The sequence below is a fragment of the Streptomyces sp. NPDC052109 genome (assembly GCF_040680195.1).
In the GTDB taxonomy this organism is placed as follows: Bacteria; Actinomycetota; Actinomycetes; order Streptomycetales; family Streptomycetaceae; genus Streptomyces.
In genome coordinates this window covers 56,783-157,099 of sequence record NZ_JBFAWF010000022.1, presented here as the reverse complement: position 1 = coordinate 157,099, position 100,317 = coordinate 56,783, and the positions used below count along the sequence as shown (strand labels likewise).

Here is a 100,317-nt window from a genome sequence, read left to right as displayed (position 1 = left end):
CACGGCGTTGATGGCGAGTCCGGAGAAGAGGAAGACGACAGCCGCGCCCGCGATGAGGCCGACGAGGTTGTTGGGCTGCGAGGACGGCTCACAAAAGACGCCCCCTGAGGACGGCTCGCGGGTGCGATCCCCTCGGGACGGCTCCCGAGGGACGTCCCCTCAGGGAACCGACGTCACTTGTTGACGCAGGTGTTGCCGAAGGCGGGGTTCAGGAGCCCGATCACGTTGACCGTGTTGCCGCAGACGTTCACCGGCACGTGCACGGGCACCTGGATGACATTGCCGGAGACGACACCCGGGGAGTGCACGGCGGCACCCTGGGCACCGGAGTCGGCGACGGCGAGGCCCGCGCCCGCGAGAACCAGCCCACCGGTGGCAGCCGCAGCAGCGACGACCTTCTTGATCATTATTCCTCCTTGTTGGCAATGCGATCCCAAGGTGCGGGGATCGCATCACCTGTAACGAGGAGGGAGTAATGGAGCTACGAGCTTATGGTCCGATTCACCCTTCTCAGTCGATCTCGTACGGCTGCCCGAATTCCCAGGGCCAGGGCCTCACGAGGTGTTCCCTCCTCGGCCCAGGACCTCACGACGCGTCGATGAACCGGTCGAGCACCCGGACGCCGAACCGCAGTCCCTCTACCGGCACCCGCTCGTCCACACCGTGGAACATGCCGGCGAAGTCCAGCTCCGGCGGCAGCTTCAGCGGGGCGAAGCCGAAGCCGCGGATGCCGAGGTCGTCGAAGGACTTGGCGTCGGTGCCACCGGAGAGCATGTACGGGATCGCCTTGGCGGTGGGGTCCTCGGCGACCAGCGCGGACTGCATGGCCTCCACCAGCGGCCCGTCGAAGCCGGTCTCGACGGCCTTGTCGGTGTGCACGTCCTCGCGTCGCACGAGCGGCCCCAGGAGCCGGTCGAGGTCGCTCAGGAACTCCTCCTCGTATCCCGGCAGGAAGCGTCCGTCGATGTGCGCGGTGGCCTCGCCCGGGATGACGTTGACCTTGTAGCCGGCGTTCAGCTGGGTCGGGTTGGCCGTGTTGCTCAGGGTCGCCCCGATGAACTTGGCGATGCCGCCGAGCCGGACCAGGGTGGACTCCATGTCCTCCGGGTCCAGCTCGGTCCCGAGCGCGTCGCCCAGCTCGTCGAGGAAGGCCCGGGTGGTCTTGGTGACCCGCACCGGGAACCTGTGCCGGCCGACCCGGGCCACGGCCTCGGACAGCTCGGTGATGGCGTTGTCCCGGTGGATCATGGAGCCGTGCCCGGCGGTACCGGCCACGGTCAGCTTCATCCAGTGCATGCCCTTCTCGGCCGTCTGGATCAGATAGAGCCGGCGCTGCTCGTTCACCGTGAACGAGAAGCCGCCGACCTCGCTGATCGCCTCGGTGACGCCCTCGAACAGCTCGGGGTGGTTGTCGACCAGGTGGCGGGCCCCGTAGGTGCCGCCGGCCTCCTCGTCGGCGAGGAAGGCGACCACGATGTCCCGCGGCGGCCGCCGCCCGCTCCTGAGCCGGTCGCGCACGACCGCGAGGGTCATGGCGTCCATGTCCTTCATGTCGACCGCGCCGCGCCCCCACACGCACCCGTCGGCGATCTCACCGGAGAACGGGTGATGGGTCCAGTCGTCGGCGTTGGCCGGCACGACGTCAAGGTGGCCGTGGATCAGCAGCGCGGGCCGGGAGGGGTCCTCCCCCTCGATGCGGGCCACCGTGGAGGCTCGGCCCGGGTGGGACTCGAAGATCTTCGGTTCCAGCCCGACCTCGGCGAGCTTCTCGGCGGTCCACTCGGCCGCCCGGCGTTCGCCGGGGCCGGAGTGGTCGCCGTAGTTGCTGGTGTCGAACCGGATCAGCTCGCGGCAGAGGTCCACGACCTCGTCCTCGCCGGTGACGCCCCTGGCCGTGTCCGTCTCGCTCACGTGCTTCCTCCCACACTGTCGCTGCTGGTGGTCCTCCTCATCCTCTCTCCGCCCCCACCCGCGGCCCAAGACCGGTCCCGGCCCGACACACGCCGTTCACGCGTGACCCCCCGCCGGGGCGGGGGGTGATCAGCCACCCCCGAAAGCCTGGTAATGTTTCCTTCGTCGCCGCGAGGGAAACCCCAACGAAAGGGACTCCCCCGCACGACAGACACCTTGTCCGGGTGGCGGAATGGCAGACGCGCTAGCTTGAGGTGCTAGTGCCCTTTATCGGGCGTGGGGGTTCAAGTCCCCCCTCGGACACCAGTGAGGACCCCTGCGCAGCAGGGGTCCTCTGCTTTTGCCCCGAGCCTGCCAGAAGGCCGAACTGCCCCCGAACGCCCGCTCCTTGACGGTGTGTGGGCCATCTCTCACCCCATGTGAAGGTCGGCAGGTCAGCGGCCCTGGACGGGGCGCCGCACTCATCCGAACGGCCCGCGCGGGCAGCCGGACGAAGGGGCGGAGCCTAGCGTCGTACTAATATTTCCGGCTTGTTACTCGGCCGGACCCGACGTGAGGACCCGATGGCAGCCATAGACGAGAGCAGCGCTCTCGCCCTGCTCGACGACGAGATCCGCACGCAGTTCGGCGACAGCGCACGCTTCTCGGCGGCGCCGGCGGCCTCGCCGCGCACGCTGGTCGACGTCTTCGACGCGACCGTGCGGTCCCATCCGGACGAGCCCGCCCTGGACGACGGTACGACGTGTCTCACCTACCGTGCGCTGGCCGGTGAGGTGGAACGGCTGCGGCAGCGGCTCGCCGCGGCGGGGGTCGGGCTCGGGGACCGGGTCGGTGTGCGGGTTCCCTCGGGGACGAACGAGCTCTATGTCGCCGTCCTCGCCGTCCTCGCCGCCGGTGCCGCCTACGTCCCCGTCGACGCCGAGGACCCGGACGAGCGGGCCGACCTGGTGTTCGGGGAGGCGGGGGTACGGGCCGTCATCGGAGCCGGGCACACCCTCACCGTCCAGGGCACCGCCGGCTCTCCCGCCGCGCGGCCCGGCCCCGGGTACGACGCCTGGATCATCTTCACCTCCGGGTCCACCGGGAAGCCCAAGGGCGTCGCCGTCACGCACCGCAGCGCCGCCGCGTTCGTGGACGCCGAGGCGGCCCTGTTCCTCACCGAGGAGCCGATCGGGCCCGGCGACCGGGTCATGGCGGGACTCTCCGTCGCCTTCGACGCGTCCTGCGAGGAGATGTGGCTCGCCTGGCGGTACGGCGCCTGTCTGGTGCCCGTGCCGCGTGCGCAGGTCAGAAGCGGTGCCGACCTCGGGCCCTGGCTGGTCGAGCAGGAGATCACCGTCGTCTCCACCGTGCCCACGCTCGCCGCGCTGTGGGAGCCGGAGACGCTCAACGACGTACGGCTGCTGATCTTCGGCGGCGAGGCCTGCCCGCCCGAGCTGGCGCAGCGGCTGGTCACCGAGGGGCGCGAGGTGTGGAACACCTACGGGCCGACCGAGGCGACCGTCGTGGCCTGTGCGGCACTGCTCACCGGTGCGGAGCCCATCAGGATCGGGCTGCCTCTGAACGGCTGGGAGCTCGCCGTCGTCGACGACGCGGGCGAGCCGGTGGCCATGGGTGACAGTGGGCAGCTCGTGATCGGCGGGGTCGGGCTAGCACGGTATCTCGATCCCGAGAAGGACGCCGAGAAGTACGCGCCGCTTCCGTCGCTGGGCTGGGAGCGGGCCTATCGCAGTGGCGACCTGGTCAGGGCCGAACCGGAAGGGCTGATCTTCCTGGGCCGGGCCGACGAGCAGATCAAGCTCGGCGGGCGGCGGATCGAACTCGGGGAGGTGGACGCCGCGCTGCAGGCGCTGCCCGGCGTCGCCGGGGCCGCGGCTGCCGTGCGCACAGCCCGCAGCGGCAACCAGCTCCTCGTCGGCTATGTCGTCACCCAGGACGGCTGGGACCACACGGCCGCCGTGGAGAAGCTTCGCGCCGAGCTGCCGGCCGCGCTGGTGCCGCTGCTGGCGCCCGTCGCCGAGCTGCCGACCCGGACGTCCGGCAAGGTGGACCGGAATGCCCTGCCCTGGCCGCTGGAGGGCGTGCAGGCCCCGAAGGCAGAGCTGTACGGCACCGAGGCCTGGCTCGCCGAGCAGTGGGCGGAGGTTCTGGGCATCCCGGTGACCGGCGCGCACGACGACTTCTTCGCCATCGGCGGCGGCTCTCTGGCCGCCGCCCAGCTCACCACCCGGCTGCGCACCCGCTACCCCAGCGCGGCCGTCCTCGACATCTACCAGCAGCCCACCCTGCGCAAGCTGGCCCGGCGGCTGGAGGCCTCGGCGCAGGACGACGGCAGCGCCCGCACGGTCGCGCCGGTGCCGGTCCGCGCCCAGGCCGCCCAGCTGCTCTTGCTTCTGCCGCTGGTGACCCTGCTGGGGCTGCGCTGGACGGTGGTCCTGGCCGCCGTGGGGAATTTGCTGCCCGGCTACGGCTGGCTGCCGACCGCCCCCTGGTGGCTGCTCGCGGCCGGCGCGCTGCTGTTCTTCAGCCCGCCCGGCCGGATCGCGCTCGCGGCGGGCGGGGCGCGGCTGCTGCTGCGGGGCCTCGCACCCGGGCGGTATCCGCGCGGCGGGAGCGTGCACCTGCGGCTGTGGACCGCCGAGCGGCTGGCCGAGTTCAGCGGCGCCACCTCGCTCACCGGGTCCTGGCTGGAGCGGTACGCCCGGGCGCTGGGCGCCAAGGTCGGCGCGGACGTGGACCTGCACTCGCTGCCGCCGGTCACCGGCATGCTCAGGCTGGGCCGGGGCGCGGCCGTGGAGTCCGAGGTCGACCTGTCCGGGTACTGGCTGGACGGCGACCGTCTGGAGATCGGCCCGGTCAAGGTCGGCGCACACGCCACCGTCGGGACCCGCAGCATGCTCTTTCCCGGGGCCCGCGTCGGCAAGCGGGCCGAGGTGGCGCCGGGCTCCGCGGTCTCCGGGCAGGTGCCCACCGGTCAGCGGTGGGCGGGGGCGCCCGCGGTCAAGCTCGGCAAGGCCAAGCGCAACTGGCCGAAGGAGCGGCCGCAGCGGGGCACGTACTGGCGGGTGATGTACGGCGTGGCGGGTGTCGCGCTCGGCGCGCTGCCGCTGCTCGCGGGGGTGGCCGCGCTGCTGGTCGCCCGGGTCTTCGTGACGCCCGGCGGCTCGCTCGTCCAGGCCCTGCGCGGGGCCGCGCTCGGGCTGGTCCCGGCCACGCTCGCCTATGGGCTGGCGTACGCCCTGCTGATCCTGGTCGCCGTCCGCGCGCTCAGCCTGGGGCTGCGCGAGGGGACGCACCCCACGCACAGCCGGGTCGGCTGGCAGGCGTGGACCGTGACGCAGCTGATGGACCGGTCCCGCGAGGCGCTGTTCCCGCTGTACGCGGGGCTGGTCACGCCGGTGTGGCTGCGGCTGCTGGGGATGCGGATCGGGCGGGGCGCCGAGGTGTCGACCGTGCTCGCGCTGCCGAGCCTGACCACGGTCGGCGACGGGGCCTTCCTGGCGGACGACACACTGACCGCGCCGTACGAGCTGGGCGGCGGCTGGGTGCGGATCGGGCGCGCGGAGATCGGGCGGCGGGCCTTCCTCGGGAACTCCGGGATGACCGCGCCGGGCCGGAGCGTGCCGGACGGCGGCCTGGTCGGTGTGCTGTCGGCGACGCCGAAGAAGGCGAAGAAGGGCACCTCGTACCTGGGGCTGCCACCGGTGAAGCTGCCGCGCAGCGCGTCCGGCGGGGACCAGAGCCGTACCTACGAGCCGTCCGCCCGGCTGCTGTGGGCCCGTGGTCTGGTGGAGCTGTGCCGGCTCGTGCCGGTGCTGTGTTCGGCTGCGCTGGCCGCGGCGACGGTGGCGGCGCTGTGTGCGCTGGGGCCGTGGGCCTGGGCCCTGTCAGGACTGGTGCTGCTGACGGCCGGTGCCGCGGCGGCCGTGGTGTCGATCGTCGCGAAGTGGCTGCTCGTGGGGCGGCACCGGGCCGGGGAGCATCCGCTGTGGAGTTCCTTCGTCTGGCGCAACGAGCTGGCGGACACCTTCGTCGAGGTACTGGCGGTGCCGTGGCTGGCCGGGGCCGTGCCCGGAACGCCGGTGATGACGGCGTGGCTGCGCGGGCTCGGCGCGCGCATCGGCAGGGGCGTGTGGGTGGAGAGCTACTGGCTGCCGGAGACCGATCTGGTGACCTTGGAGGACGCGGCCACCGTCAACCGCGGCTGTGTACTGCAGACCCACCTCTTCCACGACCGGATCTTGCGGACGGATACTGTGATCCTCCGTGAGGGCGCCACGCTGGGCCCTGGCGGGATCGTGCTGCCCGGCAGCACGGTCGGGGCCCGTACGACCCTGGGTCCCGCGTCACTCGTCATGGCCGCGGAGTCCGTCCCGGACGACAGCCGCTGGCTCGGCAATCCGATCGAGGCATGGCGTCCCTGAGCGCGGGCCGCTCGGGGCCGGTGGGCGCACCGGCACCTCGTGGTGGCACAGCGCAGGGAGCAGACACAGCAGTGGCAGTTCAGCAGTCGGCCGGCCCCGACCCGTACTTCCCGGACAACGGCGATTCCCGGTACCGGGTGCACCGGTACGAACTCGCGCTGGACTACCGGCCCGGCCCGAACCGGCTGTCCGGCACGGCGCGGATCAACGCCATAGCGGGCCGGGCGCCGCTCGCCGAGTTCCAGCTCAACATGGCCGACTTCAGGATCGGCCGGGTGCGGGTGGACGGCCGGCAGCCGCACTACACGCACCGCGGCGGACGGCTGCGCGTCCGCCCGGCCAAGCCGATCCGGGCCGGGGCCGCCTTCACGGTGGAGGTCCACTGGTCCGGCAATCCCAGGCCGGTGGCGAGCCCCTGGGGCGGGATCGGCTGGGAGGAACTGGCGGACGGGGCGCTGGTGGCGAGCCAGCCGGTCGGGGCGCCGTCCTGGTTCCCGTGCAACGACCGGCCCGCCGACAAGGCGTCGTACCTGATCTCGGTCACCACGCCGTCCGCGTACGCGGTGGTCACGGGCGGGCGTCTGCTGACGCGTACGACGAAGGCCTCGACCACGACCTGGGTGTACGAGCAGTCGGCGCCCACGCCCAGCTATCTCGTCGGCCTGGTGATCGGCACGTTCCAGACGGTGCTGCTGGGCGACCCGGGGCCGGGCGGCGTGCCGCAGCCCGGGCACATACCGGCGCAGCTGCTGCCCGAGTTCTCCCGGGACTTCGCGCGGCAGCCCGCGATGATGGAGCTGTTCCAGGAGCTGTTCGGGCCGTACCCGTTCGACAGTTACGCGGTCGCGGTGACCGAGGAGGAGCTGGACGTGCCTGTCGAGGCACAGGGGTTGTCGCTGTTCGGCTCCAACCACGTGGACGGCGCCCGCGGTTCGGAGCGGCTGGTGGCGCACGAGCTGGCGCACCAGTGGTTCGGCAACTGCCTGACCGTCGCCGACTGGCGGCACATCTGGCTGAACGAGGGCTTCGCCAAGTACGCGGAGTGGCTGTGGTCGGAGCGCTCGGGCGGCCGTGGCGCCCAGCAACTGGCCGCCGCCGCGCACCGGTCGCTGTCCACACTGCCGCAGGACCTCAGGCTGGCCGACCCGGGCCGCAAGGCGATGTTCGACGACCGGCTCTACGAACGGGGCGGCCTGACCCTGCACGCGGTGCGCTGTGCCCTGGGCGACGACGCGTTCTTCCGCATGCTGCGCGGCTGGGTGCGGCTGCACCGGCACGGGGTGGTGACGACGGCGGCGTTCGCCGAGCACGTGGCCCGGTTCGCGAACGAGCCGCTGGACGGGCTGTTCCAGGAATGGGTGCACGGGGCGAAGCTGCCGCCGCTGCCGGTGCTCCGTGACCTTCCCTAGACTTGAGGGGTGGCCCGGCCCAATGACGAGGTCGAGGCGCTCCTGCGGGAGTACGCGGACCTCATCGCCATCACGGGAGGCGACGCCTTCAAGGCGCGCGCCTACGAGAAGGCGGCGCGTGCCATAGGCGGGTATCCGGCCGACATCTCCAAGCTGGACGAGGACGGCCTGAAGGAGATCCCGAACGTGGGCAGGTCGATCGCCGACAAGGTCGGCGAGTACCTGCGCACGGGGAGGATGGCGGTGGTCGAGGAGCGCCGGGCGAAGATTCCCGCCGGGGTCCGGGAGCTGATCACGATCCCCACGCTGGGTCCGAAGAAGGCGCTGCGGCTCTACGAGGACCTGCACATCTCGTCGGTGAGCGAGCTGGCCGCGGCGATCGAGGCGGACGCGCTGGCCGATCTGAAGGGCTTCGGGGAGAAGACGCAGGAGAACATCCGGCACGGGATCGAGCTGCTCCAGCGGGCGGGCGACCGGGTGCCGCTGTCGCTGGCGCTGGACACCGCCGAGGAGATCGTCGCCGAGCTGTCCGCGGTGACCGGGTGCAAGCGCTGCGCGTACGCCGGCTCGCTGCGCCGGATGCGGGAGACCGTCGGGGATCTGGACGTCCTGGTCGCGGCGAAGCGGTCGGACGCGTTCATGGCGGCGCTGTGCGAGCTGCCGACCACCGCGGAGGTCATCGCGCGGGGCTCGAAGAAGACGTCGATCCGCACGGGCAAGGGGCTCCAGGTCGATCTGCGGGTGCTGCCGCCGGAGTCCTGGGGTGCCGGGATGCAGTACTTCACCGGTTCCAAGGCGCACAACATCCGTACCCGCACGATCGCCGTGCACCAGGGGCTGAAGCTGTCCGAGTACGGCCTGTTCGACGCCGAGAGCGGGGACTCGCTCGCCTCGCGCAACGAGGAGGAGGTGTACGCCCGGCTCGGGCTGCCGTGGATCGCGCCGACGCTGCGGGAGGACCGCGGGGAGATCGAGGCGGCCCTGCACGGCGAGCTGCCCGAGGTGGTGCGAGAGCAGGACATCCGTGGTGACCTGCACACCCACACCGATCTCACGGACGGGCTGGCCCCCCTGGACGCGATGGTGGCGGCGGCCGCCGACCGTGGTTACGCGTACTACGCGGTCACCGACCACGCGCCCGACCTGTACATGCAGCGCATGACCGAGGAGAAGATCCTCGCCCAGCGGGAGCGGCTGCGGGAGCTGGACGGCACCCACCACCGGATGCGGCTGCTGCACGGCACCGAGCTCAACATCGCCCCGGAGGGCGGGGTGGACTGGCCGGAGGAGTTCCTGGCCGGCTTCGACCTGTGCGTGGCCTCCCTGCACTCGCACTTCGACCTGGACCGCGTGGCGATGACGCGACGGCTGGTGCGGGCCTGCGAGAACCCGTACGTCAGCATCCTCGGCCATCCGACGACCCGGCTGATCGGCAGGCGGCCGGGCGTGGACGCCGACTGGGACGAGGTGTTCGCGGTCTGCGCGCGCACCGGGACCGCGCTGGAGGTCAACTCCCAGCCGGACCGTCTCGACCTGCGCGACGAGGACATCCTGCGTGCACGGGGGCACGGGGTGAGGTTCGCCGTGAACACCGACGCGCACTCCATTCCGCACCTGGCCCAGCTGCGCTACGGCGTCGGCACGGCGCAGCGCGGCTGGCTCACCCGGGACGAGGTGATCAACACCTGGCCGCTGACACGGCTGCGCCGGTTCCTGCGCAAGGGGCGGTGAGAGGGGCCCTGCCCCGGCCGGGGGTCATTCCCGGTCCAGCCACAGAGGTGAGAGGTCCTCTTCCGCGTCGAACGCTCCCACCGCCTTGATGTCCCCGTCGGCGGCGCGCAGCAGTACGCGGCCCATGGCGATCAGGGCACGTCCGGCGGCGAGTTCGTCGCCTATCTCCGGTACATCGGGGTCGTAGGGGCTGCGCCGGGCCTCCGCACGGCTTTCGAGGACGTTGTCGCCGGTGTCCAGGACGATCCGGGCGGTGGTGTCCGGGTCGTGCTCGGAGAGGTACAGGTTCAGCCGCCACTCCTTGACGGCCGGAGAACGGCCGCGCATGGGCTCGGTCATGGTCCGCCTCCTGCTCCGGGGGGCGCGGCGCCAGTCCTTCGGTCGTGTGCGGCGCCGTCGTGGCTGGTCGCGCGGTTCCCCGCGCCCCTCGCGGGGCGCATTGGTTCAGCCCTTCCACTGTGCATCCGGTCCGATGCGGGCGCCTCCTACGGGCAGAATGTGCCCCATGACCTCGCGCACCTGTCCCTGCGGACTCCCCCGGCCCTACGACGCCTGCTGCGGCCGCTTCCACACGGGATCCGCGAGCGCACCGACCGCGGAACGGCTCATGCGCTCGCGGTACAGCGCGTTCGTGACGGGGAACGCGGGGTATCTGCTGCGCACCTGGCATCCGCGGACCCGGCCCGAGCGGCTGGACCTCGACGCCCGCATGAAGTGGACGGGCCTGGAGATCCTGGACACGACCGACGGGTCCGCCTTCCACAGCACGGGCACGGTGACGTTCCGCGCCTCCTACCGGGGTGGTTCGCTGCACGAGCGGAGCCGGTTCGAGCGGTTCGACGGGGCGTGGGTGTACGTGGACGGGGACTTCCTGGACTAGCTCCGGCTAGGGCGCCAGGATGTCCAGTTCCTGCAGGGCGCCCACGGTGATCTCCCTGGTCAGCTGCTCGGCGCGGGTGGCGTCGCCCGCACGGACCGCCTCCGCCACCTGTACGTGCAGGGTGACCGCCGCCGGGTCGGGGTCCTCGAACATGACCTCGTGATGGGTGCGGCCGGCCAGCACCTCCGCGACGACGTCACCGAGCCTGGCGAACATCTCGTTGCCCGAGGCGTTCAGGACGACCCGATGGAAGGCGACGTCGTGGACGAGGTACTTCTCCAGTTTGTGGCCGCGTGAGTTGGCCACCATGCCGAGCGCGCACTCGGTGAGCTCGGCGCACTGCCGTGCCGTCGCGTGCTTGGCGGCGAGCCCGGCCGCGACCGGTTCGACGGCGGAGCGCAGCACGGTCAGCGAGCGCAGCTGGTGCGGGCGGTCGGCGCCCGCGAGGCGCCAGCGGATGACCTGCGGGTCGTAGACGTTCCACTCGGCCTTCGGACGGACGGTCACGCCCACCCTGCGGCGGGACTCGACCAGGTGCATGGACTCCAGCACGCGGACCGCCTCGCGCATCACGGAGCGTGAAACCTCGAAGTGCTGTGCGAGTTCGTCCGTGCGCAGCACGCTGCCCGGCGGGTACTCGCCCGCAGTGATGGCGGGGCCGAGGGAGTCCAGTACACGGCCGTGCAGCCCCCGGCCCGGTGTGGTCATGCACTCAGCGTACGGCGTGGATCACCGAGGGAAAAAGTCAGACTTATATGTCACAGACTCTTGAATTCGTCGTACCTAATGGGTTTCAGTGTGGCGACGCCGACGCGGCGTCGGATGTCGAGGAAGACAGCGAGGCACTCATGCGAACCCCCCAGGTCGTCGTCGTGATGGGCGTCGCGGGGACGGGCAAGACCACCATCGGTCCGCTGCTCGCCGCGCGGCTGGGCGTCCCGTACGCCGAGGGCGACGACTTCCACCCGCAGGCCAACATCGACAAGATGTCGGCCGGGATCCCGCTCGACGACGCCGACAGGTGGCCCTGGCTGGACGCCATCGGTCACTGGGCGCACAGCCGGGCCGGACTGGGCGGCGTGGTCAGCAGCTCGGCGCTGAAGCGGTCGTACCGCGACCGGCTCAGGGCCGCCGCTCCTGGTGTCGTGTTCGTGCACCTCACCGGGGACCGCGAGCTGATCGAGGACCGGATGGGGCAGCGGCAGGGGCACTTCATGCCGACCGCGCTGCTGGACTCCCAGTTCGCCGCGCTGCAGCCCCTGGAGCCGGACGAGCCGGGAGTCGCCGTGGACGTCGGCGGCAGCCCCCAGGAGATCGCCGAACGCGCCGTGCGGGCGCTGGATTCGCTTCCCGTGGCATCCGAGTAGCACTCACCCCCGTCCCCCCGTTACCGCAAGGGAACCCCCGTGACCAGACTCAGCGTCGAGATGCTGGCAGCGGACGCACCTCCGCCGATCACCTCCGCCGGACACGCCCAGCTGGGCATAGCCGTCCTGGTGGGCATCGCCGTGATCGTCCTGCTCATCACCAAGTTCAAGCTCCATGCCTTCCTGGCGCTGACCATCGGGTCACTGGCGCTCGGGGCGGCCGCCGGGGCACCGCTCGACAAGGCCATCACCAGCTTCACCACCGGGCTCGGCTCCACGGTGGCCGGCGTGGGCGTCCTGATCGCGCTCGGGGCGATCCTGGGCAAGCTCCTCGCCGACTCCGGCGGCGCCGACCAGATCGTCGACACGATCCTCGCCAAGGCGGGAGGCCGGGCCATGCCGTGGGCGATGGTGCTCATCGCCTCCGTGATCGGCCTGCCGCTGTTCTTCGAGGTCGGCATCGTGCTGCTGATCCCGGTCGTGCTCATGGTCGCCAAGCGCGGAAACTACTCCCTGATGCGCATCGGCGTCCCGGCGCTGGCGGGCCTGTCCGTGATGCACGGCCTGATCCCGCCGCACCCCGGCCCGCTGGTCGCGATCGACGCGCTGCACGCCAACCTGGGCGTGACGCTGGCGTTCGGCATCCTCGTCGCCGTCCCGACCGTGATCATCGGCGGCCCGCTGTTCTCGAAGGTCGCGGCCCGCTGGGTGGACGTCCCGGCGCCCGAGCGGATGCTGCCGCAGCGCCCCTCGGAGGAGCTGGAGCGCCGTCCGGGCTTCGGCGCGACGCTCGCCACCGTGCTGCTGCCGGTGGTGCTGATGCTGGCCAAGGCGCTGGTGGACATCGTCGTCGACGACGCCGCCAACACCACCCAGCGCGTCTTCGACGTCGTCGGCTCCCCGCTGATCGCGCTGCTGGCCGCCGTGATCGTCGGCTTCTTCACACTGGGCCGGCCCGCCGGGTTCAGCAAGGAGCGGCTGCAGCAGACCGTCGAGAAGGGCCTGATGCCCATCGCCGGCATCCTGCTCATCGTCGGCGCCGGCGGTGGCTTCAAGCAGACGCTGATCGACTCCGGCGTGGGCCAGATGATCCTGGACATCTCCAAGAACTGGTCGATCCCCGCGCTGCTGCTGGCCTGGCTGATCGCGGTCGTGATCCGGCTCGCCACGGGTTCGGCGACGGTGGCGACGGTCTCGGCGGCGGGCCTGGTGGCCCCCCTCGCGGCCGACATGTCGACCACCCACACCGCCCTGCTCGTGCTGGCGATCGGCGCCGGCTCGCTCTTCTTCAGCTTCGTCAACGACGCCGGCTTCTGGCTGGTGAAGGAGTACTTCGGGCTGAGCGTCGGGCAGACCGTCAAGACCTGGTCGCTCATGGAGACGATTCTCTCGGTGGTCGGCGGCGGCCTGGTCCTGCTTCTCTCACTGGTCGTCTAGGGGCGCGAGGATGAGTCACCCGCTCTTCGACATCGGCGGCCGTACGGCCCTGGTCACCGGATCCAGCCGGGGCATAGGCCTCGCGCTGGCCCGGGGCCTGGCCGAGGCGGGCTGCACGGTGGTCCTCAACGGGCGTGACGCCGGCCGGCTGGCCGAGGCGGCGGCCTCGCTGCCCGGTGACGTCCGTACGGTGGTGTTCGACGTGACCGACGGTCCGGCCGTGGCCGCCGGGATCGCCGAGGTCGAGGAGCGGGTGGGCCCGCTCGACATCCTGGTGAACAACGCGGGCATGCAACTGCGCGCCCCGCTGCTCGAGTTCACGGACGCCGACTGGCACCGGATCCTGGACACCAACCTCACCAGCGCGTTCCTCGTCGGCCGCGAGGCCGCCCGGCGGATGACGGAACGCGGCCACGGCAAGATCGTCAACATCTGCTCGCTGCAGAGCGAGGTCGTCCGGCCCGGCATCGCGCCGTACGCGGCGACCAAGGGCGCGCTGAAGATGCTCACCAAAGGCATGTGCGCCGACTGGGGGCCGCACGGCGTGCAGGTCAACGGTCTCGGCCCCGGCTACGTCGAGACCGAGCTGACCCGGCCGCTGGTGGCGGACGAGGAGTTCAGCTCCTGGGTCCGCCGGCGCACCCCGGCCGGGCGCTGGGGCCGTACCGAGGACCTGGTGGGCGCCCTGCTCTTCCTCGCCTCGCCGGCCTCGGACTTCGTGGGCGGCCAGATGCTGTACGTCGACGGCGGTATGACGAGCGTCCTGTGAAAGGGGCTGCGGCGATGCTGGGTTGTGTGATCCACGGGGCCGGCGACCTGCGGGTGGCGGAGCTGCCCGTGCCCGAACCCGGGCCCGGCGAGGCGCTGGTGGCCGTCCGCTACGGCGGGGTGTGCGGCTCCGATCTGCACTACTGGCGGCACGGCGGGGTCGGGGACTTCCGGCTCCGCGAGCCGATGGTGCTCGGGCACGAGGTGGTGGGCACGGTGGTGGCCTACGGCGCCGGGGCCACGGGTCCCGAGCCCGGTACGGCGGTCGCCGTGCACCCCGCCGGCCCGTGCGGGCGCTGCCCGGAGTGCGCCGACGGGCGGGCGAACGTGTGCCGGGACACCCGGTATCTGGGCAGCGCGGCCCGTTTTCCGCACGTCCAGGGCGCCTTCGCCGAGCGGATCGCCGTACCGGCCGGGCGACTGCGGGCGCTGCCGGACGGGCTCGGGCTGCGCAGGGCCGCGCTCGCGGAGCCGCTGTCGGTGGCGCTGCACGCGGTGCGGCGGGCCGGGGACGTGTCCGGCGAACATGTGCTGGTGACCGGGGCCGGACCGATCGGGTGCCTGGTCGTGGCGGCGGCGAAGGCGGCCGGCGCGGCCCGGGTGACGGCGACCGACCTGGTGCCGGAGGCCCTCGGGTACGCGGCCGTGGCCGGGGCCGACACGCTCGTACGGGCCGACGATCCGGACGACGCCGGGTGGCCCGAGGAGGTGGACGTGGCCGTCGAGGCGTCGGGGGCCGCGGCCGGGCTGGACACGTGTCTGCGGCTGGCGCGGCGCGGCGGTGTGGTCGTCCAGCTCGGGACGCTGCCGCCGGGACAGAGTCCGTTCGCCGGAAATCTGTTGGTGAGCCGGGAGATCGAGCTGCGGGGCGCGTTCCGGTTCGACGCCGAGTTCGACGACGCGCTTCAATTGCTCGCCGGTCGCGGAGAGTTCGAGGGGCTGATCAGCGCGGTGGTTCCCGTCGGGGAAGCCGGCAGCGCGTTTGCGCTGGCCGCTGATCGAGGGCGGTCCTGCAAGGTGTTGCTGGAGTTCTGAGCCGGTTGCGGTGAGTTCGGCACCGCCGCAGTGCGCCGTCGCGGCGGACACGGGTCACCGGCGCGGCAGGGCGCTGCTCACTGGCGCCACAGCGGGTGCTCCCGTTTCGCCCACTCCCTGCTCACCGTCCCCGTGCGCAGCCCCCTTCTCGCCTCCGGATCCCCCAGGGCCATGCCGATGTGGCCGGCCAGGACCACACCGATCGTCAGGGCCAGCCAGTCGTGGACGAAGGTCGCCGAGGTGCGCCACATCAGGGGGGCGAGGTGGGTGAACCACATCAGCAGGCCGGTGCCGAGCATCACGAGCGTGGCGCCGGCGATCCAGGCGGCGTAGACCTTCTGGCCGGCGTTGAACTTGCCCGCGGGGCGCGAGGAGCGGCGCTTGTCACGGCGCAGGGCGGCGCGCAGCCAGAGCCGGTCGTGCGGGCCGAAGCGGTTGAGGAAGCGCAGGTCGGCGCGGAAGGCGCGGGAGGCCAGGCCCAGCAGGACCGGTACGGGCAGGGCGAGCCCGGCGCACTCGTGGACGCGGACGACCAGTTCCCGGCGGCCGACCACGACCGCGAGCTGGGGGATGTAGAGGACGGCCGCGGTGACGACACAGACGCCCATCAGCGCGGCCGTCGCGCGGTGCACCCAGCGTTCGGCGCGGCTGAAGCGGTGGATGCGGGCGCTGGTCGGGGCCGGGGTGTCAGCTCGTAGGCTCATCGGTCCGTCCGTTCGACCGGCCGACCCAGGCGTCGACGTCGTAGCCGAGGTGCTCCCAGTAGCCGGGCTCGACCCGGTCGGTGACCGTGATCCCGGAGAGCCACTTGGCCGACTTGTAGAAGTACATGGGGGCGACGTAGAGGCGGACCGGACCGCCGTGGTCGTGGGAGATGTCCTTGTCCTGCATGCGCAGCGCGACCAGGACGTCCGGGCGGCGGGCCTGGTCGAGGGTGAGGCTCTCGGTGTAGGTGCCGTCGAAGCAGGTGAAGTGGATCGCCTTCGCGGTGGAGCGGACTCCCGCCGCGTCCAGCAGGTGGGAGAGGCGTACGCCCTCGAAGGGGGTGCCGGGGACCCGCCAGCCGGTGACGCACTGGACGTCCTTGACCAGCCGGGTCTGCGGCAGGGCGCGCAGGTCGGCCATGGTGTAGGTGCGCGGGCGGTCGACCAGGCCGCCGATCTTCAGGTGGTAGTCCGTGGCGTTCAGGCTCGGCACCGACGCGGCGACCGAGTAGTAGCGGAAGCCGCCGCCGTTGGGCAGCAGGCCGGTCAGGCCCGTGGGGTCCTTGCCGGCGACGGCGCCGAGGAAGCCGTCCAGGCCGCGTTGCAGCGCGGGCGCGGCGACCAAGCCGAGCGCGCCCAGGCCGAGGGTGCCGAGGAAGACGCGTCGGCCGACGGGTGTGCCGTCCTGCTCCCCGGATCGTTCAGAGTTCACGTATTCATTCGAGCACTCGGGGCCCCGTGGGGCCAGGGGATCGGGTCCGCGGTCAGACTTCCGTAATCAGTTCTTACGCGGGTGTAGGAAACCCATACGCACGCACGGGCCCGGTTGCTCAATGCCCGAGCGCGCGGGCGCGGGCCGTCTGGAAGGCCGTCCAGGGGTCGCGGTGCGCGTAGGACCAGGGGGCCGGGGTGGCGTGCCGGCCGATGCGCTGGAAGAGGGCCGCCGCCTCGGCCGGGCGCCCGGCGCAGGACAGGGCGAAGGCGAGGTGGTTGAGGTCGACGTGGCGCCGGGGGTGTTCGTCGTGCTCCCACTCCAGCCACCAGTCGAAGCAGGCGCGCAGGATCCGGCGGGCCCTGGGGCCGGACCAGTGCCCGGAGGCGGCGGGGTCGGCCGGGGCCAGGCCGCTGGCGGCGAGGACCCGGTAGCGCTCGGCGTAGGCGACGACCGGCAGGACGGCGAGCGGGGAATCGGCCGGGGCCTCGGCGGCGGCCAGCTCGGCGAGGTCGTACACCTCGTGGTCCTCGGCCACCCGGCCGCCGGAGGGCCGTTCGGCGAGACGGGCGAGGAGCAGATGGTGGGCGTGGTGGTGCTCGGGGTGGCGGCGGCGCAGTTCGGCGAAGGTGCCGAGCACCTCGCGCTCCGGGCCGAAGGCGCGGGCCAGGAGGAGCAGGCCGAGCCAGGGGCTGGGGTCGGCCGGGGTGTGCGCTGCGGCGGTGGCGCAGGCCTCGCGGGCCCGGTCCGGGTCCTCCTTGCCGCGCAGGGCGCGCTGGACCCGGGCGAGGGCGTGGAGCACGGCGGCGTCGGCGGAGCCTGGTTCGGCGTGCAGCCAGTCGCGGGACCAGGCCACGGCGTACGGCTCCTGGGCGAGCACGGTGAGCCGGTGACCGCGGCGGTCCCAGTCGTCGCCCGTGTGGAGCAGCAGGGAGCGGGCGGCCTGGCGCCGGCCCTGGACCAACGCGGCGCGCGCGGTGCGCAGTTCGGCGTCGTCGAGGGCGTCGTCGAAGGCCCCGGAGTCGTCCGGGGCGGTGTCGCCGGACCGGTGCGTCAAGGCCCGGCCGGCGCCGAGCAGGGGTGGGAGTGGGGGCACCGCGGGACTTCCTGTTTCTCGGGCTGCCATCGACCGATCACTCACAGCAAACCCGCAGCCAAGGTTTGCGTCAAGCGGAACAGGGCTGTTAATGGGTTCAACTACCGTTACTCGCAGGGAAATTGGGAAACCCAGCGCAGGTGAGCCGCTGCCCGGACGGGGGTACCCGATGGTGGTCTGTGGCGTACGCCATGGCGCGGGGCCGCCCCGCCCCGGACCATGGCGAGTCAACTGCCCTGTTCCACGCGCTTGCGGGTCAATGCCGCCCCGGGGGCGCTACAGTCGGCCACTACGCACCCGTGGTCCGGCCGGATGATCGAGGTACGCAGCGTGTCCGTTCTGGTTCTCCTTCTCGCCGTGAGTGCCGCCTGCTGTCTGGGCTTCGGATTCGTCCTCCAGCAGAACGCCGCGCAGAAGGCGCCGCTGAGCGACTTCCTGTCGTTCCGGCTGCTGCTGGACCTGATGCGGGTGCCGCGCTGGCTGGGCGGGCTCGGGCTGATGATCGCCGGCATGGTGCTCGGCGCGATCGCCCTCGGCAAGGGCGAGATCTCCCTGGTCGAACCGCTGCTCGCGACCAACCTGCTGTTCGCGCTCGCCCTCTCCCGGTACCAGACCAAGCAGCCCCTGGGCCGCCAGGGCTGGGCGGGGCTGCTGCTGCTCGCCGGCGGGGTGAGCGCGTTCATCATGGCGGGCGAGCCACGGGCCGGCAGCGCCATCTCCGATCCGCTGCGGCACTGGCTGATCATCGGCGCGACGGTCGGGGCGGCCCTGGTGCTCACGACGTACGGCAAGCGTTCCCGGCTGAGCTGGGGACCGGTGCTGCTGGCCACCGCCGCCGGGCTGCTGTACGGCGTACAGGACGCGCTGACCCGGGTGAGCGGCACCCGGTTCTCCGAGGGCGGCTTCACCGAGCTGTTCACGGGCTGGCAGCCGTACGGCGTACTGGTGTGCGGGGCCACCGGGCTGCTGCTCGTGCAGAGTGCCTTCGAGACGGCCCCGCTGCGCATGTCGCTGCCCGCCCTGACCGCCGCCGAGCCGCTCGCCGGGATCCTGTGCGGCGTCGGCTTCCTCGGGGACCGGCTGCGCACCGACACGGGGGCACTGGCCTGGGAGGCGGCGGGGCTCGCGGCGGTGGTCGCGGGCATCGTGCTGCTCGGACTCCACCCCGCGATGCCGTGCGGCCCGGGGGAGACGGAGCCCTCGGCACGGGACCTCCAGCGCCGCTGAGCGGACCCCTGCTTTGATGGGGCCATGAACCCCGCGGACGAGATCCTCGACATCGTCGACGAGAACGACCAGGTCGTCGGCCAGTACCCGCGCGGCGAGGCGTATGCAAAGGGCCTGCGCCACCGCTGCGTGTTCGTCCAGGCCCGGGACGCGGCCGGCCGGCTGTTCGTGCACCGGCGCACGGCCACCAAGCTGGTCTTCCCGGCGCTGTACGACATGTTCGTCGGCGGGGTCGTCGGGGCGGGCGAGTCCTACGACGAGGCGGCCCTGCGGGAGGCCGAGGAGGAGCTGGGGGTGACGGGACTCCCCCGGCCGACCCACCTGTTCACGTTCCTGTACGACGACGGGGCCGGGCACAGCTGGTGGTCGGCGGTGTACGAGGTGCGCTGCGAGCTGCCGGTGCGGCCCCAGGCGGAGGAGGTCCAGTGGCACGACTTCCTGCCCGAGGAGGAGGTCGAGCGGCGGCTCGGCGCGTGGGAGTGGGTACCGGACGGGCTGGCGGCGTACGAGAGGCTGAAGGCGTTCCGGGCGGGCCGGTGACCGCCCGGTAGGGTCGGCCGCGTGAGCGAATTCGTACGGAACATCCGGCTGTGGTTCGCGCCGGAGCAGATGCGGGCCGAGGGCGGCACGCCCGACTACCGGTTCTCGTTGGCCAACGAACGCACGTTTCTCGCCTGGCTGCGCACGGCGCTCGCGCTGATCGGCGGCGGATTCGCGGTGGACCAGTTCCTGCCCGAGCTGCGCAGGGCGTGGCGGGTCGGTCTCGCGCTCGCGCTGCTCGGCGCCGGCGTGCTCTGCTCCCTGCGCGCGGTGAACCACTGGGTGCGCTGCGAGCGGGCGATCCGGCGCGGCGAGGACCTTCCCGCGTCCCGGTTCCCGGCGGTGCTGAGCCTGGTGGTCGCCGTGGTGGCCGTGGCGATGGTCGTGGTGGTGCTGGCCGGATGGGCGGGATGAGCACGGCCGGGCGCGACCCGGGGCTGCAACCGGAGCGCACCCGGCTGGCCTGGCGTCGTACGACCCTCTCGGCCGCCGTCGCCGCCGTACTCGCGATCAAGACCGCCCTGCACGGCGGCGCCTCCGCCACCGCGGTGACCGTCTGCGCCCTGTGCTGTGTGCTCTTCCTGGGCTTTCTGGGGGTGGCCCACCGCCGCATCCGGGCCCTCGCGACCGGTCCGCGTCCGCCGGCGCTCGCCGCCCGGCACGCGGCGGCGGCGGCGCTGTGCGCGCTGGCGCTGGCGCTGTGCGCGGCCGCGCTGGTCGTCTAGCCCGGGGGGTGTTCCTCGCTCTCCCGGTCGATCCTGACCACGATCTTGCCGCGGGTGCGGCCCTCCTGGTTCAGCCGCTGCGCGTCCGCCGCCCGTTCCAGCGGGAACGTCTCCTGGACGTGTACGCGGACCGCGCCCTGTTCGGCCAGGCGGGAGAGCTCGCCGAGATCCCCGGCGTCCGGGCGGGCGAAGCAGTAGCGGCCGCCGTGGCTCAGCACCTCCGGGTCGGCGATCGACGCCAGGCGGCCCTCCGGGGCGAGGAGATGGGCCGAAATCCTCAGCGTGTCGCCCCCGACGGTGTCGAAGACGGCGTCCACGCCCTGCGGGGCGAGCGCGCGCACCCGCTCGGCCAGGCCCTCGCCGTAGGCCACCGGCTCGCCGCCGAGACCGCGCACATGGTCGTGGTTGCGCTCGCTCGCCGTGCCGATCACCCGGGCGCCGCGGTGGACGACGATCTGGACGGCGAGGGAGCCGACCCCGCCGGCCGCCGCGTGCACCAGCACGGTCTCGCCCCGTTCGACCTCAAGCGCCTTGACGAGTACCTGGTAGGCGGTGAGCCCGGCGAGCGGGAGCCCGGCGGCCTCCTCGAAGGAGAGGTTCCGCGGCTTCCGGGCCAGGGTGCGCACGGGCGCGGCGACGTACTCGGCGAAGGTGCCTCGGGAGAGGAAGTCCTCGCGGCAGTAGCCGATGACCTCGTCGCCGGCCGCGAACTCCGTGACCGCGATCCCGGGCCGGACGACGACCCCGCTGACGTCCCAGCCGGGGATCACCGGGAAGACGGTGTCGAGGAGCGTGTCCAGATGGCCCTCGCGGCACTTCCAGTCGACCGGGTTGACGGCGGCCGCCCGGACCTTGACCAGCACCTGGTCGGGACCGACCTTCGGGTCGCGCACCTCGCCGTACTCCAGCACCTCGGGTCCGCCGTACTGGCGGTAGCTGATGCCCTTCATGCCCTCGACCCTCCGGGGTACTCGTGCGCCACGCAAGCGGTATGCACCGATATCCGCCACTTCGCGCATAGCCTGTCCGCCGTCAGATCCCCGTATCCCGAAGGTGAGCACCATGACCGCCCTTCACCAGGAACACACCGCACACGGCACGCACCGCCACGGTCCGGGCTGCGGGCACAACGCCGTGCCGCACGGCGACCACCTGGACTACGCGCACGACGGGCATCTGCACCGAGAGCACGAGGGCCACTGGGACGAGTGCGAACCGTCCGCGCACACCGTCCACCAGGACCATGAGCACGTGCACTACGACGAGTGCGGGCACGCCCAGGTGCGCCACGGCGACCACGTCGACTATCTGCACGACGGACACCGGCACGCCGAGCACGAGGGCCACTGGGACGATCACTGACGGCAGCCAGAACAGGGGCCCACGGCTCTCCGGGCGGCGTGCCCGGGGGGCCGTCGGCCTATCGTGGCCCCGGTCACGTTTGACCTCGTGTCGAGCACATGCACTGGACGACATACCGACCGGTCGGCATCATAGTCGAGTCCTGTTCACCCGTTCGTAGGAGTGACGTATGAGCGCCGACCACCCGCCCGGACTCGACCTGCATCGGCTGCGCGCCCTGCTCGACCGCGAGCGCCCGGGTCTGGTGACCGGCCCCCTGACCGGCCGGCTCATCGAGGGCGGACGGTCGAACCTCACCTACGCGCTCTCCGACGGCACCTCGCGGTGGGTCGTACGCCGCCCCCCGCTCGGCCATGTGCTGGCCACCGCGCACGACATGAAGCGCGAGCACCGCGTGATCAGCGCCCTGCACCCGACCCGGGTGCCGGTCCCGCGCCCGGTGCTGCTGTGCGAGGACGAGGAGGTGCTCGGGGCGCCGTTCTACGTCATGGAGTTCGTCGAGGGCACCCCGTACCGCACAGCGGAGCAGCTCGCCCCGCTCGGCGCCGAGCGCACGCGGAACGCCGTGCTGTCCCTGGTGGACACGCTCGTCGAGCTGCACGCGGCGGATCCAGGCGAGGTGGGCCTTGCGGACTTCGGCCGGCCGGAGGGCTTCCTGGACCGGCAGCTGCGCCGCTGGGGCAAGCAGCTGGACGCCTCCCGCAACCGCGAACTCGCGGGCATCGACGAGCTGCACGCGGCGCTGGGCCGGGAACTGCCCGTCTCCCCCGCGCCGACCGTCGTCCACGGCGACTACCGGCTCGACAACGTCCTGATCGGTGACGACGACCGGATCAAGGCGATCCTCGACTGGGAGATGTCGACCCTCGGCGACCCGCTGACCGACCTGGGTCTGCTGGTGATGTACAGCCGGCCGCTGGAGCTGCCCGACTCCCCCATCTCCACGACCGCCACGGCCGTCGGACACCCCTCTCCGCAGGAGCTGATCGAACGGTACGCCACGCGCTCGGGGCGCGACGTCTCCGCCGTCTCCTGGTACACGGCGTTCGCCTGGTTCAAGCTCGCCGTGATCCTCGAGGGCATCCACTACCGGTACACGCTCGGCCAGACGGTCGGACGCGGCTTCGACCGGATCGGCGACCTCGTCCCCGTCTTCATCGACCACGGACTGACCACTCTTCAGGAAGGCTGAACGTTCATGGACTTCGCGTTCGACGCGCACACCGAGGAACTGCGCGCCAAGCTGCTCGCCTTCATGGACGAGTACGTCTACCCGGCCGAGGCGGTCGCCGAGGAACAGCGGGCGCGGCTGGCGTCCCCGTGGGACATCCCGGCGGTGGTCGGGGAGCTGAAGGCCGAGGCGCGCAGGCAGGGGCTGTGGAACCTGTTCCTGCCGGACGCCGAACACGGCGCGGGACTCACCAACCTCCAGTACGCCCCGCTCGCCGAGATCACCGGCCGCTCCCCGCACCTGGCACCCACCGCGACGAACTGTGCCGCGCCCGACACCGGGAACATGGAGGTGCTCGCGCAGTTCGGCAACGAGCAGCAGAAGAAGCAGTGGCTGGAGCCGCTGCTGGCCGGTGAGATCCGCTCCGCGTTCGCGATGACCGAGCCGGAGGTGGCCTCCTCGGACGCCACCAACATCACCACGCACATCCGGCGGGACGGCGACGACTACGTCATCACCGGCCGCAAGTGGTACATCTCCGGCGCGATGAACCCGGACTGCAAGATCTTCATCGTCATGGGCAAGACCGACCCGGACGGTGCCGACATCCGCCGCCAGCAGTCGATGGTCCTGGTGCCGCGCGACACGCCCGGTGTCACCGTCAAGCGCGCGATGCGGGTCTTCGGCTACGAGGACCACTTGCACGGCGGCCACGCCGAGGTGATCTTCGACCACGCGCGCGTGCCGGCGGCCAATCTGATCGGCGAGGAGGGCGGCGGCTTCGCCATCGCCCAGGCCCGGCTCGGCCCCGGCCGGATCCACCACTGCATGCGGCTGATCGGCATGGCCGAGCGGGCGATCGAGCTGATGTGCCGGCGGGCCGTCTCGCGCACCGCGTTCGGCAAGGCACTGGCCCAGCAGGGCGTGGTCCAGAACTGGATCGCCGACGCCCGGGTCACCGTCGAGCAGCTGCGGCTGCTGGTGCTGAAGACGGCCTGGCTGATGGACACCGTCGGCAACAAGGGCGCCCACACGGAGATCCAGGCCATCAAGATCGCCACTCCGCGCGCGGTGGTGGGCATCCTGGACCGGGCCATCCAGCTGCACGGCGCGGGCGGGGTGAGCCAGGACTTCCCGCTGGCCGAGCTGTACGCGGGCGCCCGCACCCTGATGCTGGCCGACGGCCCGGACGAGGTGCACCAGCGGTCGCTGGCGCGGCGGGAGTTGAAGAAGTACCTCTAGTAGCCGCCCGAGTAGGGGTGGTCCTCACGGGCGAGGGCTCGGAGAAACGCCAGGAACCGGTGCAGGAGAGTCGGTCTGCGTGTCATGCGTCCAGCGTGGCCCGCAGGCCGGCCACCGGTCCAACAGATGGATTCGCTGGACACCATCTCCACGATGGATGGATGGAGATCCGTCAGCTCCGCCACTTCATGGCCGTCGTGACCGAGGGCAGCTGCACCGCCGCCGCCCGCGCCGAACTCATCGTCCAGTCGGCGCTCAGCACATCCGTCCGGAACCTGGAGCGGGAGCTGGGCGCCGCCCTGTTCGACCGTACGGGCCGCCGCGTGGTGCTCACGGGGGCCGGCCGGGCCCTGCTCCCGCAGGCCCGCGCGCTGCTGGCCGGGGCCGAGGCGGCCCGGGACGCGGTCGCGGCCGTCGCGGGCCTGGCGAGCGGCCGGGTGTCCGTGGGCACCATCCAGACGCTGACGTGTGTCGACCTGCCGGCCGAACTGGCCGCCTTCCACCGGGAGTTCCCCGGCATCCAGGTGTCCGTCCGGGACGCGGCCGTCACCGAGCTGACCGAGGCGCTCCGGGCGGGCGAGCTGGACCTCGCTTTCGTCGCCCGGACACCCGGCAACCGCCCGAGGGCCTCACCGCGCACGCCACCTGGCACGAGGAGCTGGTGCTGATCACCGCGCCGGGGCATCCGCTGGCCCGGGCGGGACGCACGCTCATCAAGGACCTCGCCGAGGAGCCCTTCGTCGACTTCCGCGGGCACCGGACTGGAGACGGCCGTGCGGCGTCTGGCCGCACACTGCGGACTCGACCGCCGTATCACCTGTGACGTCACCCAGGTCGGCCTGCTGGTCGACCTCGTCCGCGCCGGGATCGGCGTGGCTTTCGCGCCCCGGGCCATCGGCGAGCGGGCCGGGCTGCCGTGCGTGCTGATACGGCAGCCGGAGCCCGGCCGTACGGTCGTCCTCGCAGGACGCGGCCCGCGGCCCGGGAACCCGGCGGCCGCAGCGCTCGTCCGTCACCTCACGGACGGTCGCCTCACGGACGCAGTGCCCGCAGCAGCAGGTCGGCGAGGTGGTCGGCGACCTGCTGCGGGGTGAGGGGGCCGTCCGGGCGGTACCAGGTCGACAGGTGGTGCACGGAGCCGAAGTGGTAGTCCACGACCAGGTCGGCCGGGGTCGCCGTGGAGAAGACGCCCTCCTTCTGGCCCTCCTCGATGAGCGCGCGGAACCGTTCGTGGTAGCGCCGTCGCTCGGCGCGGACCTGCTTGTTCTTCTCCGGGCTGAGGTGGTGCATGGACCGGAAGAAGATCATCGCGTCGTCGAGGTTGTCGATCGTGGTGACGACGACGTCCGCCGCGGCGGCTCTGAGTCTCTCCTCCACCGGCGCGTCCATGCCCGCGAAGTGGTCGAGCCGTTCCTGCTGGACGCGCAGCATGCGCGCGTACACCTCGTGCAGGAGGTCGTCCTTGGAGCCGAAGTAGTGGTACAGCGCCCCCTTGGTGACGCCGGCCGCCTCCACGATCTCCTGCACCGAGGTCCGGTCGTAACCCTGCTCGGCGAAGAGCCGGGTGGCCGCGGCCAGCAGCCGCTGCGGAACGGGCGTCCCGTCTCCGTCCGTCGTCCTGGGCACTGCCGCCACCTGCCTTTCCGAGATGCTTACCGATTGTCCTGCGCACGGGAACGCAGTTCCCGACGGAGGATCTTCCCACTAGCCGTCTTGGGCAAGTCGGGCAGGATCTCCACCTGACGCGGATATTTGTAGGCGGCCAGTCTCTCCTTGCAGTACACCGCGAGTTCGTCCGGGGCCGCCTCGGCACCCGGACGCAGGCTGATGTAGGCCCTGACGGTCTCTCCGCGGTAGCCGTCGGGGACGCCGACGACGGCCGCCTCGCGCACCGCCGGGTGGGTGTACAGCACGTCCTCGACCTCCCGGGGCCACACCTTGAAGCCGGACGCGTTGATCATGTCCTTCTTGCGGTCGACGACATAGAGCCAGCCCTGCGCGTCCATGAAGCCGATGTCGCCGGTGCGCAGCTCACCGTCCGGGAAGGACTCGGCGGTGGCGTCCGGGCGCCGCCAGTAGCCGGGGACCACCTGGGGCCCGCGTACGGCTATCTCGCCCTGCTCCCCGAAGGGCACCTCCTCGCCCTGCTCGTCGACGATCCTGACGACCGTGTCGGCGCCGGGCAGGCCCACCGACAGCGTCCCGGAGACGGGGTCCACGGGCGCCTCCAGACCGGGCGGGACGGCGGCGCAGGGGGCGGTGCACTCGGTGAGGCCGTAACCGACGCGGATGTACGGCCCGAGGCGCTCGCGGAACTTCTCCACCAGGGCCGGGGGCACGGGGGCGCCGCCCGAGGAGATGTTCACGAAGGAGGCGAAGTGCTCGCGGGTGACGTCGGGGTGGGCGGCCAGCGCCATGAAGGCGGTGGCGGGACCGACGGTGTAGTGCGGGCGGTGCTCGGCGAAGGCCTCCAGGACGAGTCCGGGCTCGAAGCGGTAGGCGAGCACCAGGGTGCCCGCGCTGTTCAGGCAGGCACCGAACTGGCAGACCATGCCGGTGATGTGGAACAGGGGCGCGAGCGCGTAGTAGACGGGCGCCTCGGGCAGCGCGAGCCCGGTCCGCTGCCGCTCGGCGTTGTACATCATGTTGCCGTGCAGGTTGGTGGCGCCCTTGGGGGTGCCGCTGGTGCCGGAGGTGTAGCTGATCAGCGCGATGTCGTCCGGGCGCGGGGCGCGGCCCTCGGGTGCCCTGCCGCCCTGCCGGGCGACGGCCACGAGGTCGTCGGCGTCCGGGGACTGGGGCAGCCGCTCGAAACCGAGCACGCGCGCGTCGTCGCGGGTCTGGAAGTCCCGCTCGGATGCGGTGAGCACGATCCGCACCGGCGTGCCGGCGGCCGTCTCCCTGAGGTACGACTCCCAGGCCCGGTCGGAGCAGACCAGCGCGGCCACCTCGCCGTCCCGCAGGACGTGCCCCACCTCCCCCGCCTTGTACATGGGGTTGACCGGGACGACGGTCGCGCCGGCCTTCCAGGCACCGAGGACGGCGAGGACGAAGTGCGGGGAGTTCTGCAGCAGCACGGCCACCCGGTCGCCGCGCTCCAGCCCGCGCGCGGCGAGGTGGGCGGCCACGGAGTCGCTCAGCTCGTCCACCTCGCGGTAGCTCAGCCGGGCGTCGAAGTAGGCGAGGAAGGTGCGCTCCGGGGCCTCGGCGACCACGGTCCGCAGGGCGTGCACGAGCGAGTCGGCGGGGTCGACCGGGCCGCGCTGGGCTTCGTCGAGCAGGGCCAGCCAGGGTCGTGCCGCGTACCGGGAGGCGGTCACCGGGCCTCCTCCCACTTGCGCTGGATGTGGTTCATGCCGCTCAGCCAGCGCTCCGGATCGGTGGCCCGCGCCTCGTAGTACTCGGCCACCTCGGGGTGCGGCAGGATCAGGAAGCGGTCCTCCTCGATGCCCCGGAACAGGGCGTCGGCGACGGCCTCCGGTTCGATCGCGGTCGGCTGCAGCACCAGGTCACCGGCGCTGCCGGTCGCGGCCAGCATGTCGGTGCGCACGCCCTGCGGACAGATCGCGTGCACCTTCAGGCCCCGGTGGCGGTACGTCAGCGACAGCCACTCCGCGAAGGCGTGGGCACCGTGCTTGGTGACGCTGTAGGAAGGGGCGCCGATCATGGTGAGCAGCCCGGCGGCGGACACCGTGGACACGAACCTGCCGGCGCCCCGCTCCAGCCAGGACGGCAGCAGCTCGTTCGCCGCGCGGACGTGGGCCATCACATTGACGTCCCACGACACCGCCCAGGACCTCTCGTCCAGCGGTCCGCCCGCGCCGCCGTCCTCGAAGGCGACACCGGCATTGGCGCAGTAGACGTCGACGGTGCCGCCGAGCGCGTCCCGCGCGTCGCCGACGATCGCGGAGGCGTCGCCCGGCACGGCGATCCCGCCGATCTCCTCGGCGACCGCCTTGGCCCTCTCACCGTCCAGGTCGTTCACGACGACCCGGGCGCCCTCGGCGGCGAACCGCCGGGCCAGCGCGGCCCCGATCCCACCGCCGGCCCCGGTGACGACCACTCCCGCATCCTGCACGGCTTCCACCATCGGTCTCCTTCGACACGACTTCGCGCGGCGCGCATCGGCTCTGATCGGGCCAGACTAACCGGTCGGTATGTGTGAAGGAAGGGCCACCGCACCAACCTCTAGCCATGCATCTGTCTCGACGGAACCTGCTCGCGTCAGCCTCGATGGCAGCCCTTCCCGCGACGCCCCGGCACCGAGAACGACTGCGCACGGGGTTCGAAAGACTCGCAGCCGACGGCTACTCCCTGCTGAAGGGCCGGCGCGTCGGCATCGTGACCAATCCCACCGGCGTCACCCGAGACGTCCAGCACATCGTCGACGTCATGCACGCCGACCCCCGGGTGAACCTGACGGCCGTCTTCGGCCCGGAGCACGGCTTCCGCGGCACGGCGCAGGCCGGCGGCTCCGAGGGCCGCTACGACGACCCGGCGACCGGCCTGCCCGTCTACGACACCTACCTGAAGAGCGGACAGCCACTCGCCGACGTCTTCACCACCGCCGGCGTCGACACGGTCGTCTTCGACATCCAGGACGTGGGCGCCCGCTTCTACACGTACATCTGGACGCTGTACGACTGCATGGAGGCCGCGCGGCTCGCCGGCAAACGGTTCGTCGTCCTCGACCGGCCCAATCCGGTGACCGGCCGCGCGGCCCAAGGGCCGGTCCTGCACAAGGAGTTCGCCACCTTCGTCGGCCGGCAGCCCATCGCGCAGGCGCACGGCATGACCGTCGCGGAGTTGGCGCGGCTGTTCAACGGGGAGTTCCTGAGCAGGCCGGTCGCGCTGGACACCGTCCTGATGAGCGGGTGGCAGCGGTCGGACTGGTACGACACCGCCGCGCTGCCCTGGGTGCCGCCGAGCCCGAACATGCCGACCCCGGACACCGCCCTCGTCTACTCCGGTACCTGCATGTTCGAGGGCACCAACGTCTCGGAGGGCCGGGGCACGACCAGACCCTTCGAACTGCTCGGCGCCGACGGCATCGACGGCCGCTGGGCCGCCGCGGTGAACGAGCTGGCCCTGCCCGGCGTCCGCTTCCGCGAGGCGTACTTCGCGCCCACCTTCTCCAAGTTCCAGGGCAAGACGGTCGGCGGGGTGCAGATCCATGTGCACGACCGGGCCGCCTACGACCCCGTACGCACCGGGATCGCACTCCTGGTGACCGCGAGGAAGGTCTGGGACGGCTTCGCCTGGCGGCCGGACGACTGGATCGACAAGCTCACCGGCTCCACCCGGGTGCGCACGATGATCGACGCGGGGGCGACCACCGACGAGGTCACCGGCGCCTGGCAGGACGAGCTGGCCGCGTTCCGGCGGGTTCGAAAGGAATATCTCCTCTACAGGTGAGACGCGGTGTATGGCCAACCCTGCCCCACGGCGGGACGATGCGTCCGCGACGCATGGTTTCCGGGGGGACGAGGGAGCCTGACATGGCGGATCCTGGAATGAGCGTGACTCCCTACTGGGAGCTGACCTTCGACGCCGACGGGGACGTGGACGGCCCCGAGCGCGACCGGCTGCTGGCACAGGTCACGGAGCACGGCGTCCGTGACCTGGTCGTCTTCTCGCACGGCTGGAACAACGACCGCTCGGGTGCGACCGCGCTGTACCGCCGCTTCTTCGCGCCGATCCCGGCGCTCGCCCCACGCGCCCGGCTCGGGTACGTGGGCGTGATCTGGCCGTCGATGCGGTTCAGCGACGAGCCGATCCCGAACTTCCCGAGGTCGGTGGCGGCCGAGGCGGCGGTGGCGGCCCCGGTCCCGGCCCTGGACAGGGACACCCGGCGGGCTCTGCTGCAGACCTTCCCGGGCCGGGCCACCGTCGTCGACCAGCTGGCCCGGATGCTGGACGAACGGGCCGGCGGGGCCCGGGCGCTGACGGAGTTCGGACGGCTGGTGCGGCTGCTGGTGGACGGGGAGCGGCCCGGTGTCGCCGACACCGGGGAGGAGGGCGAGCCGGCCGTGTTCACCGAGGACCCGGCGACCGCCTGCGACGAGTTCGCCGAGGCACTGGCCGCGGTACGGTCACCCGGTGAGCCGGCCGGTTTCGGCATTCCGAACCCGTGGGACGGCGCCAAGGAGCTGTTGCGGCAGGCGACGTACTACACGATGAAGCGGCGCGCCGGGACGGTCGGCGAGCAGGGGCTCGGGCCGGTGGTCGGGAAGTTGGCGCAGGCGGCGCCCGGGCTGCGGGTGCACCTCGTCGGGCACAGCTTCGGGGGGCGGCTGGTGGCGTTCGCGCTGCGCGGGCTGCCCGACGGAGTGCGTGCGGTGAAGTCGGTGACGCTGCTGCAGGGCGCCTTCTCGCACTACGCGTTCGCCGACCGGGTGCCGCAGGACCCGGACAAGGCCGGGGCGCTCAAGGACCGACAGCTGTGGATCGACGGGCCGCTGGTGTGCTGCCACTCGCGCTTCGACACGGCCCTCGGCACGTTCTATCCACTGGCCTCGCGGCTGTCCGGGGACGACCGCTCGTGCCTCGGCAGCGAGATCGCGGCCGTGTTGGGGCCGGAGTGGGGCGCGATGGGGCACGACGGGGTGCAGGCGGTGCCGGGGACCGTCCGGCTGGACCTCGCGGCGGCCCTGGGCGGCCCGCTGCCCGCGTCGGGGTGCGTGAACGTCGACGCGGCCTCGGTCGTCTGCCGGGGCGGCCCGCCGACCGGGGCACACAGCGACATCGTGCACCCCGAACTGGCGCGGCTGGTACTGGCGGCGGGCCGCATCACCTGACCCACCGCCAAGGACCGTCGGCCTACCGGTGATGACGAACTGGCCTTGACCCACCGGTCGGCCGATGGCGTTCACCCACCGGCGTCGGCCCACGGGCGCCGGCCCACGAGCGCCGGCCCAACGGCGTCGGCCAACAAGCGTGGGCCCACCGGCGTCGGCCAACACACGTTGGCCGACCAGTGTTGGCCCACCATCGTTGGCCCACAGGCGTGGACCTACCGCCGGTAGCCCACCGGTGTTGACCTACGGGTGCCGCCCCACCGGCGTTGGCCGACGAGCATGGGCCAACGCCGGTGGGCCAACCGCTGTTCAACGGTGCGAGGTGTACTCCACCACCTGCTGGAAGGTCGGCCGGTTCTGCCAGCTGATCTTGCCGTGCTTGATGCCGCCCAGCGTGCGCTGGACGATCGAGTCGGCGCACCACTGGTCGCCGGCCGAGCACTGGTCGTCGCCCGGGTAGACCTGGGCGGCGGTCATCCCGGCCGCCTGGTCGAGCGTGCTGATCAGGGTGTCCCGGCAGGCGCTGAGGCTGCCGCCGCCGCAGTACTTCTCGGCGAGGCCGCCCTGCACGTTCTCCCCCAGCACCGCCCGGATGTCCTTGTCGACATAGCTCCACCAGCCGAACTGGAAGGAGCTGCCGGCGTGCGAGCCGGTCGGGCCGTGTCCGGCGGACGGGGCCTCGTCGATGGACAGGTTGGAGGTGAAGTCGGTGTACAGGTCACTGCCGAGGCCCGGTTGGAACTCGGCCTTGACCAGCAGCGGCCACCAGGCGTCCAGGATGCGGACCGCGTCGGCGTTGGCGTAGGTGTGCGAGCCGGCGGACGTCTCGGTGCGCTTGGCGCCCGCGCTCACCCATGCCTGCAGCTTGCTCACCGCCGCGGCGGCCGTGGAGTCGGTCACCGTGGAGGAGTTGATCACCTTGAGCAGCCTCGGCAGCACGTCCTCGGCGCGCAGGTCGGCGAGGGCCGCGTCCGCCATGGCCTGCACCAGCTTCGTGCGGGTCACCCCACCGGCCGCGACCAGCTTCTTCACCCGGTCGTCGAGCAGGTTGCCGCGGTGCACGGAACCGTCGCCCCAGGCGGCGGCGGCGTAGTCCTCGGCCTGCTTGTTGTTCCAGGAGATGTAGTAGTCCTGGTCGATGGAGTTGGGGTGGGCGGAGGGCGGGGTGTAGTCGGCGGTGTTGGTGGCCGGATCCCAGTTCTGCCACTCGTACGCCGGCTGTGCCCAGACCGGGAACTCGGAGTCGACGCCGGACGCCCGCACCGGGTTGTCACCGCTGTTGTAGTACGCCGTGTGCTGGGAGTCGGCGTAGAACCAGTTGAAGGTGTAGTTGATGTGCTGGGCCGCGCTCTGGAAGTCCTTCGGGCCCTTGATGAAACCGGGGTCGTTCAGCATCTGGAAGCCGATGATCGAGTCGGCCTCGTGCAGATAGGAGGAGCGCAGCGTGGTGTAGGCGACCTTCTTGCCGCCGACGGTCGCGCGGTACTCCACCGGTCCGTACTTCGTGCGCCAGACCCGCATGGTGTACGACCCCGCAGGCGTGCTGTCGGCCGTGGTCGGCGACCAGGCGTCCTTCTGCTGGATCTCGTCCATGGCCGTGCAGGTCCCGTGGTACAGGTAGTGGTAGTCGTCCTGGCACAGCTCGACGGCGTAGCTGTCGATGATGTCCTGGCCCGAGGTGGTCGCCGACCACGAGTAGTCCTGGCCGCGGCCGAGTTCGACGTACATGCTCAGACCCGCGAAGGAGGCGCCGCGGGCGCTGATGCCCGGGCCCTGGATCTCCTGCAGCATGAGCAGTTGCGGCGCGAAGTAGCCGGTCTGCGGACCGAAGACGGCGATCGGGTGGCCGCTCGCGGTGTACTTGCCGCTGACCACGAGCGCGTTGGACATCCCGCGCTTGGCGGAGCCGAGCGTGGTCTTGGCGGCGGACGCGGAGGTGCTCTCGGCCGCCGCGGTGGCCGCGCTGCCGGTGCGGTCGTAGACGAGCGGTTCCTGGGTGACCGAGCCGGGGTCGGGCAGGGCCTCGCCCTTGGCGTCGGCGGGCTTGGTGCCGTACGGGAAGCTCTCGCCGTTGTGGACGGTCAGGACGGCCTCGGGGTCGTTGCGCTCGCGGAAGGACTCCCAGACCTTGGTGCCCTCCTCGACACCGTACTTGTTCTGGGCGGCGAGCAGGGAGATCGCGTTGTTGACCTCACCGCCTCCGCCGGAGCCGAACAGCGAGCCGATGACGGAGGCGAGCGCCACCAGGTCGGTGATCTTGAAGTGGTCGATGGTGCCGGCGTTGGTGATCGCGTCCTTGTGGCCGGTCAGGACGTACTCGCCGGGGAAGTAACGGCCGCTGTCCGAGGCGTCGATGTAGGCGTTGATGCCGTCGAGATAGGCGTCTGCGTCGGCGAGGGCCTGCTGGCCGCGGGCGCCGTTCCTGGCCACGGCGTTGTCGATCTGCGCCTGCAGGTCGGCCTCGGTGTACGGGGCGTTGCGGTAGAACTCCTGCTCCAGGCCCTGGTTGGCGGCGGCGCCACCGGCGAACGAGGTCAGCTGGCCGCGGCCGACGTGCCGGAAGAGGTCCATCATCCACAGCCGGTCCTCGGCCGCGGCGTAGCCGGCGCCGTACTCGGTGCCGTACCGGGTGGTGCCGGTGATGTGCGGCACGCCCGTCTTCTTGTCCCGGACGATCGTCACGTCGCTGCGCCCGCCGGGCTTCTCGGTGGAGGCGACCTGGTCGGACGGGACGCCGAAGGAGGCGTCGTTGAAGAAGTTGTTGATGGTCGAGTCGGTCAGGCCCGAGTAGCCGGTCGCGAGACCGGCGTACGGGCCGAGCTGGTCCTCGGCGTGCGAGGGCTGGGTGCCGAAGGCCTGGTTGAGCAGGATCTGCGCGAGCGTCGCGTTGCCGTTCTCGCCGGGCGGCAGGATGTCCGAGCACTGGCCGCCGCAGTAGTCGTTCGAGGTGGTGGCCGCGGCTGCGGCCGCCTGTTGGGTGAGCGGGGAGAGAAGTCCGCCGACTAGTACGCATATCGAAGCGGTCTTCAGGAACCCGGTGAAGCGGCGGGACGTTCTCAGTCTGTCAAGGGCGGTACGTGGGGTTCGCCGTGGCATGGCAGCTCCTAGCGACAGGGGTGGCCGAACGTTACCGCCGGTATCCCCGAGTGTGAAGCTGAACATGCGTCACTTTCTGGAGTCCGCAGGAGAAGAGATGGAGCCGAATCGCCTGTCGATACGTCTATTCGGCGACGTCCGTACGAAGACGCCGAAGTGACCGAAGTACAGGTGCAGGTGTGACGGAGGTGCAGGGCGATGGCCGGTTTCCGGAGTCTGGCGAGACAGGTACGCGATCCGGACTGCGATCTGGCACTGCGGCGCTACTCACTGCGCAAGTGCCTTGAGAAGTTCGCCCCTTACGGGCATCGGGCGACCTGGGACCATCTGTGCTCCCGGGCGGGCTTCGGCCCCGAGGACCGCTCTCCCGACCCGGCGCGGCTCGTGGCCGCACTGGAGGAGCTGGAGGAGGCGCGGTCCGTCTGGCTCGCCTACGAGACCGACTTCACCGAGCGGCGCAGGAAGGAGAAGCACGACGGGCTGCGCCGGCCGGGCAGCGTGGACGACTGGCACCGGCTGACCTGGGGCGGTTTCGGGGTCGCGTGGTGCGACGACCCGCGGGTCCACCCCGACGAGCCGCTCGCCGAGGTGCTGCGCCGGCTCATCGCCGCGCTGGAGCGCGAACCGGGCGCGGGCTGCCCGGTGTGCGGCGGGGACCGCCTGGTCTGGCGGTACGGCCTGGCCCACGAGCCGTCCTCCGGCCCGGTCTGCACGGACTGCGGCATCCTCGTGCCGCGTCCGGTCCTCACGCCACAGGCGCTGGCGTTCGTCAGGCGGGGGCGGCTGCTGATGTCGGCCTGAGCTGCAGGGGGGTTCCCGGGGGGTGCGTTGGGGGATGCCGCACCCCTGCCGGGGCCGGAGGAGTCGTCAGCGCGCGGCACCAGCGCTCCGAAGGAGCACGGCGAACTGCGCGCCCAGCCACGAAGAAGCCGCAGCCGACCGGCGGCCGGTCGTGGCACCACGGAATCACGGCCACCTCACCTGGAGCGCCATGCAGGCTTGCCTGAACGGCCGCCGAACCCCGGCGGACAGCGCCACCGTGCCGATGTCACCCGAGGACTTGGCCCGTTGCGCGGCGGGTGCGGTCGCGGCCGGGGCCACCTCGGTCCACGTCCACCCCAAGACGCCCTGCGGGCACGACAGCCTCTCCCCGCGAGTGGTCGCACCGGCCCTGGAGGCGATCCGGGCGCGGGTGCGCGTGCCGGTCGGGGTGACGACCGGTGCCTGGGCGGAGCCCGGTCCGGCGGCGCGGCTCGGCCGGCTGCGCGCTTGGTCGGTGCTGCCCGACTTCGCCTCGGTCAACTGGCATGAACCGGGAGCCGAAGCGGTCGCCGAACAGCTCCTGGCCCTGGGCGTGGACGTCGAAGCGGGCATCTGGTCCGGCACCGACGGCGCGGCGCGGTTCGCGGCCTCGCCGCTCGGGCCGAGGGTGCTGCGGGTGCTGGCGGAGGTGACCGACCCGGATCAGGCGACGGCAGAGGCCTCGGCGCGGGCGCTGCTCGCCGAGCTCGGCCCCGCCCAGGGCCGCCCCGTGCTTCTGCACGGCGAGGAAGGCGGCACATGGCCGGTACTGCGCCTGGCCGGCCGACTGGGCCTGGAGACGCGCATCGGCCTGGAGGACACGCTGATGCTGCCGGACGGGCAACGCGCGGCCGGCAACAGCCAGTTGATCGCGGCAGGGCTGGCCCAGTACGCGTCGTTCCGGTGCTCGTCGTAGGGCATGCCGAACCCGGTGTCGATGTCCGCGAGCGCGGCGTCAACGCGGGCGCGGGCGCGGGAGGCGGGCCCTTTTCGGTCCATGGTGCGCGGCGGTGAGGCCGGTCGAAGAGGCCGACGCTAGCAGCCGCAAATCGACTCGCTCCACCCGTTTCCCGTAGGGACAGTGGTGCCGATGAAACCGAACCGATGACCACGGGGAGTCCCATGTCCACGCTGCGCGTCACCGCCGAAGTGCTGACCGTCCACGAGCATCCGAACGCCGATGCGCTCGAGCTGGCCCAGGTGGGCCTGTACCGGGCCGTCGTCGCCAAGGGCGCGTACCGCACCGGTGAGGCCGCCGTCTACATCCCCGAGCAGTCGGTGCTCCCGCCCGGACTGATCGAGGAGCTGGGGCTGACCGGACGGCTCGCGGGTGGCGAGGCCAACCGGGTCAAGGCGGTGCGGCTGCGCGGCGAGCTGTCGCAGGGGATCGTGTGCCGGCCGGAGGCGCTGGCGGACGTCGATCTGCCGCGGGCGGCGGCCGAGGGGACGGACTTCGCCGCACGGCTGGGCATCACCAAGTGGGTCCCGCCGGTCCCCCCGACCATGGACGGCGACGTGGAGTCCGCTCCCGACCTGCTGCCGTGGGTCGACATCGAGAACATCCAGCGTTACCCGGGCATCTTCACGCCGGGCGAGCCGGTGGTCCTGACGGAGAAGCTGCACGGCTCGGCCTGCCTGCTGACGTACGTCGCCGACGAGGGACGGGTGTACGTGTCCTCCAAGGGCTTCGGCGCCAAGTCCCTGGCGCTGAAGGAGGACCCGCGCAACCTCTACTGGCGGGCCGTGCGCGGGCACGGGGTCGCCGAGGCGGCGGCGAGGCTCTGCGAGCGGCTGGGCGCCTCGCGGATCGGCGTCTTCGGTGAGGTGTACGGCGCGGGGGTGCAGGACCTGTCCTACGGCGCCGACGGGCGGCGGGAGACGCTGGGGTACGCAGCGTTCGACGTCTCGGCGGAGGTCGACGGCAGGGTGCGCTGGCTGGACGCGGCGGAGCTGCTGCAGGAGGAGCTGCCGGTGGTGCCCCGGCTGTACGCGGGGCCGTACGACATCGAGCGGGTGCTGGAGTTCGCGAGCGGGCGGGAGACGGTGTCCGGGCGGGGGCTGCATCTGCGGGAGGGCGTGGTGATACGTCCCGCGGTGGAGCGGTACAGCACGGTGACCGGGGGCCGGGCGATCGCCAAGGCGGTGAGTCCGGCGTATCTGACGCGGAAGGGTGGCACCGAGTACGAGTGAGGCGCGCCTGGCCGGGGCCGGGCGGGCCGGCGACGCGCTCCCGGCGCTGACAGGTGCCGCCCGAGGGGACGCGGGGAGCCGCGCCCCCTCCCGCACCCGGCCGACGGCGGAAACGCCCTCCCGCGTAACCGACTCTCAGCGCCTCTCCGCCAACAGCCGCGACCCCGTCAACCGTTCGCCGAACACGTCGTCCGGGTTGGACAGCACACAGTTCTCCAGCGAGAGGCACCCGCACCCGATGCAGTCGGTCAAGTGATCGCGCAACCGGTTCAGCTGCTTGATGCGTTCGTCGAGTTCCGACCGCCACGCCTCCGACAGCCGCGCCCAGTCCTGCCGCGTCGGCGTCCGTTCCTCGGGCAGTTGCGCCAGGGCCTCCCTGATCGTGGCCAGGGGAATCCCGACCCGCTGGGCGGCACGGACGAAGGCGACCCGGCGCAGGGTGTCGCGGCTGTAACGGCGCTGGTTGCCTGAGGTGCGCCGGCTGGTGATCAGGCCCTTGGACTCGTAGAAGTGCAGGGCGGAGACGGCGGCGCCGCTGCGCGCGGACAACTGGCCGACGGTCAGCTCGTGGATCTTCTCGGGAATCTGGGGCACTCCGCAGAGCCTAGTCGCCCCGCGTCGGCCGCGGTCCGTTGACAGGCGCCCCGCACCCGACCATGCTAAGCAGTTGCTTAGAGATGAGCGAGCGAGAGGCCGGGAACATGGCAGAACCGAGGACCTTCACCTCCCCCGACGAGCTGAAGGCGGCCGTCGGCGAGCAGCTGGGGTACACCGACTGGCTGGAGGTCGACCAGAAGCGCATCGACCTGTTCGCCGAGGCCACCGGTGACCACCAGTGGATCCACGTCGACCCGGAGAAGGCGGCCGCGGGGCCGTTCAGGACCACCATCGCGCACGGCTATCTCACGCTGTCCCTGCTCCCGCTCTTCGGCCCGCAGCTGATCCGGGTCGAGGGCGTGACGATGGGCGTGAACTACGGCACCAACAAGGTCCGCTTCCCCTCCCCCGTGCCCGTGGGCTCGCGGCTGCGCGCCACCGCGAAGATCACCGGCGTCGACGACGTCACCGGCGGTGTCCAGGTGACCGTCGCCTTCACCGTCGAGCGCGAGGGCGGCGACAAGCCGGTGTGTGTCGCGGAGTCGGTGTCCCGGTACTACCTCTGAGCCGAGGGACCGGCTACTTCGCCCCGACCATCCGGAGCACGAGGTCGGCGTAGAGCGCGCCGACCTCCTCGGGGGTGAACGGGCCGTCCACGTTGAACCAGCGGGCCACGTCGATGCACAGCGACAGCACCGCGAGCGTGGTGCCCTGGACGTCCAGCACGTCGAACTCGCCCGAGGCCACGCCGTCCTCGATGATCCCGCGCACCTCGGCGTCGACCTGGCGGCGCAGCGCGACGATCTCGGCACGGGCCTCGGGGCCGAGCGCGTCGAGTTCGTACTGCACGACCCGCGCGGTGGTGCGCCGGCCCGCGTGCCAGCGGACGAAGGAGCCGACCGCGTCGGCGAGCCGCTCGGCCGCGGTGCCCTCCCGCCGCGCGGCCGTGCGCAGGATGTCGAGGGCCTTGTCGTGGCCGATCCGGCTGATCCGGTGGAGCAGCTCTTCCTTGGTCTTGTAGTGGATGTAGAGCGCGGCCGGGCTCATGCCGGCGCGGCCCGCGATGTCGCGGGTGGTCGTCGCGTGGTAGCCGCGCTCGGCGAAGGCCTCCACGGCGGCGACGAGCAGCCGTCGGGCCGCTTCAGGGGTGACCTCTTCCCACGGCTCCACTTCGCCGCCGGTCGTCTCCGCCGTACTCATCGCTCGCTCGCCCCTCTCGGTGACAGGAGGACCACCATACCGCCGAAGGTGAGCGGGCGCTTAGCGTGCCTGCTCAGATCTTCTCGAAGGGGTCGTGCTCGGCGAGCAGCTTCTCCAGGCGCGCCTGGTCGACGCGACTGACGATCTGCCCCGCCTCCTGCCGGTCCCGGATCACCTTCGCGAGGGTGAAGGCGGAGGTGACGAGGTAGAGGACCGCGATGGCGAGGAAGGCCCGGACCCAGGCGTTGGTGTCCAGCTGGTAGATGCCGACGGCGGTGGCCGACATGGCGACCGCGAAGGAGGCGACGGCCTGGCCGTAGAAGGCGGCCGTGCTCTGCTGCTTGACCGGTGTGTCACTCATGGCAAAGAGCATCGGCGGACGTGGCCCGCGCCACATCCGCCGAAGTACTCAGACGCGTACTCAGTCGCGCACCGCTCAGAACGCCGAAACCCCGGTCAGGGAACGGCCGATGAGGAGTTTCTGGATCTGGCTCGTGCCCTCGTAGAGGGTCATCACGCGGGCGTCGCGCAGGAGTTTGCCGGCCGGGTACTCGTCGATGTAGCCGTAGCCGCCGAAGACCTGGAGGGCGTTGTTGGCGGCGCGGACGGCGGCCTCGGAGGCGAACAGCTTGGCCTTGGAGGACTCGACGGCGAACGGCCGCCCGCGGTCGATGAGATCGGCGACCCGCCAGGTGAGCAGCCGGGCCGCGTCCACGTCCACGGCGATGTCGCTGATCAGCTCCTGCACCAGCTGGTGGTGGGCGATGGACTTGCCGAACTGCTCGCGCTCACCGGCGTGGCGCACGGCGGCGTCCAGCGCGGCCTGGGCGATGCCGACGCAGCCCGCCGCCACCGACATCCGCCCCTTGGCGAGGGCCGACATGGCGACGGAGAAACCCTTGCCCTCCTCCCCCAGCATCGCGGCGGCGGGTATCCGCACGTCCTCGAGGACGAGTTCGGCGGTGGCCTGGCCGCGCAGGCCCAGCTTGCCGTGGATGGTGCGGCGGGTCAGGCCGGGGGTGTCGGCGGGCACCAGGAAGGCGCTGACCCCCTTGTGGCCGGGGGCGTCGGTGGAGCGGGCGAAGAGCAACACGACGTCGGCCCACGTGCCGTTGGTGATGAACATCTTGGTGCCGTTGACGACGTAGTCGTCGCCGTCGCGTACGGCACGCGTGGTGAGGTTGCCCGCGTCGGAGCCGGTGCCGGGCTCGGTGAGGCCGAAGCAGCCGACGTACTCGCCCGAGGTCAGCCCCGGCAGCCAGCGCCGCTTCTGCTCCTCGTCGCCCCAGGCCGCGACCGACTTGGCGACGAGCCCGAGGGACACGGACACGATGCCGCGCACGGAGGAGTCGCCGCGCCCCAGCTCCTCGGTGACCAGACAGTACGCGAGATGGTCGCCGCCGGAGCCGCCGTACTCCTCGTCGACGGTCAGCCCGAGGAAGCCGACCTCGCCCAGCTTCTTCACGATGCCCCGGTCGACCTCCTCGGCCCGGTCCCAGGCGACGACGTGCGGGGCGATCTCGCGCTCCACGAAGTCCCGGGCGAGCTGCCGTACGGCGGCCTGCTCCTCGCTCAGCTCCAGGTTCACCACGCGATCACCCCACAACAGAAAGAATCCGACGACGGACCTCGGAAGCCGTACCCTTAAATTAGCACTGCTAGTTTCCAGTCGCAGCCCTACTATGTGCGCCATGGCCCGACCGCGCAAGCCCCTCCTCAGCACCGACCGGATCGTCGAGACGGCTCGGGACCTCGTGGACCGGGAGGGCCTGGCGGCCGTCTCCACCCGTCGGCTCGCCGCCGAGCTGGGGGTGAGCGGGCCCTCGCTCTACAACCACTTCCGCACCAAGGACGAGATCCTGGAGGCGGTCGCCGACTCGGTGAGCGCGCTGGTCGACCTGTCGATGTTCGAGGACGGCCGGGACTGGCGCACCGCCCTGCACGACTGGGCCGTCTCCTACCGGGCCGCCCTGCGCGCCCACCCCAACATCGTGCCGGTGCTCGCGCGGGGCCCCGGGCGGCGCCCCGCCGCCCTGCGGGTGGCCGACGCGGCCTACGGCGCGATGGCCGACGCCGGCTGGCCGCCGGCCCAGGCCACCTCCATCGGCGCGCTGATGCGGTACTTCATCATGGGCTCCGCGCTCGGTTCGTTCGCCGGCGGTTTCGTGGACGACGCGAGCGCCTACGACCCCGCCGACTATCCCCACCTCGGGCAGGCCCATCTGCTCGCCGAGCAGCAGGAGAAGATCGACGAGCGGGCCTTCGAGACGGGGCTGACGGCGCTGCTGGACGGGCTGACGCAGCAGTACGCGCAGGTGCGGCAGCAGGTACAGCAGAGCGGGCAACGATAATTCGGCCGGGGCCGAAGTGTCCGTGCCGCATGCTGGGTCGCATGACCGCCAAGGATCCCCAGGCCGCCGGTCTCGCCGCGCTCGCCTCACTGATCGCCGACGAGACCCGGGCGGCGTGTCTGCTGGCCCTGCTCGACGGGCGGGCCTGGACCGCCGGTGAGCTGGCCCGGCGCGCCGGGGTCGCCGCTTCGACGCTCAGCGAGCACCTGGACAGGCTGGCGGCCGGCGGCCTGCTCGCACAGGAGCGGCAGGGGCGGCACCGGTACGTACGGCTGGCCGACGCGCGCGTCGCGGGGCTCGTCGAGGACCTGGCCGCACACGTGCCCCCGGCGGCTGTACGGCAGCCTCCTCGTACCCTGCGTGAGTCGGGTGCCGGATCGGCCATGGCTCGGGGGCGTACCTGCTACGACCATCTCGCGGGCCGGATCGGGATCGCGGTCACGGATGCGCTGACCCTGCGGGGGCTGCTCCGCCAGGACACCGGGTTCGCCCTCACGGATGCGGGGCTGGAGTGGTTCAGGGCTGCGGGTATCGCCCTGGACGTGTCGAGCCGGCGTCCGCTGGCCCGGGCGTGCCTTGACTGGACCGAGCGGCGGCCCCATCTCGCGGGGACGGCGGGGGCGGCCCTGTGCCGGCATGCGCTGGACGTGGGATGGTGCGTGCGGATCGGGTCCGAGCGGGCGGTGAAGGTGACTCCGTCGGGGAAGCGCGCGCTGTCGGAGCTGTTGGGCATCTCGCCGGAAGAGCTGTGTTGAGTGCGGCTGACGAGGTGGGGCGTGTTCTCGTCTGCCGGGTGCGGGGCCGTGGTGGGCCGCTCGCGCCGTTCCCCGCGCCCCTCGGGTACTCGTCGCGCCGCCCGCCGCGACGGCACCGTCCGATTTCCGCCGGCCCAGACCGTCGCCGGTACCTAGCCTCGGGAGCATGATGAACGCCGCCCCACGTCACCGCCTGCTGCCGGCCGTCGCAGCCGTCGTCACCGTCGTCCTGTGGGCGTCGGCCTTCGTGGCGATCCGAAGTGCGGGGCAGGAGTACTCCCCCGGTGCGCTGGCTCTCGGCCGGCTGGCGTCGGGGGCCGTGGCCCTGGGGGTCATCTGGGCCGTACGGGGGGAAGGGCTGCCGCCCAGGGCCGCGTGGCGGGGCATCCTGCTGTCCGGGCTGCTGTGGTTCGGGTTCTACATGGTCGCCCTGAACTGGGGCGAGCAGCAGGTGGACGCCGGTACCGCCGCCCTCGTCGTGAACGTCGGCCCGCTGCTGATCGCCCTGCTCGGCGCCCGCCTGCTCGGTGACCCCATGCCGCCGCGGCTGCTGGCCGGGATGGCCGTGTCCTTCGCGGGCGCGGTGACCGTGGGACTGTCGATGTCGGGCGGGGGCGGATCCTCCGTCCTCGGTGTGGTGCTCTGTCTGCTCGCCGCGGTGGCGTACGCCGGCGGGGTCGTGGCGCAGAAGCCGGCCCTGGGGCATGGGAGTGCGCTGCAGGTGACGACCTTCGGGTGTCTCGTCGGGGCGGTGGCGTGTCTGCCGTTCGCCGGGCAGTTGGCGCACGAGGTGGCCCACGCGCCCGCGCAGGCCACCCTGGACATGGTCTACCTGGGCGTCTTCCCGACCGCGCTCGCCTTCACGACCTGGGCCTATGCCCTCGCCCGCACGACCGCCAGCCGGATGGGCGCGACGACGTACGCGGTCCCGGCGCTGGTGGTGCTGATGTCGTGGCTGGTGCTCGGCGAGGTGCCGGGCGTGCTCACGCTGGCCGGCGGAGTGCTGTGTCTGGCGGGCGTGGCGGTGTCGCGGTCCCGGGCGCGCGGTGGCCGGACCGTCCGGGTCGCGGCCGGCGAGGAGCCGCGACCCGAGAAGGTCACCTGAGGCCGCCGCGGATCCGGCGGGCGACCGGCGTCAGAACACCACCAGCGCCCGGCCTCCCTTGCCCCTGAGCATGTTCTCGAAGGCGGCCGGGATGCCTTCGAGGCCGATCCGCTCGGTGACCAGCGCGGAGAGGTCCAGGCGGCCCTCGCGCACGTGCTCGGCGAGCACCGGCAGATCGCGGGCCGGGTCGGTGTTGCCGTACACACAGCCGGACAGGGTGCGGCCCCAGTGGAAGATCTCCAGGGCGTTGAAGGTGACTTCCTGGTCCTTGCCGCCGATGCCGACCACGGTCGTACGGCCGCCCCGGCGAGTGGACTCCCAGGCGGCGCGGATGCTGACCGCGCGGCCCACGCACTCGACCGAGACGTCGACGCCCTGCTTGTCGGTGAGGGAGCGGATCTCGCGGGGGGTGTTGTCGGAGGCGAGGACGTAGTCCGTGGCGCCGGCCGCCCGGGCCAGCTCCTCCTTCTCGGGTGAGACGTCGACGGCGATGATCCGGGACGCGCCCGCGATTCGGGCGGACTGGAGGGTGGCGAGGCCGACTCCGCCGACGCCGAAGACGGCCACCGTCTCGCCCCGGCGGACCTTCGACGCGTGGTGGACGGCGCCGTAGCCGGTGAGGACGGCGCAGCCGAGGAGGGCGGCATCGGTGAGGGGGATGCCCTCCGGCAGCGGCAGCACGCAGGACGCGGAGACGACCGTCTCCTCGGCGAACGCGGCGACGTTCAGGCCGGGATGGAGGTCGGTGCCGTCGGCGGTGCGGGCGTAGACGTCGGCGGCGCCGTTCAGGGCGTTGGCGCACAGCCACACCTCACCGAGTGCGCAGGCGTGGCAACGCCCGCAGGACGGGGCCCAGTTGAGGACGACGGGGTCGCCCTCGGTGACGTGCGTGACACCCTCGCCCACGGCCACGACCGTGCCGGCGCCCTCGTGTCCGAGGACGGCCGGGACCGGAACGCGCATGGTGCCGTTGGACAGGGACAGGTCGGAGTGGCAGACACCGGCGGCGGCGAGGCGCACGCGGACCTGTCCGGGGCCCGGGTCGGGCAGGTCGATGCCGGTGATCTCCAGAGGGGCGCCGATGGCGGGCAGGACGGCGGCTCGTACGGCCATGGGTCGCGTACTTCCTTAGAACTGGAGGGACTTGGTCTGGAGGTACTCGGTGAGCCCGTGCGCGCCGAGTTCCCGGCCGACTCCGGACTGCTTGTAGCCGCCGAAGGGGGCGAGGGGGTTGAACCGGCCGCCGTTGATGTCGACCTGGCCGGTGTCCATGCGGCGGGCGAAGGCCACGGCCTCGGCCTCGTCGCCGGCCCAGACGGCGCCCGCGAGACCGTAGACCGTGCCGTTGGCGATGCGCAGGGCGTCCTCCTCGTCGTCGTACCGCAGAATCGTGAGGACGGGTCCGAAGATCTCCTCCTGGGCGACGGTCATCTGCGGCGTCACGTCGGCGAAGACGGTCGGGGTGATGAAGTAGCCCTTGTCGTGCGGGGATTCGGGGCCGCCGGCGACCAGGCGGGCGCCCTCGGCGATGCCCTTCTCGATGTAACCGCGCACCCTCGCCTGCTGTTTGGCGTTGACGACGGGCCCGATGCGGTCGCCGTACTTGGCGGCGGCCACGGCGGCCAGCTCGACGGCCTCGTCGTAGCGGTCGCGGTGGACCAGCATGCGGGTCCAGGCGCTGCACGTCTGGCCGGAGTTGGACATCACGTTGGCGACGCCGACGTTCACCGCCTTGGCGAGGTCGGCGCTCGGCAGGATGACGTTGGCGGACTTGCCGCCGAGTTCGAGGGCGACCTTCTTGACGGCGGCGCCGGCCACGGCGCCGATCTGCCGGCCGACCGCCGTGGAGCCCGTGAAGGAGACGAGGTCCACGTCGGGGTGCTCGGCCAGGGCCTGGCCGGCGACCGGGCCCGCACCCGTGACCAGGTTGAACACACCGGCCGGCACGCCCGCCTCGTGGACGGCCTCGGCGAACAGCTGGGCGGTGAGCGGCGTGTCCTCGGCGGGCTTGAGGACGACCGTGCAGCCCGCGGCGAGTGCCGGGGCGACCTTGGCGACGATCTGGTGGAGGGGGTAGTTCCACGGGGTGATCGCGGCGACCACGCCGATCGGCTCGTGCAGGACGGTGGAGTTGCCGACCTTCTCCTCGAAGGGGTGGGTCGCGGCCAGCTCGGCGTAGGAACCGGCGACCGCGATCGGCACGGCCGCGTGCACGGCCTGCGAGAACTGCAGCGGGGAGCCCAGTTCGGCGGTGACCGTCTCGGCGATCTCGTCCTTGCGGGCCACGAGGACGTCCCGGAGGGCGGTGAGGCGCGCGGCGCGCTCGGCGGGGGGCGTGGCCGCCCAGCCGGAAAGGGCCGCCCGCGCGGCGCGTACGGCGGTGTCGACGTCCAGGGCGCCGCCCGCCGGCACCCGGGCGATGACCTGCTCGTCGGCCGGGTTCACGACCTCGATGACGTCCGTGCTCGAGGCGGGGCGCCAGGCGCCGTCGATGTACAGGCCGTCGTGTGCCTTCATGCTGCTGCCTCCCGGCGGGTCTACGTCGTCCGACACACAAACTAGCGGCGTTAGTTTTTCGACGCCAGACGTACTCGGACATCATCGCCGGGCGGCCGCGCCGGCCCGTCACTTGGTCGCGGTCAGGTGTGCGAAGACCACCACGTTGCTGGTGTAGCCCGTGCGCCGGCTGAAGTAGCCGCCGCAGGTGAGCACCCGGAGTTCGGGGCGCCGGGTCTGGCCGTAGACCTCCTTGTCGGGAAAGCCCGCCTTGTCGAAGACCGTCACCCGGTCCACGGTGTAGACGGCGGTACGGCCGTCGGCCCGCTCGACCTCGATGAGCTTGCAGGGTTTGACCTGGGCGAGCGCGGCGAAGACGGCCGGACCGGTCAGGGTGTCCCGGTGGCCGACGGCGATCGCGGTGCCGGACTCGCCCGGCGTGGGGCCGCCCTCGTACCAGCCGACCAGCTTGGGCCTGTCCACGGGCGGCGTCTCCAACTGCCGGTCCTTGTCGAGCCGGAGGGCCGCGATCCGGGCGTCGACGCCCAGATACGGGATGCGGAAGGACGTCGGCCGGGACCGGGGCAGCGGTCGGGGCGGGGCTCCGGAGGCCGGCGCGCAGGATCCCTTGCCACTCGCGCCCCCGCCGCCGGCGGCCGCCACCGCGTCCGGGCCGTCCGACCCGGCATGCCCGACATACCCCTCGCAGCGGTGGCCCACCGTCACCAGGACGGTCACCAGCAGGGCCGTCCTGGTGAGGCGGTAGGCGCGGGTCCGGTACCAGGGCCTGCGTCGGCGCCTACGCGGCGCCATGAGGCCGCCGGCGGTTGCGCCGGAGATACATCACACCGCCGACCGCGCTCAGGCCCACGGCACCCGCGGCGGCCACCGGCGAGTACGCGGCGGCCGTGTCGACGAGACCGCCGCCGCCCGCGTGCACACCGCCCCTCGGCGGGTCGTCGCGGTCCCGGCCGCCCCAGGCCGGACCGTCCTGCTGGTGGTGGTCCTGGTGGTCCTCGATCTGCCCGTTCGGACCGTGCCCCTCGTCGTGCTCGTGCCGGTCGTGGCAGTTGACCCGGAAGAGCTTCTCCTTGACGGCACCCGCCGCGACCCAGGTGAGCTTGTACTGCCCGTCGGCCAGGCCGATCACGTCGGTGTGTCCGGCTCCTTCGGCGAGCTGGATGACACCGGTGAGGGTGGCGGCGCTCGGCAAGGGGGGCTGCGCCTGGATGATGTAGGGGATGTTGGGCAGGATGTCGAAATTGACGGCATCGAGGGTGAACTTGCAGACCACCGGATCGTCCTGCGACATCCCGGGGCGCTCGCCCACGCTGTGCACTCTGATGTCGCCGTTCGCCCCTTGGGCAGCCGCGTTCGGTGCCGCCACCCACGACGCACCCACCGTGGCGAGGGCGGCGAGGACGACAGTGGCGCCCGCACGGGAGCCGAAGGCACGTGGTGAGGTGTGGGTGGGCATGCACATTCCTCCGAGTCGGACGATTTTCATACAAATCGCTCTTTCGCCTGGACTCTGCGCGATGGACGCCCCGACGCGCGGCACCGACGCCCGACGCGCCGTCAGAGATCGCTCGTGCGGCGCAATCCCGTGCGCCGCGCCCGTTCTCCCGTCACCCGTCCGGGCCCCTTCGGCCGCCCGGGCGAGCGCATCCCCACCACCGACGACAGCAGCAGCAGCGCCCCCAGCATCACGAACGGCGCCGCCACCCCGGCCAGGCCCGCGACCAGGCCCGCCGCGGCCGGCGCGGCGACCTGGCCCAGCCGGTTGCCGGTCAGGCGCAGCGCGAGCGCCGTGGAGCGGGCCTCGTCGGGCGCCGCCTGCACCACCGTCGTCATCGACAGCGGCTGCCCCACGCCCAGGCAGAAGCCCAGGGCCGTGAGCATCGCGCCCAGCGCCCACACCGGCGCCGGAAGGGCGACCCCGGCGCACAGGACCGCCGCCAGGAAGCAGGTCAGGGCGAGCAGCGCGGGGCGGCCGAGCAGCCGGAGCAGCGGGGTGAGAACCAGCCGGCAGGCGATGGTGGCACCGGCGCGGAGGCTGAGCAGGACGCCGACGACCGAGGGGGCGATGCCCCGGTGTTCGCCGACCACCGGGAGATAGGCGGTGAGGATGTCGGTGGCGGACAGGACGGACAGGCTGATCAGCATGCCCGCCGGCACGCCCCGGGCGCGCAGGATCCCGGCGACCGGCACCCGATCGCCCTGCGGTGAGCGGGAGTTGACGGTCGTACGGTCCTCGATGCGCCACAGCGAGGTGAAGGCGACCGCCGCGCCGGCGCCCGCCACCACCAGGGCGAGCGCGCTGCCGGCCGCCATGTCCGGAGCGCCGATCAGGGCGCCTGCGGCGATCGGGCCGACGAGCTGGCCGAGGGAGGCGCCGATGGTGAAGTGGCCGAAGTTGCGGTCCTGTTCGTGCGGCGCGGACCGGCGGGCGACCAGCGACTGGGCGCCGATGACGAAGCAGAGGTGGCCGAGGCCCATCACCCCGCTCCACAGGGCCATCGCCCACAGGGAGTCGACGAGTCCGCTGAGCGCGCAGCCTCCGGAGATCAGGACCACGCCCGCCGGGAGCAGCGGGGCGCAGCGGCCGTGGTCGGTGCGCCGGCCGAGGGGGACGGCGGCGAAGAGCGGGAGCAGGGCGTAGACGCCGGCGATGACGCCGACGGCGCGTTCGTCCGCACCCAGCGCGAGGGCCCGGTAGGAGACGGCGGGGCGGGCCATCGACACCGCCCCCTGCGCGAAGCCGAAGGCGAGGACGAGGCGGAGCAGCCAGCCGCGGTTCCCACCGGGCGCCATGGATCGGTCCCTCCCTGGAGATTTCAGATGATGCCGAAGAGGATTCCCGCCCCGAGGACCACCAGGGAGGTCAGGGCGGCCCACTTGACCACGAACCGGGTGTGGTCGCCGAACTCCACCTTGGCCATGCCGACGAGGACGTAGACGGCGGGGACGAGCGGGCTGGACATGTGCAGCGGCTGGCCGACGAGCGAGGCGCGGGCGATCTCGAGCGAGGAGACGCCGTGTGCGTGCCCCGCCTCGGCGAGTACCGGCAGGATGCCGAAGTAGAAGCCGTCGTTGGACATGAAGTACGTGAGCGGGATGCTCAGCACGCCGGTGACCAGGGCCATGTGCGGACCCATGCCGTCCGGGACGTTGTCGACGAGCCACGTGGCCATGTGGTCGACCATGCCGGTGCCCTGGAGCACACCGGTGAAGACGGCGGCGGCGAAGACCATGCCGGAGACGTTCAGGACGTTCTCGGCGTGGGCGGCGATCCGGGCCTTCTGGTCCGGCATGTGCGGGAAGTTGACGGTCAGGGCGAGGGCCGCGCCGAGCAGGAACAGCACCGGGATCGGCAGCCACTCCATGATCATGGCGGTGAGCAGGGCGATCGTGAGCAGCGCGTTGAACCGGTACAGCCCGGGGCGCAGGGTCGCCCGGTGCGGGTCGAGGCCCTGGAAGCCCTCGTCGCCGTCCGGCCCCTCGGGCAGAGCGGAGCCCGAACCCCCCGTGCGCACCGCGACCGTGCCGGGGCCGGCGCCCACGAGAACGGTCTGCTCCTCCGCCACCAGAACCTCGTCCAGGGTGAGCACGCCGAGCCGCTTGCGCTCGCGGCGGCCGAGCACACAGGCGAGGACGAGGACGAAGAGCAGGCCGACGGCCAGGGCCGGGACCATGGGCACGAAGATGTCGCTCGCGTCGACCTTCAGCGCGGTCGCGGCACGGGCGGTCGGGCCGCCCCAGGGCAGCGTGTTCATCACGCCGTTGGCCATCGCGGCGACGCCGGTCATCACGACCAGGGACATCTTCAGGCGCTTGTACAGCGGGTACATGGCCGAGACAGTGATCATGAAGGTGGTGGAGCCGTCGCCGTCCAGGGAGACGATCGCGGCGAGTACCGCCGTACCGACGACGACGCGCAGCGGGTCGGCCTTGCAGAACCTGAGGATGCTCCGCACGATCGGGTCGAAGAGCCCGACGTCGATCATCACACCGAAGTAGACGATCGCGAACATGAGCATCGCCGCGGTGGGGGCGAGGCCGGTGACGCCGTCGATGACGTAGTCGCCGAGCTTGGCGCCCTTGCCCACGAACACGCAGAACAGCGCGGGTATGAGCACGAGCGCCGCGATCGGCGACATCTTCTTCAGCATGATCAGGACCAGGAAGGTCGCGATCATGGCGAAGCCGAGGATGGTCAGCATGAGTGGATACCTAACGTTCGCCCTTGAACATCCCACCTGGGGGTCGGCGGTGCGACGACGTTAGGTCGCGTCGACTGGCGTTAACAAGATGTTGACGCGTGAGCAATAAGCGCGAAAGTCCAGGTCACAGGCTTGCGGAGAGCTGGACGGGGACTCCGTTCAAGACAGCGTTGCCCGACAGCGGGTCCAGCAGGCTGCCGTCGAGCAGCTGGTTGACGTTGACTCCGGGCGCGGTCGCGGCGTGGCCGAGGCGGGTGCCGGGGCGGTCGTGGCCCCAGCCGTGCGGCAGGCTCACCACCCCGGGCCGTACGGCGTCGGTGACCTCGGCCGGTGCCACCACCTCTCCCCCGGCGCCCTTCACGGTCACGTCCGCGCCGTCCCGGACGCCGAGCCGGGCCGCGTCCTCGGGGTGGATGTGCAGGGTGCAGCGGTTGGAACCGCCGGTGAGGGCGGGCACGTTGTGCATCCAGCTGTTGTTGGAGCGCAGATGGCGACGGCCGACGAGGACGAGTCCAGCGGGCCGTTCGCGCAGCGCCCGGCGGAGCCGGGGCAGGTCGGCGGCGATCGGGCCGGGCAGCAGCTCGACCTTGCCGCTCACGGTCTTCAGCGGCTGCGGCAGGCGCGGGCGCAGCGGGCCGAGGTCGATGCCGTGCGGGTGGGCGAGCAGCCTGTCCAGGGTGAGTCCGTCGGGTCGTACGCCGAAGCCGTCGCCGTACGGGCCGAGGCGGAGCATCATGTCCAGCCGCCGCTCGGGGCCGGTCTCTCCGGTGAGCTGCCCGGCGAGTTCGCGCGGGTCACGCCCGTACACCGGCGAGTGCTTCTCCTGTACGGCCTTGCCGAGGGTCTGGTCGACGACCATCGCGTCGACGGCGGCCGGCTCGGTGCCGTGCATCCCGGTGGCCGCGAGGATCAGCCGGGCGTGGATCTCGCTCTCGGCCATCCGGCCGGGCTCCGGCGGGACGGCGGGACGGGTGTAGCGGACCTGGTTGCGCACGGCGAGGGTGTTGAAGGCGAAGTCGTGGTGCGGGCTCTGCGAGGGCGGCGGCGGGGGCAGCACGACGTCGGCGTGGCGCGAGGTCTCGTTCAGGTACGGGTCGACGCTGACCATGAAGTCCAGCGAGTCCATGGCCCTGTCGAGGCGGTCGCCGTCGGGCGCGGACAGCACCGGGTTGGCGGCGACGACGATCAGCGCGCGGACCGGCTCGCCCTCGTCGGTGGCGGTGTCGATCTCCTCGGCGAGTGCGGAGAGCGGCAACTCACCCTTGGCCTCGGGAAGCTGCCGTACCCGGGAGCGCCAGCGCCCCAGTGCGAAGCCGCGCCCGGGGCCGGCCGGACGGGGCGTCCTGTCGGTGGCGGCCTGCGGGAAGAGGGCGCCGCCGGGCCGGTCCAGATTGCCGGTGAGGATGTTGAGGACGTCCACCAGCCAGCTGGCCAGGGTGCCGTGCGGGACGGTGCAGCTGCCGATGCGGGCGTAGACGGCGGCGGTGGGGGCCGCGGCGAGTTCGCGGGCGAGGGTGCGGATGGTCTGCGCGTCGATGTCACAGGCCCCGGCCACGGCGTCGGGAGTGAAGTCCGCCATGGCCGCACGGAGGTCGTCGAGGCCTTGGACGTGCGGGGCGAGGTGGGCGAGGTCGACCAGGTCCTCCGCGAAGAGGGTGTGCGCCATCGCCGCGAGCAGCAGGGCGTCGGCGCCCGGGCGGATCGCGAGGTGCCGGTCGGCGAGCTTCGCCGTGCGCGTGCGGCGCGGGTCCACCACGGTCAGGTGGCCGCCGCGCGCCTTGAGCGCCTTGAGCTTGCCGGGGAAGTCGGGGGCGGTGCACAGACTGCCGTTGGACTCCAGGGGGTTGGCGCCGATGAGGAGCAGATGGTCGGTGTGGTCCAGGTCCGGCACGGGGATCGCGTTCGCGTCGCCGAACAGCAGCCCGCTGGAGACGTGCTTGGGCATCTGGTCGAGCGTGGAGGCGGTGAACACGCTGCGGGTGCGCAGGCCGGCGAGGAGGAGCTGCGGGTAGAGGGCCCCGGCCACGGTGTGCACGTTGGGGTTGCCGAGGACCACGCCGACCGAGTCGGGACCGTGGCCCTCCAGCACCGGGCGCAGGCCGGCGGCGACCGCGTCGAAGGCCTCCTCCCAGGTGGCCTCGCGCAGCTCGCCGTGCCGGCGCACGAGCGGCGTGCGCAGCCGGTCGGGGTCGGAGTCGACGGCCGCGAAGGAGGCGCCCTTGGGGCAGATGAACCCCCTGCTGAAGACGTCCTCGCGGTCACCGCGGGCGCCGGTGACGCGGGTGCCCTCGATGGTGAGGGTCAGCCCGCAGGTGGCCTCGCACAGGGGGCAGATTCGCAGGGCGGTGCGGGACACGAGTCCTCCCGGAGGGTCGGCGGCGATGCCGGGCGAGCACGGAGACGGCGTGACCGGCTCGGCATGAGCATACCGACCGGTATGCATGGCGGGGAGCCCTTGAGGACGATCGTCAGTCGAGCACGCGTCCCAGATACGCCCGCAGCAGTTCCCGGGTCTCGGCGATGATCGCCTCGTCCCCGGCCGGGTCGGTCCGGAAGGCCAGCTGGACGAGGGTGTCGGCGCTCTCCACGGCGACCAGGAAGACGCGGCGCAGGTCGTCGTCGGGGGTGCGGTCGAGATAGCCGGAGAGCAGCTTGGTGAGCCGGTCGGCGACCCGGGTGTTGGGCTCGGTGTGGCGGGCGCCGACCGGTATCTGATTGCCGAAGTCGACCAGGGAGAAGCCGGGTGCGGTGCGTTTCATGGCCAGGTACTCGTCGAGCACCGCGTCCATCGCGGCCCGCCAGTCGCCCTTGCCCGCCTTCCTGAGCCGCTCGGTGACACGCTCGGTGTACCGCTCCAGGTTGCGCTGGGCGAGGGCGTCGGCCATCTGCCGCTTGTTGCCGAAGAACCGGTAGACGGAGCCGATGGGCACACCGGCGCGCAGGGCGACCGCGCGGGTGCTCAGGTCGTCGTAGCCGACCTCGTCGAGGAGTTCGGCGCAGGCGTCGAGGATCCTGGTCAGCCGTTCGGCACTGCGCCGCTGAACGGGCGCACGGCGGAGCGATGTCGCATGGGGCACGGGCCTCATGATGCCTCTCCCCTTCGGTCCGGTGAACCTCACCCTCTCGTACGCAGAAGTGTGGCCGGCGCACTCATTTTCCGGCGGCGACGGTCGCCGTACCGGTCGCGGGCCCGGGCGTCGCCGCCTCCGCGCCCGACACCGTGATGTCGGCGGTGCTCTGCACCGGCTTGCCGTGGACGGCCCACACGGTGCCGTCGTCGGCGTAAAGGCGCGCGGTGACGTGGTGGGTGCCGTGCGGCACGAGGCCCTCGGGCAGGTGGTACTCGTGGGAGCGCAGTCCGGTGATGCGCCGGCCGTCGACGAAGAGGTACACCAGACCACGCCCGGGGACCGCCGTGGACCCGGCATGGGGTGCGGAGCAGCGGAAGCGGTGGAACGCCAGCCGGACGTCCCAGCCGCCGCCGGAGTCGGGGGTCACCTCGACGCCGACCTGCGGTGCGTCCCTCTTGTCGACCTCGCGCAGGTGCCGACCCGTCCCGTCGGTGTCGTCCAGGACCTTGCCGACCGGCGAGGGCGAGAGCGTGCCGCCGCGGGCGTGACCGGTCGCGCAGCTCGCGGCGCCGAGCGGCAGCAGGACGCTCGCCACGAGTGCGGCGAGGCTCCTGCGGGTCCACGACGTCCTCGGCATGCCCGGAGAGTAGAACAACGCCCCGGCCGGCCGAATCCGCCTCAAGTCTGGTTCCGGCCGCCCCCGGAAGTCCCTCTGGGGGACTACCCGGGGTCCTCTTGCGCCCGCCCCCCGCTATTCCTACGGTGTTACATAGGAATCAGGAGCGCAAGGGAGCGATCATGAGCGGGGACGCGCGCAAGACCGCCGCGGGACTGTCGTATCTCACCGGTTTCGGCAACGAACACGCCTCGGAGGCGGTGCCGGGCGCCCTGCCCGAGGCCCGCAACTCGCCGCAGCGGGCTCCGCTCGGGCTGTACGCGGAGCAGCTGAGCGGCACGGCCTTCACCGAGCCGCGGGCGCACAACCGCCGCTCCTGGCTCTACCGCATCCGCCCGTCGGCCGCGCACCCGGCGTTCACCCGCACCGACAACGGCGCGCTCCGCACGGCCCCCTTCACCGAGACCGTGCCCGACCCCAACCGGCTGCGCTGGAACCCGCTGCCCGAGCCGCCCGCCGGCACCGACTTCCTCGCCGGTCTGTGGACCCTCGGCGGCAACGGCGACGCGGCCCAGCGCACCGGCATGGCCGTGCACCTGTACCACGCCAACGCCTCGATGGAGCGCGCCTTCTCCGACGCCGACGGCGAGCTGCTGATCGTGCCGGAGCGCGGCGGACTGCTGCTGCACACCGAGTTCGGCCGGCTCGCCGTGGAGCCCGCCCATGTGGCGTTGATCCCCCGTGGGGTGCGCTTCCGCGTGGAGTTGCTCGACACCGCGTCGGACGGCGGGCCGAACCCGACGGCCCGGGGCTATGTGTGCGAGAACTACGGCGCGCCCTTCCGGCTGCCCGACCTCGGCCCGATCGGCGCCAACGGCCTCGCCAACACCCGGGACTTCCGGGCGCCGGTCGCGGCCTACGAGGACGTGCCGGGCCCGGTGGAGGTGGTGAACAAGTTCTGCGGCAACCTCTGGACGGCGATGTACGACCACTCTCCGCTCGATGTGGTCGCCTGGCACGGCAACCATGTGCCGTACGTCTATGACCTTCGCCGTTTCAATGTGATCGGCACCATCTCGTACGACCACCCGGATCCGTCGATCTTCACGGTCCTGACCTCTCCCTCCGACACTCCGGGCCTGGCCGGCGTCGACTTCGTCGTCTTCGCTCCCCGCTGGCTGGTGGGCGAGGACACCTTCCGGCCGCCGTACTTCCACCGGAACGTGATGAGCGAGTACATGGGCCTGATCGAGGGGGCCTACGACGCCAAGGCGGAGGGCTTCGTGCCGGGCGGCGGCTCGCTGCACAACATGATGTCGGCGCACGGCCCGGACCAGGAGACCTTCGACCGGGCGAGCACGGCCGAGCTGAAGCCGCAGAAGATCGACGACGGGCTGGCGTTCATGTTCGAGACCCGCTGGCCGGTGACCCTCACCCCGCACGCGGCCGGCGCCGACCACCTCCAGCAGCGCTACGACGACGTGTGGCGGGGCCTCGAGCGCCATTTCCGCGCATGACGCCTCGGTTGCGCCTCGTGTTCATCGACAGGTACGGATAATCGCGTGACCTCCTTCGCCCCGGATTCGATCGTCCTGAACCGCAAGCTACCGCTGTGGTACCAGGTGTCGCAGTCGCTGCGCGCCTCGATACTCGGCCGCTCCCCCGCGGACCCGCTGCGGCTGCCCACGGAGGAGCAGCTCGCGGAGCACTACGGCGTGAGCGTGCTGACCATGCGGCAGGCGCTGAAGGAGCTGGAGGACGAGGGGCTGATCAGCCGTCACCGGCGGCGCGGCACGTTCATCGAGCCCGACGTGCGGCGCGGGGCGCCGGTGCGGCTGCTGGGCTCGGTGGACGCGATCGTGGCCCAGCAGTCCGGGATGACGACGGAACTGCTGGACCACGGCCGCGTGCCCGTGCCGGCCGGGCTCGCCGAGTACTTCCCGGACCTCGCCCGGGTGGCGGCGTACCACCGGCTGCGCAGCGACGAGAAGACCGGCGAACCCACCAACCACGCGGTCAACCACATCCGCCCCGAACTCGCCGCGCGCGTCGACCTGGACGACCTGATCCGCTGGCCGATGACGAAGGTGCTGCGGGACGTCGTCAAGGCGGACATCAGCCGCATCACGGACACCGTGGAGGCGCGGCTCGCGGACCCGGAGACCGCCCGGCTGCTCCAGGTGCCGCTGCTCAGCCCGATCCTGCACTACACGGGTGTGACGTACGACAGTGGTGGGCGGGTGCTGGATGTGGCGGTGATCCAGTATCGGGGGGACCGGTTCTCGTTCACGGTCACGTTGGAGGCGTGAGCCCGGCGGGGGACGCCGCCGTGTGCCGTGGGGCGGCCGCGGATCCGTCGCGGCTGGTCACGCCCGCGCGGCGGAGCCGCAAGTCAATCACAGCCCCGCGCCCCTTCGGGGCGCTGTCGTAGCATGCCCTGCGTGACGTACGACGCCGCTCCGCTGCTGGCGGACCTCATGCCGTGGTCCGTCGCACCGCTGAGGCCCGGCCGGGCCTGGCCTACGGCACCCGACCCCGGCTCCCTGAAGGCCCGCTGGGACGCCCTGCTGAGGGCCGAAGGGCCGGACCGGGAGGCCCTGTTCGAGCCGAGCCGCACCCGGACGCTCACCAGTGCCGTGGGCCAGCTGCCCGGCCAGTCCACCGGCACCGAGCGGCTGGCCCGTGCCGAGGGCCCGTGCGCGGAGCCGGTCCGCGTGCTGGCGGCGCCCTTCGACGAGCAGTGGCTGATCCCGGACCACCGGCTGATCGACACCGCTCGGCCGGAGTTGTGGCGGGTGGCGGACGCGTACCAGGTCTTCACGGTGGAGACGGCAGACGCGGCCGACCCCCTCCTGGTGACCTCGCTGCTGCCGACGCTGCGCACCGGCCGCGTCCGCCCGCTGTACCGCCGCCCCGGCGGCGAGGAGCCGAACCTCGCGCCGGGCCTGACGGCCCACCTGGCCGACCGCCTGGGCGGCGCCCCGACGTCCCCCGCGGACATCCTGGCCTGGATCCTGGCGGCCACCGGCCCCGACCTCACCGTGCCGCTCACCGACGACCCCGGGCTGTGGACGGCCGGCGTCGAGCTGGGCCACCGCATGCTGTGGCTGATGCGCCGCGACGGCGAACGCCCCAAGCTGCCGGGCGGCCGCCGCCCCTACGTCCGCGCCCCCCTGCCGGCCCGGCCCCTCACCCTGCACTTCGACCGGGACGGGGAGACCCTGGACCTCGACGAGGGCCGCATCTCCCCGGTGCCGCCGCAGGCCTGGGACTACGAGGTGGCCGGAGTCCGGGTCCTGGAGACCTGGTTCACCGCCCGCACGACCGCACCCGAACCGGGCACCCTCGCCGCGATCCGCCCGCCCGCCTGGACGCCGGCCTGGACGTCGGAACTGCTCGAGCTGATCACGGTCCTGACACTCCTGGCGGAACTGCGGCCCCGGCGGGCCGAGTTGAAGGTCACGTCAACGGTCACGGCAACGGATCTGCGCGAGGCGGGCATCCTCCCCGCACCGGAGGCGTGCCGCCGCCCCGCCTCGGTCCTGGACCACCACGAGGAGGGCCCGGAGGGTCAGTTCGCGCTGATCTAGCGGCGGCGCAGAGCGGCTTCCGGGCGAGCGACGTCCTCGGCGTCCTCGGGGCGGCGGGGCCACGAAGGGTCCCAGAAGGACGTCAGGCGCTCGATCTCGATGGGCGACAGGGCCGGCGACCGGCCCCTCGGCGTCCGACCCGTCCCGCCGCGCCCCGGTCCACCGGGTGAGGCTGCTGTCCGGTCCGTCCTTGACGAAGTCGAGCTGAAGACCGGGAGGTGGCCCGGCCACGGGCGTGCGCCCGAGCCCGGCCGGCATCTCGGCGAGGGCCGCCGAGCCCCAAGGAGCGGGGGCACGTGCGACATGCGGCTGCGTGGCGTGGCAGGACCGGCCACAGCGACCCGCGTGCGCCGAACCGCCGGCTAGCGCGGCGCGAACGCGTCCAGAACCCTCGCCAGCGCCCGCTCGAACACCGCCTCCAGATCGATCGGCCCCGCATCCTCCGCGAACGCCGCGGCCATCCTCGGATACGCACCGGATGCGACCTGCCTGCCGAGATAGGCGATCCGCACCGCGTTCTCCTCGTCCTCCGACCACGGCAGTGCCCGTACCCGCTCCGCCGTGTCGAGCTCGTTGCGGACGTACGTCGTCACCACGCCGTTCACCATCGCGATGAGCTCCAGCTTGGTGCCGTACGACGCCTCCAGCGGATCCAGACAGGCCAGGCAGTGCTCCAGATAGCGCAGAGCATGCGGGCTGAAGCCGTACACCGGGGACATCAGCCGCGGCACCCACGGATGCCGGTGCATCAGGGACCGCGTCTGACGGGCCACCCGGAGCATGTCGGCCCGCCAGTCGCCGCTCGGCTCCCACGGGACGTGTTCCGCGCCGACCGCGTCCACCATCAGCTCGTACAGGTCCTCCTTGCGGGGGACGTAGTTGTACAGCGACATCGTGCCGCAGCCCAGCTCGGCCGCGACGTGCCGCATCGACACCGCGTCGAGCCCCCGCTCGTCGGCGATCCGGACGGCAGCGGCCGCGATGTCGTCGCGGGTGTACGCCGGCTTCGGACCCCGGCCGGTGCGCTCGGGGCGCGCCCAGATCACCTCGGGAACGGCCCCTCGGACTGCCATCGGTCATCACCTCGGCCACCATCGTAGTTACGTACGGCGTACGTAATGCGCTATGGTCGGCCCATGACTACTACGTACGCCGTACTTAGTGAAGGTCTGGAGAAGCGCTTCGGCGCAGTGCACGCCCTGCGCGGGCTGGATCTGGCCGTGGCCGAGGGCACGGTCTGCGGGCTGCTCGGACCCAACGGTGCCGGCAAGACGACGGCCGTCCGGCTGTTCACCACGTTGCTGCGGCCGGACGCCGGTTCGGCGCGGGTCGCCGGGTGCGACCTGGTGCGGGAGGCCGCCGCCGTGCGGGGCCGCATCGCCGTGACCGGGCAGTACGCCTCGGTCGACGGCGACCTCACCGGACGCGAGAACCTACGACTGTTCGCCCGGCTGCACAGGGTGCGCGGTCCGGCCGCCCGGGCCGACGGCCTGCTGGAGCGCTTCGGCCTGACCGAGGCCGCCGGCCGCAGGGTCTCGACCTACTCGGGCGGCCTGCGGCGCCGGCTCGACCTGGCCGCGAGCCTCATCCGCCGCCCCGCCGTGCTCTTCCTGGACGAGCCGACCACCGGACTCGACCCGGCCAGCCGCGCCCGCATCTGGCAGGCGGTGCGCGATCTGCGGGCGGACGGCACGACCGTCCTGCTGACCACGCAGTATCTGGAGGAGGCCGACCAACTCGCGGACGACATCGCGCTGGTGGACCGGGGCCGCGTCGCGCAGTCCGGCTCGCCCGCCGCACTCAAGGCGCTCATCGGGTCGTACGCTCAGGCCGTGGTCGCCGACCGGGAGGCGCTGCCGCGGGCGGCGGCCGTCCTCGACCGGCTCACCGGACGGCAGCCGGAGTTCGACCACGAACGCAACGCCGTCGGCGCCATGACCACCGACCCCACCCTGACCCTGCCGCGCCTGGTGCGCGAACTCGACGCGGCGGGGGTGCCGTTGCTGGACGCGAGCCTGCGTCCGCCCACGCTCGACGACGTCTTCCTGCGGCTCACCGGGGAGTCCGGACCGGGGCCCACCGACAGCGAGGAGCTCGCGGCATGACCATGTTGACGTCGGCGTACGACGGCCTGGCGATGACCGGACGGCAGCTGCGCCGGGTCCGCAACAACCCGGGCCTGGCGATCCTCACCCAGATGATGCCGGTCAACATGCTGCTGTTCTTCGGCTATGTGTTCGGCAGCGCGCTGGCCATGCCCGGCCGCGAGTACCGGTCCTTCCTGGTGCCCGGGCTGCTCGTCGCGACCGCTGCCGGCGGGCTGATGACCGGCATGTTCCAGGCCGCCGCGGACACCCACCGGGGCGTGATGGACCGCTTCCGCACCCTGCCGGTGAGCCGGGCCGCCGTACCCCTCGGGCAGGCGGTCGCGGACCTCGTCGTCACGACCGGGGGGACCGTGCCCCTGCTGCTGGCCGGGCTCGCGGTGGGCTGGCGGATCGAGGGGTCCGCGCTGGACGCGGCCGGTGCGGTGGGGCTGCTGCTGCTCTTCCGGTTCGCCTGCACCTGCGCCGGCATCTTCCTCGGGCTGCTCACCCGCAGCGAGGACGCGGCCGGGCAACTCGGCGCCTCCTCCTTCGTGCTGCCGCTGCTGTCCAACGCCTACATCCCGACGGACCACCTGCCGGGCTGGCTGCGCGCCCTCGCCGAGTGGAACCCGATCAGCGCGGTGACGACCGCCCTGCGGGACCTCTTCGGCAACGCGCCGGTTCCGCCGGACTCCGCCTGGCCGGTGGCGCACCCGGTCGCCGGGGCGCTCGCCTGGAGCCTGGCCCTGACCGCGGTGTTCCTGCCGCTCGCCGTGCGCCGGTACGCGCACGGGCGGTGACGGGTCCAGCCGGGCCCCGGTGGTGACCGGGTACTGACAAACCCGCCGGTCACGGGCCATGATCCGGTCATGGAACAGCGCACGGATCAGCAGCCCCTGCCCCTGGAGGGCATCACCGTCGTCGCCGTCGAACAGGCCGTGTCCGCGCCCTTCGCGACCCGGCAGCTCGCCGACCTGGGCGCCCGGGTCATCAAGGTGGAGCGGGTCGACGGCGGCGACTTCGCGCGCGGCTACGACACGGCGGCCCGCGGCCTCGCCTCGCACTTCGTGTGGTGCAACCGCGGCAAGGAGTCCCTGGCGCTGGACCTGAAGGACCCGCGCGGCCGTGCGGCCGTGCGGCGGCTGATCGCGGACGCGGACGTCTTCGTGCAGAACCTCGCCCACGGGGCGGCGGCCCGGCTCGGCCTCGACGCGGCCACGCTGTGCGCGGCGCATCCCCGGCTGATCGCCGTGGACATCTCCGGGTACGGCTCCTCGGGGCCGTACGCGGACAAGCGGGCGTACGACATGCTCGTGCAGTGCGAGGCGGGGCTCGTGTCGGTCACCGGGACACCGGAGCAGCCGGTGAAGGCGGGGGTCCCGGCGGCGGACATCGCTGCGGCCATGTACGCGTTCTCGGGCGTGCTGGCGGCACTCGTGCGGCGGGGTACGACCGGGCGGGGCGGCCCGGTGGAGGTGTCGATGCTGGAGGCGCTCGCCGAGTGGCTGGGGCATCCGCTGCACCACACGATGCACGGGGGTGAGCCCCCGGCGCGCACCGGCCTGGCGCACGCCGTCATCGCGCCGTACGACGCCTATCCGACGGCCGACGGCGGGCGGGTGCTGCTGTCGGTGCAGAACGACCGGGAGTGGCGGCGGCTGGCCGACCAGGTCATGGAGCGCCCGGAATTGGGCATGGACCCGGCATACGCGACGAACGCGTCACGCGTCGCGAACCGGGAGAAGACGGATGAGCTGGTGGCGCGGGCGCTCGGCGCGCTGGACGCCGAGGAGGCGCTGGCCCGCTTGGAGAAGGCGGGCATCGCCTGTGCCCGGCTGCGGGATCTGCACGAACTGGCCGGGCATCCGCAGCTTGCGGCCCGGGAGCGGTGGCGTGCGGTGGGGTCGCCGGTCGGGCCGCTACGGGCGCTGCTGCCTCCCATCACACTGCCGGGCGGGGACGAGGCGCGGATGGGTGATGTGCCCGCGCTCGGACAGCACACCGAGGCGCTGCTGCGTGCCGTGGGGATGACGGACGACGAGATCGCAGCGATGCGCCGGGACGGTGCGGCGGTCTGAGCACGGGCACCCCGGAGGGCTCCAGGGGGCCGCCTGTGCCGCAGGCGGGCTCAGTGGCCGCTCAGTGGCCGCCGAACAGCGAGCGACGCAGCCGGCGCAGCGGCGCGAACAGGGAGACACGGCTGACCCGCCGGCCCTGGTCACTGCGCTCGTGTGCGGTGTCACGCGCCGTCAGCTCACGCATGAGCGAGGTGGCCTCGACCGTCTCCCGCTGCGGTATGGCGGGGCCCGCCAGCACCGACAGATGGCGGTCCAGCCGCGAACTGGTCGCGCTGCTCCCGCAGGTGATCGCAGGGACCCTGGCCCTGCTGCGCACTGTTATCTGCTCCATGTCACTCCCCACCCGTACGAGTCCACCCGGCCCGGGCAGGGTAACCCTATCGCCCCACCGGGGCACGCGTGTATCGCGGCCACAGGATTCACCTTCCCTGCAAGGCGGTTGACCATGCGACGTCGACTACTCTCCGAATCCGACCGGTTTCAGGGTGAGTTGGACAATGGGCTGGCCGGTGGGCTGCGCTGAGCCACCGTCAGGCTCGACGGTTACGGCGAGTGACGTCGAGGACGGGCCGAGACCTGTCGCGACCAAGGGCGTGTCGCCCGCGAAGAGCCCCAGAGAGCGCGGTTGCGCGCGGGGGCGCATGAGCCAGAGCTGGCGGACGCGGCCGCCGGGCGGGGCGCCGTATCCGCTCAGGGTGACGACGGCCTCTCCCGCCGAGGCGGAGGCGACCACCGCGATGCCGCGGCCCCGAGCGTCCTTGCTGCTCGTGGCGCGGGCGTCGGACGCGGCCAGAACGTGGGCGATCTCACGTCCCCTGGCCTGCTCCGCGTCGAGCCGGCCCTGGGTGCGGTGCGCCTGGACGGCGAAGAGGGAGGCGACGACGAGGGCCGCCGCCGCGGTGGCCGTGGCGAACGGCACGAACAAGGGGCGCGTGCGGGGTGTACGGGTGCGGCCCGGCGGGGGCCGGGTGCCCCAGACGTGCGGCGGCAGCTGCGGCGTGCGCTCCGGTGCCCGGGCCTGGTCCTGCGGAGTGCTGCGCACCGCGGTGAGCACGCGCTCGCGCAGGCCGGCCGGCGCGGGCGCCGCCGCGGACCAGGCCAGGCGCACCGCGTCCTCGGCCAGCTCCCGTACTTCGGCCGCGCACCGGTCGCAGGCGCGCAGGTGTTTCCCGAACCGGCGCCGCTCACCCGGCTCCAGGGCGTCGAGCGCGTAGGGCGCGGCGAGGGAGTGCAGGTCCTCGCGGCGCAGCAGCTTGCCCAGGATGGTCATGCGTTCCCTCCCAGGCACTCGCGGAGCCGGGTGAGTCCGTCGCGCATCCGCGTCTTGACCGTGCCGAGCGGCAGCGAGAGCCGCTCGGCCACCTCACGGTAGGTGTAGCCGTCGTAGTAGGCGAGGGTCACGGACTGGCGTTGCAGGTCGGTGAGCCGACGCAGACAGCGGCGCACCCACTCGCGCTCCATGCCGGCCTCGACCTCCTCGGCGACCTGGTCGAAGGCGGGCTCCCCGGCCCGCAGGGCCTCGCGCTGCTCGCGTTCGCCGGCCGCGCGGGCGCTGCGCACCCGGTCCACGGCGCGGCGGTGGGCGAGGGTGAGGATCCAGGACAGCGCGCTGCCCCGGCCGGGGTCGTACCGGGTGGCCGAGCGCCAGGTCTCCAGCAGCACCTCCTGGGCGACCTCCTCGGACTGGGCGGGGTCGCGCACCACCCGTCGGACGAGCCCGAACACCGGCCCCGACACCAGCGCGTACAGTTCCTCGAACGCCCGCTGGTCGCCGCCCGCGACCAGCACCAGCAGCTCGTCCGCCTGCACGCGGGCCCCCTCTCCGTGGCCGCAGCCGGCTCTTCCGCGCACTCCACGCATCCGCACGAACGCACACCTCCCGCGGGTGATACGCATCAGCGGGGCGAAAACGCGGGTCGGGAAGTGCCCAAAAGTTTTTCCGCGGCCGACCAATCCGCTCGGCCCGCCGGCTCCGTATACCCGTCCGTCAAAGGCAAGTCGGCACCGAGGACGGACGGCATGACACCTCTCTTCTCCAGGAGCGGCACGGGACGCACGGGCCTGGTCTCGCTCCTCTGCGGTGCGCTGGCGGCCGGGGGGCTCACCGCCGCCGGCGTGGCCGCGCTGGCGCCGGGGGCGGCCTCCGCCTCCTCCCACCGGGAGGCCCCGCTGATCTCGGGGACCCCGCAGTACGACAACACCGACCTGTACGCGTTCGTCAGCCCGGACAAGCCCGACACGACGACGATCGTGGCCGACTGGATCCCGTTCGAGGAGCCGGCGGGCGGACCGAACTTCTACACGTTCGCCGACGACGCCCAGTACGACATCCACGTCGACAACAACGGTGACGCCCAGGGCGAGTTGGTGTTCCGCTACACGTTCAGGACGCACACGAAGAACGGGAACACGTTCCTCTACAACACCGGTCCCGTCACCAGCCTGGACGACCCCGACCTCAACGTCACGCAGACGTACGACATCGATCTGATCCATCTGAAGAACCAGCACGTGATGTCGGACACCAAGCTCGCGGACGACGTGCCGGTGGCGCCCTCCGACGTCGGCAGGGCGTCCATGCCGGACTACGGCAGACTGCGCGCGCAAGCCGTGTACAAGACCGCGGGCGGCGCCGCGACCTTCGCCGGGCAGGCGGACGACCCGTTCTTCGCCGACCTGCGCGTCTTCGACCTGCTGTACGGCGGGAACCTCAGCGAGGTCGGCCGCGACACGCTGAAGGGCTACAACGTCAACACCATCGCCCTGCAGGTGCCGAACGACCTGATCCGGGAGTCTGCCGCGCAGCCGGTCGTCGGGATCTGGTCCACCACCCAGCGCCGCAACGCCCAGGGCTACTACACACAGGTCTCCCGCCTGGGCAACCCTCTGGTCAACGAGGTCGTCAACCCGCAGAAGGACAAGGACAAGTTCAACGCGTCGCAGCCCGCGTACGACGCCCAGTTCCTGAAGAACGTCACCAACCCCGAACTGCCGAGGCTCATCGAGTCGATCTACAAGATCAAGGCGCCGAGCCAACCGCGCAACGACCTGGTCGACGTCTTCCTGAAGGGCGTGAAGGGCCTCAACCAGCCGCCGAACGTGCGCCCTTCGGAGGAGCTGCGCCTGAACACGTCCATCAAGCCGGCCGCGCACCCCAAGCGGCTGGGCGTCCTGGACGGCGACAACGCGGGCTTCCCGAACGGGCGTCGCCTCACCGACGACGTGATCGACGAGGCGTTGCAGGTCGTCGAGGGCGAACTCGTCGGTTCGAAGAACGACCTGGGCGACGCGGTGGACAAGAACGACAAGGGCTTCGAGAGGTACTTCCCGTACGTCGCCGAGCCCACCGCCGGTTCCCGTGGCCGGCTCGCCAAGGGCACGACCGCCGGCGCGGACGTGCGCAGCCAGCTGGGCGACGCGCTCCAGCCGGCCGGGTCCTCCTCGGGCGGGTCCGGCAACACGGTCCTGATCGCCGCTTCGGCGGCCTCGGGCGCTGCCGGGATCCTGCTGCTCGGCACGGCGGTCGCGTGGTGGCGCCGCCGCATCCGGCGCCCGTACTGACCGCCACCCACCCCAGTCCGGCGCGGCCCGTTTCCCCCTCCCCCACGGCGGGCCGCGCCTTCCACACGACCGACGGACGCAGGAGACGGCATGGCCCCGCGCAGACAGGACGACGACATGGACGGGCGGAAGGACGGCACGGGACGGCCGGACAGCGCCGCGCGGAAGTCGAGCGCCGGGCCGGCGGTGAACGCCGGACCCGACGAGCCCGCCGGTGAGCCCGCGGACCCCGGTTCCGAAGCGCCGCCGGCCGTCGGTCCCGACCAGCGCGTGGCCGCCCTGCGGCGGTTCGCCGCTGCGGGACGGCGGTGGCGGGGGGTACAACTCGCCGGTTGTGCCGCCCTGTTGGCCGTGGTGCTGACCGGTGGGGCGATCGCCCTCGGGGCCGGCCGGGCGCCCGCCACCGTGCCGGCCGCCTCCACCGCCGTCGATCCCGGGGTGCTGGGCGGCGGCGATCTGGACGCGAGCATCTCCGCGCTCCAGGCGCACCTGCGCACCCAGCCCAGGGACTCCGCCAGCTGGGCCACCCTGGGCCTGGCCTATGTCGAGCAGGCGCGGACCAAGGGCGATCCCTCCCGCTACCCCCAGGCGGAGCAGGCGCTGTCGCGGTCACTCGCGCTGGCCCCGGACAACGACCAGGCGCTGGCCGGCCGCGCCGCCCTGGCCGCCGCCCGGCACGACTTCAAGGACGCCCTGACCTACGCGGAAGCGGCGCTGCGGCAGAACCCCTACAGCGAACGTGCGCTGTCCTCCCGTATCGACGCCCTGGTCGAACTCGGCCGGTACGCCGAGGCATCGAAGGCCGCCGAGACCGCAGACGCCCGCAAGCCCGGTGTGCCGGTCTTCACGCGGTACGCGTACGTGCGCGAACTGCGCGGCGACGTGACGACGGCACGCCAGGTGCTCGAGCAGGCGCTGTCGGGCGCCACTTCACCGGGCGACATCGCGTACGTGGCGGCCCAACTCGGCCAACTCTCCTGGAACCAGGGCGACTACAAGACGGCGCTCGGCTACTACGCCCGCGCCCTCGCCGCCGACGACACCTATCTTCCGGCGCTGGAGGGCCGCGCGCGGGCCCAGGCGGCGAGCGGCGACCGCGCGGCGGCGATCAAGGGGATGGAGACGGTGGTGTCGCGCTATCCGCTGCCCGGCCCGCTCGTCGAACTGGGCGAGCTGTACGAGGCGCGGGGCGCCGCCGGCGACCCGGGCAGGGCACACCGGCAGTACGCCCTCGTCGACGCCTGGATCGCACTGGCCCGGGCCAACGGCGTCAACGCCGACCTCGACACCGCGCTGGCCGCCGCCGACCACGGCGACAGGGCGGCCGCCCTGCGCGCGGCCCGCGCCGAATGGGCCCGCAGGCACACCGTGCACACCGCTGACGCGCTGGCCTGGGCGCTGCACGTCAGCGGCCGTGACGCCGAGGCCCTGCCGTACGCCGGCCGGGCCACCGCCACCGGGTACCGCAACGCAGCCTTCCTCTACCACCGCGGCATGATCGAGCTGGCCACGGGCCACCGCACGGCCGGCCGCGCCTCGCTCGCCGCGGCCCTGCGCCTGAACCCCGGCTTCTCCCCGCTCGGCGCGGCCGAGGCCCGCAAGGCACTGGGGGCCGCGCGGTGAGGCCTCGTCTCGCGTTCCTCCTGCTGGTCACGGGCGCCCTGGCTCTCCTTCCCGCCGGCGCGGCGACCGCCCACCCGCTGGGGAACTTCACCGTGAACCGGTACGACGGCCTGGTCGCCGCGCCGGGGCAGCTCCGCGTCGACCATGTCGAGGACCTCGCCGAGATCCCGGCGACCCAGGCCGGACCCGACCTGAAGCGGCTGGGCACGACCGGGTGGGCCCGGCAGCGGTGTGCACGCGCCGCCGAGGACAGCGGGCTGACGGTCGACGGCCGTACGGCCCCGCTGACCTCCGTGGGCGGCACGGCGCGGCTGCGTCCCGGTCAGGCCGGGCTGCACACCCTGCGGGTGGAGTGCCGGCTGACCGCGAGGCTCCCGCGCGGCGCCACCGTGACCGTCGTCTTCCACAGCGCGGGGGCGGCGAGCGGGCCGGGATGGCGGGAGATCACCGCACGCGGCGACCGCGTGACGCTCACCGCGACGGACGTGCCGAAGGCATCGGTCTCGCACGAACTCACCACGTACCCGAAGGACTTGCTGTCCTCCCCGGCCGACACCACCGCCGCCGCACTGCGTCTGCGTCCCGGCGGTGCCGCCCTCGCCGGGGAGCGGCAGGCGGAGCCGGGCGCCGCCGTCCTGCCGCGGGGCGCCGACCGCTGGACGCGCGCGCTGGACGACCTCGTGGCCCGTCACGACCTCACCGTCGGCTTCGCCGCGCTCGCGCTGCTCGTCGCGGTCGTCCTCGGCGCGCTGCACGCGCTGGCTCCGGGCCACGGCAAGACGCTGATGGCCGCGGCGGCGGCGGCGCGCGGGGGCCGGGCCCGGCTCCGGGACGTGTTGCCGCTGGCCGCCTCGGTCACCGTGACCCACACCCTCGGCGTGGTCGCCCTGGGCCTGCTCGTCACGGCCGGTTCCGCCGCCACGCCCGCGGTGATCGCCTGGCTGGGCATCGCCGGCGGCGCGCTGGTCCTGGCGGCGGGCGCCGGCCTGGTACGCCGGGCCTGGCGCGGCCGCCGCGCGCACGGACACGACCATGACCACGGACACTCCCACGGACACGGACACGCCCACACCCACGGACACTCCCACGCCCAGGGACACGCCCACACCCACAACGAGCCCCCGGAGCACGCCCTGGTCCTGGTCGCCGCTGACGCCCACGGCCACGAACACCCGCCGGGCCGCGGAGGGTCCGAAACCGACGGACACCCCAGCGCCGTGCACGGTCCTGCGCACCACCACTCGCACCCTGACGACCACCGTCCCGCCCGACCGGAAGCCGCACGCGCTCACCCACGTCACTCCCATGGGGGCCGCACCCATACGCACCCCGCCGCCCCCACCCTCCGCGGCACGATCCTGCTCGGTTTCGCCGGTGGGCTCGTGCCCAGTCCGTCCGCCGTGGTCGTGCTGGTCGGTGCGGCCGCGCTCGGCAAGGCCTGGTTCGGGCTGCTGCTGGTCGTGGCCTACGGCGCCGGGCTCGCCCTGACGCTCACGGCGGCCGGGTTCGCCGTGGTCCGGCTGGGCTCGGGGATGACCCGCCTGCTGGAGCGGCGTCCGCGCTGGACCGCCCACCCGGTGGCCGCGCTGGTGCGCCGGTCCGTGCCGCTCGCCTCCGCGCTGGTCGTCACGGCCCTGGGCGCCGGACTGGTGCTCAAGGGGGCCGCATCCGCGCTTGGCTGAGCTACGTTGGGGAGACATCACGCGACTTGCCTGGGGGCGCCCGTGACCGAAGAGCCGGGCCGCGAACGTGTGATCGCGGGCCGCTACCGTCTGCTGTCCACGCTGGGCGAGGGCGGCATGGGCACCGTGTGGCGTGCCCGGGACGAGGTGCTGCACCGCGAGGTGGCCGTCAAGGAGGTGCGGGCCCCGGCGGGGCTGCCGGCCTCCGACGTGGAGCGGATGTACGCGCGCCTGGAGCGCGAGGCCTGGGCGGCGGCGCGGGTGTCGGACCGCAACGTGGTCACGGTGTACGACGTGACCGTGGAGGACGGCCGCCCGTGGATCGTGATGGAGCTGGTGCGCGGGCTGTCGCTCGCCGACCAGTTGGAGGCGGAAGGCCCGCTCTCGCCGCAGCGGGCCGCGCACATCGGTGCCGAGGTGCTGTCCGCGCTGCGCTCCGCGCACGCCGCCGGGGTGCTGCACCGGGACGTGAAGCCGGCCAACGTACTGCTGGCCGACGACGGCCGGGTGGTGCTGACCGACTTCGGGATCGCCTCGGTCGAGGGCAGCTCCGCGCTGACGATGACCGGCGAGGTGATCGGCTCGCCCGAGTTCCTGGCCCCGGAGCGGGCGTTGGGGCGGACGCCCGGGCCGGAGTCGGATCTGTGGTCGCTGGGCGTGCTGCTGTACGCGGCCGTGGAGGGCGTGTCGCCGTTCCGGTACGACACCCCGATCAGCACCTTGCGGGCCGTGGTGGACGAGGAGTTGCCGCCGCCACGCCGGGCCGGGCCGCTGGCCCCGGTCATCGAGGGGCTGCTGCGCAAGGACCCCGCCGAGCGGCTGGACGCCGAGCGGGCGGAACGGGAACTGCGGGTCGTCGCGGCCGGGGGTGCCCCCTCCGGGGGAGGGACTCCGCGGACGGCCGCGCTGCCGGTGCCGCCGTACGGCGCCGTACGGCGGCCGTTCCCGGAGCCGTTCTCCGAGCCGTCCCCCACCCCGCCCCCGCCCGTGTCCGGCACCACGACGTCCGAGGCGCCGGAGCGCTCCCGGCGGGCGGGTGCGGTGCTGGTGGCGGGACTGCTCGCGCTCGTGCTCGCGCTGGCCGGACTGACGTACGAGCTGCTGGGCCGCGACCACGGCGGGGGCCGCGGGGAGGCGGGCGGCGACCGGACGAGCGGCGGTCCGCGGACGCCGAGCGCGCACAGCAGCGCCGACTCGGACACGACGTCGCCGCCGACGGCGAGCCGCAGCGCGCCGTCGAGCGCGCAGCCGGCGCAGTCCGTGCACGTCACGCTGACCGGCGCGCACACGACGTACTCCGGGAGCTGTCCGCCGCCGGCCGCGCAGACGCCCGTCTTCACGGCGACGTTCACGGTGGGGCGGCTGCCCGCGCAGGTGGAGTACCGGTGGGTGACGACGCGCGGGTCGGTGTCGGATCCCGGCTGGCGTACGCTGTCCTTCCCGGACGGGGGCGGCAGGACCCGGCAGGTGCGGGTGACCCTGGCGGTGTACTCCGGCGGCGGGACGACCGAGGATCGGATCGGTGTGAAGGTGCGTGCTCCCGTGCAGGCCGCGTCGGACGCCGTCCCGTTCACGGTGAGCTGTACGGCGACGGCGACGGCGACGGAGACCCCGTCGGACGGGGTCTCCGCTTCACCGTCGGGCTCGCCTCGGAGTTCACCGTGAGGGGCGAGCCCGTTCGGGTCACGCGTTGTTCGTGAACACCGGCAGGTAGCCGCCCGACTGTCCGGCGGCGGTGGGGTGGTACGACTCGCCGATGTCGAGCCAGTTGACGCTGTGCAGCCAGGAGTCGCCGGAGCAGATCTCATGGCTGGAGAACGCGGAACGGATGTCGCCGAAGACGAAGCCGTGGGCCTGGGCGCGCTTCTGGATGGCGGCGTCGATGTAGTCGGCCGCGCCGTTGATCGCGGACCGCTTGGTGTCGGAGAGGCCGAGGCAGGTCTGGCCGAGCAGGTAGAAGCGGGGATAGCTGAGGACGACCACCCGTGCGTTGGGGGCCTTGGCGCTGATCGCGTTGTAGACGGTGTCCAGCTTGCCGGGGAGCGTGGAGTCGACGTACGCCTCCGCCGTGGCGATCTTGGAGAGGCAGGCGCTGTCGGACTGGATCACACAGGTCGTCATGACGTCGGAGAACCCGGCGTCGTTGCCGCCGATGGTGAGGGACACCAGCGAGGTGGAGGAGCTCAGCGAGCCGAGCTGATTGGCCATCACGTCGTCCGTCGTGGCACCGGAGCAGGCGTTGAAGGCGAACGAGGACGGGCTGTGGGCGGCGTTCCACAGGTACGGGTACGCCTTGGTGCTGCGGTCGCAGGAGCCGCTGGAGCTGATGTAACTGCCCGAGCCGACGCCTGAGGAGTAGGAGTCGCCGAGTGCCACATAGCCGCCGGTCGCGGCCGCCGATGACGCCTGCGCCGAAGCGGCCCCGGTGAGACCGAGGCCGGCGGCGAGGAGGAGCGAGGTAACGATTCCGGTAAGTCGGGAACGTCTCATGGAACCTCCCTTTAGCAGGATCTCTGCCGCAACTGTCGTAGCAACTACGCGTGTTGACGGGAAGTGTTCATGCCAAGACTTTTAGGGTCTCAACAGGAACAACCCGAAAGATTCACAGCCCATCTATTGCGCGTACATGCCAATTCTGTTGACGGTTCGACAACCACCGTCTTGACGCGCCCGCTTGGCTGCGCCACATTGAAGCCCGGCATCCGGCGCGTCGGGGGGCAAAGTCGCCAATGCAGACCATCCGCATCAAGACATCTTCATTGCCGCTGCTCGCAGGGGCCGCGACCGCCGTCGCCCTGGTCGGTGCGCTGCTCGCGCTCCTCGACTCCGCCTCTTCGCTGCGCGGCCCGTTCGCCCTGTTCTTCCTGCTCGTGGCGCCGGCCGTGGCACTCGCCGCGGCGCTGCGCGGGCTGGATCCGTTCGGGCGGGCGCTCTGCGCGCTTGCGGGCTCGGTCGTCGTCAACATGCTGGTGGCCCAAGGCATGCTCGCGGTCCACCGCTGGTCGGTCCGCGGCGGCGTGGTCACGGTGACCGCGCTGAGCCTGCTGCTCCTGCTCCTGGTCCTGCTCCGGGAACGAATTTCCGGAAAACACACACAAGACCGAGCAACACCGGCCAAAGTAGAGTAACGGCCAAACCAACAAAAACGTGAGGCAGCCTTCCAGGTCTTGCCTTTCGGGTTCAATCGTCAATACCGTCATACATCTCACCCGCACCGGCACGTCGGCACACGGCTCCAGGGGAGGGCTCAGGGCCGCGGCGTCACCGGCGCGGGGCGCGGTAGGGGGGTGCCGTGCTCGGTGACCGCAACTGTGACCGAGTCGTGCCGCGCGACCGGCTGCCGTCTTTCTCCGGCAGACCGGCCAGCTTTGCCAGCTCGTCGGCGTGCACGGAGATCGATTCGCGGATGGATCTCCCGTGCCGAAGACGAGAACCCCCCTTTCGAACCGGACACAGATCCGGGCTGCCCGGGGGTGGGCGGTCCACCGGACGAGAGGGAAAAGACTCATGAGTTCCGTTCTGCGCCCGCCGGGTTCAGGGCAAGATCCGTTAATCGCCGCCGACTACCGTCCGATCTCCTCCCACCTGGCGATCACTCCGCCGGTGAGCGTGGTGATTCCCGCCATGAACGAGGCGGAGAACCTGCCCTACGTCTTCAAGACCCTTCCGGACTGGATACACGAAGTCGTGCTGGTGGACGGCAACTCCACCGACGACACGGTCGACGTGGCCCGTTCCCTGTGGCCGGACGTCAAGGTCGTCGAACAGCACGGCAAGGGCAAGGGGGACGCCCTGATCACCGGGTTCGAGGCGTGCAGCGGCGACATCATCGTGATGGTCGACGCCGACGGCTCGGCCGACGGCGGAGAGATCGTCAGCTACGTCTCCGCGCTGGTCTCCGGCGCCGACTTCGCCAAGGGCTCGCGCTTCGCCAACGGCGGCGGCACCGACGACATGACCTTCATCCGCAAGCTCGGCAACTGGGCGCTGTGCACGGTCGTCAACCGCAAGTTCGGCGCCCGCTACACCGACCTGTGCTACGGCTACAACGCGTTCTGGCGGCACTGCCTCGACAAGATCGACCTCGACTGCACCGGCTTCGAGGTCGAGACGCTGATGAACATCAGAGTGGTCAAGGCCGGTCTGAAGGTCCAGGAGATTCCCAGCCACGAGTACCTCCGCATCCACGGCACCAGCAATCTGCGGGCCGTGCGCGACGGGTTCCGGGTGCTCAAGGTCATTCTCGGGGAGCGCTCCAACCGGCGCGAGCTGCGCCGCCAGGAACACCACTCGCCGATGCTCGACACGGTCCGGGGAGAGGTGTCTTGAGAGATCCCGGCATCTCCGTCGTGATCTGCGTGTACACCGAGGACCGCTGGGAGGACATCCTCGCGGCGGTCTCCTCGGTGCGCGCGCAGTCGTATCCGGCGCTGGAGACCCTTCTGGTGGTGGACCACAACCGGGCCCTCAAGGACCGGCTGGCCCGCGAGTACAAGGAGACCGCGGGCGTCCAGGTGCTGGCCAACGCCGGCCCGCGCGGGCTGTCCGCCGGCCGCAACACCGGCATCGCCGCCTCACAGGGCGAGGTCATCGCCTTCCTCGACGACGACGCCGTGGCCGAACGCGACTGGCTGCGCCGCTTCGCCGAGGGCTACGCCGACCCGCGCGTCATGGCGGTCGGCGGCCGTACCGAGCCCGTCTGGGCGTCCGGCCGGCGGCCGGCCTGGTTCCCGGAGGAGTTCGACTGGGTGGTCGGCTGCACCTACAAGGGGCTGCCGCCGGGCCGGGTCAGGGTCCGCAACGTCCTCGGCGGCAACGCCTCCTTCCGGCGTACGGCGTTCGAGGCGGCGGGCGGCTTCGCCACCGGCATCGGCCGCGACGGCGACCGGCGCCCGCTGGGCTGCGAGGAGACGGAACTGTGCATCCGCCTCACCCGCGCCCGCCCCGACGCCGTCCTGCTCATCGACGACCGCGCGGTGATCCACCACCGGGTGCCCGCACCCCGCGAGCACTTCGCCTACTTCCGCACCCGCACCTACGCCGAGGGCCTGTCCAAGGCGCTGGTCGCCCGCAGCGTCGGCGCCGGCAAGGGGCTGGAGTCCGAACGCCGGTACAGCACCAGGGTGTTGCCCGCAGGGGTCGCCCGGGGTCTGCGGGACGCACTGCTCGCCCGGCCGGGCGGCGCGGGACGGGCGGGCGCGATCGTCGCCGGGGCGCTGAGTGCCGCCGGCGGCTACGCGGTGGGCAGTCTGCGGGCGCGCCGGAACGGCACGGCCTTCTCGTCGGCACCGATCCCAGCAGGCGGCGAGCCGGCCCCGAGCGGCGCTGAACCGGGCGGAGGCGGAGGCGCACCCGTCCACGCCGGGCAGACCCCGAGCGGCGGCGAGCCGGCCCCAGGAGGCCGCCATGGCTGACACCCCGGTGCCGATCCTCATGTACCACTCCGTGGCCACCGCACCCAACGACGCCACCCGTGCCCTCTCGGTCGCCCCGGAGGCCTTCGCGGAGCAGATGGCGCTCATCGGCGACCTGGGCCTGACTCCGCTCACCACCGCCGACCTCGCGGACCGCTGGCGCACCGGCCGTCCGCTGCCCGCACGGCCGGTACTGGTCACCTTCGACGACGGCTACGAGGGCGTGCACCGGCACGTCCTGCCCGTCCTCGCCAAGCACGGCTACCCGGCCACGGTGTTCGTCTCCACCGGCTGGATCAGGGGCGCGTACGACACCGGGGGCGGCCTCGACACCATGCTCGACTGGCCGCAGGTGCGCCGACTGGCCGCCGCCGGCGTGGAGATCGGCGGGCACAGCCACACCCATCCGCAGCTCGACCAGCTCGACGACGGCGCGCTGCGCAGGGAACTGACCCACTGCACGGAGATCGTCGCGGACGAACTCGGCGCCCGGCCGGTGTCGTTCGCCTACCCCTACGGCTACTCCAGCCGCCGGGTCCGCCAGGCCGTGCGCGAGCACGGGTACGGCCAGGCCCTCGCCGTCGGCAACGCCCTCGCCCGCCGCCACCAGGGACCGTACGCGCTCCGGCGGGTCACGGTCCGGCGGAGCACCGGCGTGGAGGAGTTCGAGCGGCTGCTGCACGGCCGCGCCATCACCCGCACCTTCGCCGGGGACCGTGCCCTCACCAAGGGGTACGCCCTCGTCCGCAGAGCCCGCCAGGTCCGCCGGAAGGCCATCCGTTCCCGTGTCTGACACGACGACCACGACCGAGTCCGCGACGACCGGCGCCGAGACGCCCGAGAGGTCCGGGCGCCGCTTCCGGCTGCCCGGCACGGGACGGTCCGGCGACGGCAGCCCGCTGTTCCGCAACGCCTACGCGCTGATGCTCAACACGGGCATCTCCGCCGTCCTCGGACTCGGCTTCTGGCTGGCCGCGGCACGCTACTACTCCGAGTCGGCGGTCGGACAGGGCTCCGCCGCCATCGCCGCGATGAAGTTCCTCGCCGGACTGACCGCGGTGACCCTGACCGGCGCCCTGGCCCGCTTCATCCCGGTCGCCGGGAAACGCACCGGCAGGCTCATCTTCCGTACCTACACGGGCAGTTCGCTGCTGGTGGCGGTCGCTGCGGGCGTCTTCCTGCTGACCCTGGACGCCTGGGGACCGTCGTACCGGTTCCTGCACGGGACGGTCAACGGCCTCGGCTTCATCCTGGCCGTCATCGCCTGGAACGTGCTCACCCTGCAGGACGGCGTGCTGACCGGACTGCGCAGCGCGACCTGGGTGCCGGTCGGCAACACCGTGTTCTCGGCCGTGAAGCTGGCCCTGCTCGTCGCGTTCGCCGTCGCCATCCCGACCACCGGTGTCTTCGTCTCCTGGGTGGCCGCGATCGCCACCTCGGTGGTGCCGCTGGGCTGGCTGGTGTTCCGGCGGCTGGCGCCCCGGCACGTGAAGGCGACCGAGGGCCGTGCCGAGCCGCCGACGCTGAAGCAGGTCGGCAGGTTCCTGGCCGGGGACTACACCGGCTCGCTGTTCTCGCTCGCCGTGATCTACCTCGTCCCGGTGATCGTCGCCGCGCAGGTCAGCTCCGCGGAGAACGCCTACTTCTACATCGCCACCACGATCGGCGGCACGACGGACCTGCTCGCCATCAACATGGGTGCGTCCCTCACGGTGGAGGGCTCGCACGACCCGACGCGGCTGGCCGCCAACACCCGCGCCGCGCTGAGTCGGATGGCGCGGATCATGCTGCCGATCGCGGCCCTGTGGATGGTCGGGGCCCCGTGGATCCTCGGCGTGTTCGGCGACGGCTACGCGGACGCGGCGACCCCGCTGCTGCGCTGGCTCGCGCTCGGCTCGGTGCTCCGGGTCGTGATCGAGACGTACTTCGCGGTGCTGCGCGCCCGCAGCCGTACCGCCGGACTCGCCTGGCTCCAGGGTCTGTTGTGCGTGCTGGTGCTGGGCCTGACCCTGCTGCTCCTGCCCCGGATGGGGCTGACCGGCGCGGGCGTGGCCGAGGCCGCCAGCCTGGCCGTGATCGCTGCGATCGCCGCGCCGAAGCTCTGGAGGACCATCCGGACGGCACCCGCCACCGTGCCGGACACGGCGGCACCCGACGGGGACCTCGCCGACCTGGGGCCGCGCGAGATCGCGGCCGCCTTGCCGGCGCGCCGGCACAGCCCGGCCTGGGCGCTGGACTCCGACACCCTCGCCCTCGGCATCCATGTCGACTTCGACCACGTGGAGCGCCGGCCGGACGTCCGCCCGGGTCCCGGCACCCCGCCCGCCGGTACACCGGCGCCGGCGGTTCCGGTCGGACTGCCGGTGGAGGAGAGGGAACCGGGCAGCGAGGCCTCGCTCGGCCCGGCCGAGGCGCAACTGCTGCGGGAGGCGGAGGCGGCGGAGGTCGACGCACCCTTCTCGGCGGAGGAACTGGCGGCGTCCGTGGGGACGATCGACCCGCACGCCGCGCAGTGGGCCGCCGACACCCCCGTACCGGACGAGCCCCTGACCGAGGAGCCCGTGCCCGGCGAACCCCCGGCTCCGGTGCCGCTGCGGCAGCGGCTGCTGCCCACCCGCTCCGGCGTCGTCCTCGGCTGTCTGCTGATCGCCGCGCTGCTGCTGTACTGGGTGCCCGCGCTCAGGCTCGGCGAGGCCGATCTGGACCGGATGGGCGGTCTGGGACTGATCTCGGTGCTGCCGCTGCCCACCCTCGTCGGGGCGGCCCTGCTGGTCAGCGTCTTCGCCGCGCTGCTCTGGCTGCGCCGCGAGCACCGGGCGCTGCTGCTGCTCACCCTGCTCGCGACGGTCGTGTCGCTGCACTCGCTGCCCGCCGTGATCGAGACCGAGCCGCGGTTCCCGACGGCCTGGCAGCACCTGGGGTTCATCGACTACATCGACCGCACCGGGTCCGCCGTACCCGACCTGGACGCCCGCTGGAGCTGGCCGGGCTTCTTCGCGGTGGCCGCGTTCGTCGGCCGGGCCTGCGGGGTCACCGACTTCACCGAGGTCATCCGCTGGTGGCCGACCGCCATCCAGTTGTCCTATCTGGCCCCGATGTTCCTGCTCACCCGGTCGCTGCGGGCGAGCTGGCGGGCGAAGTGGACCGGCGTGTGGCTGTTCGTGCTGTGCGGTTGGGTCGGCCAGGACTACTTCTCGCCGCAGGGCTTCACCTATCTGCTGTACCTGATGTTCGTGGCGGTCCTGCTGGTCTGGTTCCGGCCACCGCGCGTGATCTGGACGAAGTTCCGTCCGGGCGAGGCAGAGGTGGAACCGGCCGACCGCCGCCAACGTGCCGTCCTGCTCCTGGTACTGATCGGCCTGTACGTGGCGAGCGTGCCCGCGCACCAGCTCACCCCGTTCATCATGCTCGGCGTGCTCGCGACCCTGGTCCTGCTGGGCCGGTCGGAACTGCGCGGGCTGCCGCTGCTGTTCGCGGTGCTGGTGGCGGTCTGGGTCGGCTTCATGGCCGAGCCGTACTGGTCCGGCCACTTCAACGACCTGTTCGGCGGGGTCGGCGGGGTCGGCAGCAATGTCTCCACCTCCGTCTCCGGCCGTATCCAGGGCGGCAGTTCGACGCACAAGCTGGTGCTGTACACCCGGGTGCTGCTGGCCGGCTCGGTGCTGGCGTTCGCCTGCTGGGGCTGGTGGCGCCGGCGCTTCCACCGCTACCGCGAGCGCTCGCTGCTGGTCCTGGCCTTCGTGCCGTTCCTGGGCTTCGGCATGCAGTCGTACGGCGGTGAGATGGCGCTGCGCGTCTTCATGTTCGCGGTGCCCGGCGCGGCCCTGCTCGGCGCCCTCGCCCTCTTCCCGCGCGCCGGCGTCACCGCCGAGGAGCGCGAGAAGGACCGGGTGAGCCTCGCCCCGCTGGCCGCGCTGCTCGCCGGGCTGCTGCTGATGGGCGGCTTCCTGGTGGCCCGCTGGGGCAACGAGCCGTTCGAGCGGACCCGGCCCGGCGAGGTCGCGGCCATGAACTGGGTGTACGCCCACGACAAGCCGACCGTGCGGCTGCTGTGGCTGACCCAGGACACGGTCAACGACGTGACCCCGGCGATGCCGTGGGGCGCGAAGGACATGGAGCGGGTGAACTATGTGCCGACGCTCGCGCCGACCGATCCGGTGCTGGTCTCCGGCCTGGTCAAGGCGCTCAAGGACGCGGGCCCGAACTCGTATCTCATGATCAACGAGAGTCAGGTGACCTATCTGCAGCTGGACGCGGGATACTCCGCGACCTGGGAGCCCCGGCTGATCGAGAACCTGGACAACCGGCAGGAGCTGACGAAGGTCCTGGTCAACGACGACGTCACGGTGTTCGCGCTGCGCAGGCAGCCGGCGGGCGCGGTGCCGCAGCCGCATCCGGGGCCGATCGGGCCGCAGGTGACCTGGACGCCGTGGTCGGTGGTCGGCGCGCTGGCCGCCGTCGTCCTGATCCTGCTGCTGGCCGCGCGCGAGGGGGTCCGGGTCGCGGTCCGGCCGGGCGTGCGGCACCTGCGGTTGCTCCAGGGCTCGTTCTGGTTCGCGCTGCCACTGCTGGCGGTGGTGCTGGCCTCGCTGGCACAGCGGTTCCTGACCATGAAGTGACGCATGGCGTGAGGGGTGTGGGGTGGCTCAGCGGTCGAGCCACCTCACCTCGTACGGCCGCATGTCGAACCGTTTGCCGTCGACCTGGGCGCTGATCGTCCGGTTCCGCGTGTTGACCACGAGGACGGTCCTGGCGCTGGCCAGAACGCGGACATTGGGCACGTCGTCCGGAGCGACCCGGACCGTCTCGTACGTGGTGCCGGGCGGGAACGCCTCGGCGAACCGGGACACCAGCCCGTACATGGGAAGCGCCTGCCCACCGCCGCCCGCGTCGGTCGGCGTCCACAGACAGCCGGCGCAGTCGGTGCCCGCCTTCTCCTCCGGGTTCCAGTAGAAGCCGGAATCCGCGCCGCCCTCGACCATGGCGATCATCCCGGCGGCCTGGACGGCGACCCGGTGCGGCTCGGTCCAGCCCTTGCGGTCGTCGTTGCCGTCGCCGGGCTCCACGTAGTACTCCGCCCACCACAGGGGCAGGTCGTGGGTCTGCTGCCGCACCCAGGCACTGACGGCCGTCAGCTTGTCGGTGGCCGCGAACTCGTCGGGGAGCATCTCGTCGTCGCGGGTGTAGCTGGAGCCGTCGACCACCGTGAAGTCGGCGCCGGCCTTGTGCGCGTTCCAGTACGAGAAGGCGTCGAGCACCCGCTGGTCCATGGCGCCCCAGGGCCCCTTCAGCACGGTGGACGCGTTCTGGTCGCGTGGGTCGACGCTGTCCATCACCAGGTAGGGGCCGCCGACCATGATGTCCTTGTCGACCTTCTTCAGCGCCCGGTACACGAGGTTGTACAGCCTGGTGTACCCCTCGTAGTCCCAGCGGGACTTGGCGTCGTTCCAGAAGCCCTTGAACTCGTTCCAGACGATGAAGTGCTTCACGTCCGGGTAGCGCCGGGCCACGGTGGCGGCGAGGTCGGCGAAGTCCTGGTAGTGACCGGGTGTGGGCGCCGTCTCCAGGGCGGCCTGGCTCCAGTTGGTGTTGTCGACGCCGGCGTTGCCGCCCTTCATCCAGTCCGGGGAGCAGCACAGGGTGATCACGGGGGTGCCGCCGGAGGCGCGCACGAAGTCGACGCGGCGGTCGAGGGCGCCGAAGTCGTAGTGCCCCTTGACCGGTTCGGGGTTGTCGGCGCCCCAGCCCATGATGTGCTGGTTCTGCGCCAGACCGGAGTTCTGCCCGAGCAGTTGCCTCACCCGCGCGGTCGCCGCCCCGTCGCCCTCGTCGGCGCTGTACTGGGTGTGGGTGAAGCCCCAGCCGACGTACGGCTCCGGTTTCGCGGCGGAGGTGGCGGGGGTGCCGTGCACCTTGTCGCCGTCGCGGGAGGTGCCCGCCGTGCTGGGCCCGCCGGACAACGTGCTGAACAGGGTCACCGCCAGGGCGAGCGCGGCCGCGCCCACACCGAGCAGGGCGGTGAGCCGCCACCGCCGAGTATCCGAATCCCACCCATGACGTCCCATCGAGGACAACAGTAACGGCGGAACCGATGGCTCGGGCAGGTCTTGGGAACACCCGGAACAGTCGTGGAACACCGGGGGCAAGGGGTGGGAAATGCCGTGCGCGGAGCGCATCCGTGCCGGATCATGGCGGCATGTCTGCGAACCCACACGACGCTCTGCCGATCCGGCTCCACGTCGACGACTCCGACTCGCCGTCCGACGTCGTCGACGCGCTGTTCCTCGGCCGCTTCGCGACGGGCGAGCAGCCGTACTCGCACGCGGCGAACATCGACCGCGTGCGTTCCGGCGCGACCCTGCTGCCGGAGGGCGCCCGCGTGCTCAGGCTCGCCCGTGACGACGACCGCAGCGCGACCCTCGCCGAGGGCGACGGCTGGACCCTGCTGGTCTCCCGCTGGAACCGCGGCGCGGACGTCACCGTGACGGCGACCAGCGCCGAGCTGGCGAAGTCGGTCCTCGACCGGGCCACGGACGGCGCGGCCGACGAACCGGAGCCGCAGCCGGAGAACGTGACCATGGGCTTCTGGTACGTCTCCCCGCGGCGCGGCCCGCACCGCACCACCCGCCAGATCTCCGCGGGCACCTGGGGCGAGGTCCGGGCCAACTACACGGCACCGGTGGCGGAGGCGATGGACCGCCTGATGAAGACGACCCCGGAGGACATCGCCGGCCGGCTGCTCCTGCTGCACGGCCCGCCCGGCACCGGCAAGACCTCCGCCCTGCGCACGCTGGCCCGCTCCTGGCGCGACTGGTGCCAGGTGGACTGCGTCCTGGACCCCGAACGCCTCTTCTCCGACGTCGGGTATCTGATGGACATCGCGATCGGCGAGGAGGACGGCGCGGGCAAGGGCCGCTGGCGGCTGCTGTTGCTGGAGGACTGCGACGAACTGATCCGGGGCGAGGCCAAGCACACGGCGGGACAGGCGCTGTCCCGGCTGCTGAACCTCACCGACGGCCTGCTCGGCCAGGGCCGCAACGTCCTGGTCGGCGTCACCACCAACGAGGACCTGGAGCGCCTGCACCCCGCCGTGGTGCGCCCCGGCCGCTGTCTGGCCCGCATCGAGGTGGGCCCGCTGACCCGCCGCGAGGCGGTGAACTGGCTCGGCAGCGAGGAGGGTGTCGGCCGCGACGGGGCGACGCTGGCCGAGCTGTACGCGCTGCGCCGGGGCACGGCGCCGACCTCGGTTCCGGGGGCGCGTGACGGCGCGGACGCGGGCCTGTACCTGTAGTGCTTTGATGGTGCTGTGACCCTGTTCGTCGGCACCTCGGGGTGGCAGTACAAGGACTGGCGGGATCTCGTCTATCCGGCCGGGGTCCCGGCGCGGCTGTGGCTGGAGGAGTACACACGCCTCTTCGCGACGGTGGAGATCAACAACGCGTTCTACCGTCTTCCCTCCCGGGAGAACTTCGAGGCCTGGCGGGACCGGGTCCCGGAGGACTTCGTGGTCGCGGTCAAGGCCAGCCGCTTTCTGACCCACATCAAGCGCCTGAAGGATCCGGAGGAACCGGTCCACCGTCTGATGAGCCACGCGGCGGGCCTCGGCGACCGTCTGGGCCCGGTCCTGCTTCAGCTCCCGCCGACCCTGCGCGCGGATCCGTCCCTGCTGGACGCCTGCCTGGCCCGGTTCCCGTCCGGTACGCGGGTCGCGGTGGAACCCCGCCACGACTCCTGGTGGACGCCCGAGGTGCGCGCGGTGCTCTCGGCCCGCGGCGCGGCCCTGTGCTGGGCCGACGTGCAGGCCCGCCCGGTCACCCCGCTGTGGCGCACCGCCGACTGGGGCTACGTCCGCTTCCACCAGGGCCGCGCCCGGCCCTGGCCCCGCTACGGCAAGCGGTCCCTGGAGACGTGGATCGACCGCATCGCGACGACCTGGGAGCAGGGAGAGGACGTGTACGCCTACTTCAACAACGATCCGGGGGGTGCGGCGGTGGCGGACGCGGTGGTCTTCGGGAGCACGGCGCGGCGGGCGGGGTTGGCGGTGACCAGAACTCCGGAGCCGGCGTCACGCCGGTGAGTGCTTTCCGCCGCGACGACGCCGAGCCACGCCCACACCTCTCCCCTACTCCCCATAAGCGGCCCGCAGGGCGTCCCGCACGGCGGCCAACGCCTCGGACTCCCCGAGGCCCAGCCTCCGCACCCGCTCCGCATACGCCTGAGCGGCCAGGGAGGCCTCACGATCCGCGGCCGAGCCGGCGGCGGCCACGAACGTTCCGTTGCGCCCCCGCGTCTCGATCACCCCGTCGCTCTCCAGCGCGCGGTAGGCCTTGGCGACCGTGTTCACCGCGAGGCCCAGGGCCTCGGCCAGTCCGCGTACGGTCGGCAGCCGGTACCCCACCGGCAGTGCCCCGGACCGCGCCTGCTCGGAAATCTGCGCCCGTACCTGCTCGTACGGGGGCGCGCTGTCGTCGATGCGGATCTTCAGGCTCACGGGCCGATTGTCGCGCACCCGCCGGAAAATGAGAGGCATCCCCGGCCCGCCTGCGCCTACCGTGCCTGCCCATGACTGTGATCGTGCGCGACCTGCGCCCCGACGACCGATCCGATGTCGAGTCCTTCGCCCGGGTACGGCATCTCGCTCTGCCCTACATCCTGTGGACCCCGGACGGCATCCTCCACCACCTCGACCACACCCCGCCCGAGGCCGGGCACAGGTCCCTGGTCGCGGAGGAGGACGGCGAGACGATCGGCACCGCCCAGGTGGCCCTCGCCCATGACAGCCCGGAGCCGGGCCAGGGGCTGCTCAACATCTACGTGCATCCGGAGCGGACGCGGCGCGGCGCGGGCGGGCTGCTGGTCCGTGCGGCCGAGGAGCACCTGGCCGCGCACGGGGCGACGAAGCTGTTCGCCTGGCTCCTGGACGAGCCGGCCAACCGGGCCTTCGCCGAACGGCGCGGCTATCACGCCGGCCGCTCCGCCCACTTCCTGCGCCTGGACCTGGCCCGGGCCGCGCTGCCGCCCCTGCCGGCTCCTCCGGCCGGCGTCGAACTGCGCACGGCCGCCGATTTCGCGGACGACCCGCGTCCGTTGTTCGAGCTGGACGCGGAGACGATGTCGGACGAACCGAGCGACGTGGACTCCGAGTTCACCGACTACGAGGCCTGGGTCGAGCAGAACTGGAAGCACCCGCTGCTCGACCGTGAGCTGACCACGGTCGTGATGGCCGACGGCCGGCCCGCCGCGTTCAGCGTGGCCTACACCGACGGCGGCTCCCGGTACGGCACGGCCATGACCGGTACCGCGCGCGCGTACCGCGGGCGGGGTCTGGCCAAGCTCGCCAAGGTCCACGCACTGCACCGGGCCCGCGCCGCCGGCTGCACGGAGGCGCTCACGGGCAACGACACCGGAAACGGCCCGATGCTCGCGATCAACAAGTGGCTCGGGTACGAGGTCTGCGCGACGGAGGTGCGCTATGTCCGCGAACTCGGCTGACGGGGCGACGCGGTTGGAGGTCGTCCTGGTCAAGGCCGGCCGGACGAAGATCCGTTATCCGGCCGAGCTGCTCCAGGACGACGGCACGCGGGTCGCCGTACGCGCACCCTGGGCGGGCGCGGGCGTGCGCGACTTCGGCTTCGTCCGCTTCGAGCCGGGCGACCTCTTCACCGAGTACTACTGGCGGGACCGCTGGTATGCGGTGAAGGAGGTCCGCGCGGCGGACGGGACGGTGAAGGGCTGGTACTGCGACATCACCCGCCCTGCGGTCCGCACCGGCGGTGAACTGGTCGTGGAGGACCTCGACCTGGACCTGTGGCGCTCCGCGGACGGCACGGACGTACGGCGTCTGGACGAGGACGAGTTCGCGGAGAGCGGGCTGGCGGAGACGGATCCCGGGGCCGCGTCCGCCGCCGTGGCCGCCCTCGACGACCTGGAGACGCTGGCCCGCGCCGGCGGCTTCGAACGGTTGCTGGCCTGACACTCGCGGCGACCGCCCGCCCCGGCCCCGTCACACCGTCGCCACCACCGCGTACCGCTCGTCCTCCACAGCCCTTCCCCACAACAGCGGGTCATCGGTCAGTCGCTCCACGCGCGCGTCCGTGCTCAGGGGTGCGAGCAGCTCGGTGAGCCGGGCGGCGGGGACGCCCACCGGGTGCAGTCGGCCCCAGACGCCCTCGACCAGGACGAAGCGGCCCCCGGGCCGGAGCAGGTCCCGCCAGCGCCGCAGTGCCCGGTGCGGTTCCGGCAGCGCCCAGAGCACGTGCCGTACGAGGACGACGTCGAAGCGCTGCTCCCCCACCGGCGGAGCCGCCGCCTCCCCGTGCAGGACCACCGCGTGCCACCCGGCGAGCTTGGCGCGGGCCCGCTCGACCATCGCCGGGGAAGAGTCGACGCCCGTCACCCGGTGTCCCTGCTCGGCCGCGAGGAGCGACAGGCTGCCGGTGCCGCAGCCGAGGTCGAGGACGTCGGCGGGGCCCCCTGGCAGCCAGGAGCGGAGCCGGGCCGCCCAGGCGGCGCGGGTCCGGGGATCGCGCAGGCCGTGGTCCGGCTGGTCGTCGAAGGCGCGGGCCTCGGCGTCCCAGTCGACTTCCGGGGCACCGGCCGCAACCGTGTCCTCATTCACATGCGTCATGCCCCAAGAGTGACAGCCGCCACTGACAATCCGGTTCCGATGAGTAACTCTCCCCAAAAGCGTCTATCTCCGTGACACCGCGGAACTCGGTAGACACCGAAGGAGGCAGCCATGCGCCGCGAAACAGCGCAGAAGCCCCTGAAGAGGACGGTCAGCCGCCGGCTCCGCGACGAGGCGGAGGAGCGTCCCGCAGGGCGCCCGGAGGTGCGCAAGGACATCGCACGCACCTGGTGGCCCGACGGTTGAGCCGCGGGGCCGTCAGTCCAGCAGCTTGCGGTAGTGAATCCGGTCGTAGGGCCCGTCGACACGGCGTTCCACGACCTCGTATCCGTACCTCGGATAGATCTTCTGGTTCTCCCACATCAACGCGTTCGTGTAGAGCCTGATCTCGCCGAGACCCAGTTCACGCGCGCGTGCGTCGACGAAGTGCAGCAGCCGCCGCCCGACGCCCCTGCCGTGGGCGTCGGGATGGACGGCGACGCTGTCCAGGAGGAGGTGCCCGGCGAACGCCTCGATCACGACCAGCCCCTGCAGGGGCTCCCCGGTGACGAACACCCTGCCTGCGGCCACGTTTCCGGCGTGGTCCGCCTCCATGGGCTGCGGCACCACGCCGATCCGCGCGATGTAGGGGCGGTAGGCCGCGTCCGTCACCGCCTGTACGGCCGGCACGTCGGCGGCGACGGCCGCCCGGACCCGCTCGGGCCTCTCTTCGGTCATGACCGCACGCTACCTGGCGGATCCGGCAGGTTGTGCCACGCGTGACCACATCCCCCGGCGCAGTACAGCGTCCGCCTGCGGGTGTGCCTCCATTGCCAAGCGCCACTCCGTGAGCATCACCGCCGGCGTGTGGCGGCGGCGGCCTCGCGGGCCGCCGTTCCCCTCTCCGTCTGCTCAGTTCCGGGTAGACCGGCCGCGCACCGGCGGTCGTTCAGCGTCCGTAGACGTGACCGCGCACCAACGGGTCGTGTTCCAGGATGAAGTCAGAGACCTGCCAGAACTCCGGCAACCTTGGATGTCGCAGGGCGGATTCGCGGTCGAGCTTGTGGCCGAAGAGAGGTCCATCGGGATGCGCGAGACCTGCTGCGACCAGAGTGGATGCGGGATCGTCCTGGCCGACGACGGGACCCACCCGACATGCGAACGAGACGTGGTCGTCCCACTGGTCGGACCCGACGCCCCACGTTCCGAAGATCACGTCTATCCACGCGTCATGATCGCGGTCCCGGTGGTGGTAGCAGTTCGCGAAGTACACGGCGTACGGCGCGCCGTCTGCGTGGACGAAGTTCCAGGCTCGCTCGATGGGGGCGTTGCAGCAGTCGCACTGGAACTCACGGGTCTGCCGGTCGGGGCCAAAGGTCAGTGACATGACGCACATGATGAAGGAGGGCCCAGACCTCGGGGACACCTGGGCCGCCCCCGGCCCGTGCGGGGTCGGCCGACGCCGACCGACAATGACGAAAAGCCCACGGCATCTGAGCTGTTCAGAGCCGTGGGCTTCTCCAGTCTCGCTGGTCAGCGGGACCGCCGGACGGGAATGCCGGGGATTGGGGCGAGGGAAGGACGGGGTCTCACTTGCAGGTGCCGCTGCCGGAGTCGTGGTACTGCAGCGCCGTGGAGTCGAAGCCGGGGCCCGGCAGGACGGGCTTGTAGTCCCAGCTGTAGCTGTTGGACTTGAGGGTGAGCTTCATGCCGCCAAAGGCGCTGGCCTGGGCGGTCACCACGTTGGGGTTGGCGTAGTTGCCCGGCGTGCCGGCGAGGGTGTCTATGGCCTCGCCGCCGGAGCCGACGATGAACTCCGGGATGCCGTGGGTCGGGTCGTACTGGCCGGCCGGGTTCATCGGCCGCAGCCGGGCGTACGCGTGCTCGTGGCCGTTGAGGATGAGCGTGGCGTGGTGCTGGTAGAGGAGCTTCCACCACGCGTCGGTGGCTGCGCCCTCGGTGCCGCCGGCGCCCGGCGCGGACGCCGGAACTGTGGCGGTCGATGCCGTCGTGGCGCTGAAGGTCGGCTGGTGCCAGTACGCGATCGTGCACTGACGCGTGTTGGCGGCCAGGTCCTGCGAGAGCCACTGGGTCTCCTGGCCGAGGAGGCCGTTGTCCGTCGTGGAGCAGTCGTGGCTGAACGCGTCGGAGTCGCACTCGGCGTTGAGCGAGATGATGTGCCAGTTGCCGAGGTTGTAGGAGTACCACCCCTGCCTGTCGGCGGTGTCGTCGCCGGCCTGGCCCTGGCTGTTCGGCGTGCCGGCCTGGTCGTGGCCGTTGAAGTAGCCGAAGTAGCCGGCACCGTTCTGGCCGGACTCGTTGTCTCCCTTCTTGGTGTACGGGTAGTACTCGTGGTTGCCCGGCGCCGGACGCTCCAGCATCTTCAGGCCGCCCCATGCCTGCTCGAAGGACTGCTCGAAGTCGGTCAGCTTGCCGACCTGGTACTGCTCGTCACCCAGCAGTGCCACGGCATCGGGGTGCATGTCCGTGGCCTGTTTCGCGGTGGCGAACTCGGCGCTCATGCCGCCCAGAGTCGGGCTGCCGCACTTGAGCGACGTCGGGGTGGCGGCGTTCTCGGCGTCGTCGGGCTCGCAGGCGATGTCGCCGACAGCCGCCAGGGTGTACGACGCCGCGCTGTGGTGGGCGTAGGGCCAGTCGTTGTCACTGTGGTTCGCGGCGGCGACGGCGGTACCGGTGACCGCGAGGACGGCCAGGCCGACAGCTGCGGCGGAGGCCTTGGTGGCGCGTCTCATGTGGGTGTCCTTCCAACTGCAGAAGTGATCAGCGCACGCTAAGCAGCCGATCCAGCAGTTGCTACAAACGCGTTCCAACGGCTCGGTGAACTCCGTCCGCGACTGGGCGACCACGTGGGCCGCCTGAAGGAGCCACGGGCCCGAGCACCGGCGAACACGGGAGTTGCCGATCAGCTCGTAGGCCGTCGGACAGATTGGCTGACGGGCCGTCGCCTGGGCCGTCTCCGGGCCGTCCGGGGCCGCTCGGCGGTGGCCGACGACGACCACTCGGCCGCCCATGAGCACCACCTGACCAGCGAGAACCCAGCCCCTCAAGTTCCCGGACCGGGGGAGTCTGGTTCGGCTGCTGCCTCAGTTCTGCCTGTCCTCCCGCATCGCGCAGGGCCGCGACCGCTCTCTCGGCGGTCTCTTCCGGAATGCGGTCGAGCACCACGACAGGGGGCACGGGTCCCCTCACGGCAACTCGGCCGAGCAACGGGCGAGACGGCCCGCTACTACCGGAGCACCGACCGGCCACTGGGGACGCCGGCTGCAGGAACTCCTCGACACGGTCGGCAGCTACCTGCTGAACGTCCTGCCGAAGGCGGTGGAGGGCCCCCTGCCGTACCGCCTTCCGCTCGCGTTCGTCGCGTACTTCCCGAAGGCGTTCGGCCATGTGCCGCTGATCGACACGGCACTGCGGCTGACGGCGTCCGGACGTACGGGGGCGGAGAATGCAGGCCGACTGCCCGACGAGTTCACCCTTGGCGGATGGCTGAGGAACCTGGCACGGTACGAGGAGAGCCCGCATGGATACTCGTCCGCGCACCGCTGCGGTGCGCTCCCGGCTGGTGGCCGGGTTCGGGGACGGAGCGATGGTGGCGCGTACCGCGGTCGCCGCCGGGCTCTCCTGGTGGATCGCGACCGCGCTTCTGCATTCCGACTCGGCCTCGCTGGCGCCCGCGGGGGCGATTCTGGGGGCGCACGCGACGCCGTTCGCGACCGCGCGCAAGAGCCTGCAGCGTGCGGCCGGGATCGGTGTGGGGTTCCTGCTGGGCGTGGCAGCCGCCGCGTCGCTGGGTGTGAACGCGGTCACGGTGCTGCTTGCCACCCTGATCGGTCTGTACGCGGGGAGACTGCTGCGGCTCGGACCGCAGATGCATCAGGTCGCCTTGACCGCGGTGCTGGTGATGGGCACGGCCGCTCACTTCGGATACGGTGCGACCCGCTTGGAGGACAACGTGGTGGGCGTCCTCATCGGCACCCTGGTCGGCCTCCTGCTGCCCGCACCTGGATTCACCCGGCGTGCGGGCGAGGAACTGGCCCGTCTGACCCGGCAGATCGCCGACCTGCTGACCCAGGTGTCCGATCAGCTCGCCGCGGGTGACTGGACGGCGTACAGCGGGCAGTGGGTCAGCCGCGCTCGGGAGCTGTCCAAGCGGCTGGAGTCGGTCCGCAAGGCGGTGCGCGACGCGGAGGACGCCATTCGGCTCCGCCCCCGCGCAGGCAGCGCCCGGCCCCGGATCAATCGGCTTGCCGAGGCCACCCAGTGTCTGGACCACGTCGGGCACCAGGTCCGCGGCATCACCCGCGGCCTGTACAACCTGACCTTCCGTGAAGGTCGGCCGCCCGACCTTCGCCGGGACCAGCACGACAGCCGTCTGCCGCCTGAACCTGCGAGCGCCCCACCGGGTCTGGACCGGGTCCTGGCCGACCTCGCCGCCCTGCTCGGACAGCTGGCCGACGTCCACACAACGGAAAACCCACCCGACACCCACCTGCTCCAGCGGCTCCGGCCTCTCCTCGGTGCCGCCGAGGCCGCCTTCCTACGTACGGCCCTCGACCAGTCGCCCGACTATGCGGACTGGAAGGTGCTGTGCACGGCGGGCATCCTCGAGGACGCCCGCAAGATAATCCACGAACTCGACCCGGACATCGGCCCACATCGCGGCGCCTTCCACGCATGAGAGGGCAGCGGCGTGCGCGCACTGCCGCCGGCATCCGCAGCGCAGGCCTGCGCACCGCTGCCCGGCGGCTGTCCGCCGCGACGGGTCACCCTGGTGGTTCCTGCCGTCCAGCCGGCAGCTCGGGACGAAGAGGCCCCGTGTCCGTTGCGTGCCCGTTCCGAGGGGACGCAACGAACACGGGGGAGCAGTGGCGCTCGCAAGCGGGTGCGCTGCCACTACCGGGGCAACGCGGCCGGCTCGACGCTGCGGCTCACCTCGGATGCCTGATCCAGCAAGCACGGGACTTGCCCATCAGCTCGGCGTGGGGCATTCGAGATCTGCGACGTCTGCCACTGGGAGGACGACGGCCAGGACGAGCACGACGCGGATGAGGTCCGCGGCGGCCCGAACCACTACCTCGGCCTGCGACAGGCACGCCAGAACTTCCGGGGCGCTACTCGGGCGCAGGTGGCCACCCGGGCCCCTCCCCCCTTCCTGAGCCCCCGGTTAGTCCGGCCTTAACGCCACCATAAGGATCCCCTCCGCCCCCCTCCGGCAGGCGATTTCACGGTTTCTCCGGGCTAGCTTCGGATCGCCCCCCACGGGTTCCCCGCCCCGCCGAAGGACCGCCCGCCGAGGAGTTCCGCATGCCCGTTCGCGCCCGTCGTACGGCCGCCGCCGCCGTGCTCGGTCTGCCCGTCGCCCTGACCGCGCTCGCGGCCGCCCCCGCGTCCGCGCACGGTTCGATGGGTGATCCGGTCAGCCGGGTCTCTCAGTGCTACGCGGAGGGGCCGGAGAGCCCCGGGTCGGCCGCGTGCAAGGCGGCCGTGGCGGCCGGGGGCACGCAGGCGCTGTACGACTGGAACGGCGTCCGGATCGGCGACGCCGCCGGGCAGCACCGGAGGCTGATCCCGGACGGCAAGCTGTGCAGCGCGAACAACGAGGAGTTCAAGGGACTGGACCTGGCGCGCGCCGACTGGCCGGCGACGCGCGTGCACAGCGGCTCGTACACCTTCAGGTACCGGGTGACGGCGCAGCACAAGGGCACCTTCACGGTGTATGCCACCAAGCCCGGTTACGACCCTGCCAAGCCGCTGGCCTGGTCCGAGCTGGATCTGGAGCACCCGGTGGCGACGGCCACCGACCCGGTCGCCTCGGGTGGCTTCTACGCCTTCTCCGGCACGCTTCCCCAACGGTCCGGCCGGCAGCTGCTGTACGCGATCTGGCAGCGCTCGGACAGCCCGGAGGCCTTCTACTCCTGCTCGGACGTGGACTTCGGCGGCGCCGGTGCGGGAAGCACGGGCGCGCCCCCCGCTCCGTCCGCCTCCGCGCCCTCCGACCGGCAGATCGCGGCCGGCGCCGACAAGTCGACGATGCGGCACCACGGTCACGGCGGTGCGGGAGCGGCCACCCCCGCACCGCGGCCCTCCTCGGCGCCCGACACGCCCGGGGCGGCCGGTGCGCCGGAGAACCTCGCGGAGACCGGCGCCTCCTCCGGCACCACGTACGTCGCCATCGGCGGCGCGGCGGCGCTGGCGCTCGGTTCGGCGGCGCTGTTCCTGTCGGTGGGACGGCGCGCGGACGGCGCCCGCCGCCGGTGAGGGTTCCGGGGCCTGTCCGGCGGCTCAGGCCGGACGGGCCCCGGCGGCACGTCAGCTGAAGGCCGACGCGCAGGTGGTGTCGGTGGCGTGGGCCGGGTCGAGTGCGTCGGCCACCTCGTGGAAGGCGATGCGGTCGAACAGGCCGATGGCGACGTGCTCGGAGAGGTCGAGCGGGCACAGGTCCTGGAGCAGGACGTTGTGGACGTCCGAGCCGCTCAGGTACTGGCTCTGCCAGGGCGTGGCGACCTCGTCGTACTTGGTGGCGATGACCGTGTAGTGCACTCCGGGGACGGTGTCGCCGCCCGCGTTGAGTTTGGCGAGGAAGTCGGAGCCGGGGATCTGGTCGGCGAGGCCGGGGGTGGTGGAGTTGATCAGGCCCGAGGCGCCGGGGAAGTACGGCAGCAGGTTGGTGAGACCGCTCAGGGTGGCGCCGTGGTTGTCGGGGGCCAGGCCGACGAGGGCGTTCACCTTGGCGGCTCCGCCGAGGAACCTGAGGTAGTAACGGGGCATCATGCCGCCCTGGGAGTGCCCGACCAGGTCGGCCTTGGCGGCTCCGGTCGCGGCGAGCACCTTGTCCACGAAGGACGACAGCTGTTCGGCCGACTTGTCGATGGGACCGAGGCCGTAGAAGAGGGGTACGCCCGGCAGTTGGCCGTAGTCGAGGGAGTAGACGCAGTAGCCGCGGTCCTTCAGGTACGGGGCGAGGGAGAGCCAGTTGTCGACCGAGTTGCCCAGGGTGCCGTGCACCAGGACGACCGGGCGGGGGTGGGTGGCGGAGGGCTTGCAGGAGTAGTCGTTCCAGCCACTGCTCGGAGCGGCGTCGGCGGCGTGCGCGGTGGCGGCGGGGACGGCGGCGACGGCGGCGGTGAGAAGCAGCGCGGCGAGGGGTCTGAGCACTCGCTTCCAGGGCAGCATCGTGTGATCTCCTTGCGGCTCAAGGGAGGTGCGACGGCCTTACCCTGTGATCCGGATCACGAGGATGCTGTTCATTCGTCAAGTTACGAGTGAGTAGTGAAAGTGTGAAGTTACGTGTCAGTAAAAACTTCCAGTGATAACCAGAGCCTCATCGGGCCCTGACGGATCATCACCAGGCAGGCCGGATCGGACCATAGGGAGCGATCCGCGCCAAACGCTCCCCCAACACGCGGACTTCACCCTCGCCCAGCAGTTCGGTCCATCCCCCCACGACCTCGGCCGCCGCCGCCTCCGCCGCGCGGGTGCAGGCCCAGCCCATCTCGGTCAGCACGACCAGCCGGGCCCGCGCGTCCCGCGGGTGCGGCCGCCGCTCGGCGTACCCCTTGCGCACGACCTCGTCCACCAGCTGGCTCGCGGCCTGCTTGGTCACCCCGAGGTGCGCCGCGAGGTCGGTGACGGTGGCCCCGTCCGGGGCGAGTCGCGCGAAGGCGAAGCCGTGCGCCGGCCGGAGATCGGCGAACCCGCGCGCCACGACCCCGTCATGGATGCGTTGCGTGAGGTCACCCGCTACGGCGAGCAGGGCGGCGGACAGGGCCATGGCTTCGGAGTTCTGCACGGGGGCATTGAAACACCCTTGACACATTGGTCAAGCAGCTTGACCATATAGTCAAGCCACTGGACCACTTGAACGGAGATCACCACCATGCCCGTCGTCCGCTCGTCCGAGGCCACGACCCATGAGATCCACGGCGCCCGCTTCGTCTCGTACGCCACCCCGCTCACCGGCAGCAAGGAGCTGTGCGCCTGGCGCGGGGAGATCCCGGCGGGCACCAAGGCGCCCGCCCACACCGTCAGCCGGGAGGAGATCTTCCACCTCCTCGTCGGCGAACTCCTGATCAGCCTCGACGGTCACGCCGAGCGGATCTCGGCGGGAGACACGGTGATCATCAACCCCGGCGCGACCCTGGCCGTCGAGAACCCCACCGACCACACCGCGATCTCGTGGGTCACCACCTCGATCGGCCTGGAGGCGCAGCTGGCCGACGGCACCCGCATCACGCCGCCCTGGGCCAACTGACGGTCGGGGAGCCGCCGCCACCCCCCAGCGCCCCCGGCATCACCGCGCGCGGCCCGAACTTCGCCCGCGCACGGTCCGCGACCTCCTCGATGCGGCGCACCTTCTCGTCCACGGGGTCGAAGGTGAGCTGGTGGGAGGCCTGGTCGGCGGGGGCCAGGCCCTCGGCGCGCAGGGCGAGCGCGCGGACCCGCGCGCGCTGCAGGCCGAGCGCCTCGTACATGCCGTAGGCCGCCCTGGTCAGGGCCGCCGAGTGCGCGGTCGGCTCCTTCAGGGTGCGGCTGCGGGTGGTCGAGGACCGGTCGGCGTAGCGCACGGTGAGGGTCAGGGTGCGGCAGATCTTCCGCACGGCGCGCAGCCGCGTGCCGAGCTCCTCGGCGGCGGACAGCAGCGCCCTGCGGTGCCGGTCGGGGTCCAACTCGTCGATGCCGAAGGTCCGTTCCGTCGTCAGCGAGCGCGAGACGGCGTTCGGCACGACCCGGCTCCGGTCGATGCCGCTCGCCTTCTCGCGCAGCTCGCGGGCCGCCTTCGCGCCGATCAGCCGCTGGAGCGTGGACAGCGGCGCGCCGGCGACCAGGCCCAGGGTGTCCAGGCCGTACTCGCTCAGGGTGCGGGCGGTCGCCGCACCGACGCCGGGCAGCGCGGACACGGGCCGCCCGGCGAGGAACTCCGCGATGCCCTCCGGGTCCTCGGGCACGGCACACGTCACCCCGGGCCGGGCGTCGCGCAGCGCCACGCGGGCCAGCATCGGGCCCGGGCCGGCGCCGATCACACAGTCGACGCCGTACCGCGCGAGGGCCCGCACCCGGATCACCGCGGCCAGCTCCACCGCGCTGCGCCCGAAGTACCGCTCGGCGCCGCGCAGATCGGCCAGCGCCCCGTCCGGGGGCAGCGCCTCGACGACGGGGGTGAAGTCCTCCAGCAACCCGAGCAGTCCCGGCAGGGCAGCCTCGTACATCGGCGGCAGCTGGAAACGTACGCAGAGGATGGTCATCCCGCACTCCCCGGACTCTGGTGCCACAACTTCCTTACGGCAGCAGGCCCTTGTGAGACCTCCTGCCCCGCGGGCCGCAGATCGGCCCACGGATGCATCTGGTATCCGGTCGGCAGCTGGATCCGCCGCCCGCCCGTCGGATCACCGCCCGCGCCCTCGGCCGCCGGCTCGGCGAGCCGCGCCGCCACCTCGTCGAGGCCGCCCTCGGCACGCAGCTCGACCAGCTCGGCGAGGTTCCAGGCGGCGGAACCCACCACGCTCAGACTGCGCGGACCGCGCCGCTGCACCACTCCGCGCACCAGCAGCAGCCACGAGTGGAAGACGGTGTGCGCACAGGCGTCGTGCGAGTCGTCGAAGAACGCCAGATCGACCAGCCCCGTGCCGTCGTCCAGCGTGGAGAAGATGACCCGCTTGCCGGACCGGATCGGCGGTGTCTGGGTGGCCGCCTTGGCGCCCGCGACCAGCACGGCCTCCCCGTGCCGCGCCTCACGCAGCCGGCGCGCGGAGACCACGCCCAGCTCCTTGAGGAACTCCCGGTGGTCGTCCATCAGATTGCGCGAGGCGTCCATGGACAGCACGCCCAGCTCGGCGCTGAGCCGCTCCGCCGACGTCAGATCCGGCAGCCCCGCCGGCGCGGTCTTCCGCCCACCCGCCAACGGGAGCTGTCCGCCGCCACCGCCTCGGGCGCCCCGGTGCAGCTCGGTCAGGTGCAGCTGCAGATCGCGCCGGTTGGCCCCGAAGGCGTCCAACGCGCCCACCTGCGCGAGTCTTTGAGCCAGCGGACGGCTCGGCCGGGCCCGCTCCCAGAAGTCCAGCAGGGAGGAGTACGGCTGTCCGTCCGCGATCCGCCGCGCCTCGGCCTCACTGATGCCGTGCACGTCGGACAGGGCGAGCCGCAGCCCCCACACCCCCGATTCAGACACCAGTTCGATCCGGTGGGCGATCCCCGAGACATTGACGTCCAGCGGCAGGATCGGCACCCCGCGCCGCCGCGCGTCCGCCAGCAGCAGCCGCTTGGGGTACATCCCCGGATCGTGCGTGAGCAGCCCGGCGTAGAAGGCGGCCGGGTGATGGGCCTTCAGCCAGGCCGACTGGTAGGTCGGCACGGCGAACGCGACGGCGTGCGCCTTGCAGAACCCGTACGAGCCGAAGGCCTCCACGATCTCCCAGGTCCGCTGGATCGTTTCCGCCCCATACCCCCTGGCCGCGGCCTGCTGCGCGAACCACACCTTGATCCGCCCCTGCGCCTCCGGGTCGGACAGGCCCCGGCGCACCCGGTCGGCCTCGCCGCGCCCGCAGCCGGTCATGACGGCGACGATGTCGATGACCTGCTCGTGGAAGACGACGACGCCGTACGTCCCCTTCAGCGCCCCTTCCAGATCGGGGTGCGGGTAGCGCACCGGCGCCCGCCCGTGCCGCGCCTCGATGAACGGCCGCACCATGTCGGCGGCGACGGGCCCGGGCCGGAACAACGAAATGTCCACGACAAGGTCATGGAAAGTACTCGGCTGGAGCCGTCCCACCAGGTCCCGCTGCCCGGGCGACTCGATCTGGAAGCACCCCAGCGTCTCGGCGGACCGGATCAACCGATATGTCTCCGGATCCCCCGCCGGCACCGCGTCCAGGTCGATCCGCTCCCCCGTCACCCGCTGCACCTCGGCGACCGCGTGCGCCATCGCCGACTGCATCCGCACGCCCAGCACGTCGAGCTTGAGCAGCCCGAGGTCCTCCACGTCCTCCTTGTCGAACTGCGACATCGGCAGCCCCTCACCGCTGGTCGGCACCACCGGCGTACGGGCGAGGAGCGAGGCATCGGACAGCAGCACCCCGCACGGATGCATGGCAATCCCGCGCGGCAGGGCGTCGAGGGCCTCGACCAGTTCCCACAGCCTGTCGTACCGCGTCCCTTCCCGCTGAAGCTCCCTCGCCAGCCCCTTCAGCTCGGGCAGCTCCTCCAGCGCGGCCCGCGCGTCCCGGGCCCGGATGTGCGGAAAGGACTTGGCCAGCCGGTCGATCTCGGCCGGGTCCACGGACAGGGCGGCACCCACGTCCCGGATGGCGTGCCGCACCCGATAGGTCTCCGGCATGGACACGGTCGCGACCCGCTCCTCGCCGAACCGCCCGATGATCGCCCGGTACACCTCGAGCCGGCGTGCGGACTCCACATCGATGTCGATATCGGGCAGCACCACACGCTCCTTGGACAGGAAACGCTCCATCAGCAGCCCGTGCTCGACCGGATCGGCGTGCGCGATCCCCAGCAGATGGTTGACGAGCGACCCGGCCCCGGACCCCCGGGCGGCCACCCGGATCCCCATCTCCCGCACATCGTCGACGACCTGGGCGACCGTCAGGAAGTAGGAGGCGAAACCGTGGTGGCCGATGATGTCCAGCTCGTGGTGCATCCGCTCCCAGTACGCGCGCCTCCCGCCGTACCCGAGCCGCACCATCCCCGCCACCGCCCGCGAGGCGAGCGCCCGCTGGGCGGTGCGCCGCCCGGCCCCCACCAGATGCGCCTCGGGAAAGTGAACGGTCCCGATACCGAGATCGCCCTCGGGGTCGACCCGGCACTCCCCGGCCGTGGCCAGGGTCTGCTCCAGCAGTCGGCGGGCGGTGTCCCGCCGGTACCCGGCAGCCTCCACGACCCGCTCGGCAACCCCGGCCATCGCCCGCGCGTCCTTCAGCCACGCCTCTCCGGAATCCAGCTCCCCGCGCGGGTCGATCGGCACCAGCCGCCGTGCGGCGTCCAGCACATCGGCGACGGGCCCCGCCCCCGGATCGGCGTACCGCACGGCGTTGCTGAGCACCGGCCGCACCCCCTGCTCGGCGGCGAACCCGACGGTACGGGCGGCCAGCCGCAGGGAACCGGCCCCGGTGCCCGTACGCCCGTGCCAGAAGGCCTCCAGCCGCAACGCGTCGCCGTAGACCTCACGCCATGCCCCGAGCAGCTTCGCGGCCCGGTCGGGACGCCCCGCCGCGAGGGCCCGCCCCACGTCCGACCCGGGCCCGAGCAGCACCACGAGTCCGTCCCCGTGATTGCCGGACCAGGGAAGCAGCGGAGCCCCCTCCCCCGCATGCGCCGCCGTCACGATCCGGCACAGGTCGGCCCAGCCCCGGGCCCCGTCCCGCGCGAGAAAGGTCGCACGGGGAGCCGACTCGTCGACAAAGGCCCCGCCCCGCACCGGCACCTTCCGCCGCTCACTCCGCGCGGCCTCGGCCTCCTCCACCGCCAGATCCACCCCGAAGACCGGCCGCACCCCCACCCCGGCACAGGCCTTGGCGAAGCGCACCGCACCGGCGACGGTGTCACGATCAGAGAGGGCGAGGGCGTCCATCCCCCGCTCCGAGGCGCGCTCGGCCAGCCGCTCCGGATGGGATGCCCCGTATCTCAGGGAGAACCCGGAGACGGTGTGCAGATGCGCGAAGCCCGGCACACGCACCTCCCGCACTCGCACGGCTCTCGAACATCAGTTCCCCACTTCCACCCCCACCATACCCCCATTCCCGAACATGTGTACGACATCCTTTCGGCCGCCTCCGACCTGCGCAAACACCGCTCACCAGGACCGTTGGGGACATGACACCAGGACGATGGCAGCCCGCCCGGCGAAACGAGCCGCGACGCGAAAACGAAGCCCCGCCCCCGGGCACCCAGGGCGGGACTCCACGGAAGGCACGCACGCCCGAGGGCGTCAGCCGATCTGCGCCCCCGTAGCGGACAGCGCCGCGCTGACGGGCTGGAAGAACGTCTCCCCACCGGAGGTGCAGTCACCGCTGCCCCCGGACGTCAGCCCGATGGCGTTGCTCCCCGAGAACAGCGAGCCGCCACTGTCTCCGGGCTCGGCGCACACATCGGTCTGGATGAGGCCACTGACGGTGCCCTCCTGGTAGTTCACCGTGGCGTTCAGCCCGGTGACCGTACCGTCGTGCACATGGGTCGTCGACCCACTGCGCGTCACCTTCATCCCCACCGTCGCCTCGGCGGCACCGGTGATCTTCTGAGAGGACCCGTTGTACAGGTCGACCTCGCTCGGGTGGTCCACCTCCGCGGTGTACTTCACGAGCCCGAAGTCGGTCCCCGGGAAGTGGGACTCCGCGTTCTGCCCGATCTCCTTGCCGCTGGAGTCCGACCAGGTGGAGATGGCCGCGGTGCAGTGCCCGGCCGTCAGGAAGTACGGCTGCCCGTCCTTGACCACGTTGAAGCCGAGCGAGCACCGCCCGCCGGACCCGCTGATCGCGTCACCGCCGGCGACGAAGGGCTTGAACTCCCCCTTCGAGCGCTTCAGTTCGGCCTTCCCGCCCAGCCCGTCGACCACCTTGCTCAGCTTGGCCCACTGCGCGCCGGAGACCGTCTTGTCGGCGGTGACGACGACCTTGTTGCTCACCGGGTCGGTCGCCCACGACGTCCCCGGGATGGTCGCGTCCTTCTTCAGTGTCGTCCGCGCGCCGTCGAGCGCGGCCGGCGAGTTGGTGACGAGTCTCGCCCTGGCCCCGGCCGCCTCGACGGTGTGCGCCGCACCCCCGTCGAGGACGTTGACGACGAGACTCCTGGTCCGGGCGTCGTAGTAGCCGCCGGCCGCGTCGGACCCGAGGCTCTTCAGCAGCGTCGAGGCGAGGTTTCCGGCCGCCGGAGCGGAGAGGACCTTCGGTTCCGGAGCCGACTTCACAGGCTCACTGGCGTTCGCATTCTGCAATGTGACACCCGCGGCGACCAGTGCGGCGATTCCCGCCCCGGCCACGGCGGCCCGCCGGCCGGATATGCGTCGGTGCTTCAACTCACGTCCTCCTGTGGGGGGATGGTCCGCGGGTTGTGGGGACCCGACGGACCGGAAGGCTGGTTGACGAGCGCCCACTCTTCCGAACGGCACAGGGAGCACACAAGGTTGACTTCAGGACGCGCGGGGAGAGGGCTTGCGCCCCCCTCCCTTTTTGACCGTGCACAGTCACTCCAGGCGAATTCGCACAGCAAACACGTCCCGCACGTGACCCACACCGGACGGTGACGACACCGGCTGGCCGAAACCAGGCGCATCCACCTGCGACACCCACCCCCAACCCACCAAGAAGCCCCCGCACACCGAGCGGCGTGCGGGGGCTCACAGGAGCGGAGCGTCAGGGCAGCGTGACCCCGTAGTAGCTCAACGCCTCGGTCACCGGCTGGAAGAACGTCGTACCACCGGAGGTGCAGTCACCGCTGCCTCCGGAGGTCAGCCCGTAGGCCACGGTCCCGGCGTACAACGGACCACCGCTGTCACCGCCCTCGGCGCACACCGTGGTCTGGATCAGCCCGTAGACGACGTCACCGCCGCCGTAGTTGACGGTGGCGTTCAGCGCGGTGACCCGCCCGCTGTGCGTACCGGTGGTGGAACCACGCCGGTACACGGTCGTGCCCACGGACGGCGTGGCCGCGCTCGTGATGGACTGGCTGCCCACGGCGCTCGGGTGCGAGATCGAGGAGTTGGTGTAGCGCACCAGCGCGAAGTCGTTGCCAGGGAAGCTGTAGCCCACGTTGGTGCCGAGCACCGTGCTGTGGCTGGAGTTGCTGTACCAGGTGGAGGCCACCTGGCCGCAGTGACCGGCGGTGAGGAAGTAGTACGTGCTGCCGCTGTGCACGTTGAAGCCGAGTGAACAGCGGTACTGGCCACCGTAGATGGCGTCGCCACCGCTGATCAGCTTGTTGAACCTGCCGCGGGTGTGCTTGACGGTGAGGGCGCCCGCCTCGGCTCCGGCCTGCTTCTTGATCTTGGTGATCTGGGCCTGGGAGACCCTGCTGTCGACGGTGAGGACAACACGGTTGGTCTTGCTGTCCACGGCCCAGGCGGTGCCGGGCACGTCGGCCTTCAGAATGGAGTCACTGGCCTTGACGAGCTGGGTGGCGCTGAACGTGCCGTCGTCGCCGGCGTTCGCGGTGGGGGCGGCGAACGCGGCCGCGGCCAGGAAGCCTGTCGCCACGGCGATCAGCCGGGTCCGTCTCGCAGTGCCGTTGCGGGGAGTGGTGCGCTTGATCCTCACTTTTCGTTCCCTCCCAGGGGAAGTCGGGGGCCCGCGTGGGGTCGGGGCCCGTGAGTCGCAGCCAGGGGGCCGCCGGATTCCGAACACGCATGCCCCCTGACAAGCGCTGAGGGGGAGTATTCGGCCGAACGACCGGTCGCCACAAGGGTGCCTTTCGGCCGTCGGACTTTGAACCACTCTTACGTCGCAGGCCTTGACATCGGCTCAGCACACGCTGACGCCGACCCAGCCCACTTCCGACAATCAGCCAAACGCACGCCGAGGACGGCCCAGTGCACGTTCCCCCGCCTCGATCGCCACGTCCAGCGTGTTGCCGGGCGGCGGGAGGGGGCAGATGAAGTGGTCGGCGAAGGCGCACGGCGGGAGCTGGGCGCGATTGAAGTCGACGGTCGTACGCCCCTCGCCGTCCGGGGCCGGCGGATAGAGGAAGCGGAACCGGAAGCTGGTGTCGCCGCTGGTGGCGTCGGCGAACACGGCCCACAGCAGCCCGTCGCCCTGCTGCGCGACCCGCAGCGTCCGCTGCCGTCCCGCCAGGGTGAAGGCGAGCTCACCGGCGAGGGCGAGCCCCCGTTCGCGCCCGTCCGCGTTGCCGACCCGCACGGTGCGGGTGTCGTCGTACGGCGTGAAACGAGCCGGCACCGACCAGCGCGGGTCGTACGGGGTGGCCTCGATGCCGTGGAAGCCGCGCCGGGCCTCGGACGCGGGGTCGTAGACCCGCACCCCCCACACACCTTCGCGCACCAGCACGAGCAGCCGCTTCTCCCCCAGCGCGACCCGGGCCTCCGCCTCCGGCCCGGGGTCGGCGGCGAGCCGGACCTCACCGGCGAAGGGCCGCCCGTCCACGGTCAGACCCTCGGCACCGGTGGCGGTCAGCACGACCCCGTCGGCATCCGCCACCCAGGTCCCGGGAATGGCCGGAAGTCGCCCGTCCGGATGGTCCTCGACCCAGTGCGTGGCGGTCAGCGCGAGCGGCCCGTAGGGCGCGGAGACCTTCTCGGCACGCTTCTCGCGCCACTGCTTCCACGCGTCGGCCGCGCCCGTCGTCATGTCGTCCTTCCTTTCCTCCGCGATCAACTTTCCCGGTCCTCCCTCCATGCCCGTCCTCACAGCACCTTCGCCAGAAACGCCCGCGTCCGCTCCTCGCGCGGAGCGACCAGCACCGCGTCGGGCGGTCCCTGTTCCACGATCCCGCCGTCGGCCATGAACACCACCGTGTCGGCGACCTCACGGGCGAAGGCGATCTCGTGCGTGACGACGATCATCGTCGTGCCCTGCGCGGCCAAGTCCCGTATGACGTCGAGGACTTCACCGACCAGCTCGGGATCGAGCGCCGAGGTCGGCTCGTCGAACAGCAGCAGCTTC

General features: G+C 72.1%; 91 protein-coding genes, 1 tRNA gene and 3 pseudogenes (1 of these 95 running past the window's edge). 51 read left to right on the top strand and 44 right to left on the bottom strand.

Features of this window, described 5'->3' with window-relative positions; all coding sequences use genetic code 11:
* Nucleotides 1–173: 173 nt before the first annotated feature.
* Both chpH and AB0L59_RS33530 read right to left on the bottom strand, forming a co-directional pair.
* Nucleotides 174–407, bottom strand: a complete 234-nt coding sequence (gene chpH / locus AB0L59_RS33535; protein ID WP_031162172.1) for a chaplin ChpH — start codon at nucleotides 405–407, stop codon at nucleotides 174–176.
* Between the two features lie 178 nt (nucleotides 408–585).
* Nucleotides 586–1,911 carry a M20/M25/M40 family metallo-hydrolase gene (locus AB0L59_RS33530; RefSeq protein ID WP_365590414.1) on the bottom strand — a complete coding sequence of 442 codons (1,326 nt, stop codon included), beginning with the start codon at nucleotides 1,909–1,911 and terminating at the stop codon, nucleotides 586–588.
* Between the two features lie 218 nt (nucleotides 1,912–2,129).
* Here AB0L59_RS33530 and AB0L59_RS33525 point away from each other — a divergent pair.
* From AB0L59_RS33525 to polX, 4 genes are all read left to right on the top strand, one after another.
* A tRNA-Leu gene (locus tag AB0L59_RS33525) sits at nucleotides 2,130–2,217 on the top strand.
* A gap of 257 nt (nucleotides 2,218–2,474) precedes the next feature.
* Nucleotides 2,475–6,335 carry a Pls/PosA family non-ribosomal peptide synthetase gene (locus tag AB0L59_RS33520; protein ID WP_365590413.1) on the top strand — a complete coding sequence of 1,287 codons (3,861 nt, stop codon included), beginning with the start codon at nucleotides 2,475–2,477 and terminating at the stop codon, nucleotides 6,333–6,335.
* Nucleotides 6,336–6,406: 71 nt separating this feature from the next.
* Entirely contained in the window at nucleotides 6,407–7,744 is a 1,338-nt protein-coding gene (locus tag AB0L59_RS33515; RefSeq protein WP_365590412.1) for a M1 family metallopeptidase, read from the top strand.
* Between the two features lie 9 nt (nucleotides 7,745–7,753).
* The gene (polX, locus tag AB0L59_RS33510) at nucleotides 7,754–9,475 is read left to right on the top strand and encodes a DNA polymerase/3'-5' exonuclease PolX (protein ID WP_365590411.1); all 1,722 of its coding nucleotides are present in this window, start codon (nucleotides 7,754–7,756) and stop codon (nucleotides 9,473–9,475) included.
* A gap of 24 nt (nucleotides 9,476–9,499) precedes the next feature.
* On the opposite strand, the gene AB0L59_RS33505 is transcribed toward polX, so the two are convergent.
* On the bottom strand, nucleotides 9,500–9,814 hold the full coding sequence (locus tag AB0L59_RS33505) for a dsRBD fold-containing protein (RefSeq protein ID WP_365590410.1): 315 nt from the start codon (nucleotides 9,812–9,814) through the stop codon (nucleotides 9,500–9,502).
* Between the two features lie 166 nt (nucleotides 9,815–9,980).
* On the opposite strand from AB0L59_RS33505, the gene AB0L59_RS33500 reads away from it, so the two are divergent.
* On the top strand, nucleotides 9,981–10,355 hold the full coding sequence (locus tag AB0L59_RS33500) for a YchJ family protein (RefSeq protein WP_365590409.1): 375 nt from the start codon (nucleotides 9,981–9,983) through the stop codon (nucleotides 10,353–10,355).
* A 6-nt stretch (nucleotides 10,356–10,361) separates the two neighbouring features.
* On the opposite strand, the gene AB0L59_RS33495 is transcribed toward AB0L59_RS33500, so the two are convergent.
* Nucleotides 10,362–11,063, bottom strand: coding sequence for a FadR/GntR family transcriptional regulator (locus tag AB0L59_RS33495; protein ID WP_365590408.1), 702 nt, complete (start codon nucleotides 11,061–11,063; stop codon nucleotides 10,362–10,364).
* Between the two features lie 140 nt (nucleotides 11,064–11,203).
* On the opposite strand from AB0L59_RS33495, the gene AB0L59_RS33490 reads away from it, so the two are divergent.
* From AB0L59_RS33490 to AB0L59_RS33475, 4 genes are read left to right on the top strand one after another with little or no spacing between them, the layout of a single operon-like run.
* On the top strand, nucleotides 11,204–11,722 hold the full coding sequence (locus AB0L59_RS33490; RefSeq protein WP_365590407.1) for a gluconokinase: 519 nt from the start codon (nucleotides 11,204–11,206) through the stop codon (nucleotides 11,720–11,722).
* 39 nt (nucleotides 11,723–11,761) lie between these two features.
* Nucleotides 11,762–13,159: a gluconate:H+ symporter gene (locus tag AB0L59_RS33485; protein WP_365590406.1), complete on the top strand. Its 1,398-nt coding sequence runs from the start codon at nucleotides 11,762–11,764 to the stop codon at nucleotides 13,157–13,159.
* A 10-nt stretch (nucleotides 13,160–13,169) separates the two neighbouring features.
* Entirely contained in the window at nucleotides 13,170–13,928 is a 759-nt protein-coding gene (locus tag AB0L59_RS33480; RefSeq protein WP_365590405.1) for an SDR family oxidoreductase, read from the top strand.
* A gap of 14 nt (nucleotides 13,929–13,942) precedes the next feature.
* Entirely contained in the window at nucleotides 13,943–14,962 is a 1,020-nt protein-coding gene (locus AB0L59_RS33475; protein WP_365590404.1) for an L-idonate 5-dehydrogenase, read from the top strand.
* A gap of 77 nt (nucleotides 14,963–15,039) precedes the next feature.
* Here AB0L59_RS33475 and AB0L59_RS33470 read toward each other — a convergent pair whose 3' ends face one another.
* The 3 genes from AB0L59_RS33470 to AB0L59_RS33460 form a co-directional block, all read right to left on the bottom strand.
* Nucleotides 15,040–15,666 carry a cytochrome b/b6 domain-containing protein gene (locus AB0L59_RS33470; RefSeq protein WP_365590403.1) on the bottom strand — a complete coding sequence of 209 codons (627 nt, stop codon included), beginning with the start codon at nucleotides 15,664–15,666 and terminating at the stop codon, nucleotides 15,040–15,042.
* On the bottom strand, nucleotides 15,650–16,378 hold the full coding sequence (locus AB0L59_RS33465) for a molybdopterin-dependent oxidoreductase (RefSeq protein ID WP_365590402.1): 729 nt from the start codon (nucleotides 16,376–16,378) through the stop codon (nucleotides 15,650–15,652). Before AB0L59_RS33465 ends, AB0L59_RS33470 begins: the two co-directional genes overlap by 17 nt.
* 118 nt (nucleotides 16,379–16,496) lie before the next feature.
* Nucleotides 16,497–17,474 carry a hypothetical protein gene (locus AB0L59_RS33460; protein ID WP_365590401.1) on the bottom strand — a complete coding sequence of 326 codons (978 nt, stop codon included), beginning with the start codon at nucleotides 17,472–17,474 and terminating at the stop codon, nucleotides 16,497–16,499.
* Between the two features lie 330 nt (nucleotides 17,475–17,804).
* On the opposite strand from AB0L59_RS33460, the gene AB0L59_RS33455 reads away from it, so the two are divergent.
* From AB0L59_RS33455 to AB0L59_RS33440, 4 genes are read left to right on the top strand one after another with little or no spacing between them, the layout of a single operon-like run.
* The gene (locus AB0L59_RS33455; protein WP_365590400.1) at nucleotides 17,805–18,701 is read left to right on the top strand and encodes a DMT family transporter; all 897 of its coding nucleotides are present in this window, start codon (nucleotides 17,805–17,807) and stop codon (nucleotides 18,699–18,701) included.
* A 24-nt stretch (nucleotides 18,702–18,725) separates the two neighbouring features.
* Nucleotides 18,726–19,241 carry an NUDIX domain-containing protein gene (locus AB0L59_RS33450; RefSeq protein ID WP_365590399.1) on the top strand — a complete coding sequence of 172 codons (516 nt, stop codon included), beginning with the start codon at nucleotides 18,726–18,728 and terminating at the stop codon, nucleotides 19,239–19,241.
* A gap of 21 nt (nucleotides 19,242–19,262) precedes the next feature.
* Entirely contained in the window at nucleotides 19,263–19,655 is a 393-nt protein-coding gene (locus AB0L59_RS33445; protein ID WP_365590398.1) for a DUF202 domain-containing protein, read from the top strand.
* A complete protein-coding gene (locus tag AB0L59_RS33440) occupies nucleotides 19,643–19,966 on the top strand; it encodes a DUF202 domain-containing protein (RefSeq protein ID WP_365590397.1) in 324 nt (107 codons plus the stop codon). The genes AB0L59_RS33445 and AB0L59_RS33440 overlap by 13 nt, the downstream gene beginning before the upstream one ends.
* Here the strand turns inward: AB0L59_RS33440 and AB0L59_RS33435 are convergent.
* Nucleotides 19,963–20,916: an NADP-dependent oxidoreductase gene (locus tag AB0L59_RS33435; protein WP_365590396.1), complete on the bottom strand. Its 954-nt coding sequence runs from the start codon at nucleotides 20,914–20,916 to the stop codon at nucleotides 19,963–19,965. The genes AB0L59_RS33440 and AB0L59_RS33435 overlap by 4 nt on opposite strands.
* Before the next feature lie 112 nt (nucleotides 20,917–21,028).
* Between AB0L59_RS33435 and AB0L59_RS33430 the strand changes: the two genes are divergently transcribed.
* The 4 genes and pseudogenes from AB0L59_RS33430 (at nucleotide 21,029) to AB0L59_RS33415 (ending at nucleotide 24,835) form a co-directional block, all read left to right on the top strand.
* Nucleotides 21,029–21,328, top strand: coding sequence for a hypothetical protein (locus tag AB0L59_RS33430; protein ID WP_365590395.1), 300 nt, complete (start codon nucleotides 21,029–21,031; stop codon nucleotides 21,326–21,328).
* Between the two features lie 169 nt (nucleotides 21,329–21,497).
* Nucleotides 21,498–22,520, top strand: a complete 1,023-nt coding sequence (locus tag AB0L59_RS33425) for a phosphotransferase family protein (protein ID WP_365590394.1) — start codon at nucleotides 21,498–21,500, stop codon at nucleotides 22,518–22,520.
* A gap of 6 nt (nucleotides 22,521–22,526) precedes the next feature.
* On the top strand, nucleotides 22,527–23,741 hold the full coding sequence (locus AB0L59_RS33420; protein WP_365590393.1) for an acyl-CoA dehydrogenase family protein: 1,215 nt from the start codon (nucleotides 22,527–22,529) through the stop codon (nucleotides 23,739–23,741).
* Nucleotides 23,742–23,902: 161 nt separating this feature from the next.
* Nucleotides 23,903–24,835: pseudogene (locus AB0L59_RS33415) on the top strand (LysR family transcriptional regulator).
* Here AB0L59_RS33415 and AB0L59_RS33410 read toward each other — a convergent pair.
* From AB0L59_RS33410 to AB0L59_RS33400, 3 genes are read right to left on the bottom strand one after another with little or no spacing between them, the layout of a single operon-like run.
* The gene (locus AB0L59_RS33410) at nucleotides 24,774–25,367 is read right to left on the bottom strand and encodes a TetR/AcrR family transcriptional regulator (RefSeq protein WP_365590392.1); all 594 of its coding nucleotides are present in this window, start codon (nucleotides 25,365–25,367) and stop codon (nucleotides 24,774–24,776) included. The pseudogene AB0L59_RS33415 and the gene AB0L59_RS33410 overlap by 62 nt on opposite strands.
* A 26-nt stretch (nucleotides 25,368–25,393) precedes the next feature.
* Nucleotides 25,394–27,061 (bottom strand): AMP-binding protein, encoded by a 1,668-nt coding sequence (locus tag AB0L59_RS33405; protein ID WP_365590391.1) that lies wholly within the window; start codon nucleotides 27,059–27,061, stop codon nucleotides 25,394–25,396.
* A complete protein-coding gene (locus AB0L59_RS33400) occupies nucleotides 27,058–27,831 on the bottom strand; it encodes an SDR family oxidoreductase (protein WP_365590390.1) in 774 nt (257 codons plus the stop codon). Before AB0L59_RS33400 ends, AB0L59_RS33405 begins: the two co-directional genes overlap by 4 nt.
* Nucleotides 27,832–27,935: 104 nt before the next feature.
* Here AB0L59_RS33400 and AB0L59_RS33395 point away from each other — a divergent pair, with 104 nt between their 5' ends.
* Nucleotides 27,936–29,156, top strand: a complete 1,221-nt coding sequence (locus AB0L59_RS33395; protein WP_365590389.1) for a DUF1343 domain-containing protein — start codon at nucleotides 27,936–27,938, stop codon at nucleotides 29,154–29,156.
* 83 nt (nucleotides 29,157–29,239) lie between these two features.
* Nucleotides 29,240–30,538: a serine-threonine protein kinase gene (locus AB0L59_RS33390; protein ID WP_365590388.1), complete on the top strand. Its 1,299-nt coding sequence runs from the start codon at nucleotides 29,240–29,242 to the stop codon at nucleotides 30,536–30,538.
* 309 nt (nucleotides 30,539–30,847) lie between these two features.
* Here the strand turns inward: AB0L59_RS33390 and AB0L59_RS33385 are convergent, their stop codons facing one another.
* Entirely contained in the window at nucleotides 30,848–33,634 is a 2,787-nt protein-coding gene (locus tag AB0L59_RS33385) for a penicillin acylase family protein (RefSeq protein ID WP_365590387.1), read from the bottom strand.
* Nucleotides 33,635–33,832: 198 nt separating this feature from the next.
* Between AB0L59_RS33385 and AB0L59_RS33380 the strand changes: the two genes are divergently transcribed.
* From AB0L59_RS33380 to AB0L59_RS33370, 3 genes are all read left to right on the top strand, one after another.
* Entirely contained in the window at nucleotides 33,833–34,435 is a 603-nt protein-coding gene (locus AB0L59_RS33380; protein WP_365590386.1) for a hypothetical protein, read from the top strand.
* 190 nt (nucleotides 34,436–34,625) lie between these two features.
* Entirely contained in the window at nucleotides 34,626–35,351 is a 726-nt protein-coding gene (locus AB0L59_RS33375; RefSeq protein WP_365590385.1) for a 3-keto-5-aminohexanoate cleavage protein, read from the top strand.
* Nucleotides 35,352–35,557: 206 nt separating this feature from the next.
* Nucleotides 35,558–36,625, top strand: a complete 1,068-nt coding sequence (locus AB0L59_RS33370; protein WP_365590384.1) for an RNA ligase (ATP) — start codon at nucleotides 35,558–35,560, stop codon at nucleotides 36,623–36,625.
* Between the two features lie 135 nt (nucleotides 36,626–36,760).
* On the opposite strand, the gene soxR is transcribed toward AB0L59_RS33370, so the two are convergent.
* Nucleotides 36,761–37,219, bottom strand: a complete 459-nt coding sequence (gene soxR, locus AB0L59_RS33365) for a redox-sensitive transcriptional activator SoxR (protein WP_365590383.1) — start codon at nucleotides 37,217–37,219, stop codon at nucleotides 36,761–36,763.
* A gap of 107 nt (nucleotides 37,220–37,326) precedes the next feature.
* Here soxR and AB0L59_RS33360 point away from each other — a divergent pair, with 107 nt between their 5' ends.
* Nucleotides 37,327–37,788: a MaoC family dehydratase gene (locus tag AB0L59_RS33360; RefSeq protein ID WP_365590424.1), complete on the top strand. Its 462-nt coding sequence runs from the start codon at nucleotides 37,327–37,329 to the stop codon at nucleotides 37,786–37,788.
* Nucleotides 37,789–37,801: 13 nt separating this feature from the next.
* On the opposite strand, the gene AB0L59_RS33355 is transcribed toward AB0L59_RS33360, so the two are convergent.
* The 3 genes from AB0L59_RS33355 to AB0L59_RS33345 form a co-directional block, all read right to left on the bottom strand.
* Complete coding sequence (locus AB0L59_RS33355) at nucleotides 37,802–38,422, bottom strand: TetR/AcrR family transcriptional regulator (RefSeq protein ID WP_365590382.1); 621 nt, start codon at nucleotides 38,420–38,422, stop codon at nucleotides 37,802–37,804.
* Between the two features lie 73 nt (nucleotides 38,423–38,495).
* Entirely contained in the window at nucleotides 38,496–38,783 is a 288-nt protein-coding gene (locus AB0L59_RS33350; RefSeq protein ID WP_365590381.1) for a YiaA/YiaB family inner membrane protein, read from the bottom strand.
* Between the two features lie 75 nt (nucleotides 38,784–38,858).
* Complete coding sequence (locus AB0L59_RS33345; RefSeq protein ID WP_365590423.1) at nucleotides 38,859–40,010, bottom strand: acyl-CoA dehydrogenase family protein; 1,152 nt, start codon at nucleotides 40,008–40,010, stop codon at nucleotides 38,859–38,861.
* A 103-nt stretch (nucleotides 40,011–40,113) separates the two neighbouring features.
* Between AB0L59_RS33345 and AB0L59_RS33340 the strand changes: the two genes are divergently transcribed.
* The 3 genes from AB0L59_RS33340 (at nucleotide 40,114) to AB0L59_RS33330 (ending at nucleotide 42,633) form a co-directional block, all read left to right on the top strand.
* Entirely contained in the window at nucleotides 40,114–40,773 is a 660-nt protein-coding gene (locus AB0L59_RS33340; RefSeq protein ID WP_365590380.1) for a TetR/AcrR family transcriptional regulator, read from the top strand.
* 41 nt (nucleotides 40,774–40,814) lie between these two features.
* The gene (locus AB0L59_RS33335; protein ID WP_365590379.1) at nucleotides 40,815–41,528 is read left to right on the top strand and encodes a winged helix-turn-helix domain-containing protein; all 714 of its coding nucleotides are present in this window, start codon (nucleotides 40,815–40,817) and stop codon (nucleotides 41,526–41,528) included.
* A 169-nt stretch (nucleotides 41,529–41,697) separates the two neighbouring features.
* Nucleotides 41,698–42,633, top strand: coding sequence for a DMT family transporter (locus AB0L59_RS33330; protein WP_365590422.1), 936 nt, complete (start codon nucleotides 41,698–41,700; stop codon nucleotides 42,631–42,633).
* 30 nt (nucleotides 42,634–42,663) lie between these two features.
* Here AB0L59_RS33330 and AB0L59_RS33325 read toward each other — a convergent pair whose 3' ends face one another.
* The 9 genes from AB0L59_RS33325 to AB0L59_RS33285 all read right to left on the bottom strand — a co-directional run bounded on the left by AB0L59_RS33325 (nucleotide 42,664) and on the right by AB0L59_RS33285 (nucleotide 53,060).
* The gene (locus AB0L59_RS33325; protein WP_365590378.1) at nucleotides 42,664–43,746 is read right to left on the bottom strand and encodes a Zn-dependent alcohol dehydrogenase; all 1,083 of its coding nucleotides are present in this window, start codon (nucleotides 43,744–43,746) and stop codon (nucleotides 42,664–42,666) included.
* A gap of 15 nt (nucleotides 43,747–43,761) precedes the next feature.
* Nucleotides 43,762–45,150, bottom strand: coding sequence for an aldehyde dehydrogenase family protein (locus AB0L59_RS33320; RefSeq protein ID WP_365590377.1), 1,389 nt, complete (start codon nucleotides 45,148–45,150; stop codon nucleotides 43,762–43,764).
* A 108-nt stretch (nucleotides 45,151–45,258) separates the two neighbouring features.
* Nucleotides 45,259–45,942: a class F sortase gene (locus tag AB0L59_RS33315; protein WP_365590376.1), complete on the bottom strand. Its 684-nt coding sequence runs from the start codon at nucleotides 45,940–45,942 to the stop codon at nucleotides 45,259–45,261.
* Nucleotides 45,929–46,606: a hypothetical protein gene (locus tag AB0L59_RS33310; RefSeq protein ID WP_365590375.1), complete on the bottom strand. Its 678-nt coding sequence runs from the start codon at nucleotides 46,604–46,606 to the stop codon at nucleotides 45,929–45,931. The genes AB0L59_RS33315 and AB0L59_RS33310 overlap by 14 nt, the downstream gene beginning before the upstream one ends.
* Nucleotides 46,607–46,707: 101 nt before the next feature.
* Complete coding sequence (locus AB0L59_RS33305; RefSeq protein ID WP_365590374.1) at nucleotides 46,708–47,943, bottom strand: MFS transporter; 1,236 nt, start codon at nucleotides 47,941–47,943, stop codon at nucleotides 46,708–46,710.
* 23 nt (nucleotides 47,944–47,966) lie between these two features.
* Nucleotides 47,967–49,352 (bottom strand): citrate:proton symporter, encoded by a 1,386-nt coding sequence (locus AB0L59_RS33300; RefSeq protein ID WP_365590373.1) that lies wholly within the window; start codon nucleotides 49,350–49,352, stop codon nucleotides 47,967–47,969.
* A 124-nt stretch (nucleotides 49,353–49,476) separates the two neighbouring features.
* Nucleotides 49,477–51,708: a molybdopterin oxidoreductase family protein gene (locus AB0L59_RS33295; RefSeq protein WP_365590372.1), complete on the bottom strand. Its 2,232-nt coding sequence runs from the start codon at nucleotides 51,706–51,708 to the stop codon at nucleotides 49,477–49,479.
* Nucleotides 51,709–51,820: 112 nt separating this feature from the next.
* Entirely contained in the window at nucleotides 51,821–52,438 is a 618-nt protein-coding gene (locus tag AB0L59_RS33290) for a TetR/AcrR family transcriptional regulator (protein WP_365590371.1), read from the bottom strand.
* 64 nt (nucleotides 52,439–52,502) lie between these two features.
* Entirely contained in the window at nucleotides 52,503–53,060 is a 558-nt protein-coding gene (locus AB0L59_RS33285) for a hypothetical protein (RefSeq protein WP_365590370.1), read from the bottom strand.
* 161 nt (nucleotides 53,061–53,221) lie between these two features.
* On the opposite strand from AB0L59_RS33285, the gene hmgA reads away from it, so the two are divergent.
* The 3 genes from hmgA (at nucleotide 53,222) to AB0L59_RS33270 (ending at nucleotide 56,629) form a co-directional block, all read left to right on the top strand.
* Nucleotides 53,222–54,556 (top strand): homogentisate 1,2-dioxygenase, encoded by a 1,335-nt coding sequence (hmgA, locus tag AB0L59_RS33280; RefSeq protein WP_365590369.1) that lies wholly within the window; start codon nucleotides 53,222–53,224, stop codon nucleotides 54,554–54,556.
* Between the two features lie 45 nt (nucleotides 54,557–54,601).
* Nucleotides 54,602–55,348, top strand: a complete 747-nt coding sequence (locus AB0L59_RS33275; RefSeq protein WP_365590368.1) for a GntR family transcriptional regulator — start codon at nucleotides 54,602–54,604, stop codon at nucleotides 55,346–55,348.
* A 123-nt stretch (nucleotides 55,349–55,471) separates the two neighbouring features.
* Nucleotides 55,472–56,629, top strand: a complete 1,158-nt coding sequence (locus AB0L59_RS33270) for a type ISP restriction/modification enzyme (RefSeq protein ID WP_365590367.1) — start codon at nucleotides 55,472–55,474, stop codon at nucleotides 56,627–56,629.
* A 362-nt stretch (nucleotides 56,630–56,991) separates the two neighbouring features.
* Here AB0L59_RS33270 and AB0L59_RS33265 read toward each other — a convergent pair whose 3' ends face one another.
* Nucleotides 56,992–57,702, bottom strand: coding sequence for a TetR/AcrR family transcriptional regulator (locus tag AB0L59_RS33265; RefSeq protein WP_365590366.1), 711 nt, complete (start codon nucleotides 57,700–57,702; stop codon nucleotides 56,992–56,994).
* Between the two features lie 63 nt (nucleotides 57,703–57,765).
* Between AB0L59_RS33265 and AB0L59_RS33260 the strand changes: the two genes are divergently transcribed.
* The 3 genes from AB0L59_RS33260 to AB0L59_RS33250 all read left to right on the top strand — a co-directional run bounded on the left by AB0L59_RS33260 (nucleotide 57,766) and on the right by AB0L59_RS33250 (nucleotide 60,794).
* The gene (locus AB0L59_RS33260; protein WP_365590365.1) at nucleotides 57,766–58,734 is read left to right on the top strand and encodes an ATP-binding cassette domain-containing protein; all 969 of its coding nucleotides are present in this window, start codon (nucleotides 57,766–57,768) and stop codon (nucleotides 58,732–58,734) included.
* Nucleotides 58,735–58,736: 2 nt separating this feature from the next.
* Nucleotides 58,737–59,516 carry an ABC transporter permease gene (locus tag AB0L59_RS33255; protein WP_365590421.1) on the top strand — a complete coding sequence of 260 codons (780 nt, stop codon included), beginning with the start codon at nucleotides 58,737–58,739 and terminating at the stop codon, nucleotides 59,514–59,516.
* A gap of 69 nt (nucleotides 59,517–59,585) precedes the next feature.
* Nucleotides 59,586–60,794, top strand: coding sequence for a CaiB/BaiF CoA-transferase family protein (locus AB0L59_RS33250; protein ID WP_365590364.1), 1,209 nt, complete (start codon nucleotides 59,586–59,588; stop codon nucleotides 60,792–60,794).
* 61 nt (nucleotides 60,795–60,855) lie between these two features.
* Here AB0L59_RS33250 and AB0L59_RS33245 read toward each other — a convergent pair whose 3' ends face one another.
* The 3 genes from AB0L59_RS33245 to AB0L59_RS33235 form a co-directional block, all read right to left on the bottom strand.
* Nucleotides 60,856–61,125: a hypothetical protein gene (locus AB0L59_RS33245; protein WP_365590363.1), complete on the bottom strand. Its 270-nt coding sequence runs from the start codon at nucleotides 61,123–61,125 to the stop codon at nucleotides 60,856–60,858.
* A 126-nt stretch (nucleotides 61,126–61,251) separates the two neighbouring features.
* Entirely contained in the window at nucleotides 61,252–62,064 is an 813-nt protein-coding gene (locus tag AB0L59_RS33240) for an anti-sigma factor (protein WP_365590362.1), read from the bottom strand.
* Nucleotides 62,061–62,603 (bottom strand): sigma-70 family RNA polymerase sigma factor, encoded by a 543-nt coding sequence (locus AB0L59_RS33235; RefSeq protein WP_365590361.1) that lies wholly within the window; start codon nucleotides 62,601–62,603, stop codon nucleotides 62,061–62,063. The genes AB0L59_RS33240 and AB0L59_RS33235 overlap by 4 nt, the downstream gene beginning before the upstream one ends.
* A gap of 210 nt (nucleotides 62,604–62,813) precedes the next feature.
* On the opposite strand from AB0L59_RS33235, the gene AB0L59_RS33230 reads away from it, so the two are divergent.
* From AB0L59_RS33230 to AB0L59_RS33215, 4 genes are all read left to right on the top strand, one after another.
* Nucleotides 62,814–64,355 carry a DUF4331 domain-containing protein gene (locus AB0L59_RS33230; RefSeq protein ID WP_365590360.1) on the top strand — a complete coding sequence of 514 codons (1,542 nt, stop codon included), beginning with the start codon at nucleotides 62,814–62,816 and terminating at the stop codon, nucleotides 64,353–64,355.
* A 90-nt stretch (nucleotides 64,356–64,445) separates the two neighbouring features.
* Nucleotides 64,446–65,978, top strand: a complete 1,533-nt coding sequence (locus AB0L59_RS33225; protein ID WP_365590359.1) for a hypothetical protein — start codon at nucleotides 64,446–64,448, stop codon at nucleotides 65,976–65,978.
* Complete coding sequence (locus tag AB0L59_RS33220) at nucleotides 65,975–67,660, top strand: nickel transporter (RefSeq protein WP_365590358.1); 1,686 nt, start codon at nucleotides 65,975–65,977, stop codon at nucleotides 67,658–67,660. Before AB0L59_RS33225 ends, AB0L59_RS33220 begins: the two co-directional genes overlap by 4 nt.
* Before the next feature lie 42 nt (nucleotides 67,661–67,702).
* Entirely contained in the window at nucleotides 67,703–69,325 is a 1,623-nt protein-coding gene (locus AB0L59_RS33215) for a serine/threonine-protein kinase (RefSeq protein ID WP_365590357.1), read from the top strand.
* Nucleotides 69,326–69,343: 18 nt separating this feature from the next.
* On the opposite strand, the gene AB0L59_RS33210 is transcribed toward AB0L59_RS33215, so the two are convergent.
* Entirely contained in the window at nucleotides 69,344–70,150 is an 807-nt protein-coding gene (locus AB0L59_RS33210) for an SGNH/GDSL hydrolase family protein (RefSeq protein ID WP_365590356.1), read from the bottom strand.
* Between the two features lie 239 nt (nucleotides 70,151–70,389).
* Here AB0L59_RS33210 and AB0L59_RS33205 point away from each other — a divergent pair, with 239 nt between their 5' ends.
* The 5 genes from AB0L59_RS33205 (at nucleotide 70,390) to AB0L59_RS33185 (ending at nucleotide 77,693) form a co-directional block, all read left to right on the top strand.
* Entirely contained in the window at nucleotides 70,390–70,788 is a 399-nt protein-coding gene (locus AB0L59_RS33205) for a hypothetical protein (protein WP_365590355.1), read from the top strand.
* Nucleotides 70,789–71,167: 379 nt separating this feature from the next.
* The gene (locus AB0L59_RS33200) at nucleotides 71,168–71,989 is read left to right on the top strand and encodes a glycosyltransferase family 2 protein (RefSeq protein WP_365590354.1); all 822 of its coding nucleotides are present in this window, start codon (nucleotides 71,168–71,170) and stop codon (nucleotides 71,987–71,989) included.
* Nucleotides 71,986–73,074: a glycosyltransferase family 2 protein gene (locus AB0L59_RS33195; protein WP_365590353.1), complete on the top strand. Its 1,089-nt coding sequence runs from the start codon at nucleotides 71,986–71,988 to the stop codon at nucleotides 73,072–73,074. Before AB0L59_RS33200 ends, AB0L59_RS33195 begins: the two co-directional genes overlap by 4 nt.
* On the top strand, nucleotides 73,067–73,867 hold the full coding sequence (locus AB0L59_RS33190) for a polysaccharide deacetylase family protein (protein ID WP_365590352.1): 801 nt from the start codon (nucleotides 73,067–73,069) through the stop codon (nucleotides 73,865–73,867). The genes AB0L59_RS33195 and AB0L59_RS33190 overlap by 8 nt, the downstream gene beginning before the upstream one ends.
* Complete coding sequence (locus AB0L59_RS33185) at nucleotides 73,860–77,693, top strand: polysaccharide biosynthesis C-terminal domain-containing protein (protein WP_365590351.1); 3,834 nt, start codon at nucleotides 73,860–73,862, stop codon at nucleotides 77,691–77,693. The genes AB0L59_RS33190 and AB0L59_RS33185 overlap by 8 nt, the downstream gene beginning before the upstream one ends.
* A gap of 27 nt (nucleotides 77,694–77,720) precedes the next feature.
* On the opposite strand, the gene AB0L59_RS33180 is transcribed toward AB0L59_RS33185, so the two are convergent.
* On the bottom strand, nucleotides 77,721–79,139 hold the full coding sequence (locus AB0L59_RS33180) for a xylan 1,4-beta-xylosidase (protein WP_365590350.1): 1,419 nt from the start codon (nucleotides 79,137–79,139) through the stop codon (nucleotides 77,721–77,723).
* 131 nt (nucleotides 79,140–79,270) lie between these two features.
* Between AB0L59_RS33180 and AB0L59_RS33175 the strand changes: the two genes are divergently transcribed.
* Entirely contained in the window at nucleotides 79,271–80,365 is a 1,095-nt protein-coding gene (locus AB0L59_RS33175; RefSeq protein ID WP_365590349.1) for a DUF5925 domain-containing protein, read from the top strand.
* A 15-nt stretch (nucleotides 80,366–80,380) separates the two neighbouring features.
* The gene (locus AB0L59_RS33170) at nucleotides 80,381–81,151 is read left to right on the top strand and encodes a DUF72 domain-containing protein (protein ID WP_365590348.1); all 771 of its coding nucleotides are present in this window, start codon (nucleotides 80,381–80,383) and stop codon (nucleotides 81,149–81,151) included.
* 45 nt (nucleotides 81,152–81,196) lie between these two features.
* On the opposite strand, the gene AB0L59_RS33165 is transcribed toward AB0L59_RS33170, so the two are convergent.
* Nucleotides 81,197–81,565, bottom strand: coding sequence for a GntR family transcriptional regulator (locus tag AB0L59_RS33165; protein ID WP_365590347.1), 369 nt, complete (start codon nucleotides 81,563–81,565; stop codon nucleotides 81,197–81,199).
* Nucleotides 81,566–81,636: 71 nt separating this feature from the next.
* Here AB0L59_RS33165 and AB0L59_RS33160 point away from each other — a divergent pair, with 71 nt between their 5' ends.
* Together AB0L59_RS33160 and AB0L59_RS33155 are read left to right on the top strand one after the other, a co-directional pair.
* Nucleotides 81,637–82,566, top strand: a complete 930-nt coding sequence (locus AB0L59_RS33160; RefSeq protein ID WP_365590346.1) for a GNAT family N-acetyltransferase — start codon at nucleotides 81,637–81,639, stop codon at nucleotides 82,564–82,566.
* Nucleotides 82,547–83,047, top strand: a complete 501-nt coding sequence (locus tag AB0L59_RS33155) for a DUF402 domain-containing protein (protein ID WP_365590345.1) — start codon at nucleotides 82,547–82,549, stop codon at nucleotides 83,045–83,047. The genes AB0L59_RS33160 and AB0L59_RS33155 overlap by 20 nt, the downstream gene beginning before the upstream one ends.
* A gap of 30 nt (nucleotides 83,048–83,077) precedes the next feature.
* Here the strand turns inward: AB0L59_RS33155 and AB0L59_RS33150 are convergent, their stop codons facing one another.
* Nucleotides 83,078–83,701 carry a class I SAM-dependent methyltransferase gene (locus AB0L59_RS33150; protein ID WP_365590344.1) on the bottom strand — a complete coding sequence of 208 codons (624 nt, stop codon included), beginning with the start codon at nucleotides 83,699–83,701 and terminating at the stop codon, nucleotides 83,078–83,080.
* Nucleotides 83,702–83,812: 111 nt separating this feature from the next.
* On the opposite strand from AB0L59_RS33150, the gene AB0L59_RS33145 reads away from it, so the two are divergent.
* Nucleotides 83,813–83,947: a hypothetical protein gene (locus tag AB0L59_RS33145; protein ID WP_365590343.1), complete on the top strand. Its 135-nt coding sequence runs from the start codon at nucleotides 83,813–83,815 to the stop codon at nucleotides 83,945–83,947.
* 12 nt (nucleotides 83,948–83,959) lie between these two features.
* On the opposite strand, the gene AB0L59_RS33140 is transcribed toward AB0L59_RS33145, so the two are convergent.
* From AB0L59_RS33140 to AB0L59_RS33130, 3 genes are all read right to left on the bottom strand, one after another.
* Entirely contained in the window at nucleotides 83,960–84,418 is a 459-nt protein-coding gene (locus tag AB0L59_RS33140) for a GNAT family N-acetyltransferase (RefSeq protein ID WP_365590342.1), read from the bottom strand.
* Between the two features lie 211 nt (nucleotides 84,419–84,629).
* Nucleotides 84,630–85,067 (bottom strand): hypothetical protein, encoded by a 438-nt coding sequence (locus AB0L59_RS33135; protein ID WP_365590341.1) that lies wholly within the window; start codon nucleotides 85,065–85,067, stop codon nucleotides 84,630–84,632.
* A 202-nt stretch (nucleotides 85,068–85,269) separates the two neighbouring features.
* Nucleotides 85,270–86,433 carry a metallophosphoesterase gene (locus AB0L59_RS33130; RefSeq protein WP_365590340.1) on the bottom strand — a complete coding sequence of 388 codons (1,164 nt, stop codon included), beginning with the start codon at nucleotides 86,431–86,433 and terminating at the stop codon, nucleotides 85,270–85,272.
* 514 nt (nucleotides 86,434–86,947) lie between these two features.
* Between AB0L59_RS33130 and AB0L59_RS33125 the strand changes: the two are divergent.
* From AB0L59_RS33125 to AB0L59_RS33110, 4 genes and pseudogenes are all read left to right on the top strand, one after another.
* A pseudogene (locus AB0L59_RS33125) lies at nucleotides 86,948–87,079 on the top strand (ABC transporter); the annotation flags it as partial.
* Between the two features lie 142 nt (nucleotides 87,080–87,221).
* On the top strand, nucleotides 87,222–88,379 hold the full coding sequence (locus AB0L59_RS33120; RefSeq protein ID WP_365590339.1) for an aromatic acid exporter family protein: 1,158 nt from the start codon (nucleotides 87,222–87,224) through the stop codon (nucleotides 88,377–88,379).
* Between the two features lie 297 nt (nucleotides 88,380–88,676).
* A pseudogene (locus AB0L59_RS33115) lies at nucleotides 88,677–88,880 on the top strand (CPCC family cysteine-rich protein); the annotation flags it as partial.
* A gap of 125 nt (nucleotides 88,881–89,005) precedes the next feature.
* Entirely contained in the window at nucleotides 89,006–89,959 is a 954-nt protein-coding gene (locus tag AB0L59_RS33110) for a lytic polysaccharide monooxygenase (RefSeq protein WP_365590338.1), read from the top strand.
* Nucleotides 89,960–90,010: 51 nt separating this feature from the next.
* Here the strand turns inward: AB0L59_RS33110 and AB0L59_RS33105 are convergent, their stop codons facing one another.
* Together AB0L59_RS33105 and AB0L59_RS33100 are read right to left on the bottom strand one after the other, a co-directional pair.
* Nucleotides 90,011–90,874 carry an alpha/beta fold hydrolase gene (locus AB0L59_RS33105; protein ID WP_365590337.1) on the bottom strand — a complete coding sequence of 288 codons (864 nt, stop codon included), beginning with the start codon at nucleotides 90,872–90,874 and terminating at the stop codon, nucleotides 90,011–90,013.
* Between the two features lie 169 nt (nucleotides 90,875–91,043).
* Nucleotides 91,044–91,490, bottom strand: coding sequence for a MarR family winged helix-turn-helix transcriptional regulator (locus tag AB0L59_RS33100; protein ID WP_365590336.1), 447 nt, complete (start codon nucleotides 91,488–91,490; stop codon nucleotides 91,044–91,046).
* 87 nt (nucleotides 91,491–91,577) lie between these two features.
* Here AB0L59_RS33100 and AB0L59_RS33095 point away from each other — a divergent pair, with 87 nt between their 5' ends.
* On the top strand, nucleotides 91,578–91,952 hold the full coding sequence (locus AB0L59_RS33095) for a cupin domain-containing protein (protein WP_365590335.1): 375 nt from the start codon (nucleotides 91,578–91,580) through the stop codon (nucleotides 91,950–91,952).
* Here the strand turns inward: AB0L59_RS33095 and AB0L59_RS33090 are convergent.
* The 6 genes from AB0L59_RS33090 to AB0L59_RS33065 form a co-directional block, all read right to left on the bottom strand.
* Complete coding sequence (locus AB0L59_RS33090) at nucleotides 91,930–92,943, bottom strand: hypothetical protein (protein ID WP_365590334.1); 1,014 nt, start codon at nucleotides 92,941–92,943, stop codon at nucleotides 91,930–91,932. The two genes, AB0L59_RS33095 and AB0L59_RS33090, sit on opposite strands and share 23 nt — an antisense overlap.
* A complete protein-coding gene (locus AB0L59_RS33085) occupies nucleotides 92,940–96,377 on the bottom strand; it encodes a DNA polymerase III subunit alpha (RefSeq protein WP_365590333.1) in 3,438 nt (1,145 codons plus the stop codon). The genes AB0L59_RS33090 and AB0L59_RS33085 overlap by 4 nt, the downstream gene beginning before the upstream one ends.
* A 258-nt stretch (nucleotides 96,378–96,635) precedes the next feature.
* On the bottom strand, nucleotides 96,636–97,718 hold the full coding sequence (locus AB0L59_RS33080; protein ID WP_365590332.1) for a S1 family peptidase: 1,083 nt from the start codon (nucleotides 97,716–97,718) through the stop codon (nucleotides 96,636–96,638).
* 337 nt (nucleotides 97,719–98,055) lie between these two features.
* The gene (locus AB0L59_RS33075; protein ID WP_365590331.1) at nucleotides 98,056–98,955 is read right to left on the bottom strand and encodes a S1 family peptidase; all 900 of its coding nucleotides are present in this window, start codon (nucleotides 98,953–98,955) and stop codon (nucleotides 98,056–98,058) included.
* A 243-nt stretch (nucleotides 98,956–99,198) separates the two neighbouring features.
* Nucleotides 99,199–100,002: a DUF1684 domain-containing protein gene (locus AB0L59_RS33070; protein WP_365590330.1), complete on the bottom strand. Its 804-nt coding sequence runs from the start codon at nucleotides 100,000–100,002 to the stop codon at nucleotides 99,199–99,201.
* Nucleotides 100,003–100,058: 56 nt separating this feature from the next.
* Nucleotides 100,059–100,317: the end of an amino acid ABC transporter ATP-binding protein gene (locus AB0L59_RS33065; RefSeq protein WP_365590329.1), read on the bottom strand. The gene runs 503 nt beyond the window's last position; 259 of the gene's 762 nt are visible here — the last part of the coding sequence; its start codon lies beyond the right edge, outside the window; its stop codon occupies nucleotides 100,059–100,061.

What these genes read in the sequence shown, in the direction of transcription:
- AB0L59_RS33230 (WP_365590360.1), top strand. Translation starts at nt 62,814, where the DNA reads ATGACACCTCTCTTCTCCAGGAGCGGCACGGGACGCACGGGCCTGGTC.
- AB0L59_RS33245 (WP_365590363.1), bottom strand. Translation starts at nt 61,125, where the DNA reads ATGGAGCAGATAACAGTGCGCAGCAGGGCCAGGGTCCCTGCGATCACC.
- AB0L59_RS33070 (WP_365590330.1), bottom strand. Translation starts at nt 100,002, where the DNA reads ATGACGACGGGCGCGGCCGACGCGTGGAAGCAGTGGCGCGAGAAGCGT.
- AB0L59_RS33160 (WP_365590346.1), top strand. Translation starts at nt 81,637, where the DNA reads ATGACTGTGATCGTGCGCGACCTGCGCCCCGACGACCGATCCGATGTC.
- AB0L59_RS33290 (WP_365590371.1), bottom strand. Translation starts at nt 52,438, where the DNA reads ATGAGGCCCGTGCCCCATGCGACATCGCTCCGCCGTGCGCCCGTTCAG.
- AB0L59_RS33090 (WP_365590334.1), bottom strand. Translation starts at nt 92,943, where the DNA reads ATGACCATCCTCTGCGTACGTTTCCAGCTGCCGCCGATGTACGAGGCT.
- chpH (WP_031162172.1), bottom strand. Translation starts at nt 407, where the DNA reads ATGATCAAGAAGGTCGTCGCTGCTGCGGCTGCCACCGGTGGGCTGGTT.
- AB0L59_RS33190 (WP_365590352.1), top strand. Translation starts at nt 73,067, where the DNA reads ATGGCTGACACCCCGGTGCCGATCCTCATGTACCACTCCGTGGCCACC.
- AB0L59_RS33430 (WP_365590395.1), top strand. Translation starts at nt 21,029, where the DNA reads ATGACCGCCCTTCACCAGGAACACACCGCACACGGCACGCACCGCCAC.
- AB0L59_RS33155 (WP_365590345.1), top strand. Translation starts at nt 82,547, where the DNA reads ATGTCCGCGAACTCGGCTGACGGGGCGACGCGGTTGGAGGTCGTCCTG.
- AB0L59_RS33325 (WP_365590378.1), bottom strand. Translation starts at nt 43,746, where the DNA reads ATGGCCGTACGAGCCGCCGTCCTGCCCGCCATCGGCGCCCCTCTGGAG.
- AB0L59_RS33340 (WP_365590380.1), top strand. Translation starts at nt 40,114, where the DNA reads ATGGCCCGACCGCGCAAGCCCCTCCTCAGCACCGACCGGATCGTCGAG.
- AB0L59_RS33480 (WP_365590405.1), top strand. Translation starts at nt 13,170, where the DNA reads ATGAGTCACCCGCTCTTCGACATCGGCGGCCGTACGGCCCTGGTCACC.
- AB0L59_RS33520 (WP_365590413.1), top strand. Translation starts at nt 2,475, where the DNA reads ATGGCAGCCATAGACGAGAGCAGCGCTCTCGCCCTGCTCGACGACGAG.
- AB0L59_RS33385 (WP_365590387.1), bottom strand. Translation starts at nt 33,634, where the DNA reads ATGCCACGGCGAACCCCACGTACCGCCCTTGACAGACTGAGAACGTCC.
- AB0L59_RS33180 (WP_365590350.1), bottom strand. Translation starts at nt 79,139, where the DNA reads ATGGGACGTCATGGGTGGGATTCGGATACTCGGCGGTGGCGGCTCACC.
- AB0L59_RS33390 (WP_365590388.1), top strand. Translation starts at nt 29,240, where the DNA reads ATGGCGGATCCTGGAATGAGCGTGACTCCCTACTGGGAGCTGACCTTC.
- AB0L59_RS33255 (WP_365590421.1), top strand. Translation starts at nt 58,737, where the DNA reads ATGTTGACGTCGGCGTACGACGGCCTGGCGATGACCGGACGGCAGCTG.
- AB0L59_RS33380 (WP_365590386.1), top strand. Translation starts at nt 33,833, where the DNA reads ATGGCCGGTTTCCGGAGTCTGGCGAGACAGGTACGCGATCCGGACTGC.
- AB0L59_RS33360 (WP_365590424.1), top strand. Translation starts at nt 37,327, where the DNA reads ATGGCAGAACCGAGGACCTTCACCTCCCCCGACGAGCTGAAGGCGGCC.
- AB0L59_RS33375 (WP_365590385.1), top strand. Translation starts at nt 34,626, where the DNA reads ATGCAGGCTTGCCTGAACGGCCGCCGAACCCCGGCGGACAGCGCCACC.
- AB0L59_RS33350 (WP_365590381.1), bottom strand. Translation starts at nt 38,783, where the DNA reads ATGAGTGACACACCGGTCAAGCAGCAGAGCACGGCCGCCTTCTACGGC.
- hmgA (WP_365590369.1), top strand. Translation starts at nt 53,222, where the DNA reads ATGAGCGGGGACGCGCGCAAGACCGCCGCGGGACTGTCGTATCTCACC.
- AB0L59_RS33110 (WP_365590338.1), top strand. Translation starts at nt 89,006, where the DNA reads ATGCCCGTTCGCGCCCGTCGTACGGCCGCCGCCGCCGTGCTCGGTCTG.
- AB0L59_RS33425 (WP_365590394.1), top strand. Translation starts at nt 21,498, where the DNA reads ATGAGCGCCGACCACCCGCCCGGACTCGACCTGCATCGGCTGCGCGCC.
- AB0L59_RS33150 (WP_365590344.1), bottom strand. Translation starts at nt 83,701, where the DNA reads ATGACGCATGTGAATGAGGACACGGTTGCGGCCGGTGCCCCGGAAGTC.
- AB0L59_RS33270 (WP_365590367.1), top strand. Translation starts at nt 55,472, where the DNA reads ATGCCCTGCGTGACGTACGACGCCGCTCCGCTGCTGGCGGACCTCATG.
- AB0L59_RS33095 (WP_365590335.1), top strand. Translation starts at nt 91,578, where the DNA reads ATGCCCGTCGTCCGCTCGTCCGAGGCCACGACCCATGAGATCCACGGC.
- AB0L59_RS33395 (WP_365590389.1), top strand. Translation starts at nt 27,936, where the DNA reads ATGCATCTGTCTCGACGGAACCTGCTCGCGTCAGCCTCGATGGCAGCC.
- AB0L59_RS33370 (WP_365590384.1), top strand. Translation starts at nt 35,558, where the DNA reads ATGTCCACGCTGCGCGTCACCGCCGAAGTGCTGACCGTCCACGAGCAT.
- AB0L59_RS33205 (WP_365590355.1), top strand. Translation starts at nt 70,390, where the DNA reads ATGCAGACCATCCGCATCAAGACATCTTCATTGCCGCTGCTCGCAGGG.
- AB0L59_RS33305 (WP_365590374.1), bottom strand. Translation starts at nt 47,943, where the DNA reads ATGGCGCCCGGTGGGAACCGCGGCTGGCTGCTCCGCCTCGTCCTCGCC.
- AB0L59_RS33505 (WP_365590410.1), bottom strand. Translation starts at nt 9,814, where the DNA reads ATGACCGAGCCCATGCGCGGCCGTTCTCCGGCCGTCAAGGAGTGGCGG.
- AB0L59_RS33265 (WP_365590366.1), bottom strand. Translation starts at nt 57,702, where the DNA reads ATGGCAGTCCGAGGGGCCGTTCCCGAGGTGATCTGGGCGCGCCCCGAG.
- AB0L59_RS33335 (WP_365590379.1), top strand. Translation starts at nt 40,815, where the DNA reads ATGACCGCCAAGGATCCCCAGGCCGCCGGTCTCGCCGCGCTCGCCTCA.
- AB0L59_RS33500 (WP_365590409.1), top strand. Translation starts at nt 9,981, where the DNA reads ATGACCTCGCGCACCTGTCCCTGCGGACTCCCCCGGCCCTACGACGCC.
- AB0L59_RS33470 (WP_365590403.1), bottom strand. Translation starts at nt 15,666, where the DNA reads ATGAGCCTACGAGCTGACACCCCGGCCCCGACCAGCGCCCGCATCCAC.
- AB0L59_RS33140 (WP_365590342.1), bottom strand. Translation starts at nt 84,418, where the DNA reads ATGACCGAAGAGAGGCCCGAGCGGGTCCGGGCGGCCGTCGCCGCCGAC.
- AB0L59_RS33105 (WP_365590337.1), bottom strand. Translation starts at nt 90,874, where the DNA reads ATGCTGCCCTGGAAGCGAGTGCTCAGACCCCTCGCCGCGCTGCTTCTC.
- AB0L59_RS33225 (WP_365590359.1), top strand. Translation starts at nt 64,446, where the DNA reads ATGGCCCCGCGCAGACAGGACGACGACATGGACGGGCGGAAGGACGGC.
- AB0L59_RS33490 (WP_365590407.1), top strand. Translation starts at nt 11,204, where the DNA reads ATGCGAACCCCCCAGGTCGTCGTCGTGATGGGCGTCGCGGGGACGGGC.
- AB0L59_RS33320 (WP_365590377.1), bottom strand. Translation starts at nt 45,150, where the DNA reads ATGAAGGCACACGACGGCCTGTACATCGACGGCGCCTGGCGCCCCGCC.
- AB0L59_RS33355 (WP_365590382.1), bottom strand. Translation starts at nt 38,422, where the DNA reads ATGAGTACGGCGGAGACGACCGGCGGCGAAGTGGAGCCGTGGGAAGAG.
- AB0L59_RS33135 (WP_365590341.1), bottom strand. Translation starts at nt 85,067, where the DNA reads ATGTCACTGACCTTTGGCCCCGACCGGCAGACCCGTGAGTTCCAGTGC.
- AB0L59_RS33300 (WP_365590373.1), bottom strand. Translation starts at nt 49,352, where the DNA reads ATGCTGACCATCCTCGGCTTCGCCATGATCGCGACCTTCCTGGTCCTG.
- AB0L59_RS33130 (WP_365590340.1), bottom strand. Translation starts at nt 86,433, where the DNA reads ATGAGACGCGCCACCAAGGCCTCCGCCGCAGCTGTCGGCCTGGCCGTC.
- AB0L59_RS33260 (WP_365590365.1), top strand. Translation starts at nt 57,766, where the DNA reads ATGACTACTACGTACGCCGTACTTAGTGAAGGTCTGGAGAAGCGCTTC.
- AB0L59_RS33420 (WP_365590393.1), top strand. Translation starts at nt 22,527, where the DNA reads ATGGACTTCGCGTTCGACGCGCACACCGAGGAACTGCGCGCCAAGCTG.
- AB0L59_RS33330 (WP_365590422.1), top strand. Translation starts at nt 41,698, where the DNA reads ATGAACGCCGCCCCACGTCACCGCCTGCTGCCGGCCGTCGCAGCCGTC.
- AB0L59_RS33250 (WP_365590364.1), top strand. Translation starts at nt 59,586, where the DNA reads ATGGAACAGCGCACGGATCAGCAGCCCCTGCCCCTGGAGGGCATCACC.
- AB0L59_RS33120 (WP_365590339.1), top strand. Translation starts at nt 87,222, where the DNA reads ATGGATACTCGTCCGCGCACCGCTGCGGTGCGCTCCCGGCTGGTGGCC.
- AB0L59_RS33145 (WP_365590343.1), top strand. Translation starts at nt 83,813, where the DNA reads ATGCGCCGCGAAACAGCGCAGAAGCCCCTGAAGAGGACGGTCAGCCGC.
- AB0L59_RS33285 (WP_365590370.1), bottom strand. Translation starts at nt 53,060, where the DNA reads ATGCCGAGGACGTCGTGGACCCGCAGGAGCCTCGCCGCACTCGTGGCG.
- AB0L59_RS33475 (WP_365590404.1), top strand. Translation starts at nt 13,943, where the DNA reads ATGCTGGGTTGTGTGATCCACGGGGCCGGCGACCTGCGGGTGGCGGAG.
- AB0L59_RS33310 (WP_365590375.1), bottom strand. Translation starts at nt 46,606, where the DNA reads ATGCCCACCCACACCTCACCACGTGCCTTCGGCTCCCGTGCGGGCGCC.
- AB0L59_RS33210 (WP_365590356.1), bottom strand. Translation starts at nt 70,150, where the DNA reads ATGAGACGTTCCCGACTTACCGGAATCGTTACCTCGCTCCTCCTCGCC.
- AB0L59_RS33435 (WP_365590396.1), bottom strand. Translation starts at nt 20,916, where the DNA reads ATGAAGGGCATCAGCTACCGCCAGTACGGCGGACCCGAGGTGCTGGAG.
- AB0L59_RS33495 (WP_365590408.1), bottom strand. Translation starts at nt 11,063, where the DNA reads ATGACCACACCGGGCCGGGGGCTGCACGGCCGTGTACTGGACTCCCTC.
- AB0L59_RS33450 (WP_365590399.1), top strand. Translation starts at nt 18,726, where the DNA reads ATGAACCCCGCGGACGAGATCCTCGACATCGTCGACGAGAACGACCAG.
- AB0L59_RS33240 (WP_365590362.1), bottom strand. Translation starts at nt 62,064, where the DNA reads ATGACCATCCTGGGCAAGCTGCTGCGCCGCGAGGACCTGCACTCCCTC.
- AB0L59_RS33440 (WP_365590397.1), top strand. Translation starts at nt 19,643, where the DNA reads ATGGGCGGGATGAGCACGGCCGGGCGCGACCCGGGGCTGCAACCGGAG.
- AB0L59_RS33400 (WP_365590390.1), bottom strand. Translation starts at nt 27,831, where the DNA reads ATGGTGGAAGCCGTGCAGGATGCGGGAGTGGTCGTCACCGGGGCCGGC.
- AB0L59_RS33175 (WP_365590349.1), top strand. Translation starts at nt 79,271, where the DNA reads ATGTCTGCGAACCCACACGACGCTCTGCCGATCCGGCTCCACGTCGAC.
- AB0L59_RS33200 (WP_365590354.1), top strand. Translation starts at nt 71,168, where the DNA reads ATGAGTTCCGTTCTGCGCCCGCCGGGTTCAGGGCAAGATCCGTTAATC.
- AB0L59_RS33315 (WP_365590376.1), bottom strand. Translation starts at nt 45,942, where the DNA reads ATGGCGCCGCGTAGGCGCCGACGCAGGCCCTGGTACCGGACCCGCGCC.